Here is a 115343-nt window from a genome sequence, read left to right on the forward strand (position 1 = left end):
ACTCCACCGCTCGGGGATCGGTCCGCAGGAATGGCTGTCTCCGCTCGGCATCGAGACCGTTCTTGACCGCCAGGGCGTCGGCCGCAACCTGCAAGACCATCTACAGCAACGCGCCATCTACAAAGTCGAGGGCGTGCAAACGCTGAACGAGACTTACTACAATCTGCTCAAACGGGGCTGGATGGGCGTCGACTATCTGTTGCGGCGACGCGGGCCACTGACCATGGCGCCGTCCCAGCTCGGCATCTTCACCCGCTCCGACGAGCGCCAGGAGCGCGCCAATATTCAATTTCATATCCAGCCGTTGTCCCTCGACAAATTTGGCGAGCCGCTGCACCGCTTTTCGGCGATTACGGTTGCAGCGTGTAATCTGCGCCCGACCTCACGCGGCACCATCCGCATCAAATCAAACGCACCCGACCAGGCTCCGCAGATCGCGCCGAACTATCTCGCGACCGCTGAAGACTGCCAGGTTGCAGCTGACGCCATTCGTGTCACGCGCAAGCTGATGAAGCAGCACGCGCTTTCAGCCTATCATCCGCAGGAATATCTCCCCGGCCCAACCGTTGGCGATGACGATGCCTCGCTGGCCAAGGCCGCCGGCAATATCGGCACCACCATCTTTCATCCGGTCGGAACGGCGAAGATGGGGGCATCAACCGATCCCATGGCGGTTGTCGACGAACGCTTGCGCCTTCACGGGATCGCGGGCCTGCGCGTGGTGGACGCATCGATCATGCCGACGATCACGTCGGGCAACACCAATACGCCCACGGCGATGATTGCCGAGAAAGGCGCGACAATGATCATCGAGGATTCCCGCCGCTAAAACCTTACGGCCGCATCGCTATCGCGGCAGGCCCCGGTGTCCGCAACGGCTCCGCAAGACGCGCGAACTCACACAGTAACGATCGCGTCCTGCGCGGGTCGACGATTTCCTCGACCCAGAACTTTTCGGCCGAGCGGAACGGAGAGCGTAATTTGTTGAGACGATCCTCGATCTCGAGAAGCTTTGCCTTCGGATCCTCTGCAGCATCGATATCGGCGCGGTAAGCGGCTTCGATGCCACCTTCCAAGGGCAACGAGCCCCAATAGCCTGACGGCCAGGCATACCGCATCGAGAACCGACCAGCCGGTTGGTGCACGACGCCCGCTACGCCGAACGAGTTACGAACGATGATCGTGCACCAGGGCACAGTCGTCTGGTTCACGGCGGCCATTGCCCGAACACCGTGACGGATCGTCGCTGACTTTTCCGCATCAAGCCCGATCATGAAACCAGGGCAATCCATCAGATATACGACAGGCAGATGAAATGTTTCAGCAAGGTCGACGTAGCGCACGACCTTCTGACAGGCATCCGCCGTCCATGACCCACCGTAAATATAAGGGTCACTGGCCAGCACCAGCACCGCCCGGCCCTGCAATCGTGCAAGGCCTGCAATGATCGAGCGACCGAAGTTCTGACTCATCTCGAAGAACGAGCCTCGATCGACCACGGACTCGATGATGGGACGCATCTTGTAGATCTGCCGGCGATTGCGCGGCACGATACTCAGCAGGGATTCATCCTCGCGCTCAGGATCATCGTCGCAGGCGATTGTCGGCGGCAGATCGTAGACCGAGGACGGCAAGTACGACAAAAACCGTCGCGCACACGCGAACGCTTCTTCTTCCGTGTCGACAGCATGATCAACCGCGCCGGCTTTGGTCTGAATTTGCCAGCCACCCAGTTCCTGCTTTTCGAGCGTCTGTCCGAGACGTGCCACCACCGGAGGACCGGCAACAAACATCGCCGATGATTTCGTCATCACCGAGTAGTGGCTGGCGGCGAGACGTGCAGCGCCGAGACCTGCGACCGATCCCAATCCAAGACCGACGGCAGGCACGCGGGCCATATTCGCTGTCGTATACCAATACCACTCTGTCCCGCCGACGCCGCCGGGCAAATTGGCGGCACCCTTGGTTTCGATGGTCTTTACCGATCCGCCGCCGCCGGATCCCTCGATCACCCGGATGATGGGAAGACGAAAATCGTGCGCCATCTGCTCGGCCATCAAGGGCTTCGCAGAAATCGATGCGTCCGCCGACCCGCCACGGACCGTGAAGTCGTCGCCGACGACAACAACCGGGCGACCATCAACTTTGCCGCGACCGAAAACACAGTTTGCCGGTGTCAGCGATTTCAGTTCGCCGTTGGTCTCATATTCCGCGATGCCGGAAATCGCGCCGACTTCATGGAAACTTTTCTGATCGATGAGCTTGTCGATTCGCTCGCGAACCGTCAGCCTGCCCTGATCGTGTTGCCGCTTGACCTTGTCGGCACCACCCATCGCCCGGGCGAACGCTTCACGCCGTGCGAGTTCATCAAGTTCAGGCTTCCAACTCATTTCAACTCCTGTCGCGGTGCATTGCGTGCACCTTGTTTTGTGAATGCAATTTTCTCTTGCGGAACAGGCTACCCCGGGCAATCCTGCCTCACAATAAAGAAGCCGCACGCGCAGACCGAACATGCCCAATGCGCAACGGACAATTGGGGAGCGAGATGGACGTCAAAATCACGACCGAAGTGGCAGGACGAATCTGCGCAATTTCCGTTGCTGTCGGCGGAAGCGTCGAACATGGCGATGACATTGCCATCGTCGAAGCCATGAAGATGGAAATTCCGGTGCCCTCGCCCGCAGATGGACGCATCAAATCGATACTCGTGACGATCGATGATGTCGTGGCCGAGGGCCAGACCATCGCCGTGATCGAAGCATGATTCCGTACGATCATGTTGTGCCGCGGCAAACTGTCCGCCCTACAACGATAGTCTTGTGGGTGGGCGTTGCACTCGTCGAAGCCCGGTGACATGATCCGGCAAAATTAAAAAAGCATTTCGCACAGCGAAAGCACTAGGGAACGCGAGGGATAACTCCATGAAACGATACGTCACGACAGTTGCGACCATTTTCCTGGCCGGCGCAGCGGCGATTCCGCTTACGCACGCGCAAGACCTCAAGCTGCCGCCTTCCATGGCATTCACCGCTTACGACACTGGCAGCTCTGGCTTCAATATCGCCGTCGGCGTCGGCAAGATGATGAAGGACAAGTTCGGGACGGATGTCCGCGTGCTTCCTGCAGGCAATGACGTCGCGCGTCTTGCCCCGCTGCGCGCCAAGCGCGCCGTCGTCGCCTGGATGGGAACGGGCAGCTACTTCGCGCAGGAAGGCGTGTTCGAATTCGGCGCCAAGGAATGGGGACCTCAGGCGATCCAGATGATGCTGTCCACGGTCGACTGCAACGGTTTGTCGGTCGCGGTGGCCAAGGACGCCAATGTGAAGGAGTGGAAGGACTTCCGCGGCAAACGGCTTGGCTTCGTCGTCGGTTCCCCCGCGCTCAACCAGAATGCATCGGCCATCATTGCCTATGCGGGACTTACAAAGAACGATGTGAAGATCGTCGAGTTCGCAAGCTACAACGCCATGTGGAAGGGCGTCATCAACAACGACGCCGACGCAGCATTCGGCTCGACCGTGACAGGTCCGGGCAAGGAGCTCGAGACCTCACCGCGCGGCATTTCGTGGCCAGAACTTCCTCCGGAGGACAAGGAAGCCTGGGCTCGGGTTAAAAAGGTTGGAGCCTTCTTCAATCCCTACAACGTGACCTGCGGCGCGGGCATCGACGCATCGAAGCCGCTGCGGCTGGCGACGTACCCCTACCCGATCGCAACGGCTTACGCGACGCAGTCCGACGACGACATCTACAAGATCACCAAAGCGATGATCCTCGGCTACGACAACTACAAGGACTCTGCTCCTGGAGCGACCGGTCTCGAAATCAAACGCCAGACGATGAAGTGGGTCATTCCCTATCATCCCGGCGCAGTGAAAGCGTTCAAGGAATCTAATCACTGGACTGCCGAGGACGAGGCGTACAACAACAACCTCATCAAGCGCCAACAGGTTCTCAAAGCCGCATGGGCTGACTACGGGAAATCCAACCCGCCATCAGATGATGCTGCATTCCTGAAGGGCTGGATGGACGCACGCAAGGCCGCTCTGGCAAAAGCCAACATGCCAAACGGCTTTGATGACTAAGTGTATGCGGTCGATTTCCGATCACTTGGTATCGGACGCCTAAACTTGTTTGAGAGATAGTCTATGTCAGCTTCGTCCGGTTCCTCTAATGGATCGGCAGCCGCAAATGCGGCTGCCGAAATTCCTTCTGCCCAAAAGAAGGTCGTATTCGACGACCCGCACGCTGGTGTCGGCAATCTTCAGGAAGCCGAAGTTACACGTGTACGAACTTTACGTGGCGTTTGGCGCTGGGCCCTGATCGCGGCAACAGCCGTTACGATCCTGCTTTGCATTAACCAGCAATTCTCGCTGCGCTTCTTTGTTGGCTATACCCAACTCAACACGGAGTATTTTTATCTTCTGATCGCATTGATGCTGCCATTCACGTTCCTGATCTTCCCCGGCACCCAGACAGCATCTCTCAATCGTATTCCCTGGTACGACTTGGTCTTGTTTGCGCTAACGTTTAGCGCGTCGATTTGGCTGATGCTGAATATTCGGAAAGCTGCCGAAGCCGGCTGGGAATCGGATGGAGCCCCGAAAAACGTTATCATCGCCGGTTTGATCATGTGGGCGGTGCTGATGGAAGCGCTACGGCGGACGGGCGGATGGAGTCTGTTGCTGAGCGTTTTTCCGTTCACGGTCTATCCATTGTTCGCGGAGTCGTCGTGGTTGGGACCATTCCGCGGCTCCGAGCTCACGCTTGAGCAAACCACCGCCTATCATGTGCTGTCCGGCGAAAGCTTGCTGGGCATCCCGATCCAAGCCTTTGCGGATACCGTGATCGGATTCCTGGTGTTCGGCACAGCCCTGATGATGACGGGTGCAGGCAAATTCTTCATCAATATCGCATTCGCATTGTGCGGCACCTTCCGCGGTGGCGCGGCAAAGGTCTGTATCTTTGCGAGCGGCTTGCTGGGCATGATGTCCGGTTCGATCATTTCGAACGTGCTGACCGCGGGGACCATGACGATTCCTGTGATGAAGAAGAGCGGCTTCCGCGCATCTTATGCTGCGGCAATTGAGGCGTGCGCCTCGACGGGCGCGGTCCTTGCGCCTCCGGTTATGGGCGCAACGGCCTTCGTCATCGCGCAATTTCTCAATATCGGATACGCCGATGTTGCGATGGCCGCGATTATTCCGGCAGCGCTTTATTATTTCGGCCTGTTCATGCAAGTAGACGCGTACGCGGCGCGCCATGGCCTGGAAGGCCTTCCACGCTCAGAGCTTCCGAAGGTGTGGGATACGGTCAAGGAAGGCTGGTACTACATTTTTGTCATCGCGCTGCTGATCGTGATGCTTCTGCATTTCAAACGAGAAAGTCAGGCGCCATTCTACGCCACCGCCCTGCTGTTGGTTCTCAACCAGATTTTTTCCAAAGATACGCGGTGGACCGTCGCCACAATCAATAAATTTCTCGAAGTCAACGGACGAACGTTCGTCGAGTTGGTAGGCATTCTCGCAGGCTGCGGTCTTCTGATCGGGGCATTCTCAATGACCGGTGTAGTGTCGAGCCTCGCGAACGACCTTCTCAGAATCGCGGGAGACAATGCATTCTTTCTGTTGGCCATGTGCGCCTTCACGAGTCTCATCCTCGGACTCGGGCTCACCACAACGGCTTGCTACATCTTCCTCGCCATTCTTGTTGCGCCGGCCCTTGAAAAAGTTGGCCTCAACCGAATGGCCGTGCACATGTTTATCTTTTATTGGGGCATGCTGTCGTCGATTACGCCACCGGTGGCCATCGCTTCGTTCGCTGCGGCAGGTATCGCAGGATCTCCAGCAATGAAAACTGGATGGGAATCGATGTGGGTCGGCAGCATTATCTACTTCCTTCCGTTCTTCTTCGTACTCAACCCTGCCCTCGTTCTGCAGGGTGATAGCCCCTACTTTGCAGCGCTTGGTCTGATGGCACTTGCCGCCGTAGGAATCTTATTTATCTGCGGCGGCATCCAAGGATATCAGGCATATGTCGGAGACCTGCGGCGCGCCGGGCTCATGGAGTGGCCCTTGCGCATATTGCTGATCATCGGCGGCTTTGTTCTTGCGACACCTGGCGGCGGTATCATGCCGGTCTCGCAGCTGCAGATTATGACAATTGCGCTCGCAATTCTTATTCCCACCGTGCTCGTCGCACTGTTCCTGGTGCGACGAAATCCACTGGTTCCTGCCTGACCCCAATTGTGGCGAGAATTTGTGTCAACGCATACGCAAATCGGCTGATGACCTGTGCGTTGACGCCACACTCGGCAAAATACTAGTGGTACTAAGCCTTGTGACTGACTTGGCGGCTGGAATCTGACCACAGCTACTTATAGTCTGTGGCCAATCGAACGACTTGACCAGAACAGGAACAACAATGCTCAGAACGCTGCTCGTCGCGACCTTGCTTGTATCGGCCACGACCATCTCATTCGCTCAGAACACCGCACGCGGTGGCACCCCCGAAGAGCAGAAGGCCTGCGCTCCGGACGTCTCCCGCTACTGCCGCGCTGTCATGAATGAGAGCGACCTCACGATCCTGGGATGCCTGAAGGCCTACCGCACGAAGCTCAGCAAGAAGTGCGACAAGGTGCTGACCGCTAACGGACAATAAGCACCCGCTTCAGCGACAACGGGAAGATCTGATGCATTGCGCGGCCTCAAGCCGCGCAATTTTATTTTATATTATGCTGTTTTTCGCGCGGCGTTATCGACCAGCGTCTTCCCAAGCGACCAGATCGCACCGGGGACGCGGTGACTGCTTTCAATCACGGTATCAAAGGCACTGGTAATCCAATTGCAGTCTTCATCCGTAATCGTCAGCGGCGGCAGCAGCTTGATCGTATGACTGGCGTGGCCGGCAACCTGCGTCAGGATCTTGTGATCCTTGAACAATGGAATGGTGATCAACTGACAGAACAGCCCCTTGCTGGCCGTCTCCAGCACGCTCCACGACGCCTTGAGCGCGAGTGATTTCGGCGGCCCGAACTCAACGCCGATCATCAGACCCTTGCCGCGTACATTCTTGAGCAATTCGTAACGAGGCACCATTGCAGACAGCGTCGAGAGCAACTGGGCGCCGCGCGAGGCGGCGTTCTCGATCAGCTTTTCGGCTTTGAGCACATCGAGGGTCGCAATCCCCGCCGCCATGGCAAGGTCGTTCTTTGCGAAGGTGGAACCGTGCACGACGGCGCGGTCCATGCGATCGAACGTCTTGTCGAAAATCGCTTTGCGCATCAGTACGGCGCCCACCGGCACGTGCCCGCCGGACAGCGACTTGGAGAGCAGAACCATGTCCGGCTCGACATTCCAGTGCTCGACCGCAAGGAAACGGCCGGTCCGGCCCATGCCGGTCTGAATCTCGTCGGCGACGAAAATCGTCCCGTATCGTTTACAAAGCGCTGCGGCACCCGACAAAAAGCCGTCATCAGGAATGTTGACGCCCTTGCCCTGAATCGGCTCGACGATAAAGGCCGCGATCTGGCGCGACATCAGCGCCTTTTCAAGCGCCGCGAGATCATTGAACGGCACAGACGAGCAATCCGGCAACAAAGCGCCGAAACCCTCACGGAAATTCCGGTCGCCGGTCAGCGACAACGATCCATAGGTCAACCCGTGATAGGCATGATCACAGTAGAGAATGCCAGGACGACCGGTCGCTGCGCGCGTGAACTTGATCGCAGCTTCGACACATTCCGTCCCCGAATTTGCAAAAAAGACCTTGTCCAAATACGGGACGTGCCCAATCAGCCGCTCGGCCAGAATACCGGCCAGTGTGGAGAGGTCGAGTTGAACAAGATTAGGCAAATCACTGTCGAGGACGCTCTTGAGGGCTTCCTTGACGACCGGATGGTTGCGGCCCAGAGCAAAAACGCCAAACCCGCTCAACAAGTCGAGATAGCGACTATTGTCACGATCAAAGAGATATTGTCCCTGTCCGCGTTGAAATCCGACGTCATAGCCGATGGTTTTGAGAACCCGGACGAGTTGCTCATTGAGATATCGTGTGTGGAGGGCGTTGCGCTGGAACTGACGGTCCGCGAACATCTCTGAAATGTCTAGATTCGACTGCATGGTGGCCTACATACTTCGGTTGTTGGGCATCTAGTCAACCCAAAATAATGTATGCGTCCATTTGTCTAACTCTGGAACCACAAACGATTCTTGTGCTTTAAACGGTTTGCACTGCACGCGAGGATTCATGCGGAAAACAGCCCTCAGTGGAATAATTCTTCTAGCCGCCGTAACCACGGCAAATGCCGCCGAACCCCTGGGCGAATGGCGTGACGAAGACGGCAAGGCGACAATTAAAATTGTCGACTGCAATTCAAGGCTGTGGGGCGTCGTCGCTTCGGAATCCATCCCGGGCGGCACCGACAGCAAGAATCCGGACAAAGCCAAGCGAGGCCGACCAACGCTTGGAATGCCTGTGCTTCTCAACCTGAAGAAGGCGTCGGACGAGAAGCAAAAGTGGGAAGGCAAGGTCTACAATGCCGAAAACGGCAAGACGTACGACGCCACCATCCAACTTAAGTCGGCCAACGCGCTGCGTGTCGAAGGTTGCTTAGTCTGGCCGTTGTGCGGTGGACAGACCTGGACACGCGTTGAACCCGGCATGTCCGGCTTCAGTTACGGACCGGCGGCCGAGTCGGGTGCAGCCGGTGCCCCGAAGCAGGCCCCCAGAACGACGGCAACGGCACCCGCAGCTTCTTCAAAAACAACCGCGACAGCCGTTCCACCGGGAGCCCCGAAGGGGGCAGCTCCCAAAGGAGCCGCCTCGACCAGCAAAGCTGGAGCAACCGCGGAGGCTGCGACCAGCGAAGTCTGCTTACTTCCCGAGATCGCGGGGGCGCCCCATTAAGGCGGGCTGAAACAAGACCGCCGCGGCAAGCGTGGTCACCAGAGACAGCGCCAGCAGCTTGCCCATGCTCGACGTACCGGGATGGCTCGACAGCCAGAGGCTGCCGAACGCCGTCGCGGTCGTCATGGCGCTGAAGAAAATTGCCCGCGTCAGGCTGGACTGCAGCAGGTTGGTCTGACCGCCCCGCCACGCCGTCACATAGTAAATCTTGAACGCCACGCCGATACCGAGCAGCAGCGGCAACGCGATGATATTCGCGAAATTCAGCGGCAGACCGATGAGCACGCAAATTTCAAGCGTCACAACGCCCGCCAGGATCAGCGGCACCAGCGTCAACAAGACGTCCCCGATACGTCGTAATACGATCCAAAGCAGAATCGCGATCGACAACAGCGCCCAACCACCGGCCTGAATGAAGGCCGACACGATCGTGTCACCCGATTTCAGGATGGAGATTGGTCCACCGATGGCCGTCGGCTCGACCTTCAGGACGGCCCCCGCGAACTTCCGCAAGGTGTCGTTGTCGTTCGGATCACCCTTGGGCTGAACTTCAACACGGACGCGCCCATCTTGAGCGATCCATTCACTGGTAATGTCTTGCGGCAGTGTTTTCGCGCTGACCGGTTGCGCTTTCAGCATGCTGCGAACCTGATCCAGCGCGACGTTGAGGGGCGCGATGAATACGTTTTCGGCGGTGTCGCGCGTCGCTTTGTCCGCTTGCGCAAGTTTGGCCAACGCATCGGCAAGGCGGCGAGAAGCGACGGCCCCCGGCCCTTTGTCATCGCCCGCAAATTTGCGCAGGCTTTCCGCGGAACCGTTCAGCGCCGTAACATTCTCCTCGTCTGAAGGCGGTGCGCCCCGCGCCTCCGGCTTCAGGATTGAATCGAGCGACGCGGCAGCCTTGCGAATGATTGCAAGCTTGGCCGGCTGGTCCTCCGGAATGAAGCTGTCGAGCGAAAGGGTCCGTGAAACCTCAGGCAACTTGGCCATACGGGCTTCAATTTCCTTTGCGGCGGCAGGCGATGCCGCCATGACTTCAACGGCGTTGGTTCCAGTATTCGGATCCCGCCGTAGATCAAGATAAGTCGCAATCGATTCCACCTTCGGGCTGCGAAGGTTGATCGGGTTGAAGTCGAAGTGCAGGAAATAAAGCAGTGGCAAGCCGAGCACAGCGACGCCTAGCGTGCAGGCAACAACCGGCACGCGGTGCCGCTCGAGGAAATCGTCCACAGGAGCCAGGAACTTAAAGCCAAGCTGTTCAGCTTCACCTGGAGGATTAAAAAGCTTGAGCAAGGCCGGAAGCACGGTAATCGCGGCAAAGAACGCGATGATCATGCCGGCACCGGCAATAATGCCCAGTTCCGAAACGCCCTTGTAGGCGGTCGGAAGGAAGGAAAGAAAACCTGCGGCAGTCGCCACGGCGGCTAGCGTCAGCGGAACAGCTGAGTTCTCACCGGCCTTCTCCAGGGCACCGAGCAGATCATCATGTTCATGGCGTTCCGCACGGTAGCGCACGCTGTATTGAATGCCGAAATCCACGCCTAGACCGACGAACAGCACGAAGAACGCGATGGAGATCAGATTCAGTGCGCCGACCAGCATGAGCCCAACGGCAGTGGTGATCGACAGACCGATCGCAAGCGTAATGAAAACTGCCGCGATGATCCTGGGCGACTTCAGCGCACACCAGAGGATGAAGAGCACGATGAGAATGGTTCCGATGCCGTTTTCCAAGGCACCTTCCTGAACCGTCGCAAACTCTTCGTTCGCAATTGGAACAGGCCCGGTCAAACGGACGCGCGCGCTGTATTTTCCTGCGAAGTCAAGCTCCTGCGCAGCTTTCCGAATCGCGTCGGTCGCCTCGCCGCCTGGCTCAAGTGCATTGAAATCCAGCACAGGCCTGATGGTCAGAAGTATCCGGCGGTCCGACGCCGTCAGCGGTTCGTTGCTGGCCATTTCCCGCCAGGAAAACGGCGCCGGCTGTTTGGCTAGAACCTTTTCGACCGTATCAGCGACCATATTAAGAGGCCGCGCCATCGAATCGCGGGAGTACTGGCCGCGCTGGGCGCCGGCCAACCCGAATTCGAGCACCCCGGTCAAACCACGGAGGCTAGGATCATCAACCAGGATATCGAAAATGGGCGCAGCAGAGGCGAGCTGGCTGGTTTGCTTGGCAACCTCCGCGGTCGGAAGGAACAAAAGGCCGTTCGTATCGAAAAACGGCCCGCTGCCGGCCTGGCGAACCCAAATGAACTTGTCGGTTTGCGGCAGAAGCTTTTGTTCAAGGGCCGCGCCGGCCTGACGGGCCAATTCAGGCGTGGGAGCCTCAATAACGGCCAGAATCAGATCGTTTCGGCCAGGAAATGCCTTCTCGTAGTCAACTTCCCGCTTGCGCCAATCCAAATCTGGCGAAATAAGCTTCGCTATGTCGGTATTGATAGCGAAGTTCCGGTGGGAATAAAAACCTGCCGCAACCGCCAAAGCAATTCCCGTAAGGAGCACCAGCCATGCGTGGCGCGTGCAAAAACGAACAAGCGATACAATAGTCCTTGTCAGCACAGTTTTTCTTTCTATTTCTTGCGATCAGCTCAGGCGTAGGCAACTGCCTAGGGGATGGGCGGTTAACTGTAAGGGGCTCAAACGGTGCCCTTAAGTCACACAATAGTGGCATAACGCCAGCAGTTACTCAGATTTACTGCTGAATACCTGCCATAATGCTACACTGCAAAACGTTCCTGTCTTGTTCTTATATGGTACTGGAAGCCTCGGTATGACCTCATCGACTCCGTTGCTCGACGCAATCAAATCACCTGCTGATCTTCGTAAGCTCAAAGAGAGCGATCTGCCACAAGTTGCGGCAGAGGTTCGAGCCGAGACGATCAACGCAGTCGCAGTCACTGGCGGTCACTTGGGCTCCGGTCTCGGCGTCGTGGAACTGACTGTGGCGATACATCATGTTTTTAATACGCCGTCAGATCGCGTCATTTGGGACGTCGGACATCAGGCCTATCCTCATAAAATTCTGACGGAACGGCGCGACCGGATTCGTACGTTGCGGCAAGGCGGCGGTCTCTCCGGTTTCACGAAGCGTGCCGAGAGCGAATATGATTGTTTCGGCGCGGCGCATTCGTCGACGTCCATTTCAGCAGGACTTGGGATGGCCGTCGCCCGCGATCTCGCCGGCGAGGAGCGAAATATCGTCGCAGTGATTGGTGACGGCGCGATGTCGGCCGGCATGGCCTACGAGGCAATGAACAATGCCGGCGCCATGGATTCACGCCTCATTGTGATTCTCAATGACAACGAGATGTCGATCGCCCCACCCGTCGGCGCGATGTCTGCTTATTTGTCGCGCCTGATTTCGGGCAACACATATCGCTCGCTGCGCGAAATCGGCAAGCAAGTCGCCAAACGCCTGCCGAAGTTCGTGGAAAAAGGCGCGCAGCGCGCTGAAGAATACGCGCGCGGTTTCCTCTCGGGCGGCACGCTGTTTGAAGAACTAGGCTTCTATTACGTCGGTCCGATCGACGGTCACAACCTCGATCACCTGCTTCCCGTCCTCAAGAATGTTCGGGACTCGAAGGTTGGCCCGACCCTGATTCATGTCGTCACCGAAAAGGGCAAGGGCTACACGCCAGCGGAAGCCGCCTCCGATAAATATCACGGTGTTGTGAAGTTTGACGTGGCGACAGGCAAGCAGGCCAAGGCCCAGGCCAATGCCCCCTCCTACACCAAGGTTTTCGGCGAAACCCTCGTTCAGGAAGCGGAGAAGGACGACAAGATCGTTGCCATCACCGCCGCGATGCCGTCCGGAACGGGCATCGATATCTTCGGCAAGGCTTTTCCAAAGCGGACTTTCGATGTCGGCATTGCCGAACAGCACGGTGTGACGTTCGCCGCCGGCCTCGCTTCAGAGGGCATGAAGCCCTTCACCGCAATCTACTCCACCTTCCTGCAGCGCGCTTACGACCAGGTGGTCCACGACGTCGCGATTCAACGCTTGCCGGTGCGTTTTGCGATCGACCGTGCTGGTCTGGTTGGCGCCGATGGCCCGACCCACGCCGGTTCATTCGATCTGGCCTATCTCGGCTGTCTCCCACACTTCGTCATCATGGCGGCCGCGGACGAGGCTGAACTAAGGCATATGGTGGCCACGGCCGCGGCCATCGACGATGCCCCCTCGGCATTCCGGTTCCCGCGCGGTGACGGTGTCGGCGTGGACCTTCCGGCGTTTGGCGTGCCGCTCGAGATCGGCAAGGGCCGAATTGTTCGGGAAGGCACCTCGGTGGCGCTGGTATCCCTTGGAACCCGCCTGGCCGAATGCCTGAAGGCTGCAGACATTCTAAAGTCTCACGGCTTAACGACGACGGTAGCTGATGCCAGATTTGCAAAGCCGATCGATACGGATTTGATCCTCCGCCTCGCCCGCGAGCACGAGGTTCTCATCACGATCGAAGAAGGCTCGATCGGCGGCTTCGGGGCGCAGGTTCTGCATGCCCTCGCCGAGCATGGCGCATTGGACAAGGGATTGAAGGTTCGCTCTATGGTCCTTCCGGACACGTTCATCGATCAGGATAGCCCAGCCGCGATGTATGCGAAGGCCGGTCTCGATGCGAAGGGCATCGTGATGCGCGTCTTCGAGGCGCTGGGTCGCGAAGCAAACATCAGTGCGGTGCAGCTTGCCTGATCAAAGTCCGATGAAAATCCTGCTGGCTCAGCCGCGCGGATTTTGCGCCGGAGTCGTGCGTGCGATCGAGATCGTCGAACGCGCGCTTGAGAAGTATGGTCCGCCAGTCTACGTGCGTCACGAGATCGTGCACAACAAGTACGTCGTCGAAAGCCTCAAGGCCAAGGGCGCGGTCTTCGTCGAAGACCTGCATGAGGTGCCTGCGAACGCCATCACGGTTTTCAGCGCTCATGGTGTCGCCAAGAGCGTCGAGGAAGAAGCCGCCGCACGCGGCCTTCCGGTGCTGAACGCGACCTGCCCTCTGGTCACAAAAGTTCACAATCAAGGGAAGCGATACGTCTCCAAGGGCCGATCACTCGTGCTCATTGGGCACGAAGGTCACCCCGAAGTTGTCGGCACAATGGGACAGGTGCCAGGCCCGGTGATCCTGGTTCAGAGCGTCGACGACGTGGAAGCGCTTGATTTACCGAGTGATGCGCCGATGGCGTACATCACGCAGACCACGCTGAGTGTCGACGACACCAAGGATATTATCGCCGCGCTCGAAAAACGCTTCCCGGATATCGAGGGACCAGACACTCGCGACATCTGTTACGCGACACAAAATCGCCAGTCTTCGGTACGAGATCTCAGCAAGCTCGTCGATGTCATTCTGGTCGTTGGCGCTACCAACAGCTCCAATTCCAACCGCCTCCGGGAGATCGGGACCGAAGTCGGCGTCCCGAGCTACCTGATCGCCGATGGCAGCCAACTCAATCCCGAATGGTTGAAAGACGCGAAAACCGTCGGCATCACTGCCGGCGCATCCGCACCGGAAGTCCTCGTCGATGACGTTATCGATGCCCTGCGAAATATCGGACCGGTCACAGTGTCCGTCGTGCCTGGGCGGGAGGAAAATATCGAATTCAGGCTGCCAGCCGAACTGATGTCGAAGCAGGCAGACTTCACACCCGCGATGCAAGAAAGATAGTCTTTAAATGGCCATTCCGTTTTTCAAAGAGATCAAGATCGGCTCGTATCTGGTGAAGCAGAAAATGCTTGGCCGGAAGCGCTATCCGCTGGTGCTGATGCTTGAGCCCCTCTTCCGTTGCAATCTCGCCTGCGCAGGATGCGGCAAGATTGACTATCCGGATGCGATTCTGAATCGCCGCATGACCGCGCAGGAATGCTGGGATGCGGCCGAAGAATGCGGCGCGCCGATGGTTGCGATTCCCGGCGGCGAGCCGCTGATCCACAAGGAGATCGGCGAGATCGTCCGTGGCCTCGTCGAGCGCAAGAAGTTCGTCTCGCTCTGCACCAACGCGCTGCTGCTCGAGAAGAAGCTCGACCTGTTCGAGCCCTCCCCTTACCTGTTCTTCTCCGTCCATCTCGATGGCTTGAAGGACCACCACGACAAGGCCGTGTCGCAGAAGGGCGTGTTCGATCGTGCCGTCTCCGCGATCAAGGCCGCCAAGGCCCGCGGCTTCACCGTCAACGTCAACGCGACGATCTTCGACGGCCATCCTGCCGAAGAGATCGCCAAATTCCTCGACTTCACCACCGAGCTCGGCGTCGGCGTTTCGATGTCACCTGGTTACGCTTACGAGCGCGCGCCTGACCAGGAGCACTTCCTCAATCGCAAGAAGACCAAGGAGCTCTTCCGCAAGGTCTTCGCGCTGGGCAAAGGCAAGAAGTGGAATTTCATGCACTCGGGCCTATTCCTCGACTTCCTGGCCGGCAACCAGAACTTCGAGTGCGAGCCGTGGGGTATGCCTGCACGCAACATCTTCGGCTGGCAGAAGCCCTGCTACCTGCTCGGCGAAGGCTATACCAAGACCTTCAAGGAATTGATGGACACCACCGACTGGGATTCCTACGGCACCGGCAAGTATGAGAAGTGCGCCGACTGTATGGCCCACTGCGGCTACGAACCGACGGCCGCAAATGCTGCGGTTTCCAATCCGTTGAAGGCTGCCTGGGTCGGCATCCGCGGCATCAAGACCGAAGGTCCGATGGCGACCGAAATCGATCTCACCAAGCAGCGCCCGGCGCAGTACGTGTTCTCGTCGGAAGTGCAGAAGCGCTTGTCGGAAATCCGTGCGGACGAAGCCCGCGCGGCGGACGCCAAGGCAGCGAAGCTGGCTGAAGCTAAGTCAGCCCAGAGCGCTTCGACAGCCGCGTAAGGAACGAAGGGCGCGGCTGAAGTCGCGCCCTGTCGAGATCAGCGCCGGGATCGACTTCGGATTGCGAGCGATCCCGCGCATCACCTTCCACATATCGACGTTGCCGTTCGGCTTGATCGCATCCTTCGTGAGCTTCGGCAGCGCCCGGTGCGCAGGATCGCTGATCACGCGCACCGCTGCGAACGGAAGACCATTCTCCGTCGCATAACGAGCTGCGATATGGCTCTCCATATCGACCGCATCGGCACCGGTGGTCGCCCGCAACGCGGCCTTGCCCACCTGACCGGTCACGACCTCCTCGACGCCGGCAAGAACGCCAGACAGCGTGCGACGGCGCTTCAGAGGAAACGCAATTAGGTTCTCGGTCAGGGCAGCCTCTGTCGACCACCGCTCCTCACCAGTGACGATCTCGCTCGCGACAACGATGTCTCCTGATTTCAGCGCCGGGTTAAGTCCGCCCGCGACGCCAAAACTCACGATCCCACGAATGCTCGCCGGATCAAACGAGATCATCATCTCACGCAATTGAATTGGATTGCTGGAGCTGCAAATGACGGTGAGACCAGGCCCGGCAGCGATGCGAGCCTCTTGTTTCAGGCCAGTAACAATCAGAACTGGCAGTCCGTCGTGTGCGGCGTCCCCGCCCGCGCCTATAATCACATTCCTATCCCCACGAAGCGACTATTAGTATTACGCAAGTTGCGATACCGCGCCAGCGCCCACAGGGGGAAGAACTTAGAATATCCGTGGTATCGCAAATAGAACACACGTGGGAACCCGCCGCCGGTGTAATTCGGCTCGGTCCACAACCCGTCTTTGTTCTGCATTTTGATCAAATACGCCATTCCGCGCTGAGTCGCCGAATCATCGACCCTCCCCGCGGCCATCAAGCCCAGCGTTGCCCACGCCGTTTGCGAGGCGGTGCTCTCGGAACGCTCATAGCCCTTGTAATCGAGCCGGTAACTGTTGCCGTCCTCGCCCCAGCCGCCGTCGGCATTCTGGATAGCGACGAGCCAGTCAGCCGCCTTGCGAATCACCGGATCATCGTGGGCGATCCCAGCCGCATTGAGCGCGCACAGAACCGACCATGTGCCATAGATGTAATTGACACCCCAGCGCCCGAACCATGATCCGTCCGCTAATTGCGTGCGGCGGAGGTATTCGATGCCGCGCGCGAGCGCCGGGTTCGTCGCGGCTGTTTCGCCAAGCTGCGCCAGCATCGACACGCAGCGCGCCGTGACATCCTCCGTCGGCGGATCGAGCAGCGCGCCATGGTCAGCGAACGGAATATTGTTCAGATAATATTCCAGATTGTCGGCATCGAACGCCGCCCACCCGCCATCCTTGCTCTGCAGGCCAAGCAACCACTCACGTCCACGCGCGATGGCTTCATCGTATTTCTCGCCCGCGCCACGGCCGCGCGCGCGATCCATGGCCATCACCACGACGGCCGTATCGTCGAGATCCGGATAATGCGCGTTGTTGTACTGGAAGGCCCAGCCGCCGGGGCGCACACCGGGGCGCTTCTCGATCCAATCGCCCTCGACGTCGAGGACCTGACGTGGTTTCAACCAATCAAGCGCGACGTTAGCGGATTCGACTTCCTTCTCTCCGCCCACTTCCATCATGGCGTGAGCGGTCAGAGCCGTATCCCAGATCGGCGAGACGCAGGGCTGGCAGTAGGCTTCGTCGTCCTTGATGACGAGCAGATTTTCAACCGACTGCCGCGCGAGCACGTAATGCGGATGATCCTTCGGATAACCGAGCAGATCATACACCATCACAGTGTTGGCCATCGCCGGGAAGATCGCGCCAAGCCCATCGACGCCGTTGAGGCGTTCGGTGATGAACGCGACAGCCTTGTCGATGGCGCGCTGGCGGCTCTTCTTGGGAAAGAACGGGTCTGTCACGCGCAGCACGGCGTCGATGATTGCAAAGCCGGTAAACCAGGTCTGGCTCTGATGCGCCGCCTTCGGCGTCATTCCGATGCTCTTGGGGTCCTCGACGAACAGTTCGTCGACGGTGACGCCGAGCGGATTCCGCGCCAGCGGCTTCTTGTGCATCAGCACCAGGAGCGGCACGATCACCGTGCGCGCCCAGTACGACATCTTGGTCAGATGAAACGGAAACCAGCGCGGCAGCAGCATGATTTCGACGGGCATCATCGGCACTGCGCGCCATGTCAGGACGCCGAACATTGCCAGCATGATGCGGGTAAAGACGTTGCTCTTGACCGCGCCACCGCGCGACAACATCGCCTCACGCGCGCGAACCATATGCGGCGCATCGACGGAATCGCCGATCATCTTGAGCGCGAAGTAAGCCTTCACGCTGGCGCTCATATCGAACTCATGACCGTAGAACAGCGACCATCCGCCGTTCTCGTTCTGAATGCGGCGCAGATAGTTGCCGATCTTGGCCTCGAGCTCGGCGTTGATCGGCTCCGCGAGATAGTGCCGCAGCAAAACATACTCGGCCGGGATCGTTGCGTCGGCCTCGAGCTCGAACACCCAATGCCCGTCCGGCTTGCGATAATTCAGCACGGCCCGGCTGGCAGCCGCGATACTGCCTTCGAGAGCCGTCGCCATGGGCACGGCGTCCACTTTCTGCTCGTCCAACGTCATGATTAGCGGTCTGTCCACTATTGCATTTTTAGCGCAAAATCGGCCGCGCGATCCCCGGATCGGATCGATCCCTCGATGGTCGCAGGCAGTCCCGTATCAGTCCAATCGCCCGCGAGAAACAGGTTTTTCCACTCTGTGACCGTCCCGGGACGCATGGCGTTTTGTTCCGGGGTGGCCTCGAAGGTGGCCCGGCGTTCCCGCACGATCTGCCAAGGCGGAAGCGGCCCTTCCGCAACATCGTTGCCGAGATTGGCCGCCTTGCAGATGTCCCGCCAGATCGCACGCGCCAGTTCCTCACGCGGGGTGTTCACCAGCCGGTCGGCGTCGCTGATGGTCACGGAAAGCCGCTGCGGGAACGCGAAAAGCCATTCAACAAGCCCGCCGATCACGCCCATCATCGGCGGCATGTCCGCCGGCGGATCATAGCGGAAGTGAGCGTTGACGATGGCGCGGAATTTCGCTGGCGTCTTCAAGCCCTGCAGGATCGACGACGCGGCACGCGGCGGCACCGCAAGCACAATCACATCGTCGGGGCCGATGGTTATGGCATCGTCGCCAAATTCAAGGGTCGAGATCTTCCCGCCGGCCATCACCACCTGACGCAGCTCGTGCCCGAAGTTGATGCGCGCGCCCTTCTCACGCAGCAGCTTGAGCGCGGGATCAATCAGGACTGAGCTTAGTCCTTCGCGCGCAATCAACGGACGGCAGGCTTGCCCGCCGGCCAGAAGCGTTTCCTTGACGATGGCGCCGGCCAAACCTGCCGAGCCTTTTGGCGGGTCAACATTCAGCGCCGCAAGCAACAATGGCTGGACCAGACGATCGTACAGCGTGCCTTCGCAGGTGATGGTGTCGCCCACCAGCGCATCGGTGCCCGCCCAGATCACAGGAGACAGCGCGAGATAATCGCCGATGCCGGTGTCAGGAACGCGGCGCTTCTTGTCGAACACCCATAGCGGCAAACGGCCGTTGCCGAGATCCAGCATCCAGCGCTTGTCCGATTTGATATCGACGAATGAAAACTGCGCGCTATCCGGGCCAACCAGACCTGCTTCGCTGCCGATCGACCGCGCATAGGCGCGCACATGGCTATTACCGGACAGCACCAGATGATTGCCGTTGTCGATGACGAGGTCCGTCGCGCCGTCATAGTACGAACGGCAACGGCCGCCGGCCTGATGCGTGGCTTCGTGAACGTGGACCTGAAAGCCTGCATTCGCGAGACGAACCGCGGCCGACAAGCCGGAAACCCCGGCTCCGATGATGTGAGCGTTCTTTGCCATCAGATAAATGCGTACCGAATAAGAATGAAAATCTTGGCGGCCTTGCTGAGCTTGACCGGGTGCCGTGGCAGCGCAAAACCGCGTTCCACGAGCTTGTTGAGGATCGCGTGGTAGTATTTCGACATGATCTTGGGTGCGCGAACGATACGACGCGAATTGCGCGCCATGATCTTGTCCGACGTGACGAAGTGGCTGATCGCCTGTTTCAGGATATCGTCACACACTTGCGGCAGGCGCGGATCGGACACCACGGTCGCCGGATCGCTTGAAGTGATGCCGGCAGCATTGAGACTCTCGCGCGGCAGATAGAGCCGCCCCAGTCCGGCGTCTTCATCGATGTCACGAAGAATATTGGTGAGCTGAAGCGCGCGACCCAGATGGTGCGCGAGAAGAAGTCCATCCTCTTCACCAAGGCCGAACACGCGGACCGACAGGCGACCGACGGCGCTGGCGACGCGATCGCAATAGAGATCGAGCGTCTTTGCGTCCGGCGCACGAATATCCGCAGGGATATCCATTGCCATGCCGTCGATGATCGCGATGAAATCATCACGCCGCAGGTCGAAGCGTTTAACGAACGGCACGTAGCTCGCTACGCGAGCCGGCGGCGTGCCTGCATACAGCGCATCGATGTCGCGGCGCCACTCATCGATGGCGGCAAGACGCTCCGGGCGCGGCCCGTCGGAGTCCGCGATATCATCGACCTGACGACAGAAGCTGTAGATCAGGAACATCGCATCCCGCTGCTCCTGCGGCAGAATGCGCATGGCGGCATAGAACGAACTGCCTGAGGCCGAGCCCTGCGGTGTGGTTTCCATTGTTGTCATGGGGAATTACGCACCACCGGATACATGCCGAACCGTGGAGGCCTGTCCGGTGACCCGCCGGAACAGGCCGCACGCCATCGCTGACAGTGCATAGCCCAACATCTGTTGCTTGGAGAGATGAACCCGCTCGCTCAGCGGATCGCGTACCTTCAGGAGATTGACGATCTTGTCGGCGAACATGTCGATCACGGAGATTTCGAGGCCCAGCCGCGTATCCTTCACTTCTGTTGAGAGAGCGCGACTCTCCCCAAGCAGAAGCTCCGTTCGCCGCGCGAGCGCCTGAAGACACTGCAGCAACTGCGGCGAGGCGCGATCTGCCCCCAGCATCTCGACCGATGCACCAGCCTCGGCAAGAGCGTCGAGCGGCACGTACACGCGATCGAGATCGCGATAATCCTTGCCACAATCCTGAAGATGATTGTTGATCTGCAACGCAGCGCAGAGCGCATCGGACGCAACCCACGTGGCGCGATCCTCGCCATGCACATCCAGCATAAAACGGCCGACCGGCATTGCCGAATAACTGCAATAGTGAATGACGTCGTCCCAGGTGTCGTAGCGCTTCTTCGTAACGTCCATGCGGAACGCCGTCAGCACATCCTGCGCATGGCGCGGCGACAAACCTCGCTCAGCCAAGGCTTCACGAAGTGTCACGGCCTCAGGCTGGCTGTCGCCTTTGCCCAAGAGCTCAGCTTCGAGAATGTCGAGCTGCTCGAGTTTCGTTTGATCGTTCAGCAGCGCATGGTCCGCGACATCATCCGCGGTGCGCACGAAATTATAGAAGGCAAGAATCAATGCGCGGTGGCGCGGATGAATGATCTTGGACGCAACCGGAAAATTTTCGTCCTTATGCCCTTTTCCGGAGCGCAGCTCGCCTGCTGTTGTGTCACCTGCGTTTGTCATTGCGAGCTGGATACCTGTGCCTGAGGCCGGCCCTTCCACATTCCACCACGTCCCTGGAAATGCTGGACAGCCGAATTGATCGTAAACACCATATAAGCCAATGCGATTGCGGGGAGAGCCAGCCCCCAAAGGGCGGATTGTTTATAGTATCGCAGCGTCGGCTGGAAGGCGAGCGCCATCAAAAGCCATGCAACTGCGGCACATTCGCGGCTCAGATCGTGACCCAATACGGTGACCACGACGGGAGCCAGAAACACGATGGCCATCGCGACAATGACGCCAATGAGCAACGCGAGCGAATAGTGCAGTTGCGCATACGCGGATCGCGAGATCATGCGGCCGACCTCGGCCACGGTCTCGGATGCCCGCACGCTTTTGACGTTCTGCGAGAAGCCGAGCCAGACCGGCCCTTGCGTCTTCAAACGCGCGCCGAGCGCGCAGTCGTCAATCAACGATCCCCGGATGGCATCGATACCGCCCGAACTCCGCAGCGCGTCCCATCGCGCGAGAATGCAGCCGCCGGCCGCTGCCGCAACCGGGCTGTTGCGATCGCGCACCCAGGAAAACGGATAGAGCATGTTGAAGAAGAAAATGAAGGCCGGGATCAGATACTTTTCCGCGAAGCTCTCACAGCGCAGCGTCGCCATTACCGACGTCATCGCGAGTTGGTCGCTCTCGGCGCGGGCTACGAGCCGCATCACGACGTCCCCCGAATAGACGATATCCGCATCGGTCAGGAGAACGTAGTCCGGCAGCACCGGCCGGCTCTCGACCAGGGAAAGCCCCTGCTTCACAGCCCAAAGCTTTCCAGTCCAGCCAGAAGGCAATGGACGGCCAGACAATACCGTGAGGCGATCCGAGGCCCCGATGGATATGGCCGCTTCGTTCGCGATCTGCGCCGTTCCATCCTGGCTCTGGTCATCGATCAGGATCATCGACAATTCGCCGGGATAAGGTTGGCCGAGGATCGATTTCACGCAATCGGCCACGCCCGCCGCTTCATCACGGGCTGGCACGACCACAGCAATGGTTGGCCATGCTGAGAGCCCCGATGCGGGCGCCAGATCATCAAATTTGGAAGTCCGCCAGAATCCACCCCTGCCCGCGATCAGATAGACCCAGATCGCAAGCGCCAATGCGGCAACGACAACCAGTAACATGTTGGCGGACAATTCGATTTCTCTGGCAGATGAAAGGCGGCAGTTCGGCTCACCACCGCAGTCGATTAGCAGGTTCGGAGCGCCAAAGACAATCCTCCTATCGTAGGAAATATCTTTATGATTTCATCGGCTTACGGAAGGTGAATTTGCCCTGGAATTAACATTTCCGTGTACGGGCACCCTAAGGCGCGATCGGACACGGATTGAGGCGTCACGCCGGCAACAATGGTGTTATATTACCACTTTCGTCTTTCAACGAGACGCCGGAGATTTTCCGCTCCAACCCCTCCCGCACCAGCCAGCCGATCTTGAAGGCGGCTTCGTCGTAACTCAGTCCTGCCGCGTGGATGTTGGACACACAGTTACGCTCAGCGTCCGTCAAACCTGGCCTTGGCCCGTAAGTGACATAGCAGCCGAGGCTATCCGGGGCGGAGAGACCCGGCCGCTCGCCGATCAGCATCACGCTCATCCGCGCATTCAGGAGCTGGCCCATCTCGTCGGCGAGCGCGACACGCGCGCCAGAGGCAACGACAACCGGGCCCAGCGTCATCCCAAGCCCGGCGAATTTGATCGCAAGCCGGCGAGCGAGCTCCAACCCGTGCAGATGAACAGCCGCCGACGACAGCCCATCGCCAATCAAGATCGCAAGGTCGCACGGAGCATTGTTGAGGGCGGAAAGAGCATTTCTGGACTGCGCATCGAGTTGCCGACCCAAGTCGGGACGCCGCAGATATGTCTTGCGGTCGGTCGCCTCGCTCCTCACGGCAACGGGCTGCAACTCAAGTGCCGTCAGGCCATCGATAATCGCAGCCGCATCGAACGGCGTGTGAACGGCGTCCCGCGCCCGGGCATGGTCGAGCGTGAAATTGAGCAAGGCGTCTGTCGGCACGCTCGCGCCGCTGCGGCCAAGGGCGACCCGTGCGGGCGTGAGACGTCGCAGATCGCCGGCAGAGATGATCGAGGGTGGCGATTTTGTCATGCCACCCTATTCCGCTGCGACCGGCACCTCGTCTTCGCGCAATTTGGTCGAGTAGTACGATGCATTCTGTTGTCCGCCGGAAGCGTCCCGGGCAAACAATATCAGGTGGTGCGCGACCAGACCAACGCTGATGACGCGCTCGATATCGCCGACTTTGAGACGCGGCCACGCGAACTTCCAGAACTCCCGGCGGTAGTCGCTTTTCACGCCCACGCGCCAGAGGATCTTCGCCAGCATCGTCAGGCCGCGCTTCACATTCGGCCACGCCACACGCTGCGGCGTGTTCGGCGGCTGCAGACGATTGGGATACGTCTCGCGAACGTTATGCTCGAACCGCGCAAACAACTTCTCGGGCGTGTAAGCCCGCCCCATGCATTCACGCCATGTGGACACGACGTGGTCGTAGGGCAGAAAGAAATCGACATTGGAGTCGCGGTCAGAGTCTTCCAGCAAGCGGCCTTCGCGCTTGAGCCGGTCCCACAACGGCGTGCGCGGCAGCGCCTGCAGCAGATTGATCGTGAGCAACGGAATTTGCGACTGATCGATGAATTCCAGAATACCCTCACCCGCATCCAGCTTGTCGGTATCGAGGCCCAGAATGATGCCAGAAACGACCTCCATGCCGTAGCTGTTCAAGGTCTGCACACCTTCGATGATCGGCACCATCATGTTGTGCTGCTTCGACATCGCCTTCAACGCGTCAGGGTCCGGCGTTTCGATGCCACAGAACACCGTGGTGAAGTAAGCATCCTTCATCAACGCCAGAATTTCGGGGCGTTTGGCAATGTTGAGCGTTGCTTCGCAAGCGAACTGGATGGCGAAGCCGTTGCGCTTCTGCCATTCGATCAGATGCGGCAACAGATCGTGGGCTGCCTTGCGATTGCCGATGAAATTGTCATCGACGAAGTAAACCGCGCCCAGCAGGCCGCACTCGAGCATCTTGTCGAGCTCTGCGGTCACCTGTTGCGGCGATTTCAGGCGTGGATTGCGGCCGTACAACGCAGGAATATCGCAGAACTCGCATTGATATGGACATCCGCTTGAGAACTGGATGCTGCCGATAAAATAGCGCTCAAGCGGCAGAAGCTCGTAAGCGGGAATCGGAAATTCCGACATCTCGCGGCGTTCTTTTGTGGTCAGAACGACCTGTTGATCCGGCCGCGATGAATCGCGCCCGATCAGCCGGAACAACTCGTAGGTCGCATCACCGAGTTCGCCAACATGGAGATAGTCGAAATCGGGATAGTACTCCGGACAGGCACTGACCGAAGGTCCGCCGAGGGCAACGGCGAGGTCATGTTCGTGCGCGCGGCGACAGATATCGTTCATCTGGCGGCGCTGGATATGCATGCCGCTGACAAATACCGCGTCCGCCCACGTGAAGTCGCTGTCGGTCGCGGGGTCGATATTTTCGTCGATAAAACGAACTTCCCAACCGGTAGGCAACGAGGCCGCAATAAGCAAAAGCCCCTGCGGCGGCATAAAAGCCCGCACACCGTCGGTCAGCGGATACGCGTACTCAAATGTTCCAAAAGAGGGGGAGTAGCGGGGGAAAACGCAAAGGATGCGACGGATCGCGGGATTTACGGTATCTCTCATCAGGCCCCCTGCTCTGAAGATTTGCAGTTGCGCATAGAACGAGCCATAAATTCGGTCAGATTAGGGCACGAATGCGACAGCCTGAACTCAGCAGCTATGCGGGAAGCATTCCACGCACCAACTTCGAGGCAAACTCAGGCAACCGCGTTTCGTTCCCATTGAGTCGGCCCTCCTCGCCCGCGAGGCCGACGCGCTGCATCCAGTCATCGAATTCGGGCGCTCGCTTGAGGCCAAACACCTCCCGAACATAGAGCGCGTCGTGAAACGACGTCGACTGATAGTTCAGCATGACGTCGTCGGCGCCCGGTACACCCATAATGAAGGAGACACCGGCTGCAGCCAACAGCGTCAACAGATTGTCCATGTCGTCTTGATCAGCCTCGGCATGGTTGGTGTAGCACACGTCGACACCCAGCGGCAGGCCGAGCAGCTTTCCGCAGAAATGGTCTTCAAGGCCTGCCCGAATGATCTCCTTGCCGTCGTAGAGATATTCCGGACCGATGAATCCGACCACGCTGTTCACCAGCAGCGGATCGAATGCACGCGCGACGGCGTAGGCTCTTGCTTCGAGCGTTTGCTGATCGATCCCGTGATGCGCATTCGCCGAAAGCGCCGAGCCCTGCCCGGTTTCAAAATACATCACATTGCTGCCGACCGTTCCGCGACGCAGGGATAGCGCCGCCTGATGAGCTTCCTTCAGGATCGAAAGATCAACACCAAAGCTGCGATTGGCCGCCTCGGTGCCGGCGATGGACTGAAACACCAGATCAACCGGCAGGCCCTTAGCCATGAGATCCAGCGTCGTCGTGACGTGAGTCAACACGCAGCTTTGCGTCGGGATTTGCAGACGCTCAATGATACTGTCGAGCAGACGCAGCAGATCTCCGATCACCGCAGGATCATCGCTCGCGGGATTAATCCCGATGCAGGCGTCACCCGCGCCAAGCAGAAGCCCATCCAAAATCGAAGCCGTAATCCCCTTTGCGTCGTCGAAGGGGTGATTGGGCTGCAGCCGCACACTCATATGGCCGCGCAACCCGATGGTGTTGCGAAAGCGGGTGACGACCTCACATTTCCGGGCCACCAGAATGAGATCCTGATTGCGCATCAGCTTCGAGACGGCCGCGACCATCTCCGGCATGAGACCTTGGACCAACTTTTGCAGGGCTGCAGGCGTTGCCGCATCGGATAGCAACCAGTCGCGAAAGGCCCCCACCGTCAGGGACGACACAGCAGCGAAAGCGGCCACATCGTGCGTATCGATGATCAGCCGCGTGACCTCATCGTCTTCGTAAGGCACGACAGCTTCCAGAAGAAATTGCTGCAACGGGACGTCGGCAAGCGCCATCCGTGCGGCGACCATTTCTTCGGCGCTTTCGGCGGCAACACCGGCAAGGCGATCGCCTGACCGCGGTGGCGATGCCTTCGCAAGCAGATCACCCAGGCTCCGAAACACGAATGAGTGTGAGCCGATGCTACGACGGTAGATCATTGCCACTCCAATCAGCCAGCCGGGTCCGAGCTATCCCATCGATAATCTATCGTACCCTGCAGCAAAACGGGATTTCCAGTTGGCCCCCAAACGCTGTTATTGTGTACCGTGAAGGCAAAGAACATTCGGGGAGCCCCATGGCACAAACCACCAATCGCCAAATCCTGCTGGTCGAAAAGCCGACCGGTAAACTCGGCCCGCAGCATTTCAAAATGTCGGAATCCGCGGTCCCGGAACCGAAGGATGGTGAAGTTCTGCTCCGCGTACTCTACATCTCCCTCGATGCGGCCAACCGCGCGTGGATGCAGGGTGCGACCTATCGCTCGGCAGTTGAGGCCAATTCGGTGATGGCGGGCGGCGGTCTTGCGGAAGTCATGGCCTCCAAGGCGCCCGGCTTCGCGCCGGGGGATCTCGTGTTCGGCGATACAGGGTGGCAGGACTATACCGCCGTTCCGGCCAAACACCTCGTCAAGGTGCCGCGCATTGAGCCGCTGACGCACCTCCTCAGCGTCTTCGGCATTGCCGGCCTCACAGCTTATTTTGGGCTTCTGAATGTCGGGAAGCCAAAAGCCGGCGAGACAGTCGTCGTGTCCGCGGCGGCCGGATCGGTCGGCTCGATCGTCGGCCAGATCGCGAAGATCAAGGGATGCCGCGTGATCGGCATCGCCGGCGGCAAGGACAAATGCAACTGGCTGACGTCCGAACTCGGTTTCGATGCCGCTGTCGACTACAAGAGCGAAGCGATCTTCAAGACGTTGAAAGCAGCAGCACCAAACGGCATCGATGTCTATTTCGACAATGTCGGCGGCGACATTCTCGAGGCCTGCCTGCCGCAAATGAATCTGCGGGGCCGCATCGCCTGCTGTGGCGCGATCTCGCAATACGACGGCGCCCCGTCCGCAACAGGGCCACGCGGTATCCCCGGCTTGATCGTGGTCAAGCGCCTGACCATGCAAGGCTTCATCGTCACTGACTTCTACGATCAACGCGATCAGGCCTTCTCCGACCTGCAGTCCTGGGTGAAAGCCGGCCAGCTCAAAGTGCAGGAGGACGTCATCGACGGCCTTGAGAACACGCCACAGGCGCTGATCGGACTTCTGGCCGGTGAAAACCGCGGCAAGCGCATGGTCAAAGTATAGGCCGGGGCGGAAACGCCCGGATTTCCGGGCTTTTTGCCTTTTGCCATGCGGCCATTTTAGCCTACACAGGCCCCACCTCGCCCCACCTGACTTCCCAAAAGACGGACACGACAGATGCTGAATACGCCCCGCTCCCGCCGCGGCATGGTGACTTCGCCCCATCATCTCGCCAGTGAAGCCGGACTGCGCGTGTTGCGCGAGGGCGGCAATGCGATCGAAGCCACGCTCGCCATGGCGGCAAGCCTGCCCGTCGTCTATCCGCACATGAACTCGATTGGCGGTGATGGCTTCTGGCTGATTTCAGCGAACGGCAAAGCGCCTGTCGCCGTGGACGGCTGCGGCGCATCCGCTCAGGCCGCGACGACAGATTTCTATCGCACCAAGGGTCTTTCTGCGATTCCATCGCGCGGACCGCTTGCCGCCAACACGGTGGCCGGCACACTTTCGGGCTGGGCGGAAGTTTTCGCCATCAGTCAGGAAATGGGCGGACGGCTTCCCTTCTCGCGTCTCGTGGAAGAGGCGATCTGGTCCGCGGAGAACGGCTTTGCCGTCACTGCGGGACAGCAGGAATTGACGGAGACCAAATTCGCCGAACTGAAAGACTCACCAGGCTTCATCGAGACCTTCCTGCTCGACGGCAAATTGCCGAAGGAAGGCGAACTGATGAAGATCCCTGCGCTCGGCGCCGCGCTGCGGCACATCGGCCAACACGGACCGATGGATTTCTATACAGGGGTCCTTGCCAAGGAGATCGCAGCAGACCTCGCGCGCTGCGGTTCGCCGGTGACGCTCGACGATCTCAAGGCCCAGAAGGCGCAGCACCGTGAAGCGCTTCACGTCGCTATCAAGGGCGCAACGCTCTATAATTTTCCTGCGCCGACGCAGGGTCTCGCCTCGCTGATGATCCTCGCGCTGTTCGAACGATTGGGTGTGAAGGACGCCGAAGGCTTCGACTACCTGCACAGCATCGTCGAAGCAACCAAGCAGGCGTTTCTCGTGCGCGACCGCATCATCGGCGATCCGGCGCACATGATTGAAAAAGCCGAGGACTATCTGCAAGCCGACAAGCTCGACGAGCTCGCCGCGAAGATTGATCGCAAGCGCGCCCTGCCCTGGCCGGTCCCGGTCAATCCCGGCGATACTGTCTGGCTCGGCGCCATCGATAAGGACGGCATCGCCGTCAGTTTCATTCAGAGCATCTACTTCGAATTCGGTTCAGGGTGCGTGCTGGAGAACTCCGGCATTGTCTGGCAGAACCGCGGATCGAGCTTCGTGCTTGATGGCAACGGCCCGCGCGCCTTGCTGCCCGGCAAGAAGCCGTTCCACACGCTCAACCCCGCAATGGCGCTGTTCGACGATGGACGCCGCATGGTCTACGGCAACATGGGCGGCGAAGGCCAACCGCAAAGCCAGTCGGCCGTGTTCAGCCGTTACGCGATGTACGGCCAAGGCTTGCAGGCCGCAGTGACAGCGCCGCGCTGGCTGCTTGGAAAGACCTGGGGCGACGCCACGGTGACTCTCAAGCTCGAAAGCCGTTTCGATCCCAAGGTCGTCCAGGCCATGCGTGACGCAGGACACGACATCGAGATCTTGCCGGACTTCACATCGACCATGGGCCACGCCGGCGCGGTCGTCATGCATCCGAACGGTGTGTTCGAAGGCGCGACCGACCCACGCAGCGACGGCGCTGCAATGGGCTTCTGATTTGGGCTTCGAAGCGGTATTCGCTTGAAAACGTTCTAGCGCGGGCGTCGCCGCAGCGTCTTCATCGTATCGATGCAGCGTGCGGTGATGACTTCCCAATTCGCGTATTTGACATCCGTTGCGGGACAGAGCCACGATCCGCCGACAGCGACCACGTTCGGCTCGGCCAGCCACGCAGCCGCATTGGCCCCGCCAATGCCGCCTGTCGGACAGAAACGCGCACGAGGAAACGGTCCCCCCAGAGCGCGCAGCATGTCGATGCCGCCGGACTGTTCCGCCGGAAAGAACTTGAGCACGTTGAAGCCGTAGGCCTGCGCCTGCATCAGCTCCGACGCCGTCGCGATGCCGGGCAGGAAAGCCAGACTGCTTTTGGCGGCGGCATCGAGCAAAGCCGGCGTCGCCCCGGGACTAACCCCGAAACGCGCACCGAGCGCCTCCGCGCGTTTGAGATCGTCTGCCGTCGTAATCGTCCCGATGCCAACAATAGCGTCAGGTACCTCGGCAATGATCGCTTTCGCCGCATCGACTGCCGCATCCGTCCGCAATGTGATCTCGAGAGTCTTGACACCACCCAGCACCAACGCGCTGGCCAAGGGCACGGCATCCTCGGCCCGCTCAATGGTCAACACCGGAATGACCTGCGCGGACCTCAGAAGGCTGATGAGCTCTTCATCGCGTGTGACGGGCGCTGACTGTACGCTCATGCCTTAGTGCTCCGTTGCCATGGTATTCAGTCCAGAGGGCATTTCGCTTCGCGGGATAATCGCCCCGCGATGGCCAACAACCACACCGGCCAGACGGTGTCCCGCCTCAGCCGCCTCTGGAGACGACAATCCCCTCAATCGGGCCGCAAGATAGGCTGCTGAAAAGCTGTCTCCCGCTGCCGTGGTATCAACAACCCTCGCAACCGGGCCAGCCTTCACGGTTCGGTCCACGCCGCTGGACCTGACAACGCAGGCAGGCTCAGGGAGTTTCAGGATCACTTCATCTGCCCTCAACAGATCGAGCAGCTCGACATGAGGCCGCTCGCCGTACAGCGGCACGAGATCCTCGGTCGAGGCCAGCACAACATCCGAGATATCGAGCATGGCTTGATATGCGTGCCTTGCCACATCCAGCATCGGCCAGCCCCGTGTCCGGAAATTGGTGTCGAACGCAATGCGGCTGCCGTTCGCGCGAGCCTTTGTCAGTCCAGTGATGAGGCGGTCACGTCCGTCATCGCTGAAAAGCGACAGCGTGATTCCCGACAGATAGATCAGGCTGTATTCTTTCAGCCCGTCGAGAAGCGCATCGGTTTCAGGCTGATCGAGCAGCGCGCGCGCCGCCGCACTGTCGCGCCAGTAGTAGAACGAGCGCTCGCCAACTGCGTTGGTCCGGATTGCATAGAGGCCAGGCATCTTGCCCGCGATACGCAGCACGCGGGCGGTGCCAACGCCCTCACCTTGCCAGGCGGTCATCAGTTCGTCGCTGAATGGATCATCCCCCAGCGCGGTGATGTAATCCACCTGCATGCCAAGCCGTGCAAGATAGACCGCTGTGTTGAGCGTGTCGCCGCCGAAGCCCTGCGTCAGCTGATTGCCGGCACCTTGGGTCAGTTCGATCATGCACTCACCGATGCAGGCGACCTCAGTCATCGCTGCACCGGGTGCGGTCAGTTGACGAACTTTCCGCCGAGCTCATCCTCGATATGGATGCGGATGATGTCGTCAAATGTCTTTTCCGCCGTGGTAAAGCCGAGCTTCAGCGCACGCTCGGTGGCGAAATCGCGCGGCCAGCCCGCAACGATCCCCATGATCGTCTGGTCCGGTTCACGCTTGATCCGCGCCGTGACATTTGCGCCGGCGACGCGGGTCAGCGCGGCGATCTGCTCGCCAACCGTGGCCGAGAGACCCGGCATGCTGAGCGCGCGGCGCGGACCAATGGTGTTGGTATCCATCGTCGCGGCATGAATCAAAAACCCCACGGCAGAACGCGGTGATGCGTGCCAATGGCGCACGTCCTCCGAAACCGGAAGAATGGCTTCCTTGCCCGCGAGCGGCTCGCGGAGGATGTTCGAGAAAAAGCCCGATGCGGCCTTGTTCGGGGCGCCCGGACGCACACAGATGGTCGGCAGGCGGATGGAAACGCCGTCGAGCAGGCCCTTACGGGTGTAATCCGAAATCAGAAGTTCACCGATGGTCTTCTGCGTACCGTAGCTTGTCAGCGGCGTGTTGAAGAACTCGTCGCCGATCTTCTCTGGGAACGGCGCGCCAAACACGGCAATCGACGACGTAAACACAACGCGCGGCTTGTAGTCGCCGCCGATCGCGCGGATGGCATCGATCAGGTAGCGGGTGCCGTCGAGATTGATCCGATAGCCCTTGTCAAAGTCTGCTTCCGCTTCGCCGGAGACAATCGCCGCGAGATGAAAGATCACGTCCGGCTTGCCGGCGACCAGCTTAACAACCGCCGACTGCTCCGCCACATCGCATGTCACGGTCTCGACCGGGATCGACGTATTCGGCTTTGCGGGTGGCACCACGTCCTGCAACGTCATGCGTTTGATATCGGTCTTGCCGAGACGGCCATCGCTCAACAGCCGATCGACCAGTTTGCGACCGACCATGCCGGCTGCACCGAGAACAAGAATATGCAAGGTCTCGCCCCTTCTCTGGAGTTTCTTCTTTAAATTGAGATTATTCTTTGACGGCGCCGGTCATGGCCGACACGTAGTGCTCGACAAAGAACGCGTAGAGGATGACCAGCGGCAGCGAGCCGACCAGCGCACCCGCCATCAGCGATCCCCACTTGTAGACGTCACCATCGACGAACTCGTTGACGATCGCCACGGGGACGGTCTTGTTCTGCGTCGATGACAGGAACGTCAGTGCATAGATGAACTCGTTCCAGCACAGCGTGAAGCAGAAGATGAAGGCCGAGATCAATCCAGGAACCGCCAGCGGCAGGATGACCTTGATCAGAATCTGCCAACGGCTGGCACCATCAATCAGCGCGCATTCCTCAAGCTCATAAGGAATGGTCTTGAAATATCCCATCAGCAACCAAGTCGAGAATGGAATAAGGATCGTGGGATAAACCAGAATGAGCGACAGTGGTGAATCGAACAGTCCGTACGAGTGAATGACCGACGCCAGCGGGATGAACAGGATCGACGGTGGCACGAGATAAGCCAGGAAAATGGACGCGCTAACAACATTTGCGCCCTTGAACCGCAGACGCACGATGGCATAGGCGGCCATCACGCTCGCAACGATCGACAGGAACGTCGCGGCGGTAGCGACATACATGGTGTTCCACAGCCATCGCGGATACTGCGTCTCAAACAGCAGCTTCTTGATGTGCTTCAGCGTCGGATCGACAACCCAGAACGGGTTGAAAGTATCCATATCGATCAATTGCGCGTCCGGCTTAATCGACGTCAGCGCCATCCAGTAGAACGGGAACAGCAGAATAACGACGATAATGAACAGCGGGATGTAGAGCGTGATGATCTTGCTGGGCAAGGATTCCAGATAGCTCATGCCCTCGCTGTTGTCGCTCGCGGCGGCAGTCGCTGGCGGATGTGCGGCGTGATCAGTCATTGTCGGATCCTTGCTGCCATTTGCGGCGCTGCATGCCGAACCACGAAATGGTAATCGCGGCAAGAAGGAACGGAATCATGGCCGTGGCAATCGCGGCGCCCTCACCCAGGCGGCCGCTGAGAATGCCACGCTGATAGCTGAGCGTCGCCATCAGGTGCGTTGAATTCGCCGGACCGCCACGCGTCAGCGCCCAGATCAACTGGAAGTCCGTGAAGGTGAACAGCACCGAGAACGTCATGACAACGGCGATGATCGGCGTCAGCAACGGATAAGTGATGTAGCGGAAACGCTGCCAATTACTCGCCCCGTCCAGCGTTGCCGCCTCGTAGAGCGACGGCGAAACGGTCTGCAGGCCCGCCAGCAGCGTGATGGCGACGAAAGGCACGCCGCGCCAGATGTTGGCAATGATCACACAGATGCGCGCCCAGGTGGCATCGCCGAGGAAGTTGATGTTGTAGTCGATGAGACCCAGCCTCCGCAGCGACCATGAAATGATCGAGAACTGCGAATCGTAGATCCACCAGAATGCGATGGCGGAGAGCACGGTGGGCACAATGAACGGAATCAGCACCGCCGCGCGGATGATCGCCTTCCCCGGCATATTGCGATTCAACAGCAGCGCCAGATATAGACCGATGGCAAATTTGACGGCGCTCGCAACCGCTGTGTAGATCAGCGTATTCGTGACCGACAGCCAGAAGACGGCGTCGTCCATCAACCACTGATAATTCTCAAGGCCGACAAAGGCGCCGCCGCGCCCGATGCGCAGATCGGTGAAGCTCATCCAGATGCCGAGGCCAAGTGGATAAGCCAAAAACAACAGCAGGAACGCGCCCGCAGGGAGCATGAACCAGAATGCGATCCAGTTACGGTTCGCGGACAGCCGCTGCCAGAACGACAGTGTACTGACGTATGGCTTCGGTGCAGGCATCGACGCCGGTATCGTGCTCATGGGCCGGACCTTCTCAGAATAACGAAACACGCCGGCGCGAATAGGTTCGCGCCGGCGAAGTCGAACTTAGCGATAGAGACGCTTGGCCTGCCGCTCGGCGGACGCGATGGAGCCCTTGGCGTCCTCACGGCCCGTGCAGTAGTTCGCGAACATGTCGACCACGATGAAGTCGGCGATCGCGGCGGCTGCGTTCTCACCCAGCGTGCCGAGACCTGCCGGCGTCAGCGTGCGCTTGGCAACATCGCGGTACACTGTGCGCTTCGGATCCGCCGTCCAGATCGGGTTGGCGTCGTAGGCCAGCAGGAAGTGCGAGAGATAGCCCTGCGCTGCCGCAACCCACGGATTGAACTGGTCGGCTTCGAGCATGAATGCCGTCAGCGCCTTACAGGCCTGTGGGTACTTGGTGAAGTTGAACGTCAGCATCGTGAATGGCAGGTGCAGTTCGGTCGGCTTGCCCACCGGTCCGATCGGCATGTACGCGTGGTTCATGTCGTCGGCGATAGCCTTGTTCTCCTTCGATGCCGTCACGTACACCGAGATGCCGTTGACGGTGCAGTGGAGCTGGCCGGACAGGAACGCCTTGTTGTTCGAGGAATCGTTCCACGAGGCGGTGCCGGGGATGAAGGTGCCATACAGAGCCTTCACGTATTCCAGCGCCTTCAGCGTCTCAGGCGAGTTGATGATGACCTTGTCGTTCTTGTCGACGAGGTAACCACCGTGTGACCACAGCGCCCAGTGCATCCAGGTGTTGGCGTCGCCCGAGGCGTGGCCGATCGCCATGCCGGCCGGCGTACCATTCTTGTTGAGGCCCTTGCACAGTTCAAGGAAGCCAGCGTTGTCCTTCGGGAATTCCTTGAAGCCGGCTTTTTCCATCGAGCTGATGCGGTAGTTCATCAGCGCGCCCGTGCACGCGACTGGAATACCGATCCACTTGCCCTTGGACTTGCCGTAGGCATCGGCCGAAGGTGCCCACCCACCGTACTTGCCGCCAAGATAGTTCGCAACGTCGGTCACGTCGGTGCACTTCTCCGGGAACAAGTGCGGCAGCGAATAGAGACCCCACACCATGTCGAGGCCCTGCCCCGTGTTGGCAGCAACCGAAGCCTTCGGCTGAATGTCATCGTAGGACTCGTTCGAGACGTTGACTTCAACGCCGGTCGCCTTGGTGAAGGCCTGGATCATGTTCATGAAGGCCTGGTCTTCGGCTTCCACGAAGCGCTTCCAGCGCAGCAGGTTGATCTTGGCGCCTGCTTCCGGCTTCCACTGCGCGGTCTGCGCCCAAGCCTTGGCAAAGCCCATCAGCTGATCGGCCGTCAGGGTTGCCGCACCGGCAAGCACCGAGGCGCCACCTTTCAGCAACGACCGTCGATTTGGCATAAACGTCGTCATAGTGACCTTCTCCCTGTTACACCGGCTCTTGATGATGCGGGCCGGCTATTCGTTACGAATGTTGTCGTTTCTCAGAAGCACCTCAGTTAATCAGGCGCTTTCCTGTCTCCTTGTCGAAGACGTGTGCTGAGCTCGGGACCGGCTTCAGCTTGATCTTGTCGCCCGGCTTGACCGGACGGCGGTCGCGGATCACCGCAATCAGGTCCTGATCACCAATGCGCGCGACGATCTGCGTCTCCGAACCGGTCGGTTCAACGACCGCAACCTCGGCGTCGACGCCATCATCGGCGAATTCGAGATGCTCGGGGCGGATGCCGTAGGTCACGGGCTGGCCATCGAGGCCGGAGCGTGATGCCAACAGCGGCAGACGGCTGCCGTTCGGCGTCTCGACATAAGGCTGATTGCTGTTAACGAGCTTGCCTTCGAGGAAATTCATCGCGGGCGAACCGATGAACCCGGCGACAAACTTGTTGTCCGGATGATCGTAAAGCTCCAGCGGCGAGCCCATCTGCTCGACGATTCCGTCGTGCATGACGACGATCTTGTCCGCCATGGTCATGGCTTCGATCTGATCGTGCGTCACGTAAACCGTGGTGGTCTTGAGCCGCTGATGCAGTTCCTTGATTTCGGTGCGCATGGCAACGCGCAGCTTGGCATCAAGATTCGAAAGCGGTTCGTCGAACAGGAACACCTGCGGATCACGCACAATTGCGCGGCCCATTGCGACGCGCTGGCGCTGACCGCCGGACAATTGCCGTGGATAGCGCTCCAGCATCTCGCGCAAGCCGAGAATGTCGGCAGCACGGCCCACCAGCTTGTTGATCTCGTCCTGATTTGCGTTACGCAGCTTCAGCGAGAAGCCCATGTTCTGGGCCACCGTCATGTGCGGATACAGCGCGTAATTCTGGAACACCATGGCGATGTCCCGCTCCTTCGGCTGCACGTCATTGACGACGCGGTCCCCGATCGAAATCGTCCCAGAGGTGATCTTTTCCAGACCCGCCAGCATGCGCAGCAAGGTCGATTTTCCGCAGCCTGAAGGGCCTACCAGAACGACGAATTGGCCGTCCTCGATAGGAACTGTCACGCCGTGCAGGACTTCGAATCCACCAAACGATTTACGCACGTCGTGAATGTGCACGGACGCCATATAGCTCTCTCCTCGTATTCCCCGGCGTCGTCCGGCGTAAGGCCGTCGCTGCTCTGTCGTTTTTCTGAAACTTCGTGTTGGAAGTTCGGCTTGAAGGTATTGCCAGCGGTTTGACCGTTCTTGCTATTAGACTGATGTCTTATCAGACTTTTTCGATTGTGTCCCTTAATTGGTCAAAGATCGGATGTTTGGCCCGGCAACGTTGCAGAGGTCGGCCCGACATGCAAACATTACTGCAGCCAGTCACACAAAGAGTTGTGTGCAGTGCGGGAGAAACCTGTGACAAAAAACGCCAACGACAACGACGCCACGACCAGCAATGCCAATAATAAAGGCAAGGGTCGCAAACTCCGTTCTCAGCTCTGGTTCGACAATCCCCATAATCCGGGGATGACTGCGCTCTATCTCGAGCGGTACCTGAATTACGGCCTGACCCGTCAGGAATTGCAGTCCGGCAAGCCGATTATCGGCATCGCGCAGACTGGTAACGATCTCTCCCCCTGCAACCGCCACCACATCGAGCTCGCTCAGCGCGTGCGCGAGGGCATCCGCGAGGCCGGCGGCATCGCGATGGAATTCCCGACCCACCCGATTCAGGAAACCGGAAAGCGGCCGACCGCGGCGCTTGACCGTAATCTTGCTTATCTCGGACTTGTCGAAATCCTGTTCGGCTACCCGCTGGACGGCGTGGTGCTCACCACCGGATGTGACAAAACAACCCCGGCCTGCATGATGGCCGCAGCAACGGTCAACATTCCTGCGATCGTGCTCTCCGGCGGCCCAATGCTCAACGGCTGGTTCAACGGCGAACGGACCGGCTCCGGTACCGTGGTCTGGAAATCGCGCGAGGAAATGGCCGCCGGCAAGATCAATTACGATGAATTCATGGAGATCGTCGCCTCCTCCGCACCATCGGTCGGCCATTGCAACACCATGGGCACTGCCTCCACCATGAACTCGCTGGCCGAGGCGCTCGGCTTTTCGTTGCCCGGTTGCGCGGCCATTCCGGCGCCTTATCGCGAACGCGGACAGATTGCCTATGAGACCGGCAAACGCGCGGTCGAGATGGTGTGGGAAGATCTCAAACCGTCAGATTTCCTCACCCGTGAAGCATTCGAGAACTGCATTGTGGTCAACTCGGCGATTGGTGGCTCCACCAACGCGCCAATCCACATCAATGCCCTCGCCCGTCATATCGGCGTCGAACTCACCGTCGAGGATTGGCAGAAATTCGGTCACGACGTTCCGCTGCTCGTGAATATGCAGCCTGCGGGATATTACCTCGGTGAAGAGTATCATCGCGCAGGCGGCGTTCCGGCCGTGGTACGCGAGCTGATGAAGCACAAGCGCATCCATGAAAATGCATTGACCGTCAACGGCAAGACCATGGGCGAGAACTGCAAAGCCGCGGTTGCGCCGGATAACGACGTGATCCGCACCTACGACAAGCCGCTGGTGAAAGATGCGGGATTCCTCGTCCTGCGCGGCAACCTGTTCGACTCCGCCATCATGAAGACCAGCGTGATTTCGAAGGAATTCCGCGACCGCTATCTGTCGAATCCGAAGGATCCTGAAGCTTTCGAGGGACGCGCGATCGTGTTCGAAGGCCCGGAAGACTATCATGACCGCATCGACGATCCGTCCCTGAACATCGACGAGCACTGCATGCTGTTCGTCCGCGGTGTCGGTCCGATCGGCTATCCCGGCGGCGCGGAAGTGGTGAACATGCAGCCGCCCGCGGCCCTGATCAAAAAGGGAATCACTGCGCTGCCGTGCATCGGCGATGGGCGGCAGTCCGGCACGTCGGGCTCGCCATCGATCCTCAATGCCTCGCCGGAAGCGGCAGCCAACGGCGGCCTCGCGATTCTCAAGACCGGTGACCGTGTCCGCATCGACCTGAAGAAGGGTGAAGCGAACATCCTGATTTCCGACGACGAGGTGAAGCAGCGCCACGCGGATTTGCAAGCAAAGGGCGGCTTCCCCTTCCCGGCCAATCAGACCCCATGGCAGGAGCTTTATCGCAACACCGTCGGCCAGCATGCCACCGGTGCGTGCCTGGAGCTTGCAACACGCTATCATAACATCGCCGGCACCGTCGGCGTTGCGCGTGACAACCACTAAGAACAATTCAAGGCAGGAAACAGATGTCTGATCGATTGAAAGGCAAGCGCGCCTTCGTGACAGCGGGTGCGGTAGGGATCGGACGCGCGTGCGCCATCGCCTTCGCGAAAGAAGGCGCGACCGTGATCGCGACCGATCTTGATGAGAAAACAGTCGCAACACTGACCAAGGAAGGTGTCGCGGAAACGTTCAAACTTGATGCCCGTGACACGGCGGCTGTCGATGCGCTCGCCAAGCGCGTCGGCAAGGTGGACATCCTGCTGAATGCCGCAGGCTTCGTGCACAACGGTACCGTCCTGGAATGCTCGGAAGACGACTGGGACTTCTCGTTCGACCTCAACGTGAAATCCATGCATCGTACGATCAAGGCGTTCCTGCCTGCCATGCTGGAAGGCGGCGGCGGTTCGATCGTCAACGTCTCCTCGGCTGCCGGCGTGTTCAAGGCCGCACCAAACCGCTACGTCTACAGTGCCACCAAGGCAGCGGTGGCCGCGCTGACCCGCGCAGTTGCGGTCGACTTCATCACCAAGGGCGTCCGCTGCAACGCGATCTGCCCCGGCACAATCGAAACCCCGTCCATGCTGGGCCGTGCGGCGGCGCTCGGCGCCGGTGGCCGGGACATGTTCGTCAGCCGTCAGCCCATGGGCCGCCTCGGCACGGCAGAGGAAATCGCTGCGCTTGCCGTCTACCTCGCCAGCGATGAAAGCGCATTCACCACCGGTGTCGCGCACATCATCGACGGCGGCTGGACGCTCTAGTTTTTAAGTGGACGCGTTTTCTTCACGCGAACCGGAATCCACTTCGCTTGAAAACGCTATCGTAAAACAAATCTGGAGAAACGCTTTGAACAAGATTGACCTGACCGGACGATGTGCCGTGGTCACCGGCGGCGCGCAGGGTTTTGGCCGCGCCATCACTGAACGCTTTGTCGCCTCGGGCGCGAAAGTCGCAATCTGGGATTTCGACCAGCCGCTGGCGGACAAAACTGCCAAGGAAATCGGTCCCGCTGTCACGGCCCTCGAAGTTGACGTCACCAGCGTCGACGCCGTGGAAGCCGCAACCGCTGCGACGCTGAAGGCCTTCGGCCGCATCGATATTCTCGTCAACAACGCAGGCATCGCCGGCGTCAACAAGCCAGTCGCCGACCTGTCCTATGACGAGTGGCGGCAGGTGATGAAGATCAATCTCGACGGCCCCTTCATCTGCTGCAAGGCCCTCGTGCCGACGATGAAGAAGCAAAACTACGGGCGCATCGTGAACATTGCCTCCATTGCGGGCAAGGAAGGCAACCCCAACGCATCGCACTACTCGGCCTCCAAGGCCGGCGTGATCGCCCTGACAAAATCGCTGGGCAAGGAGCTGGCCGGCACGGACATCGCCGTCAATGCGGTCACCCCCGCGGCCGCGAAAACCGCGATTTTCGATCAGATGACGCAGCAGCACATCGACTTCATGCTGTCGAAGATTCCACGCGGACGCTTTTTGAAGGTCGACGAACTTGCGTCGCTGGTTGCGTGGATGTCGTCGGAGGAATGCCTCTACACCACCGGCGCTGTGTTCGACATCTCAGGTGGCCGCGCGACTTACTGAGCCTGCCCCTAAAGTACATCACAATAAAAAATGCCGGGCTTTGGCCCGGCATTTTTGTTCCGTCGTGAGCGAAGTGACTACTTTCCTTCACGCCGCATGAAATCGAAATCGCAGCCTTCGTCGGCCTGCGTGATCGTCTCATTAAAGAGCTGCGCATAACCGCGCTTCGCCCAGTCCGGCGTCTGCAGTTTCGGAAGCGCAGCTTGCCGTTTCTTCAGTTCAGCCTCGTCCACGAGAAGATCGATGCTGCGGCTGGCAACATCGAGCTTGATCATGTCGCCGGTCTGCACCAGCGCCAGTGGCCCGCCGACCGCCGACTCCGGCGTGATATGCAGGACGATGGTGCCGAACGCAGTGCCGCTCATGCGCGCGTCGGAAATGCGGACCATGTCCTTCACGCCCGTGCGCAGAATCTTCTGCGGGATCGGCAGATACCCTGCCTCCGGCATGCCCGGTGCCCCTTTCGGACCGGCATTGCGCAGCACCAGCACGTCCTCCGCCTTCACATCCAGATCTGGATCGTCCACGCGCAGCGTCATGTCCTCGACGGACTCAAAGACAACGGCCCGGCCGGTGTGCTGCAAGAGATTCGCGCTTGCCGCGGACTGCTTGATCACCGCACCACGGGGGGCGAGATTGCCGTGCAGGACGGCCATCGCACCTTCCGACTTGATCGGATTGTTGCGCGAGCGGATCGCATCCTGGCCCGGCACCTCTTCGGCCTTCGCGACAACGTCGCGCAGCGTGCCACCGGCAACGGTCTTGGCGTCGAGATCAATCAGATCGCCGAGCTCCTTCATCAACTTCGGCACGCCGCCGGCATGATGGAAGTGCTCCATGTAATGCTGACCGGACGGCTTGAGGTCGATCAGCACAGGCACTTCGCGGCCGAGCTTGTCGAAAGCATCCAATTCGATGTTGTGCGGTGTGCGGTTGGCGATCGCCGTCAGGTGGATCAGACCATTGGTCGAGCCGCCGATGGCCTGCAGCACCACCTGCGCGTTGCGGAACGCCGATGGTGTCAGCAACTCACTGGGGCGCGGGCCACCCGTGACGGCCATTTCCGCCGCGCGCTTGCCGCTCGCCTCGGCCGAACGGACGCGTTCGGCATGGGGCGCCGGAATGGTCGCGCTCATGGGCAGCGACAGCCCCAACGTTTCCGTGATGCAAGCCATGGTGCTTGCGGTGCCCATCACCATGCAGGTGCCCACCGACGGAGCGAGACGACCGTTGACCGCTTCGATCTCCTCCGCATCGATTTCACCGGCGCGATATTTCCCCCACATCCGACGGCAATCGGTGCAGGCACCCAGCACTTCGCCCTTGTGGTGACCCACCACCATCGGGCCGACCGGGATCACGACTGTCGGCAGATCGGCGCTGACAGCCGCCATGATCTGTGCCGGCAAGGTCTTGTCGCAGCCACCAATCACCACAACCGCATCCATCGGCTGTGCGCGGATCATCTCCTCCGTATCCATGGCCATCAGATTGCGAAGATACATCGACGTCGGATACGAGAAGCTCTCGGCAATAGAGATGGTCGGGAACACCATCGGCATGGCGCCGGCCAGCATGACGCCGCGCTTCACCGCCTCGATCAGCTGCGGGACATTGCCATGACAGGGATTGTAGTCGCTGTAGGTGTTGGTGATGCCGACGATGGGGCGCTCCAGCGCGTCATCGGAATAGCCCATTGCCTTGATGAAGGCCTTACGCAGGAACAGCGAAAACCCGGGATCGCCGTAACTGGTCAGCCCCTTCTTGAGACCTTTGGTCATTTTGTCTTTTCCGTCAGATTCTTAAGCGAGAATTGCGCAAGCGGCAGTTAAAGACCATTTCTTGCCGAAACGCAAAGCGACTGCATTTAATCGATCCGGGCGCCGGAATCCTTGGCAACCTTCTTCCACTTCTGGGTTTCCGCGGCGATGAAACTGGCGACCTCTGCCGGCGGTTGACCGCCAGGTTGCGCCCCCATGTCCCGCAACCGCGCGACGATGTTGGGCTCTTTCAGGATGTCGCTGATTTGCTTGTACAGCTTGTCGCGAACGGCCTGCGGCGTGCCTTTGGGCACCATGAAGCCGAACCAGGTGGTGACATCGTAGCCCTTCAATCCGGCTTCTGCGAGCGTCGGCAGGTCGGGAAAGAACGGCGAGCGCTCGGGCGTGCTGACCGCAAGCGCACGGACACTGCCGGCCTGGATATGAGGCATTGCCGATCCGCTGGTCTCGATGGCCATTTGAATCTGTCCTGAGATCAGGTCAGTCATCATCGGCGCGCCGCCCTTATAGGGCACGTGCACGATGTCGACGCCGAGCATGGCCCGGAAAAGTTCGCCCGACATGTGTTCCGTGCTGCCCGGCCCTGCCGAGCCGAAGTTGACCTTGCCTGGATTGGCCTTGATGTAGGCGATCAGTTCGCTAACGGTTTTCGCGGGCACCGATGGATGGACGATCAGGACGTTGGGCACCTGGGCTGCCAGCGTGATCGGCTCGAAATCCTTCTCGAAATCATAGGGCAGCGACTTGTAGAGACCTGGCGCCATCGTATGAGCAACAGTGGCAAGGAATATCGTGTAGCCGTCCGGCGCCGCCTTCGCGGCCATTCCCGCCGCGAGCGTCCCTCCCGCCCCTGCGCGGTTCTCCACCACGACCGGCTGCCCGAGCTTTTCCGTCAACGCCTGCGCAATCGGCCGTGCCACCAGATCCGTTGTGCCGCCCGCCGCAAACGGGACAACCAGCGTGATCGGCCGCGTCGGCCAGTCCTGCGCATAGACGGAACTGGACAACAGCAGGGCGACGAAAGCGAGTGCAGTTCGGACGAGGGACATGCGGATCATTCCACTGCGTTGGCGGTTCACCGGGCTATTTCGGCTTACATCGTCGCGCCAAGAACCCATGGGGCGAATTCGGCTGCACCGAAATCGAACGCTTCGCTCTTGGTCTGCTCACCGGATGCGACGCGCAGCATCAGATTGAAGATCCGCTCGCCGCACTCCTGCACGGTTTCATCGCCGTCGAGGATGGTGCCGCAGTTCACGTCCATGTCCTCTTCCATGCGCTTGAACATCGGCGTGTTGGTCGCGAGCTTGATGGACGGCGCGGGCTTGCAGCCGAACACGCTGCCGCGGCCCGTGGTGAAGCAGACAAGGTTTGCGCCACCCGCCACCTGACCTGTCGCGGCAACCGGATCGAAGCCGGGGGTATCCATGAAGACAAAGCCCTTCTTCGTGACGGCTTCTGCGTAAGCCACCACGTCAACGAGATTCGTGCTGCCGGCCTTCGCCATGGCGCCCAAAGACTTCTCGAGGATCGTGGTCAGCCCACCTGCCTTGTTGCCGGGGCTTGGATTGGAATCCATCTCCGCACCTTCGCGCGCGGTGTACTCTTCCCACCAGCGCATCAGGGCCACGAGCTTCTCGCCAACCTCGCGACTCACAGCGCGGCGCGTCAGGAGATGCTCCGCACCGTAGGTTTCAGGCGTCTCCGACAGAATGACCGTGCCACCGTGACGAACCAACAAATCGCTCGCCGCACCAAGCGCGGGATTGGCCGAGACGCCCGAATAGCCGTCCGAGCCGCCACACTGCAGGGCGACGGTCAGTTCACTTGCTGGGCAGGCCTCGCGCGCGGCCTTGTTGGAATCCGCGAGCACTTCGCGCACGAACGCAACGCCCGCCTCGACCGTCTTGCGCGACCCACCGACTTCCTGAATGTCCATGGCGCGCAAGCGCCCGGCGAGCTTCTGCTCCTCCATGAACCCGCCGATCTGGTTCATCTCGCATCCGAGGCCCAGCACGATCACATGAGAGAAGTTCACATGCCGCGCGTAGCCGCCGAGCGTGCGCCGGAGCACGGTCAGCGGCTCAAGTTGCGTCATTCCGCATCCGGTCTTGTGCGTCAGCGCCACCACGCCGTCGACATTGGGAAAGTCCGCCAGCGGATCATGTCCGGTAAATGGGTTCTTCTTGAAGACATCGGCAACCAGGCCCGCGACATGCGCGCTGCAGTTCACGCTGGTCAGGATGCCGATGTAGTTACGCGTGGCGACGCGCCCGTCGGGACGGCGGATCCCCTGAAATGTCGCGGGCAAATCGAAATTCGGTGTCGGCTTGACGTCCACGCCCCACGCATAGTCCTTCGAGAACTCGCCCATACCGATGTTCTGCACATGGACATGCTGTCCGGGCGCGATCGGCTTGGTCGCGAAACCGATGATCTGGCCATAACGCTTGACTGGTTCACCGACCGCGATCGGCTTCACCGCCACCTTGTGACCGGCGGGAATTCGTTCGGTCACCGTAACGCCCTGTGCGACTTCTACACCGGGCAATAAAACCGCGCGGGCGATCACCACGCTGTCCTCAGAGTGCAGCCGAATGACAGGTGCAGGCGCCATGGAGATCTCCCGTTAAAATCGTGCTCTTGCCGTTGTCGCCGGGTGCCTTCCCGGCTTTCTTCACTTTGTATCGTATATCAGAAAACGTGGATGCCCGGCACGAGGCCGGGCATCTTTCGTCTGGTTCCGCGAGGGAGGCGTACTTACGCCTTCCCGCCTGAATTCTTGCGCGTCTCAGCGATGTGACTCTTGGCGGACATCGCCAGCAATCCGCTGTCATTCAAGATGGTGACCAGCTTGAACCCGCGCTGGATGGCGAGCGTTGCGCCAGCCGCGCCACTGCAGTGAATGCCTGGGAAGATGCCGCGCTTTTCGCACGCCTTCACGATCTTCTCATAGATCGCAAGCATCTCCGGCTCAGTCCGGTCCAACGTCGGATGCAGGCCATAGGAGAAGCCGAGATCCGACGGGCCGATGTAAACGCCCGCGATACCCGGTACATCGAGAATGGAGTCCAGATTTTCGACCGCCGTCTTGGTCTCAATCATCGGAATGCACAGCGTCTCGTCGTTCGCGGTCTGCTGGTAGGTGCCCGCCGAGCCATACATCATAGCGCGGATCGGTCCGTTGCTGCGTGCACCGCGCGGCGGATATTTGCAGTAAGAGACAAAGCGCTCTGCCTCCTCCTTGGTGTTGATCATCGGACAGATCACGCCATAGGCGCCGCCATCCAGCACCTTGCCGATGATGCCAGGCTCGTTCCATGGCACGCGAACCATCGGCGTGACCGGATGGGCCTGCATCGCCTGGAAGCACTGGATCATCGACTGATAGTCCTGCACGCCGTGCTGGATATCGACGGTGACGCTGTCGAAGCCGCATTGCGCCATCACCTCGGCGGAGAAGCCCGAAGGGATCGCAAGCCACGCGTTGACGACGACCTTACCGGCCGCCCAGATTTCCTTGACCTTATTTGCCATTCGCTCGTTTCCAATTTCTGTTCTAATTCTTGTGTCGCTGGGGCGAACGTCATGCATGAACCCGCCCTCCGGTTGATGGTGTTATCCGACGGCCTTTGCGATAGCGGCTTCGTCGATTCCAACCAAGCGCGCAGTGGCCGCGATCGACTCCCAGGTCTCTTCAGTCAGCGGCACGCCGTTCTTGGTGCGCTCGGCGCGCATTGCGGATTCCGGCTCGCCGGGAATGAGAACCGCATCGTGGCCTTGCGCCAGCTTGCTGTCCTTGAAGTAAGAAATGTAACGGGCGACCTCGCCATCGAAGAAGTGCTCGGGGTCGACACGCTTCGGATCAATAAAGATCGCCAGCATGCCGTTGGCGAAACGCCGGTCCGGCTTGGTCGCACCGTTGCCGGTCAAGGCACCGCCCAGCAATTCGCACATCAACGCCAGCCCCGAGCCCTTGTGCTCGCCGAATGCGCGGATAGCCCCTGTGCCCTGCGCATGAACACGCGGACCATTCGGCTCATACGGCCCGTACAGAACGTGCGGGTCTTCACTCAGGCTGCCATCTTCAGTGACAAGCGCACCCTTCGGCAGCTTCTTTCCGCCACGGCTCGCCACCATGACCTTGCCTTCGGCGACGATGGACGTTGCGAAGTCCAGCACAACCGGGTCTTTCCCCGGACGCGGGATACCAACGCAATAGGGCGCAGTAGACAGCTTGCGGGCAACGCCTCCAAACGGCGCGACCAGGATCGAGCCCGCCGCGTTGACGAAATAAATCGAGATCAGACCTTCCGCAGCCGCCATTTCGGCCCAGTCCCCAACGCGTCCGAGATGGCCGGAATTGCGCAACGTCATGGCAGCAAGGCCATTGGCCTTGCACTTCTCGATGCCGATCGCGACGGCCTGCGGCGTCACGGTCTGACCGTAACCGAAACCGCCATCGACAACGACTAGCGACGGTGTGTCGACGGTGAGCTTGATCTTCTGATCAGGAATAATGACGCCTTCCTTGGCCCATTTGACGTATTGCGGCACGCGAATGACGCCGTGGCTGTCATGCCCGGTGAGGTTGGCGGTCGTCAGATATTTGGCGATACGCTCGGCTTCGGCTCTTGACGACCCTGCACGCGAAAAGATGTCAGCGACGAAGTCGATGAGCTTCTGAACTTTTAATGTAACCATAGTTAGACGTTTGCCTTCGTATGGCCGCCTAGATAAGCGGCTCTGATTGCTTCATTACCCCACAGCTCGTCGGGCTTTCCGCCGAGAGCGAGACGGCCGGTTTCCAGCACATACCCATAATCGGCGACGGACAATCCCATTCGCGCATTTTGTTCAACAAGTAAAACTGTTGTGTTCCGGCGGATTTCGGCGATGATCCGAAACACCGCCTGCACGATGACCGGCGCAAGCCCCAGGGAAGGCTCATCCAACAACAGCAGGCGCGGCTTGGCCATCAAACCGCGCGCCACCGCCACCATCTGCAACTGCCCACCGGACAGCGTCCAGCCGAGCTTGTCAGAGAAAACACGAATATCCGGGAACAGATCGAACATCGCATCGGCTTCGCGCGACAGTTCGGCCGTTCCGATCCGGCGGTTGGACGCGCCGAGCATGATGTTCTCCTTGACGGTCAGGCCTGGGAAAACGCGCCTGCCCTCGGGCACATGCGAAATCCCAAGCCGGACAATCTGCTCCGGCCCAAGTCCCACGACGGATTTTCCATCGAACAGGATCTCACCGGCGCTGGGTTTCGTGAGACCCGAAATTGCGCGCAGCGTGGTGGATTTTCCGGCGCCGTTGGAGCCGAGCAGCGTGACCACCTGCCCTTCTTCCACTTTCAATGAAACGCTACGCAGCGCTTCGATTTCGCCATAACGGACGACGAGGTCTTTGATCTCGAGAAGGGCCATGGTTACTCCGTCCCGAGATAGGCTGAGATGACGTCGGGTTGTTGCAGCACGGCCAGTGATTCACCGTCCGCAATGCGGCGGCCAAAGTTGAGCACGGTGATGTGCTGAGCCGCCTCACGTACCAGCGTCATGTCATGATCGATGATCAGAATGGTGAGCCCCTGAGCCGCGATGCGCTTGAGAAGATCGTGCAGTTCGACCTTCTCCGTGGAGTTCAAGCCCGCCGCCGGTTCGTCCAGCAGCAGAAGCGTCGGATTTCCGGCAAGCGCGCGGGCGATCTCGATCAGGCGCTGGTGGCCATACGAGAAGCTGGAAACAAGCTCATTCGCACGCGTTCCTAGCCCGACGAACGTCAGGGCCGACATGGCTCGTTGGGTCAGTTCGTCCTGCCCTCCCTTACCGACCAGCGCGTTCCCCGGCCGCTCCGCACCGATGACGACGTTCTCAAGCGCGGTCATCGAACGAAACAGACGGATATTCTGGAACGTCCGTCCCAATCCTGCCGCTGTGCGCTGATGGGGAGGCATATTGGTGATGTCCGTGCCATCCAGCACGATCTTGCCGGACGTGACCTTGTAGAGGCCCGACAGCATGTTCAGCGTGGTGGTTTTGCCCGAGCCGTTTGGACCGATCAGCGCATGAACGCCGCCGCGGCGCACCGATAGATCGACCTTGTCGACCGCCTTCAGACCACCGAAGTGCTTGGACAGTCCCGTCACTTCGAGGACCATGTCGCCCCCCGTCGTAGCGGGTGCAAGCTTGAGCGCAGGACCGGCCGGACGAGATCCGCCCTTCGTGCGCCACCGGGCTGCAATCTCCTGGACAAAGCCCCAGATGCCGTCGGGCATGAACCGCACGATCAGAATGACAAACAGGCCGTAGATCGCGAGATAAAGCCCGGGGACGCTTTTGAGAAAGCGCAGCCATTCCGGGATGAGAATGAGCAAGCCCGTGCCGATCACCGCACCGATGGGCGACGCAGCGCCACCCAAAAGCGCCATCGTGAGAAACACGATAGATTCCGCGAACGAGAACTGGTCCGGGCTGACATAAGAGAAACCGCCCGCGAACAGTCCGCCACCTACGCCGCCCAGCAGAGCGCAAATCGCAAAAGCGGCGACCTTGGTCCGGAAAATATCGATGCCGGCGACGCCTGCGGCAAGCTCATTGTCCCGCACCGCGCGCATCGCCCGGCCCATCCGTGTATCAGGCAACTGCCAGATGATGTAACCAATCACCGCAAGCGCCGCGACGCAGAAGGCGAGAAACGATTGCTGCGTGGAAAACAATCCCGGCCGCCCGATGTTCGGAACACCATCAGGACCGTGTGTCAGCCAGATCGTGTTGATCATCACCAGCGTCACGATCTGCTGGAACGAAATCGTCACCATGGCGAGGTAGTGACCGCCCAGTTTGAGTGTGGTCATGCCGAGCAGCGCGCCGGCCAACAATGCCAGAAGCCCGCCGCCAATAAGGCAGATCCAGAAATTAATCTGATAGTCCGCCGTACCAAGGCCAACGACATACGCGCCCAATCCAAAGAACGCGGCCTGTGCAAGGTTGATCTGTCCGCATAGTCCCAGCACGACCGTCAAGCCGAACACCGCAACGGCGAAGGTCGTGGCCTGCATCAGAATGTTAAGGGTATAACCATCGAAACTCATCGTCGCTGCCGCCACCACGGCAATCGCGACCACGACAAAATAAGGCGCATGCCGCAACACCGACGGCGTCGAGCGCACGGGTGCGCTTACGGATACGTTTTCGCTCGGTATGGTCATGCTTTCTCCGCGACGCGTTCGCCGAAGATGCCTTGCGGACGAAATACCAGGAACAGAATGAGCACCAGGAACGCGAATGCGTCCTTGTATGGCACCGAGATATAAGCTGCGCCGAACGTCTCGATGATGCCGAGCGCGAGCCCGCCGATGATCGCACCCGTGACGTCACCAAATCCACCGATGATGGTGGCCGCGAACGCCTTCAACGCAATCGTAGATCCCATCTGGATCGAGACGAAGAGAATGGGCGCGACGAGGATGCCCGCAAGACCACCGAGCACCGCAGAATAGATGAAGGTGATCATGATCATCGTCGACACGGAAATTCCGAGCAGCGATGCCATTTCCTTATCTTGCGATGTCGCCTGCAGCTTCTTTCCGATCATCGTGTGTTCGAAGAACCAGAAATTGAAGACCACGAGCGCCAGGGTCACCGCGATGATCAGCAGATACTGGCTATCGAGATAGACCGGCCCAAGCTGAATGCCGGGTGTTGAGAACCATCCCTCCAGAACCTGCGGCGCTGGCCCGTAAATCGCCAGCACGGAATTCGCGAGCAGAATCGAGGCGCCGATGGTCGCGATGATCACCGGCAAATATGTTCGATGACGCAGCGGGTAGTAAACACCGAGGTTGAAAATCACGCCGAGCAAAGCCATGCCGGCTAGCGAAAGCAAAAACGACAGCCAGTACGGCCATCCCAGGTCGAACGAGAACACAACCATGAGGTAGGCGGCGACCATCGAGAATTCGCCTTGCGCGAAGTTCACGACGTTGGTGGCACGAAAGATCAGCACAAAGCCAAGTGCCACGAGGGCATAGACCGAGCCGATGCCCACCCCAGTGAACAACAGTTGAAGAAACTGATCCATGAATACCGATCTTTCGGGAATTTCCGCGCGAATCCGGGCGCAATACGATTCACATCGCCAAGCTCAGTGCGTTCGGCGGCTCCGTTTCTCGGAACGGAGCCGCCGCAACAATCACTTGGTTGCTTCGATATGCTTATCGAAGACGATGTTTCCCTTGTCATTCTTCACGATGTTGTAGCCGTGAAGACCATCGCCATTGGCGTCGAAGTTGTATTCACCCTCCGCCCCCGCGTATTTCTTGATCGCCAGGATAGCCTCACGAACCTTTTCAGGCTCGGTGGATTTTGCCGTGTTCATGGCCTTTGCCAGCACGTTGATGGCGTCATAGGTCCATGCGCTTTGGTTGTCCGGCGCGAGCTTGTAGGCATCGCGGTAAGCCTTGCCGTAGGCCTTGGACGCCTCACTGGAGTCTTCGGCGTAGTCGGCAACACCGTACGTTCCGTACAATGTGGGGCCGGCAAGCCTCGTCGACGACACGCCGACGATGGATGGCGATCCCACCCACGGAATGTTCACGCCAAGCTGACGCAACTGACGTGCGAAGATGCCGAGGTCGTTCTCGAAGGTGAAGTAGGAGCCAAGGACGTCTGCCCCGGACTGCTTGATGGCTAGCACCACCGGCGTGAAATCCTGGCTCTGGTTTGCGTAACCCTGATCAAGCACAGGTTTTACCCCGAGCTTGTCCAAGCCCTCGGTCAACGCCTTGCCACCAGCCGTGCCGAACGCGTCGGTGGAGTGCAGGATCGCCCACTTCTTCTTGCCGAGCGTGTTGACACCGTAATCGGCGATCACGCTGCCCGAATAGCTGTCGTTGGGACGGAAGCGGAACAGCCACTTATTGCCCATGTGGGTCAGGTTGGGATCGGTGCCTCCGATCGCCACCGGCTTGCCGAGCTTCAGCACGTCCGGGGCCATGGCGTGAACCTGCGTCGAACGGATCGAACCGAGAAACGCCACGATATCCGACTGCGCGGCAAGCTTCGAGAATGCCAGCACAACGCCCGGATTGGTGGTTTGATCGTCTTCCGTGACGAGTTCGAGTTGCTTGCCGAGAACACCGCCTGCCTTGTTGACGGCTGCCATCGCGAGCTTTGCACCGTTGAGTGCGAATTTGCCCTGTTCAGCGGCCGAGCCGGTGACGGGAAGAACCTGGCCAATCTTAATCGTGGCACCCTGGGCGCCAGCACTTCGGATAAATGCAGGCGCAGCGAGCCCGGCAGCCAAACCAATCGAAAAATCACGTCGCGTCAGCTTCATCGTTTTCTCCCTGATGGTCGAGCGTTTACCCGCCGACCTTATTGGGTCAGATTAGATGACCGAAAATCGATGTTGTCCACTGGGGGAAGAAAATTCGTTTGGGATGACGACGCTTGCTGCGGCGCACGGCGCCGAGAAAATAGTCCGTCGTCAAAGGTAAGCCGATAAACCCGGTTTTACGCGGCAAGCACTGCGTTTCGTTTCAGAAAGGGTTTACGACGTTCCGCATCATGGGCTGACAAGCCTCATTTGTTGCAGTTTTTGCGCTTTTGGACCATTGGGCTGACATTTTCCCGTGAACCAAACCGTGATATGAGCCACCAATACATACCGACATCAACGGATGGGCTTAGAAATGATTTTCTCGGGTCTGGGTTTTAATTCGCGTCATTTTCGCGGTGGGGCTCTCGCCGCCGCAATGATCATAATGTCTCCAGCCATCGTCCACGCCGACTCCGCGCCGTTTGCCAATTATGCAGGCAACTGGACAGGCAACGGCACGATCTCCATCGCCGATGGAGGGACTGAACGTATTCGCTGCCGCGGGACCTATACCGTGGACGGCAGCGGCAATAATTTGCATCAGGTCCTGCGCTGCGCCAGCGACAGCTATAAATTCGAGCTGACCAGCGACGTCGCAGCCAGCGGAAGCAACATTTCCGGCTCCTGGAATGAATCCAGCCGGGGCGTCAACGGTAGCATCCAAGGCAGCATCGCCAACGGCCAGATCAACGCTCTGGTCCAAACCAACGGCTATGCAGCCACATTCAACGTCGTGACTCGCGGCAACAAGCAGTCCGTGAACATCAGCTCGAAAGGCGAGCTGCGCGGGGTCAACATCACGCTGGCCCGCAGCAACTGATCTTCCACGAAGAAAAAAGAACCTCGTGACGGCAATACGTCACGAGGTTCTTTTTTGTTTTCACATTTGGAAGAGCAGCAACGCCCTACTTGGTGGCCTTGCTCCCCCAAGCATCCTGAATGCGGCGCGATGTGCTGATCAGGAACATCGCGGTCGGTCTCAGGATGAAGAGATCGGCGATCAGTGCTGCGATCATCGAGAATGCGCTGAGCCAGCCAAACAGCCGTAGCGACGGCAGATCCGAGAAGACCGTCACCACCAGGCCGCAAGCCAACACCACCGTGGTCAAAATCAACGCCGGTCCGACCAATACCGTGGCGCGTTCCACCGCCTTGCCCTCATCGAGGCCAGGCCGCTCCTCCAGCCGCAATCGGTTGAGGAAGTGTATCGTCGCACTGAGCCCCAATCCGAACGAGACCGTCAGCGCAACCACGCTGGCAAACTGCAGCCCCTCTCCCATCAGCCAAAGCACAGTGCCCGATAGCACGACCGGGAAAATGCCCGGCAAAATGCTGACAAGCATGACGACCACCGAGCGGAAAGCGAGCCCGATAAAGGCTGCGACCAGCAGGAATTCGATCGTGAGGCCGTGATTGAGCTTGTCGATCATGGCGGCGCTATTGCGAGCTGCGATGGCCGACAGACCTGTCACCGCGATCTCATATCCAGGATGAGCCGAACGAACCGCTCCCATGGCTTTATCGAGCTTTTCGACGGTGGGCAGGATCTGGCTGGAATCGAGATCCGGCACACGCCCTGAAACGACGACCGCATCCTCTTCCTTGGAGATGAAGCGCCTGACCAGATAGGCCGGAAGCATATCGACATATTGCTTCAGAGTTTCGACGTCGGACTTGCCCGCCTTTTCAGCGATCCAGCGCCGCAGCGTCTCAAGGGACCAGACGTTACCGACTCCCGCCTGCTTTTCGATGATGGAGTGGACCGCTGCGATCGTGTCCAGCGTCTCCTTGTCGTACAGGGACTTACCCTTCGGAAACTCGATCAACACGTCGATCGGATTGGCCCCGGTCAGTTTGGCGTCGAGACGGCTCGACGCGGCAACTGCCTGCTGCTTGTCCGGCACCTGGTCAGCCAGACGATAACGCGGTTGAAGATGTGCGTAGACAGTGCCCAAGCCTCCGACCACCAGCAACGCGATCAGGCTGAACAATGCAGGCCGGCCGACCATGCGCACGGCGATCCAGGCACAGAAAGCGCGCAGTGCTTCAACGCCCTTGTCGGCTCCCTTGATCGTGGTGGCGAAGACGTTCTCCTTGCGTACGAGGAGAACGCCGAACACCGGCACCAGCGACAGTACGGCGAGCAGCGCAATCAGCGTTGCCATCAGGCCTGCTTCACCGAAGGTGCGGATCAGGTCAGAATCGGAAAACTGCAGCGCGATGAAGGACAGCGCCGCAGTGCCATGGGTCAAGACGCAAGCCGGGCCAACCACCAGAACGGCATTACGAAACGCCGTATACTTGTCTTCGCCCGCAATGAGCCGGTCGCGGGCCGCGAACGTCAACTGCATCGAGTCCGAGAAACTGATGACCATGATCAGCGGGGTCATCACGTTCAGGAACATGTTGAGGCTGAATCCCAACCATCCCAACGCACCGATAGAGAGCAAAATCGCCAGCAACGGTGGAAAAGCCGCAACGATCATGAAGGAGACGCGGCGGAAGAAGATGATCGCGATGATACAGCCCGCGAGAATTCCCGCGATGTTATAGGTGAGACCATCACGCTCGACCGCGTTGCGGATCTCAAGCTGCATCACGGGCACGCCGGAGAGCTGGCTGGTGAGACCAGTGCCTTCCAGGTCCTCCGCCATCGCTTTGCGGACTTCACCGATGGTGGTGTTGAGGCCCTTGTTGCCGACGATCTTCGGATCCAGCGCCAGCACGATCAACGCAAGCGTGCCGTCTTCCGACAAAAGCTTGCCGCGGATGACTTCGTTGCTCCTCACCGTCTTGATGAAGGCGTCGTAGTCCTTGCCTTCGGGCAAGGTCTCGGGGAACAGCGCCGCAGGCAGCTTGCCGTTTTCCGGAGGCTGACGCGCAGAAAACAACGAAATGATGCCGCGTGTGCCGTCGATCAGCTGCAGGTCGGTGACCAGATCGCGCAGCTTCTCAAGTGAATCCCGTTCCAGCAGCGTCTTGCCTTCGACCACCACCAGCACGTCGTATTCGCTGGAAGGGAAACGCTTCGTCACTTCCTCGTACTGCTTGTATTCGGGCGTATTGGATCGGAACAGCTGGCTGAGCGAGTCGTCGATCTTGATGCGCTGGATGCCAAAGACAGCGACGACGCAGAGCGCAAGGAGAATGGCGGCTGCCAGCTTTGGCGCCCGGAGCGGGATCAGGCCGATCCTCTCGATCCCAAAAGCGATACTGAATTTACCGGCAGCGCCGGGGGTCGGATCGTTTGAAATTCCGTGAGACAAGGCAAATCCGATTCGATGGAAGGCAGGAACTTTTATCTAGCAGATTTCCGGCGTGACGAGGCGTGGCATCCAAATAAAGCAGGAATAAGTGCCTGAAAGTCACACATTTTAGAGCAAGTTCCTCCTCGCCCAAAGGTTAGGTCGCCCATCCGATCGCTCAAGATTGAGGACCATCTTTTCGGCGATGGCGCCCGGCCCCTGCCGCCGCCCTGGGGTCCCCTTGGAAGACCCTCAGATGGGCATGGAACCTGCCAGATTCGCAGCGGATGTGACCCGGCCGAGCCGCCTCAGATACTTGGCTGGAGGGCCGTATACCCTTCCGGCAACCTGCTGATATAACGCCGCCATGTCGTACAAGGTCGCCGCTTTCTATCAATTCGTCACCCTGCCGGATTTCCAGGCCCTGCGGGAGCCGCTGCGCAATATGTGCGTGGCGCTGGATATCAAAGGTATCATTCTGCTTGCCGAGGAAGGCATCAACGGCACGGTCGCCGGCCGCGAAGTCGCCATCGACGCGCTGGTCAACCAATTGCAGAACGGCGCCCTCTTCAACGGACGTCTCGACAACCTGGAGCTGAAATTCTCCGCTGCCGCCGAAATGCCCTTCAACCGGATGAAGGTTCGGCTGAAGAAGGAAATCGTGACTATTGGCGACCCGGAGACCGATCCGAACGCCAAGGTCGGCATCTATGTCGATGCGGCAGACTGGAATGAACTGGTCAAGCAGCCGGACATTCTTCTGATCGACACCCGCAATCAGTTCGAGGTCGAGATGGGCACATTCGAAGGCGCGCTCGACCCCAATATCGCCCGCTTCGGCGAATTCCCCGAATTTGCCAGCCGCGCGCTCGATCCCGCCAAGCATAAGAAGATCGCCATGTTCTGTACCGGCGGCATTCGCTGCGAAAAGGCCAGCTCCTACCTGCTCTCCCAGGGCTTTGAGGAGGTCTATCACCTCAAGGGGGGTATCTTGAAATACCTCGAAGACATCCCGCAGGACGAGAGCCTGTGGCGCGGCGAATGCTTTGTCTTCGATCAGCGCGTGGCGCTCGGTCACGGCCTCACAGAACGGCAGAAAATGACAGACCCCGCGGTCGAAGGTGAAATCAGCGAGATCATGGATGAGTGAGCCCCAGTCGCTTGCGGCACGGATCGACGCATTGGAAATCCGCATCGCCTATCAGGACGAGACCATCGAAACCCTAAACAAGACCATTACAGCGCAGTGGCGCCAGATCGATGCGCTGAGCCGGGAGGTGGCCAATCTGCGCGACCGCCTTCATGACGCCGAGATGAAATCGGTCGCCGGAGCGCCTCCCGAACCACCACCTCCGCACTATTGACGCGGGTGGCCAATCCAGCGCAGGACTCCACATCAGGAGAATGGGGAGGACAGAGATGCGTAAAATTGCAATTTTCGCGGCGGCGGCAGCCGCGCTCGTGGCGACGTCGGCATCGGCGGACGATCTGAAGATCGCGCTGATCTACGGCAAAACCGGCCCGCTCGAAGCCTATGCCAAGCAGACCGAAACCGGGCTGCGGATGGGTCTGGAGTATGCGACCAAAAACACCATGACCGTGAATGGGCGGAAGATCGTCGTCATCACCAAGGACGATCAGGGCAAGCCGGACCTCGCCAAAGCTGCACTCGCGGAGGCCTATCAGGACGACAAGGTCGATATCGCCATCGGGACCACCGCCTCTGGCGCAGCGCTTGCCATGCTGCCCATCGCTGAAGAAAACAAGAAGGTGCTGATCGTTGAGCCGGCGGTTGCCGACGCGATCACCGGCGACAAGTGGAATCGCTACATCTTCCGCACCAGCCGCAATTCGTCCCAGGACGCGATATCCAACGCCGTCGCCATCGGCAAGCAGGGTGTGACCATTGCGACTCTCGGCCAGGACAATGCCTTCGGCCGCGATGGTGTCGCTGCGTTCAAGGAAGCGCTTGCCAAGACAGGCGCAACACTTGCGGCTGAAGAATATGTCCCGCCAACGACCACCGATTTCACCGCCGCCGGACAGCGCCTGTTCGACGCGCTGAAGGACAAGCCGGGCCGCAAAATCATCTGGGTGATCTGGGCCGGCGGCGGAGACCCGCTGACCAAGCTGCAGGACATGGACCCGAAGCGTTACAGCATCGAGTTGTCGACCGGCGGCAACATCCTTCCTGCGATGGCCGCCTACAAGCGGCTGCCCGGCATGGAAGGCGCGACCTACTATTATTACGGCATCCCGAAAAATCCGATCAACGATTGGTTCGTTGCTGAGCATCAGAAGCGCTTCCATGCACCGCCGGACTTCTTCACCGCGGGTGGATTTGCCGCCGCCATGGCAGCTGTGACCGCCGTTGAAAAAGCCAAGTCGACCGACACGGAGAAGCTGATCGCGGCGATGGAAGGCATGGAATTCGACACGCCGAAAGGCAAAATGGTGTTCCGCAAGGAGGACCATCAGGCGCTGCAGAGCATGTATCACTTCCGCGTCAAGGTTGATCCAAATCTGGCCTGGGCAGACAACGAGTTGGTCCGGGAGCTGAAGATCGAGGACATGAACATCCCGATCCGCAACAAGCGCTGAGCCTATCGAGACCTGATGGCCGGGCTTGTCCCGGCCATTACTATTTCTGCCTATGGCTTGAAGCCGGCGCGCCCGGCGTAAATCAATCTGGCGATTTCCAATGCGAGCGGCCCGATGACCCTCACCCTCGAAACGCGCGACATGACCATCCGTTTTGGTGGCCACGTCGCCGTCAATAAGGTCAGTTGCACATTTCGCCCGGGCGAACTCACCGCCATTGTCGGGCCGAATGGTGCCGGCAAAACCACCTACTTCAACTTGATCTCGGGCCAACTTCGTCCGACGAGTGGTGAGGTGCTGCTCGACGGTGAAAATATCACCCGGCTGTCCGCCCCGTTGCGCACACGCAAGGGACTTGGCCGTGCGTTTCAGCTCACCAATCTGTTTCCGAATTTGAGCGTGGAAGAAAACGTCCGCCTCGCAGTGCAGGCAGCCTCCGGCGTCCACTACGACATGCTGCGGCCATGGATGAAGCGCCGCGACCTGATCAAGCGAGCCGACGACATTCTCAACAGCATCGCACTCGGCAACCGGCGCAACGTGGCCGCTGCCACCCTTTCCCACGGCGATCAGCGCAAACTCGAAGTCGCGCTGATGATGGCGCTTGAACCGAAAGTTTTCATGTTCGATGAACCGACCGCCGGCATGAGTGTGGATGAAGTGCCGGTCGTGCTCGACCTGATCGCGAAGCTCAAGACCGACAGCAGCAAAATCATCCTGCTGGTCGAGCACAAGATGGATGTGGTGCGCTCACTGGCTGACCGCATCATCGTCTTGCACAACGGCCAGCTTGTTGCCGATGGCAAACCCGCCGAGGTGATCGCCTCGCCGATCGTGCAGGAGGCCTATCTCGGCGTCGCTCCCGGAAAGACCGCGGCATGAGCGATATGCTGACCCTCACCGGCGTTCACACCCATATCGGGCAGTATCACATCCTGCATGGCGTCGACTTCGTTGTCCCCGCTGGCCAGACCACGATGCTGCTTGGCCGCAACGGCGCAGGCAAAACCACGACGCTGCGCACCATCATGGGGCTGTCGTCGCCCTCGTCCGGCCAGATCGTCCTCGCCGGACAGAATATCGAAAAGAAGGCCACGCCTGATATTGCAACCCTCGGCGTCGGCTACGTGCCGGAAACCATGGCGGTGTTTTCCGACCTCACGGTCAAGGAAAACCTCGTGCTTGCCGCGCGGCAGGGGCCGCTCGACGATACCCAGTTGCAATGGATCTTTGGATTCTTTCCAGCTTTGAAGCGCTTCTGGCTGTCGCGTGCCGGCTCCCTGTCCGGCGGGCAAAAGCAGATGCTGTCCATCGCACGCGCCATCGTCGAACCGCGCAAGCTGTTGCTGATCGATGAACCGACCAAGGGCCTTGCACCGGCGATCGTGGTCAACCTCATCGAGTGTCTCGCTGAAGTGAAAAAACGTGGCACAACGGTTTTGCTTGTCGAACAGAATTTTCGCGTCGCGCAGGAAGTCGGCGACAGCGTGGTCGTCATGGACAACGGCAAAATCGTTCACCGCGGCGCAATGAACGATTTGGCACAGGATACTTCGCTGCAGGAAAAGCTCCTTGGCCTCAGCCTGGAGGCGCATCAATGACCGACCTCGCTGCCACCGAACCGCTGCCTCAGGCCAAGCGGGACATCATTCCGTTGCTGCTGCCGATTGCATTGGCACTTGTGACGATCCCGTTGATCGGATCGCCCAGCACCTGGGTCACGCTCACCGTTGCGAGCCTCGCCATGGGAATGATGATCTTCATCATGGCGTCCGGCCTCACGCTGGTGTTCGGCTTGATGGACGTGCTGAATTTCGGTCACGGCGCCTTCATCGCGGTCGGCGCCTATGTAGCGACGCTGGTGCTGGTGCCACTTTCGACCTACGTCCAGGCGGACTCGCTCTGGCTCAATCTCGCCGCTCTCGCACCGGCCGCGCTGCTGTCGATGGTCGTCTCAGGCGCACTCGGCCTTGTGTTCGAGCGCGTACTGATCCTTCCAGTGTACGGCAACCACCTCAAGCAGATCCTCATCACCATGGGAGGATTGATCGTCACCGAACAGGCCCTTTATGCACTGTGGGGACCGGCGCGCATGCCGCTGCCGCTCCCGACCTCCTTGCGTGGCTCGTTTATTTTCGGCGACATCGCTATCGCCAAATATCGTGTACTCGCAATGATCGTGGGCCTCGTCGTGTTCGGGATCATTCTGCTGGTGCTGAACCGAACTAAAATCGGCCTCCTGATCCGCGCCGGCGTCGAGAACGGCGAAATGGTGGAAGCGCTCGGATATCGCATCAAGCGGCTGTTCCTTGGCGTCTTCATGGCCGGCTCGGCGCTCGCGGGGCTTGGCGGCATCATGTGGGCCCTTTACCGCGAGGAAGTGCATGCCTCGATGGGCGGCGACCTGATGGTGCTGGTCTTCATTGTCATCATCATCGGCGGCCTTGGCTCGATCACCGGCTGCTTCATTGGCGCTATTCTAGTGGCCATGGTCGCTAACTACGGTGGCTTCCTTGTGCCGAAGCTCGCGCTGGTCTCGAACATCCTGCTGATGGTGGCGATCCTGATGTGGCGGCCCCGCGGCCTCTTTCCGGTGACAAATCGATGATGATCCTTTCCGGCGATCCGCCGCGCAGCCGCATTCTTAGCCTTGTGCTTATCGTCATCGTGGCGATGTTGGCGCTCGCGCCCTTCCTGTTCCCCGGCGCGAAAGCCATGAACGTCGCGACCAAGATATGCATTTTCGCGGCGCTGGTGGCATCCTACGACCTGCTGCTCGGCTACACAGGCACGGTGTCGTTCGCCCACACGATGTTCTACGGCATCGGCAGCTATTCCATCGCCATTGCACTCTATGCACTTGGACCGACATGGACAGGCATCGCCGTCGGTATCGCCATTGGGCTGCCACTGGCTGTGCTGCTTGCGCTCGGCATCGGCCTGTTTTCGCTTCGCGTGCAGGCGATCTTCTTTGCGATGATCACGCTGGCTGTGGCTTCGGCCTTTCAGGTGCTGGCCTCGCAGATGTCCTGGCTCACCGGTGGTGATGATGGACGCAGCTTTCAGCTTCCCGAACTGCTGCGCCCTGGCACGGTACTGATCTCGAAAAACGTTTTCGGATACGAATTTAATGGCCGGACGCTGACCTACTACATCGTGTTTCTGGCCGCGGCCGTCATGATTTTGGCCCTGCTCCGCATCGTGAACTCGCCGTTCGGCCGCGTGCTTCAAGCCGTGCGCGAGAATCGGTTCAGAGCCGAGGCGCTGGGCTACCGCACGGTGTTTCACCTGACCTGGGCCAATTGTCTCGCTGCGCTGGTGGCGGCGGCAGCAGGCATGCTGAATTCATTGTGGTTGCGCTACGCTGGCCCTGACACGTCACTCAGCTTCACCATCATGGTCGATATTCTCCTGATGGTCGTCATCGGCGGCATGGGGACGATTTATGGTGCCGTGATCGGCGCAGCGATGTTCATCCTTGCAGAAAACTATTTGCAGACGCTGATGGGCATGGCAGCCAAAGCAACAGCAAGTGCCGGCATTCCCGTGCTGCCCGATCTGCTGCATCCGGACCGCTGGTTGCTGTGGCTGGGACTGCTCTTCATCGCCAGTGTCTATTTCTTCCCGACGGGCGTGGTCGGCAAGCTCCGCAGCCGGAAATCCTTGATCAGGCAAACATCGCCCGCGGCCGAATAGCCTGCGGATTTTGCGATCCAGATGCGGTAGTGTCCCGGCAGTGATGCCGCCGGATCCCGCATGAGCACCTATCGCCTCGACCATCTGTTCGCGCCGCGCTCCATCGTGCTGATTGGAGGCAGCCCGAAATCCAATTCGGTCGGCGGAACCACGCTGCGCAACCTCCGCGAGGGAGGCTTCAGCGGTCAGATCCACGTGATCAACCGCAAGTACCCCGAGATCGAGGGCATCAAGACGTTGCCTGACATCAAGGATGTGCCGGAAACACCGGACCTCGCGATCATCAGCGTCCCCCCGTCGTCCGTCGAAAGCGTCGTGAAGGCCGTCGGCGCGCGCGGCTGCCCAACCGCCATGATCCTCACCGCGGGTCTTGGACATGGCACGGGGTCCTTTACCGAAGCGATCGCTCAAGCCGCGCGTGCAACGAGCTTGCGGCTGATCGGACCTTCGCTCGGCATTCTCGTTCCGCGCATCAATCTCAACGCAAGCTTTGCCTCGCGCCTGCCGAAGGCGGGAGACCTCGCGCTGATCTCGCAATCGGGCGCCATATCCACGGCTCTGGTCGAATGGGCGATGAACCGCAATGTCGGATTTTCGGCCATCGCATCGATGACGGACAATCTGGACGTCGATTTCAGCGACCTGCTGGACTATTTCGCGCTCGACATCGAAACCCGCGCCATTCTCCTCTATGTCGAGTCCATCAGCGGTGCACGCAAGTTCATGTCGGCGGCCAGGGCTGCTGCCCGCGTCAAGCCGGTCGTTGTCATCAAGTCCGGGCGTCACAAACAAGGGGCGCGCGCCGCTGCCACGCACACCGGTGCACTCGCAGGCTCTGATGCGGTCTATGATGCCGCGTTCCGGCGTGCCGGCCTGGTGCGCGTGCTTGATATGGATGAATTGTTCTCTGCTGCTGAAACACTTGGACATCTTCAGTCATCGCATGGCCATCGGCTCGCTATCGTCAGCAACGGTGGCGGCCTCGGTGTTCTCGCCGTGGACAGATTGATTGATCTCGGTGGAGAACTCGCGAGTATATCGGAAGATATCAGAAAGGCTCTCGCGGCAGTCCTTCCAGAACAATGGTCGAACGCCAATCCGGTTGACATCCTTGGCGACGCCGACGGCGATCGTTATGCGCGGGCTTGCGAGCTGATCCTCGGAGATACCGCCAATAACGCGCTCCTCGTCATGAATTCACCCAACACGTTGGCGTCTCCCGTCGAGAACGCGAAGTCGGTCGCGAACGCTGTCCTCAAGCATCGCAAGGAGACCTACTCCCGCAAACCGGTGTTCGCGGCCTGGGTTGGCGATGACGGCGAAGCCGCAGCAGCATTCGGCACGGCCGGCATTCCTCACTTTTCAAGCGAAGCGGATGCGGTGCGAGGCTTCATGCACATCGTACGTTACCGCGAGGGCCTCGACGTCGCCATGCAGACGCCGCCCAGCCTGCCGGAAGATTTCGCGCCGGACGTGATTGCTGGCCGCGCAATCATCCGAGAAGCGCTGAAAGACGACCGGACCTGGCTCAGTCCGATCGAGATCACCGATCTCTTTGCCGCTTACGCCATTCCGATCGCGTCCGCTGTTCTGGCCCGCGACCCACGGCAGGCCGTTCGCGCGGCAGCGCCGCTCCTGGCGGAGGGCAATACGGTTGTCGTGAAAATCAGCTCGCCTGATATCCCGACCAAATCCGATGTCGGCGGCGTCCGGTTGAATCTCACCAGCGAACGCGCCGTCCACGACGCGACCGCGGACATCCTCGAGCGCGCTCGCGCCATGAAGCCTGACGCGCGCATCGATGGCGTCACCGTGCATCCGATGATCCTGCGACCTCGCGCCCGAGAGCTGATTGCCGGATTGGCCGATGATCCGACCTTCGGTCCGGTGGTGGTGTTCGGGCGCGGCGGCACTGCGGTCGAGGTCATCAATGACAAGGCGCTGGCGTTGCCGCCGCTCGATATGAATCTTGCCAAGGACCTGATCTCGCGCACCCGTGTGTCACGCATTCTCAAGAGCTACCGCGACGTCCCTGCCGCGAATGAGAATGCCGTCGCACTGTTGCAGGTTAAACTGGCCCAGATGGCCTCGGACATCCCCGAGATCCGGGAGCTGGATATAAATCCGCTGCTCGCCGACAAAGATGGCGTTATTGCTGCGGACGCCCGCGTGGTTATCGCGCCGCTCACCGAATCCATTCACGGATCGGGGCAATACCGCTTTGCCATCCGACCGTATCCGAAAGAATGGGAACGGCATCAGACGCTCAAGGATGGCCGGAAGATCTTTGTACGGCCGGTCCGTCCCGAAGACGAGCATCTCTATCCGGAGTTCTTTGAGCATGTCAGCCGCGAAGACATCCGCTTGCGTTTCTTCTCCGCGATCAAGGAGCTGACTCATCCCTTCATTGCGCGCCTGACCCAGCTCGATTATGCGCGTGCGATGGCGTTCATTGCGATCGAGGAGACCACCGGCAAGATGCTCGGCGTGGTGCGCCTGCATACCGACGCAGACTTCGCCAGCGCCGAATATGCGATTCTCGTGCGCTCAGACCTGAAAGGGATCGGTCTCGGATCGATGCTGATGCAGATGATCATCGAGTACGCCCGCGTGGAAGGCGTCCGCGAGATCCGCGGTCAGGTCCTGAACCATAACCACGCCATGCTCGACATGTGCAAGCGGCTCGGGTTTACCATCGGCCCAGACCCGCAGAACGGCGACGTGTCCCTCGTCGTTCTGCCGATCGTCAGATAAGTGTATAAACCTGTGCGGACTGTACCGGAGAGCCCATGTCGAGAATCATCATTTCAGCAATTATCGCCGCGGCCCTGATCATTTGGGTCTACTTCGGCGTATTCATGCATCAATGACAGATAAGTCTCGTTACGGGACCAGCACCGCGCGCCCGACAAGCTTGCCCTGCTGCAAATCGAGCAGCGACTCGTTGGCCTGCGACAGCGAACGACGCGTGACCGGGATCGGCGGAAGCTTCTTCTCGCGGACGAGATCGATTAGCTCCTGCGTTTCGCGCAAGCTGCCGACATAGCTGCCCTGAATCGTGATGGCCTTCATCGGAATCAGCGGCAACGCCCAGGGCGCACCACCACCAAACAGGCCAACGATCACAAGTTTGCCACCCTTGGTGAGGCAATCGAATCCCAACGTGGCCGTGGCGGAATTTCCGACCAGGTCGATCGCGCCGCGGATCGGCCCACCTGCCTTTGCCATGATCTGCTGAAGAGCATCTGGAGCTGCGCCATCGACAGTCGCAAGCGCGCCTTCCTTCTCGGCTGCTTCACGTTTTTTCGCGTCAATATCGACCATGATGGCGCCCTTGCCGCCCATTGCCTTGAGCAATGACAATGCCATGAGGCCGAGACCACCGGCACCGAAGATCACGATCGGCTGATGGAGAAAGGCTTCGACTTTCTTGATCGCGCTGTAGGTGGTGACACCGGAGCAGGCATACGGCGCCGCCGTGACCGGATCGAGCCCCTTCAGATCGAGCAGGTAGCGCGGATGCGGCACCGTGATGTGATCGGAATACCCGCCGTCGCAATAGACCCCGAGCGAACGCGGCTTGGTGCACATGTTCTCGTCGCCGGCCTGACAGACCTCGCATTTGCCGCAGCCGATCCATGGGTACACGAGTCGCACGTCACCGATGGACACACCGCTCGCGTCTGGCCCCAGGGCGACCACTTCGCCCACGGTCTCATGTCCCATGGTGAGGGGCAGGTTTACGCCACGATCTTTCAATGACAGCGGCTTGCGGCCGTGTCCCAGGTCGTATCCCCCCTCCCAAATGTGCAGATCGCTGTGGCAAACACCCGCGGCCTTCACCTTCAAAAGGACCTGCGAACCGGATGGTTGTGGGGTCGCGATGTCGACCTCCTTCAACGGCCCCTTAAATTCGGTGACCTGAAAACTCTTCATCGCGTTTCTCCCTGAATCTTTAGAATGTTTGCACGCAGCCGTTTCGAGCAACAGCCGCGAATATCTGGTGGAATAGATGCGCGCAACGCGCCCGCTGTCAATACAGCCGCGTCGAATGGCAGGCATCAACGAGGGCGTGAAACCTGATCGAAGATGCCGTATGGATGATCTGAAGATTGTCGCCGGTGTAAGCCGCCGCGGCAGAGGAAAACTGAAAGCCGCGAGATGAGCGACCAATTTGACTGGAATCTTGTCAGATCGTTTTTGGCGATCACCCGTTCCGGCAGCATGACGGCAGCCGCGAAGCGGTTGAAAATCGACTATTCGACCCTCAGCCGCCGCATCGCCGCGCTTGAAGCCTCGCTGGGTGCCCAGTTGTTTGATCGGCGCACCAGCGGTTCATCCCTGACCGAAGCAGGCGAACGCTTGCTTGAGATGGCCGAGCAGATGGATCAGCTTGCCACGTCGGTCGAGCAATCGATCGGAACAGCAACGCTGCAGGCAACGGGCGCGGTGCGGATCGGCACTCCGGACGGCTTCGGAACGCGCTTTCTCGCCCCCCGCCTTGGCATGCTGTGTGACCGTCATCCCGACCTCACCGTTGAGCTGGTCGCGATGCCGCGCGAATACAATCTTTCCCGCCGCGAAGCAGACATCGCAGTCACAGTGACGCAGCCGAGCGAAGGCAGGCTTCATGCCCGCAAGATCACCGACTACGAGCTAGGCCTCTACGCATCGCGCACCTATCTCGCCAATCATCCAGCGATCGACAGCACCGGCGATGTGCCATCGCACCGCTTCATCTCATACATTGAGGACCTGATCTTCTCGCCGGGGCTTGAATATACCCATTTCGTATCGCCCGACCTGCGTCCGGCGATCAAGAGCTCGAACCTCATCGCTCAGCTCAACTCCACGATTGCCGGCGCCGGGCTTTGCGTATTGCCCTGCTTCATCGCCAAGCACGAACCGGAACTCGTCCGCGTTCTGCCCGCACGTTTCAAACTCATCAGATCTTTTTGGCTGATGCTGCATAGCGACCTGCGAAACATCGCGCGCGTCCGTGTGACGGCGGACTTCATTGCCGAGCAAGCCGCAAAGGCACAAGCTGAATTTCTTCCGCCCGAGTCGTGAGAAAGCCTGAGAACGAGGCCCGTTTAGTGGCCCCCGTAATTGTTGTTATAGTTATTCCCGTAGGTGTTGCAGCTTCCACAGCCTGTCGGCGGCGGCTGCGTTGTGGGCTGAACAACCTGCTGAGTCTGGTTCGCCTGCGACTTGTTCTTCGCGACCGCATTCCCGCCATCGAAGACCGAGAAGTATCCCAGCGGATCAGTCCCCGGCGGCTTTGCCGGATCAGTCACAATCGTTCTGCCGAGGCCAATTCGCGCCGCCATTGCATCGGTTGGCAGATCTGTCACGCCGCCTGTCTGGCCGGGCGCACTTGTCAGTGACGCCATGACTTTCTGCAACAGAAAGTCGGGAACCGGGAAAGGTTCGGGAATAGGATCATTCGGCCCGCTGACCCAGGTCATATAGCCCGGCCTGATAGTGGCCTGACCTGCACCGTTCTTGATCGTAATCGTGCCGACATGGCCAATGACAATCTGTCCCTTGGCCTGCATCAGTTTCGGATCAGATCCCGCAAACCCCGGCGGAATGGGGTAGATCACCGTTGCAACGCCACCGCGGATACCCAGCGTTGCCACGGGCGTGTTGATGCGGACGCCCGCTGTATGGCTGATCTGTCCGCCGACAAGGCGCATGACGCCCTTGCTGACGGTGGCGACCATGTTGCCGGTACCGGCCTTCGGGTCGTAAACATATTCGTCGATCACGATATTGCTGTTTCGTCCGACATTCAGCGTGGAGGTGTCGGGAAACAAAATCTGCGTCGAGCCCTGAGCCGACGTCCGCACTCGTTCCTTGTAGATAATATTTGTGCCGATCGTGAGAGTTCGCGATGCTGCTCCCGGCGGTGTCCCTGTCGCCTCAATATTCACGGCACCGACACGACCGGAATTTTGCGCGTGAGCCGGCGAAACCAACGCTCCTGCAACGCAGACGATTGCGAAGAACGGCGAGAACCAAATCTGCTTGCGGACGATCATGCGGCTCTCCTCAGAACCGGGCCGTTGGCCCGAACATTACCGAGAAATTATCCAGGCGATAGTTCGGCAGCGTTGAATCGGTGCGATCGTATTGAACCGCGGTTGAGAGACCGAAGGTCTTCGTCAGTGGCATATCGAACAACGCGCCGACCGACCAGGTGCCGTCGCGGCGGACTGTCAGAGGATCGATGAAGGGATTGGCGGCATCGAATCGGGTGTCGATACGCCGCACGAACGGCGCCACGCTCCAGTTCCGTGAGATCATCTCAAACGGCGGCGCGAACTCGAACGTCAGGGCGGCCTCGGCTCCCCATTGATCAAAGGATTGAAATGCAAATGCGGACTCACCGCGCCGATAGAGGCCGCGCATGTCGAGTTTGATCTGTTGCGCGATCAACAGGCTGCCGGACACTCCGGTAGTAAACCAGTCGCCCGAATTGAAACCCGACACAGGTGTGAGGTTGCCGTTTTGGAAGTCGGCGCGGCGCCAGTCGAAATCGGTGCCGAACGAAAACCGGTTGTTGACCGGAAATTGCAGAGCCACGCCTGTGCCGATCGTCGAAAAATAAGATGAACCACCGAGCCAGGTGTTTCCGCCGGCGATATATGGCTTGATGGTCGCTCCCGGAAGAAGCTCGGGAGCAAGCGCCAGTCTTGGCCCAAAACTGAGGTCGAAGAAACCGACATTCAAGTCAGGCAAACGAACCTGCTGTGTCAGGTAACCGACTGCCCGCGTCTCCAGCACATCTCCGTGCTGGTTCTGCAAATCATAGTCATGGCTGACGCCGGCAAGACCGAACCAGTTGACGTCGCTCTTCTGGCGCGCCGTTGGCAACAGTGCGAGATCGTTACCGCCAAGCCGAAGGATGCCGCTGCCCGGAGCATAGCTCGCGTTCGACTGAGAACGGATCCCGGTCTGCACGAATCCGGACAATCTGCTTGGCTGAAGCTGCTTCTCTGTTTGTGGCAGATACGTCTCGATACGCTCTTTCGTGATGGCATCGACATCCGGACTGGCGAGAGCCTCGCGGAAATACCGCTGGGCCATCTCGTAAGAGCCCAGACGGAAATACAGCGCGCCCAGCTCGTATTTTACCCGCGTCAGGCGCGGATTGTAGAACAGCAAACGTTCAAGCGCGCCGATCGCGGCCTCGTAATCGCTGCGTGCCGTTGCAACCCTGACAAACTCAAACGTGAGTTCATGGTTTGCCGGGTTTCGCACCATCTGCTGGAAGAGCTGATCCTGCTCCTGCGCACTCTCTGCCTGCGCGGAATGATGTGCCCCAAGAACGATCGCGCAAATAGCCAGGAAACCTGAGCGGCAAACGAGAACCGCTCGTCCAAACAGCCGCCGTCGATGCACAACAACAACCATTAAAATACATTCCAAACGCAAAAACTATCCGATCCAGAAATCATAAAATCTCCGCGTATTCAACGCCATAAAGACAGATTGCGTGGCCGGATTGCTACAGGTGTGAACAAAGATGGCTTCGAGCGAGACCGCAAATATCAGCGGGCCGAACATGCCCCGATCATTGTCATCCAGGTTCGTCGCGACGGGAGTAAACGAGGTTCAATCGTGATTGGATTTCATTGCGGTACACTCTGCTGTGGCCCCGATGGCCGAGGTGCGCCGGGCAGCGCGAGCCAGCCATACAGCGTGCTATGGCGGCAAAAAAAGCAAAACCCCTTGCAGTTTCGAGCCGATTGTCGAGCAACTGCGACGACCACGCTGCGGTATACCAGCGTCTTTTTCGCAACGCAGCCCTCGGCTTGCCCGCGACCTCGAATGATTGCATTGAGAAGGTGCGCTCAAATAAGCAAAAGACTTCAAAGATTCAGGGAGACAATTGCACATGGCTGAACCCGCGCGTGCCCGCCCATTGCCCACGCCCGAAACCAAGCATTTCTGGGATGGAACCCAAGCCGGCGAGCTAAGGCTGCAACGCTGCGACGATTGTTCGCACGTCTACTTTCCGCCGCGCCCGTTCTGCCCCTCCTGCGCCTCTCGCAACGTCAGCATCTTCAACGCCAGCGGCAAGGCGACGCTCTACAGCTACGTCATCCATCATCGACCGGCTCCCGGCTTCACGCCACCTTATGCCATCGCCGTGGTTGAACTCGCGGAAGGGCCGCGCATGATGACCAACATCATCGATTGTCCGCAGACGCCGGAGGCGCTCGAACTCGATATGAAGCTTGAAGTCGCGTTCGAGACGCTCGACGACAAGGTCACCCTCCCCGTGTTCCGTCCCGCGAAGGGGTAACGCTGATGCGCAGAAATCAGGTTGCCGTCGTCGGTGCGGCAGAGACCACACGGCTCGGCGTCATTCCCGACATGTCGCAGATCCAGCTTCATGCGGATGCTGCGCTGAATGCGTTGGCCGATGCCGGATTGAAATTGTCGGACATCGACGGCATTGCCACGGCGGTGGAAACACCGCAGCAACTGGCGCACTATCTAGGCATTACGCCAACATGGGTAGACGGCACATCGGTGGGCGGTTGCTCGTTCATGCTGCACGTTCGTCACGCCGCTGCCGCGATCGAAGCCGGGCTTTGCAAAACCGTATTGATCACGCACGCCGAAAGCGGCCGCTCGATGATCGGAAAGCCGCCGCGTCACGTGCCGGCCGACAGCCTCGCAGGACAATTCGAGCAGCCATTCGGGGCATGGGGACCGCCCAGCCTGTTTCCAATTCCCGTGCTGCGCTACATGAAGACCTACGGCATCACCCATGAGCAGATCGCGATGGTGTCCGTGGTGCAGCGCGAATGGGCGGCCAAGAATCCGCGCTCGACCTACAAGGATCCGATTACCGTCGCGGACGTTTTGAACTCGAAGATGATCGCCTACCCGTTCCGCATCCTGCAGTGCTGCCTGGTGACGGATGGCGGAGGCGCGCTGATCCTGACCAGCGCCGATCGTGCGAAGGACTTCCCGCAAAAGCCCGTCTACGTTCTCGGCACCGGCGAGAGCGTCGAAACGCCAATGGTCAGCCAAATGGAGACCTTCAACTCATCTCGCGCATTCAAGGTTGCAGGACCAACTGCGTTCCGCGAGGCCGGCATCGCGCACAAGGACGTCGATCATCTGATGATCTATGACGCTTTTGCGCATCTTCCGCTGTTCGGACTCGGTGATCTCGGCTTCATGCCGCATGAGGAAACCGGCAAATTTATCGCTGACCGTAACACCGCCATCGGCGGTAAGCTGCCGATGAATACCAATGGCGGCGGGTTAAGCTACATGCACTCCGGCATGTACGGCATGTATGCGCTCCAGGAGAGTGTGCGGCAGATGCGTGGTATCGCACCGGCACAAGTGCCGAATGCGAAGATTTCCGTCTGCCACGGCGTGGGCGGCATGTTCGCCGCTTCGGGCACCATCATCTTCACCAACGAACGTTGAGAACAACAGGACATCAATAAAATGGCAGATCAAAAGTCGCTGGATGGCAAAGTCGTCGTCGTGACCGGCGCGGGACGCGGCATCGGACGCGAAATCGCATTGCTCGCGGCAGCCGAAGGCGCGAAAGTCGTGGTCAACGACCCCGGTGTTGCCTCCGATGGATCGGGCACCAGCGCTGCTCCGGCGGAGGAAGTCGTCGAGGAGATCCGCAAGCGTGGCGGCACTGCGGTCGCAAACTTCGAGACGGTGGCAGAAGCGATCCCCGCCAGCAAGATCATCAAGACCGCGATCGATTCGTTCGGGCGCCTTGACGGTGTTGTCAATAATGCCGGCATTCTGCGCGATGCTATTTTCCATCGCATGAGCGTCGAAGCGTTCGAGTCCGTCATCAAGGTTCACCTGATGGGATCGTTCTATACCTCGCATGCGGCGGCACGCATCTTCCGCGAGCAGGAGAGCGGCGCGTTCGTGCATTTCACGTCTACATCCGGTCTCATCGGCAATTTCGGACAAGCCAACTATTCGGCCGCGAAACTCGGCATTGTCGGTCTGTCGAAGTCGATCGCGCTCGACATGAACCGCTTCAATGTTCGCTCCAACTGTGTATCGCCGTTCGCCTGGAGCCGCCTGATCGGCACCATTCCGACCGAGACCGAGGAAGAGAAAGCCCGCGTCGAGCGCATGCAGCAGATGGGCCCGGAGAAGATTGCGCCTCTATCGGTGTTCTTGCTGAGCGATGCGGCAAAGGATGTCACCGGACAGATCTTCGCTGTCCGCATGAATGAAATCTTCCTGATGGGCCAGTCGCGTCCCTTGCGGTCGATCCATCGCGCCGAGGGCTGGACCTGCCAGACGATCGCCGAACACGGCATGCCGGCGCTGAAATCATCGTTCTACAAGCTCGACCGGTCGGCCGACATCTTCTCGTGGGACGCGATCTAAAGCCGACGTTGACTCACTCGTCGGAAAATCGAGGTGCGCGCTTTTCGATATTGGCGCGCACCGCCTCGCGCTGGTTGGCCGATCCCAGCAATTTCATCTGTTCGACGGACTCCGCCAGCAAGGCGGGGCCAGGATCAATTGACAAATTGTTGAGCATCCGCTTGATGGCGCGGATGGCATCCGGGCTCTTATCAGCGATCTCGCGCGCCGCCTCCAGCGCCACCGCTCTGGGATCATCGCAGATCCGCGTGGCGAGGCCATAGGACATCGCCTCCTGCGCGGAGAATATCCGTCCCGTGAAGGCAAGATCGCGAAGGATGTCGTCACGAACAAGGCGGCTCAGAATCGGTGTGCCGGCCATGTCAGGCACCAGTCCCCATTTGATTTCCATGATCGACATGCGTGCATCCGGCGCCAGATATCGCATGTCGGCACCGAGCGCCAATTGAAATCCGCCGCCGAACGCAACGCCGTGAACAGCGGCAATCACCGGCACGGGAAGCTGTCGCCAACCCCAAACCGCCTGCTGGGAGTGGTTGGTCTGGCCATGGGTGCGCGCCGCAAGATCGCGAAGATCGCTCTTACCTTCTCCCATGGCAGCAAAGCGGCCCATGTCTAGACCCGCGCAAAATGCCCGTCCCTCGCCTGAGAGAACCACGGCGCGCAATCCCTTTTCACCCTTGAGATGATCGGCGGTGTCAACAAGCGCTTCGAACATCGCAGCATCCAGCGCATTCATTTTGTCGGCGCGGACAAGGCGAACGTCGGCCACACCGCCCGACATCGAAACTGTTACACGATCGTTCATCGAGGAGCTCCCGCTGCTATTTTGATTACCGCTTTACAGGCCAAAACCACCCTGCTCTAATCCATGCACAAACAGAAGAAAATATTGAGCCGCAGCATTCTCCTCTCAAAGATTAGCGATGATCGCGCTGGGAATTCACCTTCCCTGTCGATCGCCTCGCATGAGAATGCAACGTGATGTGAGGATGAGATGGCAGCGCCCAAGCCCCCTGCGTTTGAAACACTGAGCCTGCACGCCGGCCAGCACCCCGACCCGGTCACCGGATCCCGCGCGGTGCCGATTCACCAGACGACATCCTATGTCTTTCAGGATGCCGATCATGCCGCCGCGCTGTTCAATCTGGAACGCGCCGGACACATCTACACACGCATCTCGAATCCCACGGTCGCTGTTCTGGAGGAACGCCTTGCCGCACTCGAAGACGGTGTCGGCGCGGTTTGCACTGCGAGCGGAATGGCGGCGATGCATCTTGCGATTGCGACGTTGCTGGGTGCCGGTGATCATATCGTCGCTTCAGCTTCGCTGTACGGCGGCACGATCAATCTTCTGACCCATACGCTGCCGCGCTTCGGCATCGCCACCACTTTCGTCAAACCGCGTGATCTAGACGCCCTCCGCGCGGCCATCAAGCCGAATACCAAGCTCGTCATCGGCGAGACCATCGGCAATCCCGGTCTGGAAGTTCTCGACACTCCTGCAGTGGCCGACATCGCGCACAATGCGGGCGTTCCGCTTCTGATCGACAATACGTTTGCGACACCTTATCTCGCGCGGCCGATCGAACTCGGTGCCGACATCGTCATGAACTCGATCACCAAGTGGATCGGCGGCCACGGCATCGCCATCGGCGGCGTCATCGTCGACGGCGGGCGCTTCGACTGGGACAAGTCCGGAAGGTTTCCGACCTTGACGACGCCCTATGCCGGGTATCATGGCATCATCTTCAGCGAGGAATTCGGGCCGGCGGCTTTCATCATGCGGGCACGCGCCGAAGGCCTTCGCGATTTCGGCGCATGCATCTCGCCAACCAACGCATTCCAGATTTTGCAAGGGATTGAAACGCTGCACGTCCGCATGCAGCGACATGTGGAGAATGCCAGGGCCGTGCTGGATTTCCTGGGATCGAACAAGGCCGTTGAATGGATGCTGCACCCCTCTCTCGAAAGCCATCCCGATCACGCTCTGGCGCAGAAACTGCTGCCGCGAGGGGCCGGCTCGATCATCACTTTCGGCATCAAGGGTGGCCGGAACGCCGGGCGGAAATTCATTGAGGCGCTGAAGCTGGTCAGCCACGTAGCCAATGTTGGCGATGCCAAAACGCTTGTCATCCATCCGGCAAGTACGACCCATCAGCAGATGAATGCCGAACAACTTAAAACAGCCGGGATCGGCGAAGAGCTCATCCGGCTGTCCATCGGTATCGAGGCTGCCGAGGATATCATCGGCGACCTCGGCCAGGCCCTCCGCTTCTCCCAGAAGGCGTAATCCATGCATTTGAATGTCAACGGCGCCGAGGTCTTCGCAGCCACCGGCGGAAAGACTTTCGATCCGAAACTGCCGCTGGTGATTTTCCTGCATGGCGCAGGCTTCGATCATTCCATGTGGGCGTCATATAGCCGATGGTTTGCCCACCATGGCTACAGCGTGCTGGCTCCCGATCTTCCGGGACATGGACGCTCCAAAGGACAGCCGATCACGACCATTGCCGGGATGGCCGACTGGACCATCCGTCTCATGGAGACCGCGGGCGCTGCCGATGCCAGGCTTGTCGGTCATTCCATGGGGGCTCTCGTGGCGCTGGATGCCGCCGCGCGTTACCCTGAAAAGGTCAAAGGTGTTGGCTTAATCGGCGTCGGTGCAGCCATGCCGGTCTCTGCAGATTTGCTCGCCGCCGCGCAGGCAAACGACCACGCAGCCATCGATATGGTGTCGATCTGGGGCTTTGGATTTACGGCTGGTCTCGGCGGCTCGCAGGCGCCCGGCCTTTGGATGATGAATGGTGGCCAGCGCGTTCTTGAACAAACGCCACCGGGCGTCTTGTTCAGCGATCTGTCGGCGTGCAACGATTACAAGACGGCTTTGGACGCGGCCGCGCAGATCAAGGTCCCGGCCACGCTCATTCTCGGCGAACGGGACATGATGACGCCGATGAAGTCCGGCAAGCAACTTGCTGCCGCCATTGCCGGCTCAAGAGAGGTTATCCTGCCCGGCGCAGGTCATATGCTGGCAACCGAGCGCCCAGATGATGTCCTGCTGGCGCTTGGCGCTCACATCCCGAAATAAACGTGCGTCTAAAAAGGCAGGTCAATGCCGGGACGGCGGCTCGTCCAGAATGTCCAGAGCCTCGGTGAACGGAAATTCGAGCACGATCTCGCCGTCGGCATCGGTCACCTCTAGAATGGCCGACAACAATTCCGGGTCCTCTCCCTCATCCGCCAACAATTGCCGGATCGTTGCCCGGGCCACGCGCCATGCGTGATCGGGGTCCTGCAACTCCGCGCCCTCCGGATCCGGGATCAGCGTTTCGCCGATGTGTGTATGAAAGAAGTATCGAGGCATGACCCGCATTTATTGCCGATGACCGTCCTGTGCAAGACCCTCACTCTCTTTGGCTGGTCAAGCGACAATATCAGAGAGGTGATCTGCATAAGCCCGATTGATCTCGCAATGCGTTTTAAGGCCTAACTTAAGAACTGTCGCTGGAATCGATTTCGTGCCTACTATTTTCACTGATCCCTGGTTTTATTGCGCCGCCATTCCTGCCGTGGTCCTCCTGGGATTAGCCAAGGGCGGCTTTTCAGGCATTGGCACCGCGGCCACACCGCTCGTCGCCCTCTACCTTCCGCCGCTCGAAGCCGCAGCACTGCTGCTGCCGATCCTCCTCACCCAGGATGCCATTTCGGTCTACGTCTATCGGAAAGACTGGGACGCGTGGAATCTCAAGGTGATGCTGCCCGGCGCCGTGACTGGCATGGGCATCGGCTGGCTGCTGGCCTCGCACCTGCCGGATTCCGCGGTACGGATCATCGTCGGCACCATCGGCATCGCGTTCATCATCAATAGCTGGATGAAGCGCGCCGACGTCGATCCGCAGCAGAAAACCGCCGCGAGCGGATTTGTGTGGGGCGGCGTCTCGGGCTTCACGTCGTTCATGACGCAGGGAGGCGCACCGCCCTTCCAGATTCACGTCCTCCCACAGCGATTGCCGAAGATGACGTTCGTCGGGACTGCGACGATCTTCTTCGCAATCGTCAACCTGATGAAGATTGTGCCCTACTTCATGCTCGGCCAATTTTCATCGAAAAATCTGGCGACCTCGGTGGCGTTGCTGCCGCTGGCAATTCTCGCCAACTTTGCCGGCATCTGGCTGGTGAAGCATATGCCGACAAAGCTGTTTTATCAGATCTCCTACGTCCTGCTGGCGGCCGTATCGCTGGGCCTGCTCTGGCAAGGCCTGTCGGACCTGTTTTAAAAGCAACTCCACCCCTAAAGCATCGGCAGACTATGCGGCTCCCGACCACGCGGAAAAGCCTTGTCGATGGCCGCGATGTCTTCCTTTTTTAAGTCGATTTTACCCGCACCTGCGTTCTCCGCGGCATGCACCGCAGACGACGCCTTCGGGATTGCTAAAACGGAGGGCTGGCGCGTCAAAAAGCTCAGCGCGACTTGCCGTGGCGTTGCGCCGTACGTGTCGGCAATCTGCTGCAACACCTTCCCGTTTGATGACTGAGGGCTTGGAAAGTCATCGTGACCGAACGGCGAATACGCAACCACCGCAACACCATTTTCCTCGCACCATGGAATGACGGAGTGCTCGATCGCCCGTTCTTTCAGGTGATACAGAACCTGATTACAGGCGATGCGCCCCTCGCCGGCAACATCGCGCATCTCCTCAAGGTCCGATGCATCGAAATTGCTGACACCCCATGACTGGATCTTTCCCGCAGCCACAAGATCCTCGAACGCCGCTACCGTTTCTTCCAGCGGATATTGCCCACGCCAGTGCAGGAGGTAGCAGTCCAGACGATCCGTCTTGAGCCGCTTGAGCGATCGCTCACAGGCCTGCATCGTACCGCGCCGTGACGCGTTGCTCGGCAACACCTTGGAGACCAGAAACACCTCCTCGCGCCGTCCGGATATGGCATCCGCGATAACCAGCTCGGCATCGCCATACATCTCGGCGGTGTCGATATGCGTCATGCCGAGATCGAGCCCCTTGCGCAGCGCGGCGACTGCGGCCGAGCGGTCTCCGTGATCGATATACCAGGTGCCCTGTCCGATCACGGACACAGGCCGCGCGACGTTTCCGAATGGCTTCTGCTTCATGCTGGAAATCCTAACTCGATCCTTTGATCAATAGCCGGTCATTTCGAGATAGCCCATACCGCTCTGGCTGCCTTTGAATACGATAGGCCCCTCCCAATAAGAATAGCGCGTCCCCATCCAGCTCTTTGGATTCAGCGGCGCGCTCTCGATTTTCAGTCCACGATCCCGCAAAACGATAGTCCACGAGGTCGGAAGCTTACGGCCTTCGATGTCCGTAAAGCCGGCTGGCGTCATCTCAATCGCGTTTGCGGGGAGAACCTCGGAGTGCCCGCTTCGGTCAATCCAGTTGCCAGCGAAGTAAGGGCCGCCGTCTTTCTGACGAAGCCGGAACAACATGACTTTCACGCCTGACTCCAGATGCAACGAAAACCAATCCCATCCGGTCTGGTCGGACGCGAGCGGCTGGCTGCTCCACTCGCGGTCCATCCACGCAAGTCCGTCGACCTGAACGGTCTTGTCGTCGAGCGTCACAGAGCCTTTGGCTTTGTAGTAGGGCTGGCTGAAATAATACGACGCCTGCCCGCGTTCGGATTTTTTGCTGTAGCCACCGTTCCCCTGCAGCACGAGCGGCTGATCAGCTTCGAGTGTCAGGGCATAGCTGAACGAGTTTCCCGAGGCTGAAAGCGCGAGCGGCGCAACTGAATGTGCAGCGAAGCCATCGGCCGCGCCCATCTTCCACGAATCGATCCATGCCTGAAACGGAACGGCTTGCGCTCCGGCCTGCCCCACGCCGCCGCGCGCAAAACGCTCTGCGAAGCGGTGCGTCTGTGCGTTGGTGACCGCAGCATGTCCCATCCAGAGTTGCCGGTTGTCCCAGCCGGCCTGCTCCGCCCCCGGAGACATCGCCTGCCTGAACAACGTCCATTGCACGCCCCATTGTGTCCCGTTGGCATCCTTCAAATTCGCCGTGAGATACCACCACTCGATGCGATAATCCGGATGCGGACCAAGATCGCGTGGAAACTCCAGAGCCTTACCGGGGACAACTGAAGCAAATCCGTCGCTGGCACCGCCCAATCCGGCAAAACCTTGCGCGCGCGCGAAGGTACTGGCGAACGGGACCAGCAGACTACCGCCCAGAAACGCGCGCCGGCTAATTTGGAGGTCAACGCTCATTGGTGAAAATCTTCACGAGCTCCGCCGGCTCCAACCGGGCCAACCTGAGAATAGGCAGACATGTTGCCAACAGCGCAGCCAGCATAGCAATCCCGAGCAGTTCCAGCAGTTGGACCGGAAATACATAAAGCGGCAGTCGCCAGCCAAACGCTTTCACGTTCACCACCGCAACCAAGCACCATGACACGAGGATCCCCAGCGGCAGCGCGAGCAGCGCCGTCAGGAATGCAACCGACATCGTCTTCAGCAATTCAATGGCCGCAAGCCGCCGTCGCGTAATGCCCAGCGCCCACAGCGGCGCCAATTGCGGCAGCCGGCTGCTGCTGAGTGTGAGCAGGCTTGTCAGCAATGCGACACCGGCCACGCCGAGCGTGAACGCATTCAGCGCGGACGTGACGGCGAAGGTCCGGTTGAATATCCTCATCGAATCCGCTTTCAGCGTCGCCTGGTCGATCAAACGTGTCGTGTCGAGGCTGAACTTGTCGCGGAGCGCTTTCACCAGTTCATCCACTTTGGCTGGTGTGACACGTAAGCCAAAGCGCGTATGCGCGATATCAGGCCAGTGTGTCGCCAGTCTATCTATGTCGATTCCGATCTGGCCTTTCGGATTGCCATAGTCAGGATAAATGCCCGCGACCTGCACAGACCAGGGTCCGTTCGCCGTCGGGAGGCGAACCTGGTCTCCAAGCTTGACCTTGAGCCGCCGCGCCAATTGCTCGCTGAACAGCGCACCATCGGCTAAGAAAATTTTATCCCAGACATCGGGCAAGGATTCCAGCAGCGGCCAACGCTCGCGATATGTGGCATGATTGGCGAAACTCAGAACCTCGACCGGAAGACCATCAAGCGTGACATCCGTGCGCCACGCCGGCAGGATGGCCTCTACTTCGGACCGCCCCCGCAGCCACGAAACAATTTCCTCGCCCTGCTTGTCGCTGGTTGCGTTGAGATAGACTTCCGCTGCCAGGCGATTGTCGAGCCAGTTTGCAAATGTCCGGCTGAAGCTCTGGACCATGGTCCCGACACCGACATTCACGGCCAATGCGAGCAACAACGCCATCAATGCCAGCGAAAGACCGGGAAGCTGCTGCCGGCCGTCCGCCCAGAACCATTTCGCGAGCGGACGAACGGTCCGACGTTGGCCGAACCACAAAACAGCGCCCAAGATCACGGGCAGGATCAAGGCGGCCGCAAGCAGCAAGGCGGCCAAGACGAGAAAGCCAGCCGCGAGCGAGTCGCCCCAGTACAACACCCCTGCTGCAACGAGCGCGATTGCCACCGCGAGAAGACCTTGGCGCTTGAGCCAGTGCTGCTGCGCCTGCTGCCAGGCGTACGGCTGGGCGGCAGCAAGGATCGGCAACCGATAGACGCGATAAAGCCCCGTGGTCGCGGCAAATAAGGCGCCAAGGATGCTCATGCCGAGCCCGGACAACCACCATTCCAGCTTAAGCGACAGTTGTCCCGGAATCTGGGCGCCGTAGAGTCCACGCAGGCTTGCCGCAACGTCAGGCAGCAAAAACGCGGCAACGACATAGCCGCAGATCAGCCCGATAAATCCCGAGGCCACGGCGAAGCATACCAGCTCAAGGATCAGCACGCCCGTGAGCATGCGCGCGGAGACACCGCACGCGCGCAACGTCCTGATTGTCGGCAATCGTTGCTCGAGCGCAAGGCCGACGGCGGAATGGACAATGAAAAGCCCGACAAAGAACGACAGCAATCCAAACGCGGTCAGGTTGAGGTGAAAGCTGCTGGTCAGCCGTTCCAGATCGCTCGGCGCCCCCGCCTCCACCAGCCGCAATTGATCGCCGACGACGCTTTCGAGTGATGGTCGTTGGCCGACCTGTTTTCCGATCAATAACCGGGAGACCTGCCCCGGCATTTTCAGCACACGTTGCGCGACGCCGATATCGACCACCAGTACGCCGGGCGCCAGATTGTCCTGCACGGCAAGCGGCGGCAGCGGCGAAATGCCGTCGATCATCGGGACATCGCCCACACGCTGTTTCAGGTCTGCCAATGTTTCCGGCGCAACCAGCGTTTGCCCGGGGGTAAGAAATTTCTGCAGATCGGCCTGTCCAATATCCGGCGCAGACCCCGCACCGGGGGGCAATGTGATCGGCTCAACACCAATCAATCGATATGCGCGCCCGCCAATCAACACCCGTCCCTCGACGACGGGCGACACCAGCCAGTTGGCGCGGCGCAGATCGACGAACAGTTGCTGCGAGAACCACGGACTATCGCGGCTGATCAGCATCGCTGTCTTGCCGCCGCCGAATGTCGCCGCGGCCCGGTCGTAGCTGTTGCGTGCCTGCTGATTCAGTGCCTGCACGCCGCTCCACAGCGCCGTTGCGGAAATCAAACCCACCAGCAAGGTCGCAAGCTGCATCCGGTGCCGTTTCCAGTGGCTCAGGAGAGTCACGAGAACCCAGATCGGATGCATCACATAATCCGCCCTGCGCTTAAGTGAACCTGACGGTCGAGCATTCCAGCAAGCCGGGCGCTGTGCGTCACCATCAAAAATCCGCACCCCGTCCGTGCCACTAAATCGCGGGCGAGCGCGAGAACGTCGTCGGCGGTGGCCTCATCGAGATTTCCGGTCGGCTCATCCGCGAGCAGTACGAGGGGCTTGATGGCCAAGGCACGACCGATCGCAACGCGCTGCTGCTGACCACCGGACAGTTGTTCCGGATAACGATCAAGCAGCGCATCCAGTCCGAGACGCTCGACCAACTCCGTCTGCCATTTAGCGTCGTAACGCCCCGCGATCCGAGCTTGAAACGCGAGATTATCACCCACCTGCAGGCTGGGAATGAGATTGAACTGCTGAAACACCAACCCGAGACGGTCGCGGCGCATCGCCGCGCGATCACTGTCGGACAGGCCGGACACCAGCACGCCGTCGAGCCAGACCTCGCCATCGTCGGCACGGTCCAGCCCTGCGATCAGATGGAGTAGCGTGCTCTTGCCGCTGCCGGACTCGCCAGTCAGCGCAACGCTCTCGCCGGCTGCAAGAGAGAAATCAATGCCGCGCAGGACCGCAATCTGCTCTTCTGAGGTGCGATAGGATTTGCGGAGGTTGCGAACGGTCAGCATGCGTCCGCCAGCATACACGCCCATCGTAAGGGCGAAAATGGGCAACATGATCCGCTCCCTCCCATGTCACGGGAGGGAGCGGATCGCAGTTACGTCAAACTCAGTTCATACTTCTCAATGTCCTTGGCGCGTTCGGACTCCGCAGCCGCCCTGTGGTCGGTTGCGAGCATGGTATAGACTGCCGGCAACACGAACAGGGTGAACAGCGTACCGATCGACATGCCGGCCACCACGACGATGCCGATGGAGAACCGGCTCGCCGCGCCCGCACCACTCGCCGTCAACAGTGGTAGCAGACCCGCGACCATCGCAGCGGTCGTCATCAGGATCGGACGCAACCGGACGCGAGCGGCCATCTCGATGGCCGAACGCCGGTCGAGCCCTTCCTTCAACTGGAGTTCGTTGGCGAACTCCACCATCAGGATGCCGTGCTTACTGATCAGGCCGATCAGCGTCACGAGACCCACCTGCGTGTAGATGTTGATCGTCGCCAGCCCGAAGAACAGCGGAATCAAAGCACCACTGATCGCCATCGGCACGCTGATCAGGATCACGAGCGGATCACGCAAGCTTTCAAATTGCGCGGCCAGCACAAGATAGATGATGATCAACGCAAAGATGAACGTAACCGTGAGCTGATTTCCTTCCTGCACGTACTGGCGGGAATCCGCCAGATAATCGTGCGTGAAGCCAGCCGGCAGTTGCTTCGCCTGGCTTTCGAGGAAGTCCACCGCCTTGCCGACCGTGACACCCGGCATCGGCACCGCCTGGAACGTCGCCGAGTTCAGCTGATTGAAATGCGTCAGCGCGTTCGGGTTGGTCTTCGTCTCGATCGACACGATCGTCGACAACGGCACCTGGCGGCCGGTGTTCGTCGGCACATAGTACTTCCCGAGCAATTCCGGCGACAGGCGCAGTTCACGCGGCACCTGCGGGATGACCTGATAAGATCGCCCTTCGAGATTGAAGCGGTTGACGTAGTTGCCGCCGAGCAAGGTCCCCAGCGTGGTGCCGACCGCCATCATATTGATGCCGAGATCATTCGCCTTCGACCGGTCGACGGTGACGCGAACCACCGGCTGGTTAAACTGAAGGTCACTGTCAGCCACGATAAACAGACCGCTTTCGCGCGCAGCCTTCTTCAGCTTCTCCATCTCTTCGTAGACAGATTGGAATCCGTTCGTGCTGCTGATCACCATCTGCACAGGCAAGCCACCCGGGCCGCCCGGAAGCGGCGGCAGGTTGAACGCGAACGCATTGACGCCCTCGACCTTGCTCAGCCCGCCCTGCACAAGAGGCTTCAGAGCCAGCGAGGATCGCTTGCGTTCATCCCATGGCTTCAAGATCATACCCGCGATACCGTTGGCGGGACCGCTGGTGCCATTGATGATGAAGCGCAGGTCTGTTTCCGGGAAGCTCGAGAACACCTTGTCGAGCTTTTCACCGTAGTAATCGGTGTAGTCGATATTGGCGTATTGCGGTGCCTTCGTGACCGCGAACAGAATGCCCTGATCTTCCTCAGGTGCAAGCTCCTTGCTCGTATTCATATACATGAAGCCGACGAGCCCGAGGATCGTGACAGCAAACAGCGCCGTGATCGGACGGTAGTTCAGCGAGCGATCAAGCTTGCGGCCGTACCAATGGGTCACCTTGGTGAACACACGATCGACGAGCTGCGCGAAGCGGCCGTGATCGCCTCCGCCCTTCAGCAACATCGAGCACATCATGGGCGACAGCGTGAGCGCAATCACGCCTGAGACGATCACCGACCCGGCCAATGTGAAAGCAAACTCGCGGAACAGCGCGCCGGTCAAGCCACCGAGGAAGCCGATCGGCGCGTACACCGCCGCGAGTGTGATGGTCATCGAAATGACCGGCCCCACGATTTCGCGCGCCCCGATCAGCGAGGCTTCGACGGGAGATTTGCCCTCCTCCAGATGCCGGTGGATGTTCTCCACCACCACGATCGCGTCGTCCACCACAAGGCCAATGGCGAGCACCATCGCGAGCAGTGTGAGCAAGTTCAGCGTGAAGCCCATGGCGAGCATCAGGATGCACGCGCCGACCAGCGACAGCGGTATTGTAACGACCGGGATGATGACCGAACGAAGCGACGCCAGGAACAGGAAGATCACGATGACCACGATGATCACCGCTTCGCCGAGGGTATTGCGCACCTCCTCGATCGACGAGCGGATGAACTTGGTCGAGTCATACGCGACCGTCATCTTCATCGACGGCGGCAGGTTGCGCTCGATTTCGGGGAACAGCGCACGCACCCCCTGAACGATGTTGAGCGGATTGCCCTGCGGCGTCGACTGGACACCGATGAAGATCGCGTGCTGGCCGCTCAGCGACACGCTCGAATCCGTGCTCTGCGCGCCCAGCTCGACCACAGCAATGTCCTCAAGCCTGACGAAACCGCCATCCTTGGCCTTCACCGTCATCTTCTTGAACTGGTCGATGTTGGTGAGGTCGGTATTGGTCGTCACGTTGGAGACGATGAAATAGCCCTTCGATTGACCTGCAGCTGCCTGGAAGTTGTTGGCCTGAATCGCTGCCTGCACATCAGCGGGCGATACGTTCCGGCCAGCCATGCGCGCGGGATCAAGCCAGATACGTGTGGCGAGCGTCTGCGCGCCGAGAATGTCGGCGGATGCAACGCCATCCACGGTCGCGAGAATCGGCTGGATCACACGCGCCAGATAGTCGGAAATCTGCGGACCGCCGAGTTCGTCACTCGAGAAGCCCAGATACATCACTGCCGTGGTCTGACCGGTAGATTTCGTAATGACCGGATCGAAAGCTTCCTTGGGAATCAGATAGCGCACCGAATTGACCTTCGACATGACTTCAGTCAGCGCGAAGTCAGGTTCGACGTTCAGCTTGATGTAGACCGAGATCGTGCTGGTGCCCTGCACCGAGGACGACGTCATGTAGTCGACGCCCTCAGCCGAAGCGACCGCCTGCTCGATCGGCTGCGTGATGAATCCCTGCATCAGGTCTGGCGACGCACCTGGATAAGAGGTCGTCACCGTGATCACGGTGTTCGACAGCTTGGGATATTGCCGAATGCCAAGACTGGTCACGGCCTTGAGGCCGATCAGCAGGATCAGCAGACTGACGACAACCGACAGCACCGGCCGCTTAATAAAGATATCAGTGAAAGCCATCTGGCTACACTCCGGTACGAGTTCAGTTGCGCGGCGGCTGAGCTGGAATTGGTGGCGGCGGGTCGTCCGAAATCACAACAGCCGACCCCGACTGGAGCTTGAGCTGCCCCACGGCCACAATACGATCTCCCGGCTTCACGCCAGTGGTAATCACCACGCGTCCCTGAATGCGCGGACCGGTCTTCACGAAAGTCCGGTCAGCCGTCAGATTGGTTTTGCCGTCTTCCGTCTTGTGTTCCTTGATGAGCCAGACGGAATCTCCGTACAGCGTATAGTCCACGGAGGTTTCGGGCACCGTCACCACGGCCGGCTTCGGCGGCAACTCGACGGTGGTCGTGGCGAACATACCGGGCTTCAGGATGTGGTCCGGGTTCGCGAACGTCGCCTGGATACGGACGTTGCGGGTGTCGGCGCTGATTTGAGGCTCGATCGTGGTGATCTTGCCTTCAAATGTCCGTCCCGGATAAGCGTCGACCACAATACGGACCGACTGTCCGACATTGAGAACCGAGCGCTCCTTTTCCGTCGCCGTGAAATTTAGATAAAGCCGGGACAGATCAGTCAACGAAACGATCTGGGTGCCGGCACTGAGATACTGCCCCAATTCAACCTTGCGGACGCCGAGTTCGCCATCGAACGGCGCCAGAATCCGCTTCTGCGAGATGACCGCTTCGGTCCTGGAGACCGATGCGCTGGCCTGATCAAACGCGGCCTGTGCCTGATCCACGGTCGCCTGCGTACCGGCCTGCTTTGCAACCAGCGCCTTTGCACGATCAAGCGCAAGCGAAGCCGCAAGGGTCTGCGCTTTGAAGCTTGCAAGATCGCTCTGATCAGGAGCATCAAACAGCTGGACCAGCGGATCGCCCTTCTTTACCTGCGCGCCCGCCGTGAAGAGAATTTCGGTGACGCGGCCGTTGACGTCCGTCGTCACGTCCACCTGGTGAACAGCGGCAAGATCGCCGACACCGGTCAACAGGTTCGGCAGCACTTCCGATTTCGCTTCGGCGGCGCTGACAGACGTTGGCGGCGGCTTATTGTTCTTGAAGAATTCCGCAATCATGTGATTGCGGAACGCGTTGAAGCCCACGATGGCGCCGACAAGCAGAAGCAGCGCGCCGCCTACGATCACGAACCAGCGCGTCATGCGTACCGGCTTGGTACGCGACGTATCTCCAAGCGGAGGCGTCTGTTGCGACGGTGAGGTTTTGGCGTCCATGTCATGCACTTTCCGAAATACGAACCGTTGCCTGAAGCGGCGAAGGTCCAGCATCTAAATATTTGGCGATAGCAGCTTCAGTCAGCCCGATTCCCCGAAGGATGAACTGGCAAATCTGTCGTTCGATATCAGGCGCGTTGACATACGCCAGTGAGGGAGTTGCTGGAAGCCGTGTGAGGGCGACCATGTGAACAACCTGATGAGAGAACCAAAAGAGGTTGAGTGGATCGATGTTGACGGGAACCGCGTCTCCAGCCGCGATCGCCTGCTCCAGCGATGCCTTGAAAAAGGGACCAATCAGATCCCCGATTTTTTCGTGGACCAGGCGCGCGAATTCACCGTCCCCCAACTGGCTCGAAACCATCAAGCGCATCCGCTGCGCGTCTTCTTCGTCCGGCGCTTCGCTGGCCCGCATAAAATGTGCGACCATTTCGCGGATCAGGATCAGCAGCGTGGATGTTGAAGGCTCCAGCTCAAGCAGTTGATGCAGTTCAGGATCGGCCTCGCACTCCTCCGCGAGAATCTCCGCGTAAAGCGCTGCCTTCGTCGGGAAGTGCTTAAAGAGCAAGCCCTCCGATATGGAAGCTGCAATCGCGATGCTTTTTGTCGTCGTGCCGGCATAGCCATAGCGCGCGAAACAGCGCTTGGCCGCGTCCAAAATCTGCTCACGGCGCAAATCGCCGGTCAGTCTCAGGGTGCTCATGGCGTAAGTAAGCACTCACTTTGAGACAAGTCAATTACCTTGCGCACCGCAGCATCAGATTTCGAGCCCTCAACAGCTCTTTAAGGCGCCGGTGTAGCGCCCCAACCACAAGGCCGGCGCTTCCATCAAGTACGCAGAGCGAACACGCCTCTGGAGCTGCTTCCATCTGCACCGCAGCAAAGCCGTTCAGGGTGTTGATTCTTTTCATCTCGTCCGAATGTAGCCTTGCCTTGTTCGAGCAAACCCGCATGAATGCGCGCCGAACGAATGGCCCCGCCTGCGCGGAAAGGCCGCATGCCCCGATACTTTAACGAGGGGCCTGGAGGGAACGAATGACGACGGTGACAACACCGACCGGCGATGATGCGCCGGTGACTATTTCTGACGAAGCTCTCAAAAAAGCTGAAGAGTTCATCGAGGCCGATGAGGGAGCAACCAACAGGCTGGGCGGTTTCGCCGGCCAGGCGGTGACCGTCATCGCCGTGGCCATGACACTGTTCCACCTCTATGCGGCTTACGCCATCGTTCCGACGCAAGAGCTTCGTTACACGCACGTCGCGTTCACGCTCGTCCTGAGCTTCCTGCTGTTTCCCCTCGCCGCGCGCTTCCGCAATCATGTGCGCTGGTGGGACGTCGTTCCCGCTATTCTCGCAGTCGCTACGATCGCTTATGCGCTCTACGGCGGTGACGATTTTACCGATCGCGCCACGACGCCCGATCATCTGGACGTCATTGTCGGCCTTATCTTCATCGTTCTCGTGCTCGAAGCCACGCGACGCACGACGGGGCTCATCATGCCCGTGGTGGCAGTGCTCTTCATTGCGTATGCGATGCTGGGGCCACATCTCCCTGCCCCTTGGACGCATCGCGGCTACGACCTGACACGTCTGGTCGGACATCTCTTCATCACGCTCGAAGGTATCTTCGGCGTGGCTGTCGACGTTTCTGCGACCCTCATCATTCTCTTCACGATCTTTGGTGCGTTTCTGCAGCAGTCCGGCGCCGGCAAATTTTTCATCGATTTCTCGCTCGCGTTGATGGGCGGCAAGACCAACGCCGCAGGGCGCACGGTCGTGCTGTCATCGTTCCTGCTCGGCGGTCCGTCCGGATCAGGCGTCGCGACGACCGTGATGATCGGCACCGTCGCCTATCCGATGATGCAGAAGGCGGGATTTGAAAAGAATGCCGCCGGCGGCCTGCTCGCAGCAGGCGGACTCGGTGCGATTCTCTCCCCGCCGGTCCTTGGCGCAGCGGCGTTCCTGATCGCTGAATTCCTCAAGATCAGCTATCTCGACGTGATTTGGATGGCGACCATCCCGACGTGTCTTTATTACGCGTCGCTTCTTGTGATGGTTGAACTCGATGCCAAGCGCTTCGGTGCGCACAACGTCGACATCAAGCCGGACATGTCGCTCGGTGAAATGACCAAGCGCTACGGCTTCCACTTCATCTCACTGGTCGCCGTCGTCGTGTTCATGGTGCTCGGCTATTCCCCGATGCTCTCCGTGTTCTATGCGGTCATCACCACGTTCGCGCTGAGCTTCCTTCGCAAGGAAACGGCACTCATGCCGAAAAAGCTCGTGCGAGCGATGGCCGACGGCTCGATCGGCGCGCTCAACGCGGCAACAACCTGTGCATCGGCCGGCATCGTGGTCGGTATCGTGACGCTGACCGGTCTGGGACTGAAGTTCTCGTCCATCGTGATCACCTATGCGGGCGGCAGCCTGCTGCTGACCGCGATCTACACCTCACTGATCGTCTGGGTCATCGGCCTCGCTGTCCCCGTCACCGCCTCTTACATCATCTGCGCGGTGATCGCGGCGCCAGCGCTGATCAAGCTCGGCGTTCCCGACTACGCGGCCCACATGTTCATCTTCTATTATGCTGTGCTGTCGGAAGTCTCGCCGCCGACCGCTCTGTCACCGTTCGCGGCGGCAGCCATCACCGGTGGCGATCCCTACAGGACGACCTTGCAGTCGTGGAAATACACCCTGCCCGCGTTCCTCGTTCCGTTCGTGTTCGTGCTCGATCCGCAGGGCGTGGGATTGCTGCTCAATATTCCGAAGGGCGGCACGTGGGTTGATATCGTGGAAATCACCATCAAAACCACGCTTGGTCTGATGGCACTGGCAGGAGCCGCGCAAGGCTGGGCCTTGCGTCGCACCACCACGATCGAACGTGCTCTGCTGGTGTTGTCGGGACTGCTGCTCGTCTTCCCGAGTTTGATCGAAGCGGTCATCGAAGCGGCGATTGGCCGCGACATCAGCTACACGTATGTACCCGGCGTCCTTATCGGGTTAGGGGTATTGCTGTGGCAGGCAAAGGGACCGGCAATCGAACGACCGGCCTAAGATTTAACCAGGAGGAACACTGACAATGTTGAAGAGAACAAAAATCACAGCCGCACTGGCGTTTGTGCTGTCGGTCGGGTTGGGCTTCGGCGCCCACGCACAACAGAGGACGATGTCGATCGGAACAGGCGGCACCGGCGGCGTGTATTATCCGCTCGGCGGCGCGATCGCCAACGTGCTCTCGAAGAACCTGCCGAACGTTCAGGCGACTGCCGAAGTCACCGGCGGCTCCGTGGACAACCTCAAGCTTATCGGCACGGGACAGAGCGAGCTTGGCTTCTCCATGGCCGACGCCGCGCTCGATGCCTATAAGGGTGAAGACAAGTTCAAGAGCGGCAAGATTCCGCTGCAGGCCCTCCTGGTCGTCTACCCCAACCGTATGCACGTCGTGACCGTTGAAGGGACCGGTGTCAACACGATGGCCGATCTCAAGGGCAAGCGGGTTTCTACGGGCTCTCCCGGCAGCGCCACGGAAGTCATGGCCTTCCGCGTCCTCGAGGCAGCAGGTCTCGATAAGGACAAGGACATGAAGCGCGAGCGTCTCGGCGTCGCTGAATCCGTCAACGCAATCAAAGACGGCAAGATCGATGCCTTCTTCTGGGTTGGCGGCGTGCCGACCGCGTCGGTGACGGACCTTGCTGCTACGCCTGGCGTCAAGATGAAGCTCATTGACCACGCCGATCTCGTCGACAAGATGAACGCGAAGTACGGCAAGCTCTACAGCGCCGGCACGATCAAGGCTGGCACCTATCCGGGCTATGACAAGGACAACAAGAACACTGAAGTCTGGAACATCATCGTCACGGGCAACAAAATGAGCGATGACGATGCCTACAACATCGTCAAGACACTCGTTGAAAAGAAGGCTGATATCGTCGCCGTGCACAAGGAAGCCATGAGCTTCTCCCTGGACAATCAGGTTCAGGAGCGCTCACCGATCCCGTTCCATCCGGGTGCTTTGAAGTACTTCAAGGAAAAGGGCATCGGCAAGTAATTGCCATCTGGATTGCTCATCAAATGCCCGGCCTGTGCCGGGCATTTTCTTTTGTGCATCGGTTGCCTCAACGACGCGGGTCTTTAGATTTGGCAATGCCTCAGAGCGGTCGAACGACGCTCTTCGGCACATCTCTGTTGATGGCGAAGTCGTCAAACCATGGCTGGGAATTACCGGCGATCAATGCCGCGATGATGCGGGATGCCAAGTAACTGAATGTGATGCCATTGCCGCCGTAGCCGTAAGCGGCATAGATACGCGGATGTCCGGCAACGCGTCCTATCAGCGGCAAGCCGTCACCGGTCGTTCCAAAAGCACCAGACCAGATGAACTCTGCAGCATTTGATGCTTTCGGCCAGAGAGCATGCAGCTTCGTCAGGATGGCCTTCGCTTTCGCAGGCATTAATTCGTCCCGCGCGTCTGGCTCGACGATCGTGTCGTCGTCTTCCCCGCCCATGATGATCCGGCCATCCAGCGTGCTGCGTGCGTAACTGTAATTCTCAGACGCTTCCCAAATCAGGGCGCCATCCCGCCAGATTGCGCCTGGCGGCTGGGGTGGCGTCGCGATCGCCCAGCTGGACGCCACTTTGTGCAGATCCGATGTGACAAAATCCGGCATCACGTACCCGGTCGCGAGCACAACGTGAGACGCCTCGATGACATGCCCATCGTCAAGACCGATAACAACGCTGTTTGCGCTGTTGTCATAGGTTAATGCCTCGGCGTCGAACACCGCAGCTCCGTTTTGCAGCGCTGCTGCAAGCAAGGTCCTGGATAAGAGCAACGGATTTACGTCGGCAGAACCGGGCGACACAATCGCGGCCTCGCGGAAGAGGTCGAACGCCTGCGCCAATCCTCGATGGTCCAGAAAATAACCCGGTAGCCCTGCCCGCTTGCGGAGATGATGCTCGGCGAGCAGTTCACGCTCACCAATTTCGCTTCCTGCCAAATAAAGCGAATGTCTCTGGCGCAAGACACAAGGCAATCCCTGCGTCGTTACGAGCTCGATCAGGCCGTTCGTGGCGTTCAAGCTGCGCCGGTAGATGTTTGCGGCGCGTTCAAATCCATAAAGCTCGGTGAGCTTGGTCAGCGAACGGTCGATTTCCCATAGCAACATGGCCGTGCTCGCCAGCGTGCTGCCGAAGCCGGGCCGCTGGCGATCTATGATACAAACGTCGCGTCCTTGAGATGCGAGATGCTCTGCCGCCAATGAACCGGTGATCCCGGCGCCGACAATGAGCACCTCGCAGCGGAAATCCTTCTCAACGGCTGGTCTGGCAAGCTGTTGCGGATCCTGCCCCCATGGCGGCGTGCCGCCACGTAAATCATCATGCCGCGCGCGCTCTGGATCAAACATCATTCCATCGTCGGTGAAGGCCCATCATCGCAGCAAATGACTAAATCTGCGAGGATGACTCCGCGACCAAGGATAAGTTCCGTTCAGAGCGACGAAACCGGCTCACGCTCCTTCGTCCAGCGCGACAAGCTCCCGCTTCTTGCGCAGGGACGGCAGCAACGGGCCGATCAGGAGAACCGCAGCGAACACAAGACAGACCGCGGAAATCGGACGTTGCACGAACGTCATAAGATCACCCTGCGACAGGATCAGCGATTTGCGCAGATTGTTCTCCATCATCGGCCCCAACACGAATGCCAGGACGAGTGGCGCCGGCTCGTAACCAAACTTGCGCATGAAATATCCGACAACGCCGCACCCGACCATGACGTAGACATCGAAGACGTTGTTGCCGCTGCAATAGACGCCGATGATCGTGAACAGCAGGATCAGTGGAAACAGCACGTTGTAGGGCAGCTTCAGGAGCTGGACCCACATCCCGATGAGCGGCAGGTTCAGCACCAACAGCATGGCGTTGCCGATGTACATGCTGGCGATGATCCCCCAGAACAGCCCGGGATTTTGCGTGATCATCAGTGGACCGGGTTGCAGGCCATGAATGACGAATGCGCCCAGTAGCAAGGCCATCACCACGTTTGGTGGAATGCCCAGCGTCATCAGCGGAATAAAGGCGCCTCCCGCAGCGGCATTGTTCGCCGCTTCCGGTCCCGCAACGCCCTCGATCGCGCCTTTACCGAAGCGTTCAGGCGTCGGCGACAACCGCTTTTCCAGTGCATAGGACGCAAAGGATGCGACCACTGCGCCGCCGCCGGGCAAAATCCCGAGGAAGAAGCCGAGTATTGTTCCGCGGCCGATCGGCCCCGAACTGGCTTTCCAGTCAGCCTTATTTGGCAACAGCTGGGTGATCTTGGCGTTGATGACGTCGCGCTTAATGACCTGCTCGATGTTGATGAGGACTTCAGCGACACCGAACAATCCCATCACCACGGGGACAAGGCCGATGCCATCGATCAGTTCGAGCCGGCCGAATGTCAGACGTGGCATGGCGGTGATACTGTCGAGACCGATCAGACCGAGCACAACGCCCGCACAGGCCATCAACAACGCCTTGGCCATCGAGCCCTGGGTGAGGAATGTCAGAACGACGAGACCCAGAACCATCAAGCTGAAATATTCAGCCGGGCCGAATGCGACAGCCAGACCTGCGAGCGACGGCGCGATCAGCATCAACGCAATCAGCGCGAAGGTCCCGGCAATGAACGAGCCCAGCGCGGAAATTCCAAGCGCAGGGCCGGCTCTGCCCTGCTTCGCCATCTGGTGGCCGTCGAGACAGGTCACGACCGATGCCGCCTCGCCGGGAATGTTGACCAGGATCGATGTGGTCGAGCCGCCATACATCGAGCCGTAGTAGATGCCGGCCATCATGATGATGCCCGACTCCGGGCTGCTCGACAGCGTGACCGGCAGCAACAGCGACATTGCCGAGATGGGACCGATGCCCGGCAGCACGCCAACCAGCGTGCCTATGAACACGCCAATGAAACAGTAGAGCAGATTGATCGGCTGAAGAGCGACGCCAAATCCGTGCCCGACATTGAGAAGAACATCCATTGCGCAGATCTCAGCCGATGTTGAACATGCCGATCGGCAACTGGATCAGAAGGGCTTTCTTCAGAATCCACCACATGCCGAGCGGCGCGAGAATCGCGAGCGGGACAGCCAGCGCCCAGCGAACCGGGTCGATGACGCGCAACAACAGCAGCATCAACGGTATCGATGTCAGAAGGAAGCCAAACGGCTCCAGCAGAAACGAGAAGGCTCCGAGACACACGATCACGAGTAGCGGCTTGGTCCAGCGGGTGCCGGCCCACAATGATCCCAGCGTCGGTCCCCCATCGGTAATCGCCGAAACAATGATCGTGCCTGCAAACAAGCACATCAGAATTCCGGTATAGAACAGCACATAGCCAGAGCCGGGATCGTTGATGCTGCCGATGTTAAGGCTGTAACCCGACCGGATTACAAACACGCCGAGTGCAAACCCAACCACTCCGCCCCACAGTTCGGAGTTGTTCAGCCTGTTTTTCGTATCGCCAGAACCATTCATAGCGTACTGCCTCCCGCAAACATGCCAGATGCAAAGACCCGCGACGGCAATGGCCGCAGGTCTTGCGCTGTGCGTACGCTCAGTTCGTCTTCTTGCTCAGTCCAAGGTGATCGATCACCTTGCGCTCGGAATCAGTGACCTCGCCGACGAATTTCTTGTAGTCCTCGGTGCTCTTGTAGTTCGGCACCATGTCGTACTTCGCGAGCGTTGCAATGACGGCGGGGTCTTCGATCGCCTTCTTGAAAGCATCATGCAGCTTGGCGACGATCTTCGGATCCATGCCTTTCGGTCCGGCAATACCGAAGGGTGAATCGTAGACCATCGGGTAGCCGAGCTCCTTGAGCGTCGGCGCATTCGGGAAGTTTGGCGAGCGCTTTTCGGTCCACACCATCAGCAGCCGAAGCTTGCCGGCATCGACCAATGGCTTCCAGCCGGTCGAGTCAGCCTGCAGCATGGTGTGATTGCCCAGCACCGCTGCGTTGGTCTCCGCACCGCCCTTGAACGGAACCTGCGTCAGCTTGATTCCGGCCATCCCGGCAATCTGCTCCATCCCGATGTGAAGCGACGTTCCCGCGCCTGGAGTTGCGTAGGTCACCTTCCCCGGATTTTGCTTGGCGAAATCGACCACGTCCTTCCAGGTCTTGAACTGGGAATCCGCATTGGTCGTCACCCCGAAGGTATAACCGGTGAGATGGACGATGTAGGTAAAGTCCTTGCTGGGATCCCAGGACACCTGCTGCATCAGCGGCAGGCGAAATACCGTGATCGGAATCTGGGAAATCGTATAGCCATCCGGCTTCGCCGTGGCGGCCATCGTCGCTGGACCCACCGTGCCGCCGCCACCGGCCTTGTTGTCCACGGCAATCGGCTGGCCGAGGTGCTTCGATGCGGCATCCGCAATCGCCCGCATCGAGATATCCGTCGAACCGCCCGCTGGCCATGGGACGATCAGCGTGATCGGCTTGCTTGGATAGTCCTGTGCCATCGCGGCGCCGCCGACCAAAGCCAGCACTGCTGCCGCAATTGCGGTCTTCACACGTGTCCCGTGAATCATAAAAGAGCGCTCCCCTTTGCGGTTCGTGATCATTGTCAGAACCTGCCGTTGTTTTATGTCGTGGGCCGATGATCCACGAAAACGGTGCGAAAGAAAAGCGATGAAACGCGTCGCTATCTACTGCGGCGCAACGTATTGCGGCACGTGCGGCAATACGTCTCAATCTTCTAGTGTGGTGGTTCAGAAGTTTGCTTCGTTTCTCGGCGCGTCCTTTATGCGAACTTCTGAACCTAAACCACACTAGAATCATAAGCTGCTAGTGTCCTTTTCGAATCCGAAGTTCGCTACGAAGCGCGCAGCAATATGCAGGCGAACTTCGGATTCGGGACACTAGAGAAAGAGATTACGAGAGAAGAGTCGCGTGAATCGTCATCGCGCCGATCGATATGGCCACGATTCCAACAACGATCTGGAGCGCATGATTGGCCCAGGTGAGAAATCGCGCCGACGCCGCCAGCGGTAACGCGATGACCGCCGACAGTGCGCCCATCCCGATCATCGACCCAATCCCGAACAGCACGACATAGAAAATACCTTGGATCGGCTTTTCGACCTGCGAAACAGCGAGCACGAGCAACGCGGCCGATCCTGCCATGCCGTGCATCAGCCCCACGAACAGCGAACGCCAGCGGAAACTGTGGGCATGGGAGTGCAGGCTTTGTGTATGTGGCACGGTGTCATGGGCATGGCTGTGTGCGTGCAGATGAACCGTACCATCTCCATGACCATGGGCGTGGAAATGCACCCGGTCACGCCACAGCCGCCAGAGCACGTTCGCGCCCAGCCCGACCATCATGATGCCCACCGCGCCCTCGAGGGGCTGTGCAATGTGTTCCGGTATCGCATGTCCAAGAATGATCGCCGCACCAGCAAACAGAGAAAGCGTGATGGTGTGGCCAAGCCCCCACGTCAATCCGTGCCGGACGATATCGCCAACGTGGGTCCTGCGGGCGGCAATGCTGGAGACGGCTGCAATGTGATCGGCTTCCAGCGCGTGCTGCATTCCCAGCACGAAACCAAGCCCCAGAATTCCAAACATGTCCTGCGCTCTCTCTTTGGCGGCTGACCATACCCGAAACGACAAGTTCGCAAAGTCCCTTGTTAGAATTGTCCCGCAAGTGTGAGACGGACCGCCAGCGGCTCCACCGGATGCAGCACGCGATCCATGACGCCGGTTTCGCAAACCGCGGCTGGAGGTCTCGTTGGAGCGGGGCCGGTACACTGCGCGAACAGCGCATCCGTTTTCAGCAGCGAGCCGTAGGCATAGGTGATCTGATCGGATTTGCTGTCGGTCAGGTTGAAGGCGTCCAACTGAATGCGCCATCCATTCTCGAAACGATAGCCAAGTTGTCCGTTCAGCAGTCCCGTCGCCGGTGACACGAACGCGCCATCTTCCGTCAGCGGCCGGGGACCGAAGTAGCGATAGCGCAAGGCAGCAAACCAGCCGGTTGCTTCACCTATCCTCATGCCGGCGGAGGCGATCATGTCGGGAGCACCTGGGATGAAATTTCCGGGCGCATTGCCGATCTGCGCCTCCGGATACCCAGCCAACGCCGCGTAGGCAACCGCCTGATCGGAATTATCGCCGCGAAAACGTGCGTGTGTGACGGCAAGGTCGCCGTCGAAACTGAGCCACGAGTATGGCTTGTAGTGGTTGCTCCACTCGATGCCGTAACGACGGCTCGGGCGGCTTGCCTCGGTGTCACCTGCGTCGCCGACAAACAAAATTTCCGATGCGGAATCCAGCACGAACAGACTGACCGAACTATCGAGATTGGGAATCGCCTTCGTTCGGATGCCGATTTCCGCGCCGCGCGTCTTCACGAGAAACGGCGATGAATCCACCGCAGTGCCGTCCGATGGCGATTCCTTGATGGTCACACCGCGCGCGTCGTTGCTGTGGAACCCCTCGCCTGCGTTGAAGAAGAACTCCGTCTTGGCAAACGGACCAAATACAAGACCGAATTTCGGACTGCCGATCGACGCATTGGCGTTACCGGAGTTGATGGGGTCGAGGAGCGAATTGACGTTGGCGTTATAGACGTCGCCACGATAGCCCACATAGCTCCGGAACCAGTTCGTCCAGTGAATCGTGTTCTGGACAAACAGACCGACACTCCCCTCTTTCACCTTGTCGCTGCGTGTGCCTTTGAAAAACTGCCGTTGAACGGTATCGGACAATGACACCTTGATATCATCGTATCGGCTCTGAAAGCCGACCTCCGTCTGCACCGGCAGCCCGGCAAACACTGTATTGAACACATGCGAGGCATTGACACCGGCGAGCACGCGATCGTCATGCTGATGAAACTGATCTCCATTATCGGGATTGTCGAGAAAAAAGGTGAAATCGTTATAGAGATCGAGCGAACTCTTGATCGCGTAAAAATTGACCTTCGACGAACCATCTTTGTCAGACTGCGCCCATCGGCCGGAAATAGAGAACCGGTCGGAATTGCCACCATCGGTCGGATCAAGCGCACCGTAGAGACCAATCTGTCCCGAGGTGATCGCGCGCAACGGCACCTGATCCGTCGAATTCCATCGGTTGGAATAAGCCATACCTGTCAGAGATAGACCATTATCCATGGTGCCTTCGGTATAGCGAACAACGGCATTCAGCTTTCGAAGCTTGTCGGGATAATCCCAAGGGCCGTTGTAGGTGTTGACTTCGCCGGCCACGAGCAGATTGCCCTCACCCGCTTTCGCCGATGTCACTCCGAAGACCCGGCGGTATCCAAAACTCCCCACCGTAGCCAAAGCCATGGATTTCTTGACCGTATCGATCAGGCTGACATTCACCGCGCCGACCGACGAGAAATCGCCTTCATCCGCGAAGTACGGCCCCTTCTTCACATTCACCGATCCAATCAGTTCGGGGATCAGGAAATTGAGATCCGCATAGCCCTGGCCATGACCATGCGTGCGCATGTTGACGGGCATGCCATCAACAGAGATCGCCAGATCCGTGCCGTGATCCAAATTGAAGCCGCGGAGGAAATACTGGTTGGCTTTGCCGTCACCGCTGTGCTGGGTGATAATTAGACCCGGCACCACCTCCAGCGCTTCCGCGGGCCGGGAAAACGGCCGCTCATTGACCTCCGTACCGGTGAAAGTCTTCTCGCTCGCAGACAAGACCGGTGTGTCACCGCCATCGGCCGAAGCAACGGCTACAGGGGAAACAGCCTGCTGTCTCTTAACGGGCTCCCGACGCGAGCCTGCGACCACATCCACCGGAGGCAGCGACGTTGCGTTGTCCAAAGGATTCGCGGTCTGAGCCGATGCACGAGGCACGAAAGCAACAAATGACGCACAAATTGCAATTCCCGCAGGCCGCCATCGGACCGGAAATGAACTACGAGTCGCCGCAAGCCTACGCCAACGGCCGACCATCCGATCTTTGATCTTGCCCACCACCCACGACGCTTCTTAAAAACAACAGCCCGGCGCGGGCAAGCTGGCATGTCGCGTATGACAATGTCAATAAATCATCATACTTTTCCGGTGCGGAGCTTCCCGATGCAGCGCGTGACGATCACCCTCGACGACGATCTGGTGGCCGAACTCGATCGCATGATTGAACAGCATGGCTATCAAAATCGCTCCGAGGCGATCCGCGATTTTACCCGCGCGGGCATGCAACAGGCCGCCCAGGATGCCGGTAAATCAAGCGAATGTGTTGCTGCGCTGGTCTACGTCTATGATCACGCGGCCCGCGATCTCTCAAGCCGTCTGGTCAACAATTTCCATGATCATCATGACCTGTCGCTTGCGACGCTGCATGTCCATCTCGACAATGACAACTGCATGGAGATCACCGCCCTGAAAGGGCCGACGTCGGAGGTGCAACATCTCGCCGACCACATCATCGCGGAACGTGGCGTTCGCTACGGGCGTGTGGTTATGATCCCAACTGACAGCAAATCCACCAAAGCGCACAAGCGCCCCGCCCACCGGCACACCTGACACGCACTTTTCGCGGATGTACTCCTTTCGAACCTGGGTTATCGAGGTCTTATGAGCAAAGCAAAATCCAATCTTCAGATCGATTCCACCCGCCTGTGGAATGACATTCACGAAACAGCAAAGTTCGGCGCCACGCCCAAGGGCGGCGTACGGCGCCTGACCCTCGGCGCGGAAGACAAGCAAGTGCGTGACTGGTTTCGCGCCGCCTGCGAGGCCGCGGGATGCGAAGTCCGCGTTGACGCGCTAGGCACCATGTTCGCCCTGCGCCCCGGCCGCGACATGTCGAAAGCCCCAATCGGGATCGGTTCGCATCTTGATACGCAGCCGACCGGCGGCAAATACGACGGCATCCTCGGCACGCTCGCTGCCCTCGAAGTCGTGCGCGCGATGAACGATGCAGGCATCGAGACCGAAGCTCCGATCTGCGTCTGCAACTGGACCAACGAGGAAGGTTCACGTTACGCACCGGCCATGATGGCATCCGCCGCTTATGCCGGCGAGTACACGACCGAAAACATCCTCGGCCGCAAGGATATTGATGGCGTTACTGTCGCCGAAGCGCTCGACACCATCGGCTACCATGGCGCAGAACCTGTCGGGAAGCAGAAATTCAGTGCCTTCGTCGAGCTGCACATCGAACAGGGGCCTATCTTGGAAGCCGAGAACAAGACCATCGGTGTGGTGGACCGCGGCCAGGGCATCATGTGGTATGATGGCGTCATTACCGGCTTCGCAAGCCATGCAGGCACGACGCCGATGCCGTTGCGTCGTGACGCGTTGGCCGCCTTCGCCGAATTCGTTCTGGTGGTTGAAAAGCTGGCGAAAGAGCTTGGACCAAACGCAGCCGGCACCGTCGGTGAAATCATTATCGACAATCCGTCACGCAACGTGATCCCAGGCGACCTCAAATTTACCGCCGATATTCGCAGTTCTGAGTCCGCGACGCTGGACAAACTGCACAGCGATTTGCAAGCCGCGATCGAGGAGATTTCCAAGCGACGCAAGGTGACGATTGAGCTTAACCAGGTCTGGCGCAAGGAACCGACCGTTTTTGATACCAAACTTGTCGCCGCCGTCGAAAACGCCAGCAAGGAGCTGGGCTACTCCAATCGCCGTATCACCTCGGGCGCAGGACACGACGCCTGCAACCTCGCAACTGTCATGCCCGCAGCCATGATTTTCGTGCCGTGTAAGGATGGCATCAGCCACAACGAAATCGAGGACGCGACACAGGCCGACTGCGCGGCGGGCGCGAACGTGCTGCTGCACACGGTTCTCTCCCTTGCAGGGATTGCATCCTCGACAAATACGAATAGCTAACGTGTCTTAGTGACCCGGTTCTGACATTCGTTAAGGCACAACGCATGAACATCCGACAACCGGCTGCAGCGCCCATCGCGCTGCGCCGTCCACACAGTTTCACTCGACATGGCATCACCGTGTCCGACGATTATGCCTGGCTGAAGGATGAGAACTGGCAGGAGGTTCTGCGGGATCCTTCTATTTTGAAACCCGACATCCGCAGTTATCTGGAAGCGGAGAACGATTACACAGAATCCGTTCTCGGACACACGGCCGGACTGCAGAAGACGCTGGTTGCCGAAATGCGCGCGCGCATCAAGGAGGACGATTCCAGCGTCCCCTCGCCTGACGGCGCATTTGCGTACTTCCACAAATACCGCGAGGGCGGCCAGCACGAGATGATCGGCCGCTCGGCACGCAAGGGTGGCGACGAGCGCATCATCCTCGATGGCGACCAACTGGCTTCACAAAGTGAGTACTTCCACTTTGGTGGCGCACGGCATTCCCCGGATCACAAGCTTGAAGCCTGGAGCGCCGACATCAAGGGCTCGGAATATTTCACCATCCGGATCCGTGACTGGGCGACAGGTCAGGACAGCGACGACGTCATCGAGGAAACCGACGGCGGCGTGGTCTGGAGTGCCGACTCGAAATCATTCTTCTACGTCATGCTCGATGACAACCATCGTCCGATGCAGGTCTACCTTCATCGGCTCGGCACGTCTCAGTCGGACGACACGCTCGTCTATGAGGAAAAAGATTCCGGGTGGTTCACTCATATCCATGAGAGCGCCAGCGGCCGCTTCTGTGTCATCGCCGGTGGCGATCACGAAACTTCGGAACAGCGGCTGATCGATCTTGCCCATCCCGACGCACCGCCGCGGCTGGTCGCGGCACGCGAAGAAGGCGTGCAGTATTCCATATCCGATCGCGGTGACGAGCTGTTTATTCTCACCAACGCAGACGAGGCGATCGACTTCAAGATCGTGACTGCGCCGTTGAACGCGCCTGAACGATCCAATTGGCGCGACCTGATCCCGCATCGTTCGGGGATCTACGTTATCGATGTCGAACTTTACGCCAATCATCTGGTGCGGCTGGAGCGGGCGAACGCCCTGCCTTCTATCGTTATCCGCGATCTCACGGCGAACGAAGAACACGCCATCGCTTTTGACGAGGCAGCCTATTCACTCGGCACACTAGGCGGTTACGAGTTCGACACCACGAACTTGCGATTTTCCTATTCATCCATGACCACGCCATCGGAAGTCTTCGATTACGACATGGTCAGCCGCGAGCGCATTTTGCGCAAGCGCCAGGAAATCCCATCTGGCCATAACCCGGCGGACTATGTCACCACACGCATCATGGCGACGTCCTACGATGGCGCGCAGGTGCCGGTGTCCATCCTTCATCGCAAGGGACTGGTTCGTGACGGCAGCGCTCCATTGCTGCTGTATGGCTACGGCTCCTACGGTCACGCGATTCCCGCGTCATTTTCGGCAAACCGCTTATCTCTGGTCGACCGCGGATTTGTCTACGCCATCGCGCATATCCGCGGCGGATCGGACAAGGGCTGGGGCTGGTATCTCGACGGCAAGCGCGAGAAAAAGACCAACTCATTCGACGATTTCGCCGCGGCCGGCCGGGCGTTGATCGAGCAGAAATACACATCGACAAAAAAGATTGTCGGTCATGGCGGCAGTGCGGGTGGCATGCTGATGGGCGCCGTCGCCAATCGTGCGGGTGAATTATTCGCGGGCATTGTGGCCGAAGTCCCCTTCGTCGATGTGCTCAACACGATGCTCGACGATACGCTGCCGCTGACCCCACCGGAGTGGCCCGAATGGGGGAATCCGATCGAGAGCGCAGAGGACTTCAAGACCATCCTCTCCTATTCGCCCTACGACAATGTTGCCACGACGGACTATCCGGCCATTCTGGCGATGGGGGGCCTCACCGATCCGCGCGTGACCTATTGGGAGCCGGCGAAATGGATCGCTCGCCTGCGTCCCACCATGACCGGCGGCGGCCCGGTTTTGCTGAGGACAAATATGGGTGCCGGCCATGGCGGCGCGTCGGGGCGTTTCAACCGGCTCGATGAAGTCGCGATCGCCTACGCGTTTGCGCTCTGGGCGGTTGGTCTCGCAACCGCTGGCGCCTGATCGCGAGCGCTTCAGTCCGCGACGACGGCGCTGGCGTGGATGTCTGGACGATACCCCGCGCGAAACGCGTTCACGATAGACGGTGGCGTGAGCAGCTTCGCATCATCCAGCGGCCCTGAAGCACGGTTATAGCCCGCGAATGACCACAGCCAAGCTTGTCCATCGGCTATGAGATAACTCTTCTCGCCGACCGCAACCATTGCACCGCTTGGTAATTCACCCGCGATTACAGGCAGTGGATGAAGACGCTTGGCATGCCGATCCAGCCGTTCGCGATGAAGGATTTCATCGATATCCTTGGCATAGGGTTCGGCGTGCCCATTCCCCTCGCCCCACGCATCGCGAAAAGCCACCGCGTCTGAACGGCGGCAATAGAAGCAGGGCCGATGCCCCGCCGCGAACGCCGTTGCTTCATCCAGGAAAAACAGTTCAGTCCAGCTCCGGCTACCCATGACCTTACGTCTGCGGCCCTTGAACTCGCAGACGCATGTAATCCAGGCTTTCGAGGACCAGCGCCGGTTGAGCAGCGTCCGCGTCGCGGGGTCATGAATGATCCCGCGATTGCCGGTAAAGCGGCCGCGATGCGGTGTTGAAACGATCTCACCGAACGGTGTCACGCGATTCTGCAGCGGCATGTCACGCGTCCAGTTAGGACGTCAGCTCAGGACGTCCTGATTGATAACGTTCTCGCGAATGGGAGCGCCATCCAGCGCACTGATGATGTTGCGCGCCGTTTGCAGTCCCATGCGGTCCAGCGCCTCGCGCGTCACACCGGCCACATGCGGCGCAGTGATCACGTTGGCCAAGGTCAGGAGCGGATTGTCCGCCGACGGCGGCTCCTGCTCGAATACATCAAGCCCTGCACCGGCGATCATCCCTTCGGTCAGCGCTGTATAGAGCGCTTTCTCGTCAACGATGCCGCCGCGTGCCGTGTTGATCAGATAGGCCGTGCGTTTCATCTGCTTGAGCTGCTTCGTGCCGATCAGCCCGACGGTGGCAGGAGACTTGGGACAATGCAGCGACACGAAATCCGCCCGCGACAGTGCCGCATTGAGATCAGTCACGCACTCGGCACCGGCAGCCTGGATTTCTTCATTCGTCTTGAACGGGTCATACACCAGCACGTTCATTTCCATCGCCAGCAGCCTCTTGACCAAGCGCGTGCCGATGCGGCCGAAGCCGACCACAAGAGCCGTCCTGCCGAGAAGATCGAACGGAATGGCGCCGAGCCGCTTATTCCACTGATTGCTCTTCACCATCGTGTCCAGTTCGGCAGCGCGTTTGGCCAGCGCCATCATCATGAACAAGGCGGCTTCAGCAACCGACGGTGAATTGGCGGTCCCCGCCGTCATCAGCGGGATATTCTTGGCGCTCAGCGCCGGCACATCGACCGCGTCGTAGCCGACGCCGATGCGCGCGACCACCATCATCTCGCCGGAGGACTCGATCTCGTTCGGACCAAACCGCGTTCCGCCGAGCGCCACCCCGTTGACCGGGGCATGCTGCCGCAGCATCGCATTGAAATCCGGAGCCGAGATGGTGTTGGGAAACTCGATCGCCTCGATGTCGCTGCGCTCCTTGAACAGCGCCCAACCGCCCGGCGCCATCGTCTCCACGATCAAAAGCTTCTTCTTGTTTGTTGCCATTTCATTCCCTGATATTTTTGTCAGTTTTCTATACCGCCATGCCGCCGATCCGGACACCATCGCAGCGATGACATTTCATCCTACACAAAACATGGGATGGCGCCTGCGTCCATCCTTTCAATGGCTTGCCGCCTGACGCTCAGGACGGCAAAATCCCCCTGCGACCGTTCGTCGGATCGGGTCAGCAAACAAGATCAAAATCAGGAGATGAAACCCGTGACCGAACCCCTTCCTGCCGCATTGCTCGCAGACCTGGCCCGCTACGACACCCCTACGATTTGCAATGCGATGGAAGTTGTCGCCCCTGAGCGCCGCCTGACCGGCTTTACGAGCAAGCCGTTCGTTTGCCCGTTTCCGGACCTGCCGCCAATGGTCGGCTACGCCCGAACCGCCACGATCCGCTCCACGTCTGCCTCCAGCCTGTCCCCGGCCGATGCGCGGGCGCAACGACTGGCCTATTATGAATATGCCGGCACGGGTCCCGGCCCCCGGATCAGCGTGATCCAGGATCTGGACGGCGCAAACATCGGCTTTGGCGCCTTCTGGGGCGAGGTCAACAGCTCGGTCCACAAGGCGCTTGGCTGCCTCGGCGTCGTCACCGACGGCTCGATCCGCGACATCCCGCAGTGGGCTCCGGGATTTCAGGCCCTCGCTGGCATGCTCAATCCATCTCACGCCTACGTCCACCTCGACGGTTTCGGCGACGACGTCTGTGTCCACGGCATGACAGTGCGATCGAACGATCTGATTCACGCCGATCAACACGGAGCGATTGTCATTCCGGCCAATCTCGCCGCGAAATTGCCGGAAGCCGCTGAGCTCTGCGCGCGCCGGGAAGAGCCAATTCTCGGCATCGCCCGCAGCCCCGACTTCTCTCTGGAGAAGCTCAAGGAAGCGCTGGCCCGCTCCGCCGAGATTCACTAAAAGGCGGGCGCGAACGTAAAGTCGCGTAACGAAAGGATCTCGGAATGAAAGTCGCGCTTGGTGTTCTGGTTGGACTCGTGATCGGCTTTCTTGCCATGTACTACTTCAAGAGCGGCCACCTGCCGTTCTGAGTGACCTCAGCGATCTAGATTGCCTCGCACAATCTAGATCGCCTCGTAGGCAAACAGCGTTGCGATCACCGTGATGCTGACAAGGCCCGCCAGAAAAAACTGATCGGCCAGCTTCTCACAATGCGCACCGATCCGCTTGCGATCTGAAAAGCGGATCGATAAATAAGATGCCGCCGAGCTGACAAGAAACAGCAGCGCAGCGAGTGCCGCATATTCATCGACGTGACTAGGACCGATCCTGGCTTCCACCAGTTTGACCAGACCGATGAAAGTCGTGCAGATTCCGATCATGGTCGCCGACGTCGGCAGGATGTGCCGCGACAGCTCCTGGGTGACCCGCAATTGCCCCTGATGATCCGTCATTGCAACCTTCTTTTTTGAACCCGAATGCGGTTCCATCCGTTATGGTGGAGATCTAGCATTGTCCATCATTCGAGTTTTTGATGCCCGCCTCTCCCCTGTATCGTGCCGCGACCAACCATTCCGCCCTGGGTCCCGACTTTTACGATATCGTCGCTCCGGCTTCGTTTCCTCAACACGTCCTGCGCTACCGCAATCAGCGCGCGGCCAAGTCCGTTGGCCTGGATACGCTGACCGACGAAGAATGGATCGCGCATTTTGGTCGCTTCGCGCCGCTGCCCGACAGCTTCGTGCAGCCGCTGGCGTTACGCTACCACGGCCATCAATTCCGCGTATACAACCCTGACCTCGGCGATGGCCGCGGCTTCCTGTTTGCGCAATTGCGAGATGTGCGCAATGGGCGCCTGCTCGACCTTGCCACCAAGGGAAGCGGTCAGACACCGTGGTCGCGGACTGCCGACGGGCGTCTCACGCTGAAGGGCGGCGTGCGGGAAGTCCTCGCCACGTCGATGCTGCAGACCTTGGGCGTGGACACCTCGAAATCGTTCAGCCTGGTGGAAACTGGAGAGTCGCTCATTCGCGGCGACGAGCCGTCTCCCACACGCGCGTCGGTTCTCGTTCGGCTCAGCCACTCGCATATCCGGATCGGCAGCTTTCAGCGCCAGGCCTTTCTCAAGGAGAACGCCAATATCGAGAAACTGCTGGACTACACCATTCGCACCTACATGCCCAATATCTGGAAGGACGATACGTCGGCACGCGCGTCCGCGTTTCTTGAGGAAGTCTGCCGACGCGTGGCGCGGGTCGGCGCCCAGTGGATGGCGGCGGGTTTCGTGCATGGCGTTCTGAACACCGATAACATCAACGTCACCGGCGAGAGCTTCGATTACGGACCGTGGCGCTTTCTGCCCGTACTCGATCCGGAATTCACGGCGGCCTATTTCGACGAGACCGGGCTTTACGCTTACGGACGGCAGCCCGACGCCCTGTTCTGGAATCTGACACGGCTCGCCGAGTGTCTGCTTCCGATTGCTGAGCGCTCAGGCCTCGAACAGGCGCTTGGGACATTCGAGCCGGTCCTGCGCCAGGAATTCACTGGGGCCCTGCTCAAGCGCCTTGGGGTCGAGTCAAAGGATCCACAGCAGGACGCAGAACTGGCACGCACGGTCTGGATGTTCCTGTCGGAAACGAAGGCCCCATTCGAGCAGACCTTCTTCGACTGGTTCGGCGGCCTTGCCAGCGCCGATCGCGCGGCCAAAAGCCCGTCGAAAGAATACTATGACAATCCGGCGTTTGCGCCGGTCAGGGACATGCTGCAACACTTCTCACCCCGCACGCACATCGATCTCAATCATCCGTTCTTCGCAAGATCGGAAGCCTGCACGATGTTGATCGATGAAGTGGAAGCGATCTGGAAGCCGATCGCGGAGACCGACGACTGGTCGGCCTTTCACGCCAAACTCGAAGCCATTGATCAGATGGAAGAGGCTTACGCGCTCTAAAGCGTTTTCGAGCGAAGTGGTGACCGGTTCGCGTGAAGAAAACGCGTCAAAACAAAAACCTAGAGAAAATGGCGGGATTACCCTCCCGCCATTTTTGTTTGCCCGATCGTCAGGCGACCTTCTGCGCCGCGGCGACGTTTCCATCGAGAAAACCGGTCAACCGGCCGCGAATGATGCGTTCGGCGTCGAGCATGATGCGGTCGATCAATTCCTTTACTGTCGGAATATCGTGGATCAATCCGACCACCATGCCGCAACTCCAGGCGCCGGCATCCATGTCGCCCTCGATCATCACCTTGGGATAGACGCCCGCGACCTCCTCGACGATATCTGCGATTTTGAGGTTCGCACCCTTCTCCCGCTCAATCTCGAGAAGGCGTTCAACATTCTTGTTGTTCAACACCCGTTCGGTATTGCGGAGCGCGCGCATGATCAAACGCGTGTCGAGTTCAGAGGCCGCAACCAGCGCCTTTTTCACGTTATCATGGACCGGCGCTTCCTTCGTGGCAATGAAGCGCGTCCCCATGTTCATGCCCTGGGCGCCCATGGCAAGTGCGGCCACAAGACTGCGCGCATCCGCCATACCGCCCGACGCCACGAACGGAATCTTCAATTCCTCCGCGGCGCGCGGCAGCAAGATCATGTTCGGCATATCGTCTTCGCCGGGATGGCCGCCGCACTCAAAGCCGTCGACGCTGACGGCGTCGCAGCCGATCGCCTCGGCCTTCAGCGAATGGCGAACCGACGTGCACTTATGGATGACCTTGATCCCAGCGGCCTTCAGCGCAGGCATATATTGTTCGGGGCTGCGCCCTGCGGTCTCGACGATCTTGACGCCACCTTCGCGAATGGCAGCGATGTATTCCGGATAGGGCGGCGATGTGAAGGCGGGAAGAAACGTGAGGTTCACGCCGAACGGCTTGTCGGTCATGTCGCGGCACTTCGCGATTTCCTTCGCGAGCAATTCCGGTGTCCGCTGGGTCAGCCCGGTGATGATGCCGAGACCGCCGGCATTGGACACTGCAGACGCCAGTTCCGCGAAACCGACATAATGCATCCCACCCTGGATGATAGGATGTTGGATACCGAACAATTCCGTGATCGCCGTCTTCATTCTCTGCTTCTCCCGAGGTGCTTTCCCTATCGTTAGCTTAGCTTGCGATCCCCTGAGTGCCCAGACAGGACATCTTGGTCACGTGAGAACCGTGCAATTCGCCCCAATTTTTCACCTCCAAGCGGTGGCGGAGGCCGGTCGTCCGGTGTATCAGGGCACCAACAACTCCATCTTACAGCAGCGGAATTTCGTTTGACCCAGCCCCCTTCCAAGCCCTTCGTCGACGTGCTTACCGGCCATCGGCAGCCCGTCCCGCCTGTCTGGATGATGCGGCAGGCAGGCCGTTACTTGCCCGAATACCGCGAGCTGCGCGCGCGCGCCGGAAGCTTTCTCGATCTGTGTTTCACGCCGGAGTTTGCCGCCGAAGTCACGTTGCAGCCGATCCGCCGCTTTAACTTCGATGCCGCGATTATCTTCTCGGACATCCTCGTCATCCCCCATGTGCTGGGACGCGAAGTGCGTTTTGAAGTGGGCGAAGGCCCGCGCCTCGATCCACTCGATACGCCTGAAAAGATCAAGGCGCTCGCAACCGCAGCCGACTTTGTAAAACTCGAACCTGTGTATGAAGCATTGCGCCGCGTTCGCGGTGAACTCAGCCCCACAACCGCGCTGATCGGATTTTGTGGCGCCCCATGGACCGTGGCCACTTACATGGTCGCCGGCAAAGGCACGCCGGATCAGGCTCTCGCGCGCATGCTTGCCTATCGCGAACCTGACGCGTTCGCACGGATCATCGACGTCCTGGTGGAAAATTCGATTCAATATCTGCTCGGACAACTCGCAGCCGGAGCGGACGTGCTGCAGATCTTCGACACATGGGCCGGCGTGTTGCCGCCGCGCGAGTTCGAGCGCTGGTCCATCGAGCCGACGCGCCGCATTGTCGAGGGCGTTCGCAGCAAAGTCCCCGACGCCAAGATCATCGGCTTTCCGCGAGGCGCGGGCGCTCAATTGCCGTCCTACGTCGAACGCACGGACGTCAATGGTGTGAGCATTGACTGGGCTGCGGAGCCTTCATTTGTCCGCGAGCGCGTGCAGAGCCGCCTTGCCATCCAGGGCAACCTCGACCCGCTGGTGCTGATTGCCGGCGGAGCAGCCCTGGATCGCGCGGTCGACGATGTGCTGGAAAACTACGCCGGCGGTCGATTGATCTTCAATCTCGGCCACGGCATTCAGCCCGAAACGCCGATTGCCCATGTGGAACAGATGCTGAAGCGGGTGCGGAGTTATAAGGGTTAAACTGGCCGCGAGCGTTCGATGATCTCGGCCGCGCCCTTATGCAACAGATCGAATGCCACAGCGCGGCCGAGCTCCCGTGGCTTGTTGGCCGGTCCGCTGCGCGTTGCCTCGATCAGGTGACCGCCCTGCTCGTCCAGCACAGACGCGGTGAGCGACATTTCTGAGCCGTTGATGGTCGAAAACCCCGCGATCGGCGAGTTGCAGTGGCCATTGAGAATCCAGAGCACCTCGCGCTCGGCATCCGCGCTCAAATGCGCGGCCGGATCGTCGATCGACGAAAGGTTCAATCGCGTTTGCCAGTCGTTCGCTGCGCATTCCACCGCGACGATGCCTTGGCCCACCGACGGCAACATTTCCTGCGGCGAGAAATCATGGACGATGCGATCCGCCAGGCCGACACGCTCCAACCCGGACCGCGCCATGATCAGCGCGTCGGCTGGTCCGACTTCGCCGCCGCCGGCGAGCCGCTGCATTTCACCTCCGTCGAGCTTGCGCACACGCGTATCGGCAGCGCCGCGAAAATGAATGACTTCGATCTCCGGAAACAGACGCCGCACATAGGCTGCGCGCCGCACCGCATTGGTGCCGATCTTGAAGCCCTTGCCCTTCGAGCGCTTCAAGTCGTCCAGTGAGAGGTCTTTTCGCAAAACCAATGCGTCAGTGGCCGGATCGCGTGCCAATGTCGCGCCGATCACCAGCCCCGGCGTGTCTTCATTGCCGGGCATATCCTTCAGCGAATGCATCGCCGCATGCAATTTGCCTGCGATCACCGCCTGGCGGATCTCGGCAACGAAGGCCCCGCCCTTACCGCCATGCGAGAGCAGTTTGCTGGTCTGATCGCTGTCTCCGCGGGTCTCGAATTTGACGATCTCGACCTCGACATTGGGAGAAGCCGCCGTCATGCGCCGGGCGATTTCTTCCGTTTGCGCAAGCGCCATGGCGCTCTTGCGCGTGCCGATCCGCATTGAAACTTTTACCACGTCCGCTCCATCCAAACCGCGCGAAAGGATCGCGACGCGTTGAGTGGCGCAGAATACGGCGTGCCGTCCCGCAGTGCAAATATGTCTGCGCAGGATTTGCCCCCTCTCCGACAGGGAGAGAGGGCAGAAAGTCGCTACGGCTTAGTTCGCCGTCAGACGTTGAGGGTATCGCCACCCTTGAGATGCAGGATTTCACGGGCTTCGTCCGGCGTCGCGATCTGAAGGCCAAGGCCCTCGACGATCTGCCTGGCCAGGCGAACCTGTTCCGCGTTGGATTCAGCCATACGGCCCGGCGCGGCCCACAGAGAGTCTTCCAGTCCGACGCGGATGTTGCCGCCCATCGCCGCAGCCATGGCTGCGATCGGCAACTGGTTGCGGCCCGCGCCAAGCACCGACCACTTGTATTTGTCGCCGAACAGACGATCCGCCGTGCGCTTCATGTGCATCACGTCTTCGGGATCGGCACCGATGCCGCCCTGCAAGCCAAACACCGTCTGAATAAACAACGGTGCCTTCACCAGCCCCTGATCAAGGAAATATTTGAGGTTGTAGAGATGCGCCGTGTCATAGCACTCGAACTCGAAACGCGTGCCGCTGCCCGACAACGTCGTCAGCACATATTCGATGTCCTGGAACGTGTTGCGGAACACGATGTCCTTGTTTTCGACATGCTTGCGCTCCCATTCGTGTTCGAAGGTTTTGAAACGATTGAGCATTCCGAAGAAAGCGAAGTTCATCGATCCCATGTTGAGCGAGGCGACTTCCGGTTTGTAGACCGCCGCCGGGCGAACGCGTTCATCCACCGTCATGGTCGGCGAACCGCCGGTCGTGAGGTTGATCACCGCGTTCGAGCGCTGCTTGATCACCTTGAGGAATGGCGCGAAGGCCTCGGGGCTCTGGTCGGGCTGACCGGTCTTGGGATTGCGCGCATGAAGATGGACGATGGCGGCACCAGCTTCCGCTGCACCGATGGCTGCATCGGCGATTTCCTGCGGCGTCACCGGCAAGGCCTTCGACATCGACGGCGTATGGATCGCACCGGTCACGGCGCAAGTAATGATAACTTTACGGCTCATTTTCTTCTCTCTTCTTTCTTTTTTGCGGGCGGTTAAATCACGACTTCTTCTGATTGACCTTGTGCGCAGCCAAGGCGGCGAGGCGTTCGTTGCGCCACGTGGTCAGCTTGGCAATACGCTCCGGGGTCGGCTGGTGCGGCCATGCCTTGATCACACGATCGGCATTGGGGCTGGTGTAGACATCCGGGCCGGCGGACGCAGCCGCGAGCTCTTTATAAAAGCCCGTGTAGCGCGCGCAGTAATCCGGAATGCCGCCCGGTGCGTTGAGTTCGATGGTCTCCAGCGGCCCCATGAATGACCACCGCGTTCCGAGGCCATCCTTCACGGTATAGTCGAGATCTTCCGCGGAGATGTAGCCCTCGCCCACGAGGCGGAACGCCTCCGCCAGCAATGCGCCCTGCAGGCGATTGAGCACGAAGCCGTTGATCTCACGGTTCACTGTGACGGGCACCTGCCCGATCTCGCGATAAATTTCTCGTGCACGCGACACGGACTCGGGCGACGTCCAGGGCGCGCCACAAAGCTCGACGAGCGGAATGAGATGTGGCGGATTGACCGGGTGGCCCACCAGGCACCGCGCCCGCCCCTTCAGATTTTCCGTAAAGCGCGACGCGATGATGGCCGAGGTCGACGACACCAGCAGCGCATCCGGTGGCGCAAGCTGGTCGAGTTCGGCGAACATCGCGATCTTGTCTTCGACCTTTTCAGGGCCGTTCTCCTGCACGAAGGAAACGCCTTTCACCGCTTCGGCAAGGCTCCCCGCCACCGTGATACGTGCCGCGGCTCCTTCAGGATCATCCGCAAGACCGTGCCGGTTCAGCGCGTGGAGCTCATCGCGGATCAGGCCTGGGGCAGCCTTTAAGGTCGGCGCATGCGGATCGGTCAGCCGCACATTCCAGCCGGCACGGGCGAAGATCGCCGACCATGCCCGGCCGATCAGGCCGACACCAACGATTGCTACATTCTTATTGTTCGACATGTTTTTTCTTCTCTGTCCTTACAACCACAGCACCTTGCGCCGCAAATCGAGATCGTCCCGCAGCGCCTTGGACGGGCCTTCATGAATGATCCGGCCCCGCTCCAGCGCCACTGTGGTATCCGACAATGCCAGCGCCAAGTCGAGATGATGATCGACAATGATGATCGCAACTTCGTTACGCAAACGATCGAAGGTTTCGAACAACTGCTCTACCACCGCAGGGGCCAATCCCTCGAACGGCTCGTCAAGCAACAGCACGCGAACATCGCCGGAGAGCGCGCGGGCCACCGCGACCATCTGCTGTTCGCCGCCGGAGAGATAATCCGCCGGACTATCGAGGCGCTCGCGAATGCGCGGGAAGTACTCGTAAATGCGCTCGCGCGTCCAATGCACGCCATTCCCAGTCTGCCGCTTCAGGCCGCCGAGTTCGAGGTTCTGTTCAACCGTCATGCCGGCGAACAGGCCGCGCCCCTGTGGCACGTAACCGATGCCGAGACGCGCGCATTCTGCAGAAGAGCGGCCGACCAGTTCGGAGCCCGCGAGCTTGATCGAGCCATGGGAGGCAGGTGCGATGCCAACCAGCGTCTTCAACAAGGTCGATTTTCCGGCGCCGTTACGGCCCAGCAGCGCAATGATCTCGTTTTTGTGCAGCGTGAAGCCGACACTGTTGAGAATATGGCTCTTACCGTAGAAGGTATCGATGCCGTCCACCGTCAGCAACGCCTCGGCCTTCGCGGACGTCTCTCGGGGACGTGCCGCAACGGCGGCCGCTCCTGAACCGATATAGATCTCCTGAACCTTCTTGCTGCTGCGCGCATCCTCCACCGTTCCGTCGAGCAGAACACGTCCCTCGTTCATGACGGTGACATGATCGGCCAACGCGAATACGCGGTCGATATCGTGCTCCACAAGTAGCACCGGCAGGTCGGCCGATATGCGCTTGATGATGGCGCCGATGCGCTCGCGCTCTGCGGCTGCAAGCCCCGCAAGCGGTTCGTCGAGCAACAGAACACGCGGCGCGGTGGCCAGCGCCACACCCATATCGAGCAACCGTTGCCCGCCATAGGAGAGTGCCCCCGCCTGCGCCTTTTCGATCCCGGCAAGGCCGAGATAGCGAATGACCTCATCGGTCTCGCGATTGATCTCGTCGATCGAGAGCGCGTTGGTGAATGGATCGAACCTATGTGGATTACGCGCCTGCACTGCTAGCCGAATGTTTTCGCCGACGCTCAGTTCCGGGAACAGGTTGGTGATCTGGAAAGATCGGCCGATGCCTGCGGTTGCGATCTCTTCCGGGGTATGCCCGGCAATCGGCTGCCCCATCAGCGAGGCCTCGCCCTCATCGGGCGGAAACATGCCCGAGAGCAAGTTGAAGGCCGTGGTTTTGCCCGCACCATTCGGGCCGATCAAGGCGTGCAGGGTCCGGTCGGCAATGGAGATGTTGACGCCCTGCACAGCCTTGATGCCGCCGAAGCTCTTCACCATATCGCGCGCGGCAAGCACCGGACCATTGGCAACAGTCTTTGGCCGCAGGAATTCCGGCAATGGCAAAGCCTCGACCTTGCGCGCGGACATTGCAGCTTCTTCCGTGACCTTCTTGCGGAACGGCGCAAGGAGCTTCTCCCCAACACCGACAAGGCCTGTGGGTGAGAAGATGATGAAGCTGACGAATACCAGACCAAGCCAGAGCAGCCAGTTTTCGGTGTAGATGCTCAGGAATTCGCGGAACAGAATATAGAACAGCGCGCCAAGCGCCGGACCAAGGAAACTCCGCATGCCGCCGATGACGACCATCGCAAGGAGTTCACCTGAAAACGCTACCGATACCGGATCGGCCGAGGTCATCCGGTTCTTGTAGAGCAGCAGAATGCCCGCAAGACCTGTGAGTGCCGCCGACAACACGAAGGCCATCAGCTTGTAGCGGTTGGTCGGGTAGCCAAGGAAGCGCGCGCGTTGCTCGTTCTCACGGACCGCGACAAGCACGCTGCCGATTGTCGAATTGTGGAAACGCCACAACAGAAACAACACCGCAAAGGCGATCAGCGCGACGAACCAGTAATAAGTCGTCTGCGAGTCGAGATCGAACCCCAAAATTGTCGGCCGGGTGATACCACCCAGCCCATTCTCACCACCGGTCACATCGGTCCAGCGGAACGACACGGTGTAAAGCATCGCCGCAAGAGCAAGCGTCAGCAGCGAGAAGTACACGCCTCGCCTGCGCAGGATCAGATAGCCAAGCGGAATGGCGACAGCACTGGTGATCAGAACGCCAAGAATGGCCGGACCGAAAAACGATCCTGGCATCAGCTTGAGCTGGATCAGCCCCGCGGCATAGGCGGCGAACCCGAACCACGCGCCGTGGCCGAACGACACCAGCCCGGTGTGACCGACAAGAATATTGAGCGCCATGCAGGCGATGCCGAACACCACAACTTCCGTCGCGGAGGTCATCGTCAGACCGAGCGCCAGCAGGATGGGCGGCAAGACCAGAAGACAAGCCGCAGCAATCACCAATTGAACAGGAAAACGCTTGAGCATCGCGCGCCTCACTCGAAACGGGTGATACGCTCGCCGAACAGACCGCGCGGCCTGAACAGAAGCACCAGAAGCATGAGAAGATAGATCGCGGCGGTTGACGCAGCTGAATAGCCGATACCGACCATCACGCCCTTGACGACGCCGACGAGGATCGCCGCCACGACAACGCCCCAGAACGATCCGAGACCACCGATCACCACCACCACAAAGGCCGGCGTGATGATCTCATTCCCCATCGCGGGATGGATCGCGTAGATCGGCGCGAGCAATACGCCCGCCAGTCCCGCAAGGCCGATACCGAGCGCGGCAATCCCCGCCATGTAGGGCTGCAGTGAAATGCCGAGCGCGCCCACCATGTCCGGGTTCTGCACGCCCGCGCGAACTACGCGGCCGAACGGTGTCAGCCGTAACAACACCCACAATCCCGCGATACAGCCGGCAGCGATGCCGAGCAGCACGACGCGATAGAATGAGTAGATGAAGCTCCCGATGAACACCTGCCCGCGCAGCGCCTGCGGGATCGAATAGGACAATGGGGGCGCCCCGAAAATCATGCGCAACGCCTGTTCAGCGACCATCGCCAGGCCGAATGTCAGCAGAAGCGACAGAATAGGATCAGCGCGATAAAAACGCTGGAACAGCAAGCGCTCAATGACGATGCCAAGCAAGGCAACCGCCACGGGCGACAAGATCAGCGCGCCGCTGAAGCCGAGATACGGCGAAATCACCAGCGTCAGATATGCACCGATCGCAAAGAAAGCGCCGTGTGCAAGATTGACGATGCCGCCGAGCGAGAAGATCAGCGATAACCCCAACGCGATCAGCAGATAGTAGACACCGTCAAGCAGCCCGTTGAGGACCTGCTGGGCTAGCAGAATAGCGGACATGGCAATGGCCCCGCGACCGATGGACTTCGCGCCAAGCGCGTGTCGGGTAAATCAGCAAAACTGTGAGATGAGCCCGCGCTCTTCAAACGTAAGCCTGAAGAGCGCGGCAACAGCCTATGTCGGGAAGACGCAGGTATTTTCTTCCTTGGTCGCCGCGATGACCTCGAGATCCTCGTTCGGACCGGGCACCGGGCCGCTCGACGTGAAAATATCCCACTGGTTCTTGATCTTCTCCGGCGGCAGCGCGGTGATGGCGTACATTTCGTGCATCAGCTGATGATCCGCTGCACGGAAATAGCCCTGCCGGGTCTTCAGCACGTCGAACTTCGCACCCTTTTCGAAGTGCTCGACCACCTTCGACGACTCCGACGACTTCAATTCATTGAATGACTGCGCCACGATCTTGGTTGCGATGTAGTCGCCCCAGGCCTGGTTCTCCGGCGGCTTGGAGTACTTCTTGGTGAAGGCGCCGACAAATGCCTTGGTACCCGCAGTGTCGATCAGATGATGCCAGACTGACGGCCAGGTGCCGACGAAATTGCCCTTGCCCGCGGCCCAGGCGAGCGCTGTGTCGAAGCCGAAGCCGCCGACTGGAAAGGTCAGTCCGAACTCGGCGTATTGCTTAAGGAAGTTCGTGACCTGGTTACCGGAGAGGTTGATAACGACGAGATCCGGCTTGGCCTCACGGATCTTGAGGAGATAGGCCGAAAAGTCCGTCGCATCCGTCGGCACCAGATCGTCACCGGCGAACTGACCGCCATTGGCTTCCATGAAGCGCTTGGCGACGCGCAACAGGTCGTGACCGAAGGCATAGTCCGCCGTGAGCGAGTACCACTTCTTGCCCTTGACCAGTCCGTCTTGCATGAAGGAGCGGCCGAC

Annotated in this window: 95 protein-coding genes (2 of these 95 only partly in view); 38 read left to right on the forward strand and 57 right to left on the reverse strand. The window is 59.6% G+C overall.

Features of this window, described 5'->3' with window-relative positions; all coding sequences use genetic code 11:
* On the forward strand, positions 1-829 hold the 3' portion of the coding sequence (locus ACP0KA_RS01540; protein ID WP_424627078.1) for a GMC family oxidoreductase. The gene continues 794 nt to the left of window position 1, outside the view; 829 of the gene's 1623 nt are visible here — the last part of the coding sequence; its start codon lies beyond the left edge, outside the window; the stop codon is at positions 827-829.
* 4 nt (positions 830-833) lie between these two features.
* Here the strand turns inward: ACP0KA_RS01540 and ACP0KA_RS01545 are convergent, their stop codons facing one another.
* Entirely contained in the window at positions 834-2390 is a 1557-nt protein-coding gene (locus tag ACP0KA_RS01545) for an acyl-CoA carboxylase subunit beta (protein ID WP_424627079.1), read from the reverse strand.
* A 155-nt stretch (positions 2391-2545) separates the two neighbouring features.
* On the opposite strand from ACP0KA_RS01545, the gene ACP0KA_RS01550 reads away from it, so the two are divergent.
* The 4 genes from ACP0KA_RS01550 (at position 2546) to ACP0KA_RS01565 (ending at position 6657) form a co-directional block, all read left to right on the forward strand.
* A complete protein-coding gene (locus ACP0KA_RS01550) occupies positions 2546-2764 on the forward strand; it encodes an acetyl-CoA carboxylase biotin carboxyl carrier protein subunit (protein ID WP_424627080.1) in 219 nt (72 codons plus the stop codon).
* A gap of 157 nt (positions 2765-2921) precedes the next feature.
* Positions 2922-4082: a TAXI family TRAP transporter solute-binding subunit gene (locus ACP0KA_RS01555; protein WP_424627081.1), complete on the forward strand. Its 1161-nt coding sequence runs from the start codon at positions 2922-2924 to the stop codon at positions 4080-4082.
* Between the two features lie 63 nt (positions 4083-4145).
* Positions 4146-6236, forward strand: a complete 2091-nt coding sequence (locus ACP0KA_RS01560) for a TRAP transporter permease (RefSeq protein WP_424627082.1) — start codon at positions 4146-4148, stop codon at positions 6234-6236.
* 184 nt (positions 6237-6420) lie between these two features.
* Positions 6421-6657, forward strand: coding sequence for a hypothetical protein (locus tag ACP0KA_RS01565; protein ID WP_424627083.1), 237 nt, complete (start codon positions 6421-6423; stop codon positions 6655-6657).
* A gap of 71 nt (positions 6658-6728) precedes the next feature.
* Here the strand turns inward: ACP0KA_RS01565 and ACP0KA_RS01570 are convergent, their stop codons facing one another.
* Positions 6729-8117: an aspartate aminotransferase family protein gene (locus ACP0KA_RS01570; RefSeq protein ID WP_424627084.1), complete on the reverse strand. Its 1389-nt coding sequence runs from the start codon at positions 8115-8117 to the stop codon at positions 6729-6731.
* A 127-nt stretch (positions 8118-8244) separates the two neighbouring features.
* Here ACP0KA_RS01570 and ACP0KA_RS01575 point away from each other — a divergent pair, with 127 nt between their 5' ends.
* Positions 8245-8904, forward strand: coding sequence for a DUF2147 domain-containing protein (locus ACP0KA_RS01575; RefSeq protein ID WP_424627085.1), 660 nt, complete (start codon positions 8245-8247; stop codon positions 8902-8904).
* Here ACP0KA_RS01575 and ACP0KA_RS01580 read toward each other — a convergent pair.
* Positions 8872-11463: an MMPL family transporter gene (locus tag ACP0KA_RS01580; protein ID WP_424627086.1), complete on the reverse strand. Its 2592-nt coding sequence runs from the start codon at positions 11461-11463 to the stop codon at positions 8872-8874. The genes ACP0KA_RS01575 and ACP0KA_RS01580 overlap by 33 nt on opposite strands.
* Positions 11464-11674: 211 nt before the next feature.
* On the opposite strand from ACP0KA_RS01580, the gene dxs reads away from it, so the two are divergent.
* The 3 genes from dxs to hpnH are packed head-to-tail and all read left to right on the forward strand — an operon-like array spanning position 11675 to position 15753.
* Entirely contained in the window at positions 11675-13591 is a 1917-nt protein-coding gene (dxs, locus tag ACP0KA_RS01585; protein ID WP_424627087.1) for a 1-deoxy-D-xylulose-5-phosphate synthase, read from the forward strand.
* Positions 13592-13601: 10 nt separating this feature from the next.
* Complete coding sequence (ispH, locus tag ACP0KA_RS01590) at positions 13602-14561, forward strand: 4-hydroxy-3-methylbut-2-enyl diphosphate reductase (protein WP_424627088.1); 960 nt, start codon at positions 13602-13604, stop codon at positions 14559-14561.
* Positions 14562-14568: 7 nt separating this feature from the next.
* Positions 14569-15753 carry an adenosyl-hopene transferase HpnH gene (gene hpnH, locus ACP0KA_RS01595; protein ID WP_424627089.1) on the forward strand — a complete coding sequence of 395 codons (1185 nt, stop codon included), beginning with the start codon at positions 14569-14571 and terminating at the stop codon, positions 15751-15753.
* On the opposite strand, the gene ACP0KA_RS01600 is transcribed toward hpnH, so the two are convergent.
* The 9 genes from ACP0KA_RS01600 to ACP0KA_RS01640 all read right to left on the reverse strand — a co-directional run bounded on the left by ACP0KA_RS01600 (position 15724) and on the right by ACP0KA_RS01640 (position 26617).
* Complete coding sequence (locus tag ACP0KA_RS01600) at positions 15724-16413, reverse strand: phosphorylase (RefSeq protein WP_424627090.1); 690 nt, start codon at positions 16411-16413, stop codon at positions 15724-15726. The genes hpnH and ACP0KA_RS01600 overlap by 30 nt on opposite strands.
* Positions 16410-18377, reverse strand: a complete 1968-nt coding sequence (gene shc / locus ACP0KA_RS01605) for a squalene--hopene cyclase (RefSeq protein WP_424627091.1) — start codon at positions 18375-18377, stop codon at positions 16410-16412. The genes ACP0KA_RS01600 and shc overlap by 4 nt, the downstream gene beginning before the upstream one ends.
* Before the next feature lie 17 nt (positions 18378-18394).
* Positions 18395-19657: a hydroxysqualene dehydroxylase HpnE gene (hpnE, locus tag ACP0KA_RS01610; protein WP_424627092.1), complete on the reverse strand. Its 1263-nt coding sequence runs from the start codon at positions 19655-19657 to the stop codon at positions 18395-18397.
* A complete protein-coding gene (hpnD, locus tag ACP0KA_RS01615; RefSeq protein WP_424627093.1) occupies positions 19657-20484 on the reverse strand; it encodes a presqualene diphosphate synthase HpnD in 828 nt (275 codons plus the stop codon). Before hpnD ends, hpnE begins: the two co-directional genes overlap by 1 nt.
* 6 nt (positions 20485-20490) lie before the next feature.
* Positions 20491-21387, reverse strand: a complete 897-nt coding sequence (hpnC, locus tag ACP0KA_RS01620) for a squalene synthase HpnC (RefSeq protein ID WP_424627094.1) — start codon at positions 21385-21387, stop codon at positions 20491-20493.
* Positions 21384-22547, reverse strand: a complete 1164-nt coding sequence (locus ACP0KA_RS01625; RefSeq protein ID WP_424631462.1) for a glycosyltransferase — start codon at positions 22545-22547, stop codon at positions 21384-21386. Before ACP0KA_RS01625 ends, hpnC begins: the two co-directional genes overlap by 4 nt.
* A gap of 211 nt (positions 22548-22758) precedes the next feature.
* Positions 22759-23526 (reverse strand): ethanolamine ammonia-lyase subunit EutC, encoded by a 768-nt coding sequence (eutC, locus tag ACP0KA_RS01630; RefSeq protein WP_424627095.1) that lies wholly within the window; start codon positions 23524-23526, stop codon positions 22759-22761.
* A gap of 6 nt (positions 23527-23532) precedes the next feature.
* Positions 23533-25125 (reverse strand): B12-binding domain-containing radical SAM protein, encoded by a 1593-nt coding sequence (locus ACP0KA_RS01635; RefSeq protein ID WP_424627096.1) that lies wholly within the window; start codon positions 25123-25125, stop codon positions 23533-23535.
* 94 nt (positions 25126-25219) lie between these two features.
* Positions 25220-26617, reverse strand: a complete 1398-nt coding sequence (locus ACP0KA_RS01640; RefSeq protein ID WP_424627097.1) for an ethanolamine ammonia-lyase subunit EutB — start codon at positions 26615-26617, stop codon at positions 25220-25222.
* Between the two features lie 137 nt (positions 26618-26754).
* On the opposite strand from ACP0KA_RS01640, the gene ACP0KA_RS01645 reads away from it, so the two are divergent.
* Positions 26755-27756, forward strand: coding sequence for an NADP-dependent oxidoreductase (locus ACP0KA_RS01645; RefSeq protein ID WP_424627098.1), 1002 nt, complete (start codon positions 26755-26757; stop codon positions 27754-27756).
* Between the two features lie 114 nt (positions 27757-27870).
* Complete coding sequence (locus tag ACP0KA_RS01650) at positions 27871-29460, forward strand: gamma-glutamyltransferase family protein (RefSeq protein WP_424627099.1); 1590 nt, start codon at positions 27871-27873, stop codon at positions 29458-29460.
* Positions 29461-29495: 35 nt separating this feature from the next.
* Here the strand turns inward: ACP0KA_RS01650 and eda are convergent, their stop codons facing one another.
* From eda to ACP0KA_RS01685, 7 genes are all read right to left on the reverse strand, one after another.
* The gene (gene eda / locus ACP0KA_RS01655; protein ID WP_424627100.1) at positions 29496-30164 is read right to left on the reverse strand and encodes a bifunctional 4-hydroxy-2-oxoglutarate aldolase/2-dehydro-3-deoxy-phosphogluconate aldolase; all 669 of its coding nucleotides are present in this window, start codon (positions 30162-30164) and stop codon (positions 29496-29498) included.
* Between the two features lie 3 nt (positions 30165-30167).
* On the reverse strand, positions 30168-31094 hold the full coding sequence (locus ACP0KA_RS01660; protein WP_424627101.1) for a sugar kinase: 927 nt from the start codon (positions 31092-31094) through the stop codon (positions 30168-30170).
* A gap of 17 nt (positions 31095-31111) precedes the next feature.
* The gene (gene denD / locus ACP0KA_RS01665) at positions 31112-32095 is read right to left on the reverse strand and encodes a D-erythronate dehydrogenase (protein ID WP_424627102.1); all 984 of its coding nucleotides are present in this window, start codon (positions 32093-32095) and stop codon (positions 31112-31114) included.
* A gap of 40 nt (positions 32096-32135) precedes the next feature.
* Entirely contained in the window at positions 32136-33041 is a 906-nt protein-coding gene (locus tag ACP0KA_RS01670) for a carbohydrate ABC transporter permease (protein ID WP_424627103.1), read from the reverse strand.
* On the reverse strand, positions 33034-33993 hold the full coding sequence (locus ACP0KA_RS01675) for a carbohydrate ABC transporter permease (RefSeq protein WP_424627104.1): 960 nt from the start codon (positions 33991-33993) through the stop codon (positions 33034-33036). The genes ACP0KA_RS01670 and ACP0KA_RS01675 overlap by 8 nt, the downstream gene beginning before the upstream one ends.
* A gap of 66 nt (positions 33994-34059) precedes the next feature.
* Positions 34060-35382, reverse strand: a complete 1323-nt coding sequence (locus ACP0KA_RS01680; RefSeq protein ID WP_424627105.1) for an ABC transporter substrate-binding protein — start codon at positions 35380-35382, stop codon at positions 34060-34062.
* An 82-nt stretch (positions 35383-35464) separates the two neighbouring features.
* Positions 35465-36532 carry an ABC transporter ATP-binding protein gene (locus ACP0KA_RS01685; RefSeq protein ID WP_424627106.1) on the reverse strand — a complete coding sequence of 356 codons (1068 nt, stop codon included), beginning with the start codon at positions 36530-36532 and terminating at the stop codon, positions 35465-35467.
* Between the two features lie 279 nt (positions 36533-36811).
* Between ACP0KA_RS01685 and ACP0KA_RS01690 the strand changes: the two genes are divergently transcribed.
* The 3 genes from ACP0KA_RS01690 to ACP0KA_RS01700 all read left to right on the forward strand — a co-directional run bounded on the left by ACP0KA_RS01690 (position 36812) and on the right by ACP0KA_RS01700 (position 40243).
* On the forward strand, positions 36812-38653 hold the full coding sequence (locus ACP0KA_RS01690) for an IlvD/Edd family dehydratase (RefSeq protein ID WP_424627107.1): 1842 nt from the start codon (positions 36812-36814) through the stop codon (positions 38651-38653).
* 23 nt (positions 38654-38676) lie between these two features.
* A complete protein-coding gene (locus ACP0KA_RS01695) occupies positions 38677-39411 on the forward strand; it encodes an SDR family oxidoreductase (RefSeq protein WP_424627108.1) in 735 nt (244 codons plus the stop codon).
* Between the two features lie 85 nt (positions 39412-39496).
* Positions 39497-40243, forward strand: coding sequence for an SDR family NAD(P)-dependent oxidoreductase (locus ACP0KA_RS01700; RefSeq protein ID WP_424627109.1), 747 nt, complete (start codon positions 39497-39499; stop codon positions 40241-40243).
* 77 nt (positions 40244-40320) lie between these two features.
* On the opposite strand, the gene ACP0KA_RS01705 is transcribed toward ACP0KA_RS01700, so the two are convergent.
* From ACP0KA_RS01705 to ACP0KA_RS01745, 9 genes are all read right to left on the reverse strand, one after another.
* Positions 40321-42024 (reverse strand): IlvD/Edd family dehydratase, encoded by a 1704-nt coding sequence (locus ACP0KA_RS01705; RefSeq protein WP_424627110.1) that lies wholly within the window; start codon positions 42022-42024, stop codon positions 40321-40323.
* A gap of 86 nt (positions 42025-42110) precedes the next feature.
* Positions 42111-43073, reverse strand: a complete 963-nt coding sequence (locus ACP0KA_RS01710; RefSeq protein WP_424627111.1) for a Bug family tripartite tricarboxylate transporter substrate binding protein — start codon at positions 43071-43073, stop codon at positions 42111-42113.
* A 44-nt stretch (positions 43074-43117) separates the two neighbouring features.
* Positions 43118-44641 (reverse strand): UxaA family hydrolase, encoded by a 1524-nt coding sequence (locus ACP0KA_RS01715; protein WP_424627112.1) that lies wholly within the window; start codon positions 44639-44641, stop codon positions 43118-43120.
* A 143-nt stretch (positions 44642-44784) separates the two neighbouring features.
* Positions 44785-45561, reverse strand: coding sequence for an HpcH/HpaI aldolase family protein (locus ACP0KA_RS01720; protein ID WP_424627113.1), 777 nt, complete (start codon positions 45559-45561; stop codon positions 44785-44787).
* A gap of 81 nt (positions 45562-45642) precedes the next feature.
* Positions 45643-46728: a malate/lactate/ureidoglycolate dehydrogenase gene (locus ACP0KA_RS01725; protein ID WP_424627114.1), complete on the reverse strand. Its 1086-nt coding sequence runs from the start codon at positions 46726-46728 to the stop codon at positions 45643-45645.
* Between the two features lie 2 nt (positions 46729-46730).
* Entirely contained in the window at positions 46731-47459 is a 729-nt protein-coding gene (locus tag ACP0KA_RS01730; RefSeq protein ID WP_424627115.1) for an ABC transporter ATP-binding protein, read from the reverse strand.
* A gap of 2 nt (positions 47460-47461) precedes the next feature.
* Positions 47462-49240, reverse strand: a complete 1779-nt coding sequence (locus ACP0KA_RS01735) for an ABC transporter permease subunit (protein WP_424627116.1) — start codon at positions 49238-49240, stop codon at positions 47462-47464.
* On the reverse strand, positions 49237-50112 hold the full coding sequence (locus tag ACP0KA_RS01740) for a branched-chain amino acid ABC transporter permease (RefSeq protein ID WP_424627117.1): 876 nt from the start codon (positions 50110-50112) through the stop codon (positions 49237-49239). The genes ACP0KA_RS01735 and ACP0KA_RS01740 overlap by 4 nt, the downstream gene beginning before the upstream one ends.
* 111 nt (positions 50113-50223) lie before the next feature.
* Positions 50224-51369: an ABC transporter substrate-binding protein gene (locus ACP0KA_RS01745; RefSeq protein WP_424627118.1), complete on the reverse strand. Its 1146-nt coding sequence runs from the start codon at positions 51367-51369 to the stop codon at positions 50224-50226.
* Between the two features lie 355 nt (positions 51370-51724).
* Here ACP0KA_RS01745 and ACP0KA_RS01750 point away from each other — a divergent pair, with 355 nt between their 5' ends.
* Positions 51725-52231 carry a hypothetical protein gene (locus ACP0KA_RS01750; protein WP_424627119.1) on the forward strand — a complete coding sequence of 169 codons (507 nt, stop codon included), beginning with the start codon at positions 51725-51727 and terminating at the stop codon, positions 52229-52231.
* A gap of 85 nt (positions 52232-52316) precedes the next feature.
* Here ACP0KA_RS01750 and ACP0KA_RS01755 read toward each other — a convergent pair whose 3' ends face one another.
* Positions 52317-54677 (reverse strand): efflux RND transporter permease subunit, encoded by a 2361-nt coding sequence (locus ACP0KA_RS01755; RefSeq protein WP_424627120.1) that lies wholly within the window; start codon positions 54675-54677, stop codon positions 52317-52319.
* Positions 54678-55023: 346 nt separating this feature from the next.
* Here ACP0KA_RS01755 and ACP0KA_RS01760 point away from each other — a divergent pair, with 346 nt between their 5' ends.
* The 8 genes from ACP0KA_RS01760 (at position 55024) to ACP0KA_RS01795 (ending at position 63707) form a co-directional block, all read left to right on the forward strand.
* The gene (locus ACP0KA_RS01760; RefSeq protein ID WP_424627121.1) at positions 55024-55806 is read left to right on the forward strand and encodes a rhodanese-related sulfurtransferase; all 783 of its coding nucleotides are present in this window, start codon (positions 55024-55026) and stop codon (positions 55804-55806) included.
* Positions 55799-56020, forward strand: a complete 222-nt coding sequence (locus ACP0KA_RS01765; protein WP_424627122.1) for a SlyX family protein — start codon at positions 55799-55801, stop codon at positions 56018-56020. The genes ACP0KA_RS01760 and ACP0KA_RS01765 overlap by 8 nt, the downstream gene beginning before the upstream one ends.
* A gap of 55 nt (positions 56021-56075) precedes the next feature.
* Positions 56076-57257, forward strand: coding sequence for a substrate-binding domain-containing protein (locus ACP0KA_RS01770; protein WP_424627123.1), 1182 nt, complete (start codon positions 56076-56078; stop codon positions 57255-57257).
* Positions 57258-57371: 114 nt separating this feature from the next.
* A complete protein-coding gene (locus ACP0KA_RS01775) occupies positions 57372-58139 on the forward strand; it encodes an ABC transporter ATP-binding protein (RefSeq protein WP_424627124.1) in 768 nt (255 codons plus the stop codon).
* Positions 58136-58858, forward strand: coding sequence for an ABC transporter ATP-binding protein (locus ACP0KA_RS01780; protein ID WP_424627125.1), 723 nt, complete (start codon positions 58136-58138; stop codon positions 58856-58858). Before ACP0KA_RS01775 ends, ACP0KA_RS01780 begins: the two co-directional genes overlap by 4 nt.
* Positions 58855-59865, forward strand: a complete 1011-nt coding sequence (locus tag ACP0KA_RS01785; RefSeq protein ID WP_424627126.1) for a branched-chain amino acid ABC transporter permease — start codon at positions 58855-58857, stop codon at positions 59863-59865. The genes ACP0KA_RS01780 and ACP0KA_RS01785 overlap by 4 nt, the downstream gene beginning before the upstream one ends.
* Positions 59862-60953 (forward strand): branched-chain amino acid ABC transporter permease, encoded by a 1092-nt coding sequence (locus tag ACP0KA_RS01790; RefSeq protein ID WP_424627127.1) that lies wholly within the window; start codon positions 59862-59864, stop codon positions 60951-60953. Before ACP0KA_RS01785 ends, ACP0KA_RS01790 begins: the two co-directional genes overlap by 4 nt.
* 60 nt (positions 60954-61013) lie before the next feature.
* Positions 61014-63707 (forward strand): bifunctional acetate--CoA ligase family protein/GNAT family N-acetyltransferase, encoded by a 2694-nt coding sequence (locus ACP0KA_RS01795; RefSeq protein WP_424627128.1) that lies wholly within the window; start codon positions 61014-61016, stop codon positions 63705-63707.
* Positions 63708-63836: 129 nt separating this feature from the next.
* Here the strand turns inward: ACP0KA_RS01795 and ACP0KA_RS01800 are convergent, their stop codons facing one another.
* Positions 63837-64889 carry an alcohol dehydrogenase gene (locus tag ACP0KA_RS01800; RefSeq protein ID WP_424627129.1) on the reverse strand — a complete coding sequence of 351 codons (1053 nt, stop codon included), beginning with the start codon at positions 64887-64889 and terminating at the stop codon, positions 63837-63839.
* 225 nt (positions 64890-65114) lie between these two features.
* Here ACP0KA_RS01800 and ACP0KA_RS01805 point away from each other — a divergent pair, with 225 nt between their 5' ends.
* The gene (locus ACP0KA_RS01805) at positions 65115-66023 is read left to right on the forward strand and encodes a LysR family transcriptional regulator (protein ID WP_424627130.1); all 909 of its coding nucleotides are present in this window, start codon (positions 65115-65117) and stop codon (positions 66021-66023) included.
* Between the two features lie 23 nt (positions 66024-66046).
* Here the strand turns inward: ACP0KA_RS01805 and ACP0KA_RS01810 are convergent, their stop codons facing one another.
* A complete protein-coding gene (locus tag ACP0KA_RS01810; protein WP_424627131.1) occupies positions 66047-66997 on the reverse strand; it encodes a FecR family protein in 951 nt (316 codons plus the stop codon).
* Positions 66998-67007: 10 nt separating this feature from the next.
* Complete coding sequence (locus ACP0KA_RS01815) at positions 67008-68372, reverse strand: tetratricopeptide repeat protein (protein ID WP_424627132.1); 1365 nt, start codon at positions 68370-68372, stop codon at positions 67008-67010.
* A gap of 484 nt (positions 68373-68856) precedes the next feature.
* Here ACP0KA_RS01815 and ACP0KA_RS01820 point away from each other — a divergent pair, with 484 nt between their 5' ends.
* Genes ACP0KA_RS01820 through ACP0KA_RS01830 form a run of 3 tightly spaced genes read left to right on the forward strand, consistent with a single transcriptional unit; the run spans position 68857 to position 71354 of the window.
* A complete protein-coding gene (locus tag ACP0KA_RS01820) occupies positions 68857-69267 on the forward strand; it encodes a Zn-ribbon domain-containing OB-fold protein (protein ID WP_424627133.1) in 411 nt (136 codons plus the stop codon).
* Between the two features lie 5 nt (positions 69268-69272).
* A complete protein-coding gene (locus ACP0KA_RS01825; RefSeq protein WP_424627134.1) occupies positions 69273-70412 on the forward strand; it encodes a thiolase C-terminal domain-containing protein in 1140 nt (379 codons plus the stop codon).
* 21 nt (positions 70413-70433) lie between these two features.
* Entirely contained in the window at positions 70434-71354 is a 921-nt protein-coding gene (locus tag ACP0KA_RS01830) for an SDR family NAD(P)-dependent oxidoreductase (protein ID WP_424627135.1), read from the forward strand.
* A gap of 13 nt (positions 71355-71367) precedes the next feature.
* Here the strand turns inward: ACP0KA_RS01830 and ACP0KA_RS01835 are convergent, their stop codons facing one another.
* Positions 71368-72162: a crotonase/enoyl-CoA hydratase family protein gene (locus ACP0KA_RS01835; RefSeq protein ID WP_424627136.1), complete on the reverse strand. Its 795-nt coding sequence runs from the start codon at positions 72160-72162 to the stop codon at positions 71368-71370.
* A gap of 189 nt (positions 72163-72351) precedes the next feature.
* On the opposite strand from ACP0KA_RS01835, the gene ACP0KA_RS01840 reads away from it, so the two are divergent.
* A complete protein-coding gene (locus tag ACP0KA_RS01840) occupies positions 72352-73647 on the forward strand; it encodes an O-acetylhomoserine aminocarboxypropyltransferase (RefSeq protein WP_424627137.1) in 1296 nt (431 codons plus the stop codon).
* A 3-nt stretch (positions 73648-73650) separates the two neighbouring features.
* The gene (locus tag ACP0KA_RS01845; RefSeq protein ID WP_424627138.1) at positions 73651-74445 is read left to right on the forward strand and encodes an alpha/beta fold hydrolase; all 795 of its coding nucleotides are present in this window, start codon (positions 73651-73653) and stop codon (positions 74443-74445) included.
* Positions 74446-74466: 21 nt separating this feature from the next.
* On the opposite strand, the gene ACP0KA_RS01850 is transcribed toward ACP0KA_RS01845, so the two are convergent.
* A complete protein-coding gene (locus ACP0KA_RS01850) occupies positions 74467-74721 on the reverse strand; it encodes a DUF6894 family protein (protein ID WP_424627139.1) in 255 nt (84 codons plus the stop codon).
* Between the two features lie 154 nt (positions 74722-74875).
* Here ACP0KA_RS01850 and ACP0KA_RS01855 point away from each other — a divergent pair, with 154 nt between their 5' ends.
* A complete protein-coding gene (locus ACP0KA_RS01855; protein ID WP_424627140.1) occupies positions 74876-75634 on the forward strand; it encodes a sulfite exporter TauE/SafE family protein in 759 nt (252 codons plus the stop codon).
* Positions 75635-75648: 14 nt separating this feature from the next.
* Here the strand turns inward: ACP0KA_RS01855 and ACP0KA_RS01860 are convergent, their stop codons facing one another.
* From ACP0KA_RS01860 to ACP0KA_RS01890, 7 genes are all read right to left on the reverse strand, one after another.
* Entirely contained in the window at positions 75649-76488 is an 840-nt protein-coding gene (locus tag ACP0KA_RS01860; RefSeq protein ID WP_424627141.1) for an aldo/keto reductase, read from the reverse strand.
* Between the two features lie 27 nt (positions 76489-76515).
* Complete coding sequence (locus tag ACP0KA_RS01865) at positions 76516-77604, reverse strand: lipocalin-like domain-containing protein (protein WP_424627142.1); 1089 nt, start codon at positions 77602-77604, stop codon at positions 76516-76518.
* The gene (locus ACP0KA_RS01870) at positions 77594-80050 is read right to left on the reverse strand and encodes an ABC transporter permease (protein ID WP_424627143.1); all 2457 of its coding nucleotides are present in this window, start codon (positions 80048-80050) and stop codon (positions 77594-77596) included. Before ACP0KA_RS01870 ends, ACP0KA_RS01865 begins: the two co-directional genes overlap by 11 nt.
* Entirely contained in the window at positions 80050-80703 is a 654-nt protein-coding gene (locus tag ACP0KA_RS01875; RefSeq protein ID WP_424631463.1) for an ABC transporter ATP-binding protein, read from the reverse strand. Before ACP0KA_RS01875 ends, ACP0KA_RS01870 begins: the two co-directional genes overlap by 1 nt.
* Before the next feature lie 89 nt (positions 80704-80792).
* Positions 80793-83876, reverse strand: coding sequence for a MexW/MexI family multidrug efflux RND transporter permease subunit (locus ACP0KA_RS01880; protein ID WP_424627144.1), 3084 nt, complete (start codon positions 83874-83876; stop codon positions 80793-80795).
* A 22-nt stretch (positions 83877-83898) separates the two neighbouring features.
* Positions 83899-85092 (reverse strand): efflux RND transporter periplasmic adaptor subunit, encoded by a 1194-nt coding sequence (locus ACP0KA_RS01885; RefSeq protein WP_424627145.1) that lies wholly within the window; start codon positions 85090-85092, stop codon positions 83899-83901.
* Position 85093: 1 nt separating this feature from the next.
* A complete protein-coding gene (locus ACP0KA_RS01890; RefSeq protein ID WP_424627146.1) occupies positions 85094-85795 on the reverse strand; it encodes a TetR/AcrR family transcriptional regulator in 702 nt (233 codons plus the stop codon).
* A gap of 332 nt (positions 85796-86127) precedes the next feature.
* Between ACP0KA_RS01890 and ACP0KA_RS01895 the strand changes: the two genes are divergently transcribed.
* Together ACP0KA_RS01895 and ACP0KA_RS01900 are read left to right on the forward strand one after the other, a co-directional pair.
* Positions 86128-88146, forward strand: a complete 2019-nt coding sequence (locus tag ACP0KA_RS01895) for a TRAP transporter permease (RefSeq protein ID WP_424627147.1) — start codon at positions 86128-86130, stop codon at positions 88144-88146.
* Between the two features lie 25 nt (positions 88147-88171).
* A complete protein-coding gene (locus tag ACP0KA_RS01900; protein ID WP_424627148.1) occupies positions 88172-89140 on the forward strand; it encodes a TAXI family TRAP transporter solute-binding subunit in 969 nt (322 codons plus the stop codon).
* Between the two features lie 100 nt (positions 89141-89240).
* Here the strand turns inward: ACP0KA_RS01900 and ACP0KA_RS01905 are convergent, their stop codons facing one another.
* The 6 genes from ACP0KA_RS01905 to ACP0KA_RS01930 all read right to left on the reverse strand — a co-directional run bounded on the left by ACP0KA_RS01905 (position 89241) and on the right by ACP0KA_RS01930 (position 96919).
* On the reverse strand, positions 89241-90497 hold the full coding sequence (locus ACP0KA_RS01905; protein ID WP_424631464.1) for an NAD(P)/FAD-dependent oxidoreductase: 1257 nt from the start codon (positions 90495-90497) through the stop codon (positions 89241-89243).
* 102 nt (positions 90498-90599) lie between these two features.
* Positions 90600-92108 (reverse strand): tripartite tricarboxylate transporter permease, encoded by a 1509-nt coding sequence (locus ACP0KA_RS01910; protein WP_424627149.1) that lies wholly within the window; start codon positions 92106-92108, stop codon positions 90600-90602.
* A 10-nt stretch (positions 92109-92118) separates the two neighbouring features.
* Positions 92119-92604: a tripartite tricarboxylate transporter TctB family protein gene (locus tag ACP0KA_RS01915; RefSeq protein ID WP_424627150.1), complete on the reverse strand. Its 486-nt coding sequence runs from the start codon at positions 92602-92604 to the stop codon at positions 92119-92121.
* 79 nt (positions 92605-92683) lie between these two features.
* On the reverse strand, positions 92684-93658 hold the full coding sequence (locus tag ACP0KA_RS01920) for a tripartite tricarboxylate transporter substrate binding protein (protein WP_424627151.1): 975 nt from the start codon (positions 93656-93658) through the stop codon (positions 92684-92686).
* Positions 93659-94001: 343 nt separating this feature from the next.
* Positions 94002-94697: an urease accessory protein gene (locus ACP0KA_RS01925; protein WP_424627152.1), complete on the reverse strand. Its 696-nt coding sequence runs from the start codon at positions 94695-94697 to the stop codon at positions 94002-94004.
* Between the two features lie 62 nt (positions 94698-94759).
* Positions 94760-96919: a TonB-dependent receptor gene (locus tag ACP0KA_RS01930; RefSeq protein ID WP_424627153.1), complete on the reverse strand. Its 2160-nt coding sequence runs from the start codon at positions 96917-96919 to the stop codon at positions 94760-94762.
* A 258-nt stretch (positions 96920-97177) separates the two neighbouring features.
* On the opposite strand from ACP0KA_RS01930, the gene nikR reads away from it, so the two are divergent.
* The 3 genes from nikR to ACP0KA_RS01945 are packed head-to-tail and all read left to right on the forward strand — an operon-like array spanning position 97178 to position 101091.
* Positions 97178-97624, forward strand: coding sequence for a nickel-responsive transcriptional regulator NikR (nikR, locus tag ACP0KA_RS01935; RefSeq protein ID WP_424627154.1), 447 nt, complete (start codon positions 97178-97180; stop codon positions 97622-97624).
* A 51-nt stretch (positions 97625-97675) separates the two neighbouring features.
* Positions 97676-98944 (forward strand): Zn-dependent hydrolase, encoded by a 1269-nt coding sequence (locus ACP0KA_RS01940; RefSeq protein ID WP_424627155.1) that lies wholly within the window; start codon positions 97676-97678, stop codon positions 98942-98944.
* Positions 98945-98988: 44 nt separating this feature from the next.
* A complete protein-coding gene (locus ACP0KA_RS01945; RefSeq protein ID WP_424627156.1) occupies positions 98989-101091 on the forward strand; it encodes a S9 family peptidase in 2103 nt (700 codons plus the stop codon).
* An 11-nt stretch (positions 101092-101102) separates the two neighbouring features.
* Here the strand turns inward: ACP0KA_RS01945 and ACP0KA_RS01950 are convergent, their stop codons facing one another.
* Positions 101103-101726, reverse strand: a complete 624-nt coding sequence (locus ACP0KA_RS01950; RefSeq protein ID WP_424627157.1) for a hypothetical protein — start codon at positions 101724-101726, stop codon at positions 101103-101105.
* 21 nt (positions 101727-101747) lie between these two features.
* Positions 101748-102737: a hydroxyacid dehydrogenase gene (locus tag ACP0KA_RS01955; protein WP_424627158.1), complete on the reverse strand. Its 990-nt coding sequence runs from the start codon at positions 102735-102737 to the stop codon at positions 101748-101750.
* Positions 102738-102944: 207 nt separating this feature from the next.
* On the opposite strand from ACP0KA_RS01955, the gene ACP0KA_RS01960 reads away from it, so the two are divergent.
* Positions 102945-103661: an RraA family protein gene (locus ACP0KA_RS01960; RefSeq protein ID WP_424627159.1), complete on the forward strand. Its 717-nt coding sequence runs from the start codon at positions 102945-102947 to the stop codon at positions 103659-103661.
* A 164-nt stretch (positions 103662-103825) separates the two neighbouring features.
* On the opposite strand, the gene ACP0KA_RS01965 is transcribed toward ACP0KA_RS01960, so the two are convergent.
* Positions 103826-104155 carry a hypothetical protein gene (locus tag ACP0KA_RS01965; protein WP_424627160.1) on the reverse strand — a complete coding sequence of 110 codons (330 nt, stop codon included), beginning with the start codon at positions 104153-104155 and terminating at the stop codon, positions 103826-103828.
* Positions 104156-104235: 80 nt separating this feature from the next.
* On the opposite strand from ACP0KA_RS01965, the gene ACP0KA_RS01970 reads away from it, so the two are divergent.
* Positions 104236-105654: a protein adenylyltransferase SelO gene (locus ACP0KA_RS01970; RefSeq protein ID WP_424627161.1), complete on the forward strand. Its 1419-nt coding sequence runs from the start codon at positions 104236-104238 to the stop codon at positions 105652-105654.
* 109 nt (positions 105655-105763) lie between these two features.
* Here ACP0KA_RS01970 and ACP0KA_RS01975 read toward each other — a convergent pair whose 3' ends face one another.
* Positions 105764-106768 (reverse strand): NAD(P)H-dependent flavin oxidoreductase, encoded by a 1005-nt coding sequence (locus ACP0KA_RS01975; RefSeq protein WP_424627162.1) that lies wholly within the window; start codon positions 106766-106768, stop codon positions 105764-105766.
* A 264-nt stretch (positions 106769-107032) separates the two neighbouring features.
* Here ACP0KA_RS01975 and hemE point away from each other — a divergent pair, with 264 nt between their 5' ends.
* The gene (hemE, locus tag ACP0KA_RS01980) at positions 107033-108004 is read left to right on the forward strand and encodes a uroporphyrinogen decarboxylase (protein ID WP_424631465.1); all 972 of its coding nucleotides are present in this window, start codon (positions 107033-107035) and stop codon (positions 108002-108004) included.
* On the opposite strand, the gene hemC is transcribed toward hemE, so the two are convergent.
* The 6 genes from hemC to ACP0KA_RS02010 all read right to left on the reverse strand — a co-directional run.
* The gene (gene hemC / locus ACP0KA_RS01985) at positions 108001-108969 is read right to left on the reverse strand and encodes a hydroxymethylbilane synthase (protein WP_424631466.1); all 969 of its coding nucleotides are present in this window, start codon (positions 108967-108969) and stop codon (positions 108001-108003) included. The genes hemE and hemC overlap by 4 nt on opposite strands.
* A 167-nt stretch (positions 108970-109136) precedes the next feature.
* Positions 109137-110060 carry a 3-keto-5-aminohexanoate cleavage protein gene (locus tag ACP0KA_RS01990; protein ID WP_424627163.1) on the reverse strand — a complete coding sequence of 308 codons (924 nt, stop codon included), beginning with the start codon at positions 110058-110060 and terminating at the stop codon, positions 109137-109139.
* 37 nt (positions 110061-110097) lie between these two features.
* A complete protein-coding gene (locus tag ACP0KA_RS01995) occupies positions 110098-111039 on the reverse strand; it encodes a 3-hydroxyacyl-CoA dehydrogenase (protein WP_424627164.1) in 942 nt (313 codons plus the stop codon).
* A gap of 18 nt (positions 111040-111057) precedes the next feature.
* Complete coding sequence (locus tag ACP0KA_RS02000; protein WP_424627165.1) at positions 111058-113577, reverse strand: ATP-binding cassette domain-containing protein; 2520 nt, start codon at positions 113575-113577, stop codon at positions 111058-111060.
* A gap of 8 nt (positions 113578-113585) precedes the next feature.
* Positions 113586-114464 (reverse strand): branched-chain amino acid ABC transporter permease, encoded by an 879-nt coding sequence (locus ACP0KA_RS02005; RefSeq protein ID WP_424627166.1) that lies wholly within the window; start codon positions 114462-114464, stop codon positions 113586-113588.
* A 114-nt stretch (positions 114465-114578) separates the two neighbouring features.
* Positions 114579-115343, reverse strand: the 3' portion of a protein-coding gene (locus tag ACP0KA_RS02010) for an ABC transporter substrate-binding protein (RefSeq protein ID WP_424627167.1). 492 nt of this gene lie beyond the right edge of the window; the window shows 765 of its 1257 coding nt (coding positions 493-1257); the start codon falls outside the window, past its right edge; its stop codon occupies positions 114579-114581.

The sequence above is a fragment of the Bradyrhizobium sp. SYSU BS000235 genome (assembly GCF_049747295.1).
Lineage (GTDB): Bacteria > Pseudomonadota > Alphaproteobacteria > Rhizobiales > Xanthobacteraceae > Afipia.

Coding starts and splice junctions, on each gene's coding strand:
- ACP0KA_RS01545 (WP_424627079.1), bottom strand. CDS start 2,390: ATGAGTTGGAAGCCTGAACTTGATGAACTCGCACGGCGTGAAGCGTTC.
- ACP0KA_RS01550 (WP_424627080.1), top strand. CDS start 2,546: ATGGACGTCAAAATCACGACCGAAGTGGCAGGACGAATCTGCGCAATT.
- ACP0KA_RS01555 (WP_424627081.1), top strand. CDS start 2,922: ATGAAACGATACGTCACGACAGTTGCGACCATTTTCCTGGCCGGCGCA.
- ACP0KA_RS01560 (WP_424627082.1), top strand. CDS start 4,146: ATGTCAGCTTCGTCCGGTTCCTCTAATGGATCGGCAGCCGCAAATGCG.
- ACP0KA_RS01565 (WP_424627083.1), top strand. CDS start 6,421: ATGCTCAGAACGCTGCTCGTCGCGACCTTGCTTGTATCGGCCACGACC.
- ACP0KA_RS01570 (WP_424627084.1), bottom strand. CDS start 8,117: ATGCAGTCGAATCTAGACATTTCAGAGATGTTCGCGGACCGTCAGTTC.
- ACP0KA_RS01575 (WP_424627085.1), top strand. CDS start 8,245: ATGCGGAAAACAGCCCTCAGTGGAATAATTCTTCTAGCCGCCGTAACC.
- dxs (WP_424627087.1), top strand. CDS start 11,675: ATGACCTCATCGACTCCGTTGCTCGACGCAATCAAATCACCTGCTGAT.
- ispH (WP_424627088.1), top strand. CDS start 13,602: ATGAAAATCCTGCTGGCTCAGCCGCGCGGATTTTGCGCCGGAGTCGTG.
- hpnH (WP_424627089.1), top strand. CDS start 14,569: ATGGCCATTCCGTTTTTCAAAGAGATCAAGATCGGCTCGTATCTGGTG.
- shc (WP_424627091.1), bottom strand. CDS start 18,377: ATGACGTTGGACGAGCAGAAAGTGGACGCCGTGCCCATGGCGACGGCT.
- hpnE (WP_424627092.1), bottom strand. CDS start 19,657: ATGGCAAAGAACGCTCACATCATCGGAGCCGGGGTTTCCGGCTTGTCG.
- hpnD (WP_424627093.1), bottom strand. CDS start 20,484: ATGACAACAATGGAAACCACACCGCAGGGCTCGGCCTCAGGCAGTTCG.
- hpnC (WP_424627094.1), bottom strand. CDS start 21,387: ATGACAAACGCAGGTGACACAACAGCAGGCGAGCTGCGCTCCGGAAAA.
- ACP0KA_RS01625 (WP_424631462.1), bottom strand. CDS start 22,547: ATGTTACTGGTTGTCGTTGCCGCATTGGCGCTTGCGATCTGGGTCTAT.
- eutC (WP_424627095.1), bottom strand. CDS start 23,526: ATGACAAAATCGCCACCCTCGATCATCTCTGCCGGCGATCTGCGACGT.
- ACP0KA_RS01635 (WP_424627096.1), bottom strand. CDS start 25,125: ATGAGAGATACCGTAAATCCCGCGATCCGTCGCATCCTTTGCGTTTTC.
- ACP0KA_RS01640 (WP_424627097.1), bottom strand. CDS start 26,617: ATGATCTACCGTCGTAGCATCGGCTCACACTCATTCGTGTTTCGGAGC.
- ACP0KA_RS01645 (WP_424627098.1), top strand. CDS start 26,755: ATGGCACAAACCACCAATCGCCAAATCCTGCTGGTCGAAAAGCCGACC.
- ACP0KA_RS01650 (WP_424627099.1), top strand. CDS start 27,871: ATGCTGAATACGCCCCGCTCCCGCCGCGGCATGGTGACTTCGCCCCAT.
- eda (WP_424627100.1), bottom strand. CDS start 30,164: ATGAGCGTACAGTCAGCGCCCGTCACACGCGATGAAGAGCTCATCAGC.
- ACP0KA_RS01660 (WP_424627101.1), bottom strand. CDS start 31,094: ATGACTGAGGTCGCCTGCATCGGTGAGTGCATGATCGAACTGACCCAA.
- ACP0KA_RS01670 (WP_424627103.1), bottom strand. CDS start 33,041: ATGACTGATCACGCCGCACATCCGCCAGCGACTGCCGCCGCGAGCGAC.
- ACP0KA_RS01675 (WP_424627104.1), bottom strand. CDS start 33,993: ATGAGCACGATACCGGCGTCGATGCCTGCACCGAAGCCATACGTCAGT.
- ACP0KA_RS01680 (WP_424627105.1), bottom strand. CDS start 35,382: ATGACGACGTTTATGCCAAATCGACGGTCGTTGCTGAAAGGTGGCGCC.
- ACP0KA_RS01685 (WP_424627106.1), bottom strand. CDS start 36,532: ATGGCGTCCGTGCACATTCACGACGTGCGTAAATCGTTTGGTGGATTC.
- ACP0KA_RS01695 (WP_424627108.1), top strand. CDS start 38,677: ATGTCTGATCGATTGAAAGGCAAGCGCGCCTTCGTGACAGCGGGTGCG.
- ACP0KA_RS01705 (WP_424627110.1), bottom strand. CDS start 42,024: ATGACCAAAGGTCTCAAGAAGGGGCTGACCAGTTACGGCGATCCCGGG.
- ACP0KA_RS01710 (WP_424627111.1), bottom strand. CDS start 43,073: ATGTCCCTCGTCCGAACTGCACTCGCTTTCGTCGCCCTGCTGTTGTCC.
- ACP0KA_RS01715 (WP_424627112.1), bottom strand. CDS start 44,641: ATGGCGCCTGCACCTGTCATTCGGCTGCACTCTGAGGACAGCGTGGTG.
- ACP0KA_RS01720 (WP_424627113.1), bottom strand. CDS start 45,561: ATGGCAAATAAGGTCAAGGAAATCTGGGCGGCCGGTAAGGTCGTCGTC.
- ACP0KA_RS01725 (WP_424627114.1), bottom strand. CDS start 46,728: ATGGTTACATTAAAAGTTCAGAAGCTCATCGACTTCGTCGCTGACATC.
- ACP0KA_RS01730 (WP_424627115.1), bottom strand. CDS start 47,459: ATGGCCCTTCTCGAGATCAAAGACCTCGTCGTCCGTTATGGCGAAATC.
- ACP0KA_RS01735 (WP_424627116.1), bottom strand. CDS start 49,240: ATGACCATACCGAGCGAAAACGTATCCGTAAGCGCACCCGTGCGCTCG.
- ACP0KA_RS01740 (WP_424627117.1), bottom strand. CDS start 50,112: ATGGATCAGTTTCTTCAACTGTTGTTCACTGGGGTGGGCATCGGCTCG.
- ACP0KA_RS01745 (WP_424627118.1), bottom strand. CDS start 51,369: ATGAAGCTGACGCGACGTGATTTTTCGATTGGTTTGGCTGCCGGGCTC.
- ACP0KA_RS01750 (WP_424627119.1), top strand. CDS start 51,725: ATGATTTTCTCGGGTCTGGGTTTTAATTCGCGTCATTTTCGCGGTGGG.
- ACP0KA_RS01760 (WP_424627121.1), top strand. CDS start 55,024: ATGTCGTACAAGGTCGCCGCTTTCTATCAATTCGTCACCCTGCCGGAT.
- ACP0KA_RS01765 (WP_424627122.1), top strand. CDS start 55,799: ATGAGTGAGCCCCAGTCGCTTGCGGCACGGATCGACGCATTGGAAATC.
- ACP0KA_RS01770 (WP_424627123.1), top strand. CDS start 56,076: ATGCGTAAAATTGCAATTTTCGCGGCGGCGGCAGCCGCGCTCGTGGCG.
- ACP0KA_RS01775 (WP_424627124.1), top strand. CDS start 57,372: ATGACCCTCACCCTCGAAACGCGCGACATGACCATCCGTTTTGGTGGC.
- ACP0KA_RS01780 (WP_424627125.1), top strand. CDS start 58,136: ATGAGCGATATGCTGACCCTCACCGGCGTTCACACCCATATCGGGCAG.
- ACP0KA_RS01785 (WP_424627126.1), top strand. CDS start 58,855: ATGACCGACCTCGCTGCCACCGAACCGCTGCCTCAGGCCAAGCGGGAC.
- ACP0KA_RS01790 (WP_424627127.1), top strand. CDS start 59,862: ATGATGATCCTTTCCGGCGATCCGCCGCGCAGCCGCATTCTTAGCCTT.
- ACP0KA_RS01795 (WP_424627128.1), top strand. CDS start 61,014: ATGAGCACCTATCGCCTCGACCATCTGTTCGCGCCGCGCTCCATCGTG.
- ACP0KA_RS01800 (WP_424627129.1), bottom strand. CDS start 64,889: ATGAAGAGTTTTCAGGTCACCGAATTTAAGGGGCCGTTGAAGGAGGTC.
- ACP0KA_RS01805 (WP_424627130.1), top strand. CDS start 65,115: ATGAGCGACCAATTTGACTGGAATCTTGTCAGATCGTTTTTGGCGATC.
- ACP0KA_RS01810 (WP_424627131.1), bottom strand. CDS start 66,997: ATGATCGTCCGCAAGCAGATTTGGTTCTCGCCGTTCTTCGCAATCGTC.
- ACP0KA_RS01815 (WP_424627132.1), bottom strand. CDS start 68,372: ATGGTTGTTGTTGTGCATCGACGGCGGCTGTTTGGACGAGCGGTTCTC.
- ACP0KA_RS01820 (WP_424627133.1), top strand. CDS start 68,857: ATGGCTGAACCCGCGCGTGCCCGCCCATTGCCCACGCCCGAAACCAAG.
- ACP0KA_RS01825 (WP_424627134.1), top strand. CDS start 69,273: ATGCGCAGAAATCAGGTTGCCGTCGTCGGTGCGGCAGAGACCACACGG.
- ACP0KA_RS01830 (WP_424627135.1), top strand. CDS start 70,434: ATGGCAGATCAAAAGTCGCTGGATGGCAAAGTCGTCGTCGTGACCGGC.
- ACP0KA_RS01835 (WP_424627136.1), bottom strand. CDS start 72,162: ATGAACGATCGTGTAACAGTTTCGATGTCGGGCGGTGTGGCCGACGTT.
- ACP0KA_RS01840 (WP_424627137.1), top strand. CDS start 72,352: ATGGCAGCGCCCAAGCCCCCTGCGTTTGAAACACTGAGCCTGCACGCC.
- ACP0KA_RS01845 (WP_424627138.1), top strand. CDS start 73,651: ATGCATTTGAATGTCAACGGCGCCGAGGTCTTCGCAGCCACCGGCGGA.
- ACP0KA_RS01850 (WP_424627139.1), bottom strand. CDS start 74,721: ATGCCTCGATACTTCTTTCATACACACATCGGCGAAACGCTGATCCCG.
- ACP0KA_RS01860 (WP_424627141.1), bottom strand. CDS start 76,488: ATGAAGCAGAAGCCATTCGGAAACGTCGCGCGGCCTGTGTCCGTGATC.
- ACP0KA_RS01865 (WP_424627142.1), bottom strand. CDS start 77,604: ATGAGCGTTGACCTCCAAATTAGCCGGCGCGCGTTTCTGGGCGGTAGT.
- ACP0KA_RS01870 (WP_424627143.1), bottom strand. CDS start 80,050: ATGCATCCGATCTGGGTTCTCGTGACTCTCCTGAGCCACTGGAAACGG.
- ACP0KA_RS01875 (WP_424631463.1), bottom strand. CDS start 80,703: ATGCTGACCGTTCGCAACCTCCGCAAATCCTATCGCACCTCAGAAGAG.
- ACP0KA_RS01880 (WP_424627144.1), bottom strand. CDS start 83,876: ATGGCTTTCACTGATATCTTTATTAAGCGGCCGGTGCTGTCGGTTGTC.
- ACP0KA_RS01885 (WP_424627145.1), bottom strand. CDS start 85,092: ATGGACGCCAAAACCTCACCGTCGCAACAGACGCCTCCGCTTGGAGAT.
- ACP0KA_RS01890 (WP_424627146.1), bottom strand. CDS start 85,795: ATGAGCACCCTGAGACTGACCGGCGATTTGCGCCGTGAGCAGATTTTG.
- ACP0KA_RS01895 (WP_424627147.1), top strand. CDS start 86,128: ATGACGACGGTGACAACACCGACCGGCGATGATGCGCCGGTGACTATT.
- ACP0KA_RS01900 (WP_424627148.1), top strand. CDS start 88,172: ATGTTGAAGAGAACAAAAATCACAGCCGCACTGGCGTTTGTGCTGTCG.
- ACP0KA_RS01905 (WP_424631464.1), bottom strand. CDS start 90,497: ATGTTTGATCCAGAGCGCGCGCGGCATGATGATTTACGTGGCGGCACG.
- ACP0KA_RS01910 (WP_424627149.1), bottom strand. CDS start 92,108: ATGGATGTTCTTCTCAATGTCGGGCACGGATTTGGCGTCGCTCTTCAG.
- ACP0KA_RS01915 (WP_424627150.1), bottom strand. CDS start 92,604: ATGAATGGTTCTGGCGATACGAAAAACAGGCTGAACAACTCCGAACTG.
- ACP0KA_RS01920 (WP_424627151.1), bottom strand. CDS start 93,658: ATGATTCACGGGACACGTGTGAAGACCGCAATTGCGGCAGCAGTGCTG.
- ACP0KA_RS01925 (WP_424627152.1), bottom strand. CDS start 94,697: ATGTTTGGAATTCTGGGGCTTGGTTTCGTGCTGGGAATGCAGCACGCG.
- nikR (WP_424627154.1), top strand. CDS start 97,178: ATGCAGCGCGTGACGATCACCCTCGACGACGATCTGGTGGCCGAACTC.
- ACP0KA_RS01940 (WP_424627155.1), top strand. CDS start 97,676: ATGAGCAAAGCAAAATCCAATCTTCAGATCGATTCCACCCGCCTGTGG.
- ACP0KA_RS01945 (WP_424627156.1), top strand. CDS start 98,989: ATGAACATCCGACAACCGGCTGCAGCGCCCATCGCGCTGCGCCGTCCA.
- ACP0KA_RS01950 (WP_424627157.1), bottom strand. CDS start 101,726: ATGCCGCTGCAGAATCGCGTGACACCGTTCGGTGAGATCGTTTCAACA.
- ACP0KA_RS01955 (WP_424627158.1), bottom strand. CDS start 102,737: ATGGCAACAAACAAGAAGAAGCTTTTGATCGTGGAGACGATGGCGCCG.
- ACP0KA_RS01960 (WP_424627159.1), top strand. CDS start 102,945: ATGAAACCCGTGACCGAACCCCTTCCTGCCGCATTGCTCGCAGACCTG.
- ACP0KA_RS01965 (WP_424627160.1), bottom strand. CDS start 104,155: ATGACGGATCATCAGGGGCAATTGCGGGTCACCCAGGAGCTGTCGCGG.
- ACP0KA_RS01970 (WP_424627161.1), top strand. CDS start 104,236: ATGCCCGCCTCTCCCCTGTATCGTGCCGCGACCAACCATTCCGCCCTG.
- ACP0KA_RS01975 (WP_424627162.1), bottom strand. CDS start 106,768: ATGAAGACGGCGATCACGGAATTGTTCGGTATCCAACATCCTATCATC.
- hemE (WP_424631465.1), top strand. CDS start 107,033: ATGATGCGGCAGGCAGGCCGTTACTTGCCCGAATACCGCGAGCTGCGC.
- hemC (WP_424631466.1), bottom strand. CDS start 108,969: ATGCGGATCGGCACGCGCAAGAGCGCCATGGCGCTTGCGCAAACGGAA.
- ACP0KA_RS01990 (WP_424627163.1), bottom strand. CDS start 110,060: ATGAGCCGTAAAGTTATCATTACTTGCGCCGTGACCGGTGCGATCCAT.
- ACP0KA_RS01995 (WP_424627164.1), bottom strand. CDS start 111,039: ATGTCGAACAATAAGAATGTAGCAATCGTTGGTGTCGGCCTGATCGGC.
- ACP0KA_RS02000 (WP_424627165.1), bottom strand. CDS start 113,577: ATGCTCAAGCGTTTTCCTGTTCAATTGGTGATTGCTGCGGCTTGTCTT.
- ACP0KA_RS02005 (WP_424627166.1), bottom strand. CDS start 114,464: ATGTCCGCTATTCTGCTAGCCCAGCAGGTCCTCAACGGGCTGCTTGAC.